Raw genomic sequence first — 100,425 nt, 5'->3', positions numbered from 1 at the left:
GCTGCGGCAAAGGGAAGGGGCCGGGCCAGGATAATCAGAACAAAAACGCAACAGGAAGAGGTGGTTCTTGCCAGCGTGGTGGCAGGAGGGAAAGGGTCTCAATGCTTGAAGACGTTGTCGCGATGCCAGCCAAGATAATGCGGGTGCGGCCGCAGATGTAGGGCGGTCGGGACCAGCGCCTTGCCGTCCTTGACCAAGAGGTGGGAGATGTCCTCGTTCAGCTGGCGGGACTGCAGGATGGTGAAGTCGTCTGCCAATGACAGGAGGCCGCGATCGAACATCCAGTGGACGGTGCCTGAGAGAGCGATGCCGTTTTGCACGGAATCGTTTCCGCCGCGCTCGACAGGCACGATATGGGCTGCCTCCACTTCGGGACGTCCTCCGCCGTTGATCAATCGAAGCCCGGTGAAGGCGCAGGTTCGATCGTAGACTCGGCGGATGTGCTGGCGGAACTTGGCGTCCCGGAAGGGGCGATTGATTGTGCTGGCAATGATCGGCCGTTCATAGCCGTCTGCGACATAGTCGGCTTGCGCCGGCTCATCGACTTCGAAGTAGGTCAGGGGGGCGGCTGGCAGATGACTGTCTCCCGCCTGGTCGATCCTTTGGGGCCACTCATCGGGTTCGGACAGGCCCCTGTTCACCAGGGCAGCAAATTCACCGTCACTGATCACTCGGACTGCCTGGACGCTGCGCCCGGGGTTGATGCTTCCATCGGGGCTTACCAACTGTCGCTCGAACCCTCCGTTTTCGCGGTAGTCCAGTGGACGGTCAAAATCGATGTAGTCAGCCAGCCTGGCGTAATGGTGGTCCGGGAGATCGTGGTCGTCATCGATTGCAGTGACCCTCGCAAGACCGGAGTAATAGCGACTCGGCATGCCTGTCAGGGGTCCGTAATAGACGATCCAGTCACCCAGAGCTTGCTGCACTCGGGAAAGGTACATCTTCGGGAAGTGATAAAGCTGTCCTCGGACATCCTTATAGCCGCTCCCGTCCTTGTGGTAGAAAATCGCCTTTGCCATGGCCGTCCCGAGTCATTTCGCTTCGCCACTATGCAGCCGTGGTCGGTGGACGCAACCAGCGTTCGATCACGCCACCGACAGATGTTTCGCTCTTGTCTTGCGCTTGAGCGCGGTTGGCTGGTGATCGGTGATCCAGGTGTCGAGGGCGCTGGCGGGCATGGGGCGGGCGAAGAGGTAGCCCTGGGCGATGCTGCAGCCGAGGCGGGCGAGGATGGCGGCGTCTTCGGGTGTCTCGACGCCCTCGACGACGATGTCGAGGGAGAGGGACTGGCCGAGGCTGACCATGGCGGAGATCAGTTTCTGGTTGGTCTCGCTCCGGGCGACGTCCTTGACGAAGCTGCGGTCGATCTTCAGGCGGTCGACCTTCAGGCCGATGAGATAGGCGAGCGAGGAGTGGCCCATGCCGAAATCGTCGACGGCGAGCTTGTAACCGTCCTGTTCCAGCCGCTTCAACTGGTCGTCGGCCAAAGCGGGGTCGAGAATGGCTTCCTCGGTGATCTCGATCTCGAGTGCGGACGGTGCCACCCCATGGGCGCTGGTGACACGCTGCAGCATGCAGGGCACGGAATAGAGCGCGAATTCGCGCGGCGAGACGTTCAGCGCCACCGTGACATCGCCGAGGCCGAATTCGGGCAGGCGGCGGGCGAGCAGGCAGGCATCGCGGGCGATGCTCGCGGTCAGCTGTTCGGACAGATGCACCGTGCGTGCGGCGTTGACGATTTCCGGTGGTGACACGAAGCCGAGCTGCGGATGCTGCCAGCGGACCAGCGCTTCGAAGCCGGTGATGCGGCGTGTGGTCAAGTCGACCTGCGGCTGGAACCAGGCGCCGATGGCGCCGGTCTGGATGGCGCGGTCGAGGTCCTGCTCGATGATGCGCTTGCGTTCGGCATTGCGGCGGAGATCCGGGTCGAACTCGCGCAGCTGGCGACGGTCGGCGCGCTTGGCGTCGTATAGCGCCATGTCTGCGCAGGCGAGCAGTTCTTCGGCGTTGTCGGCGTGATCGGGATAGGCGGCGAGGCCGACGCTCAGTCCGACGACGGCCTGGCGCTGGTGCCAGTGGATCGGCCGGCGGCTTGCCTCGAGCACGGCGGCTGCATGGGTGCGGGCGCGATGCAGGGCATCCGGACCGCTGACGACCACGGCGAATTCATCGCCCCCGAGGCGGGCGATGAGGCTGCCGTCCTCGACGATCGAGGAAAGGCGGTTCGCGATCTCACGCAGCAGGGCGTCGCCGGCGCTGTGGCCGAGCGTGTCGTTGATCGACTGGAAGCGCTCGACGTCGAAGATGAGCAGGGCCACCTGTTCCTTGACGACGGCGGCGCGGGCGATGTCGCCGGCGAGGCGTCCGTGAAAGAACATGCGGTTGGCAAGGCCGGTTAGCGTGTCGCGGTTGGCAAGAGCCTCCAGCCGCGAGTTCTGGCGCAGGATGTCGCTGTTGGCACGGGTCAGACTGTCGGCAAGTGTGGTCGCCTCATGGCGCGCGACCTGGCTGCTGACGAACATGCGCTCCGCCCAGATGCTGCGGCGGATGAAAACGAAGATCATCAGGCTGAGGCAGAGACCGACCAGCACGTCATTGGGGCGCCAGTTGCCGATCAGGTTGACCATCAGGGAGAGCAGGATCGGGATGGAGTAGCTCAAGGCCAGCGGCGTATAGCCGATCTGCTTGATGACCGATCCGGCCGCCATGCCGCCCATCATCAGAAAGAGCGGGGCATGGCTCCCAAGCGGTTCGAAGTCGTAGACGGTCCAGGGTAGGGCGGCCCAGACGACGCCTGAGGCGAGCGCGCCGAGCGAGAGGATGGTCAGGCTGCTCTGCGGCGCCGACAACAGCTTGCCGCGCCGATTGAGCGCATTCAATGCATAGGCCCTGCACGCGACAACGACGACCGCCGCCGCGTACCAGACAAAGTTTGCCCATCCTGCCTCATTCTGGATGTGGAGGATGAACAGGCAGACTGTGAGTGTGATCAGGTTCAGGATGAGTGTGGAGCGATAGCCGTCGGCGATGTCCGCCACCTGGGCTTGCAGCACTGCCGGCACTGTTCCGCCGCTTCGGTTCTCGTTCAACCACATAAAACAAAACCCATACCAATCGCAATAAAACATCAATAACAAGAGCGACTTAACGGGGTGTTATCGAGGCTCTGCGCAATTTAACTAGAAATCATCGGCAACTTTTTGGTGGTGCTAAAATGTGAGTTCGCGTCGCTTTTTGTGCACGGTCGCTCCGGCCTTTTCAGGCGCGATTCCGTCCTCAGGTTGTGAGGGTGGCGCGCGGGCGGGTTTCGGAGGCGGACGAGAATGACCCGTCCCATATTCGAGCCAATTTGATATGTAGGTATCTGCAGGCGACTCATGGGTCGTCTGCATCTCCCCCTCCATCTCACGAGTTCTCCATGCCGAGCCTCTCTCCCGCCGCTCTCTGGCCGATCCTGCTCCTGTCGCTCTCGAACGTCTTCATGACATTCGCCTGGTACGGGCATCTCAAATACAAGACTTCCGCCCTCTGGATCGCGATCGTCGCGAGCTGGGGCATCGCCTTCTTCGAATATTGCCTCGCCGTTCCTGCCAACCGGATCGGCGCGGAGGTCTATTCGGCCGCGCAGTTGAAGACCATTCAGGAGGTCATTACCCTGATCGTCTTTTCCGGTTTCTCGGTGTTCTTCCTCAAGGAGAGCCTGACGATCAATCATGCGATCGGCTTTGCCCTGATCGCTGCGGGCGCCGCCTTCGTGTTTCGCGGATGAGAAAAAGGCGCGGCCAAGGTCTGGCCGCGCCGTCTCCTGCCAGATCTTGTGCTGCTTCCGCCTAGCCTGCCGTGGCGACCCGATCGGGGCCGATGCGCCAGGCGGGAAGGACGATGGCAGCCAAGAGGATGGTGTTGAGCAGCACATTGACGCCGGCGCCGGACACGAAGGAGCCGGTGCTGTCGACAATGTACCAGGCAAGAGCAGACTCGATCATCAGCAGCCGGGTCAGCCGAGGGTCGACCGGCAACAGGCGGTCGAGGATAAGCCACATCATGACACCCCAACCGACCATCACACCCCCGCCGATCGCCGCGAGCACGCGGGCCGCCGGTGCGTCGATGGTTTGGGCGCCGTCAAAGGGCCAGAAGACCGCGTCGGCGAGAAGGGTCGCCGGCAGCGAGGTGGCCGGATGGGCGCCGAAGGCGACAAGCAGGCCCAACAGCATGATGAAAAGGCTGGTGAGTTTCAGCCAGGTGGCGGCAAATTCATGGGACATGTTCGATCATCCTTTATGGTTGCGATGGCGTGACCATGGCCGCCGACCGGTAGCGCCCGCAATTACTCCAGACGTAAGTGACTGCGCGCGCTGCCTGTGCCAGAAATTGCGGATTCCCGGAGCGACGCAGTGACAAGGAGACAGTCATGACCAGTGATTTCGGTGGCCAGCTCCGCACCTGGCGTGGCAAGCGGCGGATGAGCCAGTTGCAGCTGGCGCTGGTTGCCGATGTCTCTGCCCGGCACATCGCCTTTCTCGAAACGGGACGGGCGAAGCCGAGCCGACCCATGGTTCTGCGGCTCGGCGAGGCGCTGGAAGTGCCGCGGGCCGAGCGCAACCTGATGCTGGATGCGGCGGGCTATCGTGCGGCCTATGCCCGCCGGCCGCTGGACAGCGTGACCATGGCGCCGATCCGCAAGGCTATCAGCCACATGATCGCCGGGCACATGCCTTACCCGGCCTTCGTCTTCGATCGTCACTGGACCGTGATGGACGCGAATGCGAGCGGTCACGCCATGTTGTCAGGCTTCAGGCTTACGGCCGGCGACAGCTTCATCGACTTCCTGCTGCAGCCAGGACGGGGCGTCGAACTGGTGGAGAACTGGCATGAGGTTGCCGGGCATCTGGCGGCCCGTTTTCGCCTGGAAAGCGCACATGTTGGCGGCGATCCCGTGCTGGATCGCGCTGCCGACGGGCTGGCTCTTCAGGCGGGAGAGGGCGATCACGGCGGAGGCGGCGACCTGCCGCCGGTTCTGGCGGTGTGCTTTCGCTTCGGCGGGATGGTCTATCCGATGTTCTCGACGATCACGCAGTTCGGCACGGCTGATGACATCGCGCTGGCCGATATCAAGATCGAAATGTTCTTTCCGTCGGACGAAGCCTGCGAAGCTTTCTTCCGCAGCATGGCCGGCTGAGGCCGGTCAGGCCTCGGGCACCGGCGTCGGCTTGCCGTCTGCATCGAGCGCGACCATGACGAAGGTCGCTTCGGTGACCTTTTCCATGACATGGGTCAGATAGCGCTGGGCCCAGGTCTCGACCTTGAGGGTCATGGAGGTGCGGCCGACGCGGGCGATCTCTGTATAGACGCAGAGCGTGTCGCCGATCTTCACCGGCATGGCGAAGGCCATTTCCTGAACGGCGGCTGTGACGACACGGCCGCGGGCACGCTCGGCTGCCCGGATGCCGCAGGCAAGGTCCATCTGGGCCATGACCCAGCCGCCGAAGATATCGCCTGCCGCATTGGCGTCTGCCGGCATGGCCAGCGTTCTGAGCGTCAGTTCTCCGGTCGGTGTTTGCATTGTGCCGATCATGATTCTGTTGAGACTCCTCTGTGTGCGACGCAGAGAAGATCGCGAATCCGTCACGGCGCCACTAATAATTTTCATGGGTGAAAATGAACCTGTCAGATTTGATAGGTCCGCATTTACGGAGTTTAGAACTGATAAATATCAAAATTTAGCATTCCAATCATAATGGGGGTGGAGAATATGAAATCGGTGTCTCTGTCAGTGCGGCTTTATGCACTGGTCGCACTGGCTCTGGCGGTTCTGGTGGGCGCGCTGACTTACAGCCTGTTCCAATCGTATGACACGCTGGTCCAGGAGCGCCGCATGGGGCTGGCGCAGATCAACGACAACTCGGTCGCGATCCTGAACAAGTATCACAAGATGGAGCAGGACGGCACGCTGACGCGCGAGGAGGCGCAGGAGCGGGCGAAGGACGTCATCGGCGCGATGCGCTACGAGCCCGACGGCTATATGTGGATCAACGACATGCAGCCGGCGATGGTGATGCATCCAATCAAGCCGGAACTGAACGGCAAGGATCTGAGCCAGAACAAGGACCCGAACGGCAAGTTCCTGTTCGTTGAATTCGTCAATACCGTGAAGGCCGGCCAGGAAGGCTTCGTGGATTATTACTGGCCGAAGCCGGGCTTCGAGGAGCCGGTCGAAAAGCTCTCGCATGTCATCGGCTTCCAGCCCTGGGGCTGGGTCGTCGGCACCGGCGTCTATTCGGACGACCTGGCGGCGCTCTTCCGCCAGACGGCCATTCAGTATGGCGTACTGATCCTGGTTGCGACAATCGGCATGGTGCTGTGCGCCTATCTCGTGGTCCGCAGCGTTGTGCTGCCCATCAACCGTCTGAAGGCGGCGATGAGCGACATCGCCGAGGAGCGGGTTGATATTGAGGTCGGTGGTACGGATCGCCGCGACGAGATCGGCGGCATGGCGCAGACGCTGGTCGTGTTGCGCGACAGCGTGCGCGAACGCATCGAGCTGCGCGACCGCGAAGTGGAGCAGCAGGCGAGCCTTAACGGCGAACGCGAGCGCAACGAGCTCAACCTGCGTACTTCTTCCGAGCGCCAGAACCATGCGATCAATGCACTGGGTTCGGCGCTGGAGCGTCTGGCTGAAGGTGATCTCACCGTGCAGATCGGCGTGATCGGTTCGGAATATGAAAAGCTGCGCGACGACTTCAACCGTGCGGTCGACTCGCTCGGCGGGGTCATTGCGGCGATCAACCAGACCAGCGACGTGGTGACCTCTTCGGCCGGCAACATCAGCGAGGCGACCAACAACCTCTCCAAGCGCACCGAGCAGCAGGCGGCGGCGCTGGAAGAAACGGCGGCGGCTCTCGACGAGATCACCGCAACCGTTCGCACGGCGGCGGAACGCGCCAATGAGGCACGCCAGATGGTGGCCGAGACCAAGTCGAGCGCCAACCGTTCCGGCGAGATCGTCCGCAGTGCGGTCGATGCCATGGGCCGGATCGAAGGCTCGTCGCAGAAGATCAGCCAGATCATCTCCGTGATCGACGAGATCGCCTTCCAGACCAACCTGCTCGCACTCAATGCAGGCGTCGAAGCAGCACGGGCCGGTGAGGCAGGGCGCGGCTTTGCGGTCGTGGCGCAGGAAGTGCGAGAACTCGCGCAGCGTTCGGCGAATGCGGCGAAGGAGATCAAGACGCTGATCAGCGCATCGGCAGCCGAAGTCGATACTGGCGTCGGCCTCGTGCGCTCCACGGGCGAGGCGCTGCTCGAGATCGAGGCACTGGTCAACCGCGTCAACGAGAGCGTCAACACGATCGCGACCGCTGCCAAGGAACAGGCGACGGGCCTGGCCGAGATCAACACCTCGGTCAACCACATGGACCAGATGACGCAGCAGAATGCGGCCATGGTCGAGGAAACCTCGGCTGCCGGCCAGTCGCTGGCGGAAGAGAGCTACAATCTTCGCCAGCTGCTCTCGCGCCTGAAGGTGAATGCCACGCAGGCCGTGAGCGGGCATCGCCGGGCGGCGTAAGCGTCAGGCTTGACGAACAGATGAGGGCCGGCGGAGCGATCTGCCGGCCTCAGTTTTTGCCCTCAATTCCTTCCCCGTTTCGTTCATGGCGCATTAAGCCGGGACGCCCTATGCTGGCGAAAGTTGTCCCATAAGGGGCCATCGAGGGTGAAATGAGTGTTGCGTTTTCGTCCCTTGGCCGCCGGTTCACGGCTGCCGTTTTCTCCGTCGTTTTCGTCGCCGGCTGTTCCGGTAGCGATCGCATTCCCTTTGCCGATGTCGGAGGGCCGCGCGCCGGCGATCAGCTGATCGGCAAGGTCGATCGCAGCAAAGACGGGCGTGTGCTGGTCGGTCGCGTCGGCGACCCGCAAGCTGAGGCGGCGGCTTATGTGGCGCCGGTGGCCCAAAATGGTGGCGCCCAGGGGCTCGACTATCTCGACACGCCCAATCTCGCAGACAGCGATGCACCGCAGGCCGCGCCTCAGCTGGCGGCGGCGGAGCCTTTGCCCGGCGATGACGGTCAAAGCCGGACGATGAGCGCCATGGCCATTCCGGAAGGCGGCGTCAACATCGATGGCGCGCTCGGTATTGGGTCAGAGCCTGGAAATTCCGATGTCAGTTATGCCGATGCGACGAGCCCCGTCGGGGTGCAGCCGCAGCTGGTGACGGAGGCCGGCGCGATGGCGATTGCCGAGGGCAATACCAGTCAGCCTGTGGTCGACGGGATCGGTTTCGACGAGCCGACGCAGATCGTCACGGGGCCGAGCGCGGCTCAGCAGCCGGTCATAGCGGAAACCCAGGTGGCAGAGATGCCGGAGGAGGGCGGGATCCTGCCGCTGTCGGTGGATAGCGGCAATTCCGGCATGGATGATCCGGCGCCGGTGTCGAGCCGGCGGGTGGCGGCGTCTTCGAAAGCGCGGGCGCCTGCGGGCAAGGACTGTTCGCTCTATCTCGACAAGCGGAACTGCCGCTAAGGGTTTGCAGCAGCTTAAGTTGCTAATTCGCAAAATGCCTAATGGTGTGGGGCTGGTGGCTCGTGCCGCCTGCTTTTCCGCGTGCTTTGCCGGTTTTGATCCGGCGTGACATCAAGGCCCCTCCCAACCCTCCCCACAAGGGCGAGGGCTTAACCCGGCGGTGCCGTTGAGCGATGCTGCGCAGGCTGGCAATCGTGCAGCCTTCAGATCCGCCTGCAATTGATGCGCTGCGTGGAAGAGCCGTACCGGAGCGGCCGAGGGCGGGCTTGCGGGCGCGACAGGGAGGGCCTAGAGGCTGGACGAGGGTGCGGGGCCCAACCGCGACAGCCGCGGTCGCGCGGGGCCGTGCCCGATCCTGCCGCTTTCCTCGCCGCCCGGCCGGGCGGTCCCATCTCCGGAGTGAGCCTATGCCGCCGATTGCCGATATCCTGTTTTTCGTCGCTCTTCTGGTGGCGGCCGGAGCCGTGGCGGGTCTACTGGCCGGCGTGTTCGGGATTGGCGGGGGTGCGGTGCTGGTGCCGGTCTTCTACCAGGTCTTCGGTTATGCCGGGATCCCGGAGGAGGTGATCATGCATCTGGCCGTCGGCACCTCGACGGCGCTGATCGTGCCGACCTCGATCCGCTCGTTCCAGGCGCATCGCAAGCGCGGGGCTGTTGATATGGACCTGCTCAAGGGCTGGATGATCGCCGTGCCGCTCGGCGCGCTCGCCGCCACCGTGGTCGCGGCCTATGTCTCCAGCGCGGGGCTGAGACTGTTCTTCGCGGTGATGGGCCTGGTGCTCGCTGCGCGTATGCTGTTTCTCTCCAACCGGATGCATCTGGGAACGGAACTGCCCGGCCAGCCAGCGCGGTTTCTCACCGGTTCGGCGATCGGGCTCTTTTCCGGCCTGATGGGGGTCGGCGGCGGGGTGTTCAACAACACCTTCATGACGCTTTACGGTCGGCCGATCCACCAGGCGGTCGCGACATCATCGGGCGTCGGCGTGCTGATCTCGATCCCGGCCTTTTTCGGCTTCATCTATGCCGGCTGGGGCGAGGCCGGCCTTCCGCCGTTTTCGACCGGCTATGTCAACTGGATCGCCTTTGCAGTGATCTTCCCGATCGCCATGCTGGTCACGCCCTATGGCGCCCAGCTGGCGCATCGGCTGAACAAGCGGCAGCTGGAGCTGGGCTTTGCGGTGTTTCTGCTGTTTGTGTCGGCGCGGTTTTTCTGGAGCCTCTATGGCGGGTGATGCCGGACAGGCATTTCGATGCGATTTCGATAAAACAGCAATGGCTTCTTGAGTTTGTCGTGAAGCTGGTCTCTCCTGTCTTGACCGATCAACGGTTGAGACAGTGAGGAGACGGAAAATGGGATTGTTCGATTTCATCAAGAGCGCCGGCAAGAAGCTCGGGATCGGGGATGACGACGCGGCGCCGGATGCAGACGCCGTGCAGAAGGAACTCGCCTCGCACGGGCTTGGCACCGATGCCGTCAAGGTCGAAGTGGTCGAGGACAAGGTGGTGCTGAAGGGGACGGTCAAGGACCAGTCGATCTTCGAGAAGGCCGTGGTCGCCGTCGGCAATACGCTCGGCATTTCCAAGGTCGAGGCCGGCGAGTTGACGATCGCCGAAGCGCCGGACGCGACCCCGGTCGCCGCCAAGGATCCGGTCTTCTACACCGTCAAGAAGGGCGACAATCTCTGGAAGATCGCCGAGGCGCAATATGGCAAGGGCAAGGGCGCGAAGAATACGGTGATCTTCGAGGCCAACCGGCCGATGCTCAGCCATCCCGACAAGATCTATCCGGGGCAGGTGTTGCGGATTCCGGACTTGGAGGGGTGAAATTGGGGTGGCGCGCGCGCCAGGCTTGGGAGCGTACTCGTCGGCGTGCTGATTTCGATCTTGCCTTTTTTGGCTTCATCTACGCCGTCTGTGGCGACGGCGTCCTGCCGCCCTTTCTACCGGCTTCGTCAACGGACACGCCGTTGCGGTGATTTTTCCGTTACGACGGTGGTTGGTCCCGTATGAGGGGTCAATCAGACCGCCTGTTCATTCGGATAAAGAACGGGAATTGAATTTGAATAATTTATGTTGATTTTGCAAAAATCGGAGCGCAATAATCGAGCTCTCGGGTTCTTTGGAGATTCGCTGCTCATGACCAGCATGTCGATGGATGAAGTACAGGCAGTGTTAGCGCCATATCACAGTCAAATACAGCGGGTCGTCGTTGACAGTTACGAGGAGTGGCAACGAGTTTCAAGCTTTCGCGCCATGAGCGGATATAGTCCCGTTCTGTATTCTAGAACTATGGCAAATTATGTATTTGACGCTATCGCGCGTAATGCTCAATCGACATTCAGCTGTGATAGGACCGTTCTAATTCGTCAGGAGAGCCAGACGATTAAATTCATTTTCGGTGGAAAGGTGATCGTACGTTTCAAGAAAGGGGATGAGGATAATTTGGGCAAGAATATCTTGACGCAAGCTGTCCTTGATTATCTTGACCCGCAGCAGATACTTCCCGGATTTCCGCCAGAGGCCGCTAAAGTTGAGATTGTCTGGTCTTCTAACGAGATTGGAACTTCCATAGAGGAGATCTTGGTGGTGGCTCGAGATCGTCACGCTCTTCTCTGGTCATATCGGATTGATGATGAGGCTGGTGGAGTGGATGAATCTGGCGTATTGCCGTTCCCCACTGGTCCCGGCCCGGACGAGTTCTCACCGTTGGTAGTCATAAAGCCACGGAAATCGGAACGCGAAAGCAAGTAAAAGCAATGGCCACATTTGGTGATCTGCTGCGCCTCGCAAGGCAATTGCGAGGCTACACGCAGAAGAAAAGCGCAGAAGATCTGGGTATCGCTCAGGCCGTGCTATCAAGGTTGGAAAACGGTTTGATAGAGCCTGACGCCGACCTATTTATTAAGGCTGCAAATACATTTCAGGTTCCAGTGGAATTTTTCAGCATCACTGATACCGTTTATGGGCCACCCGTGAGTGTTCATGCAATGCTTCGCGGCAAGGCAGACGTCTCTGCCCGTGATGTTGATATGATTACGGCCGAATTGAATGTCCGCTTAATGCATCTGCGACTGTTCCTTGAGAACGTAGACTTCAATCCAGCCATGTCTTTGCCAAATCTTGATATTGAGCGCTATGAATCGCCGGAGAACGTGGCGGCGATTGTCCGTGCTCATTGGAAATTGCCGCGTGGCCCGATCAAGAATCTTACCCGGATCTTGGAGCAAGCAGGAGTAATTATCGCAGAAAGCGATTTTCATGGCGCTGGCGTGAGTGGGGTGACTTTTGCGGTGCCTGGACGCCCCCCGATTATCTTGATCAACCGTGGTCATCCTGCTGATCGGATACGCTTCACGTTGGCTCATGAACTTGGGCACCTTGTGATGCACCAGTTCCCAACAGCTGAGATGGAGGACGAAGCAAATAAGTTCGCGTCCGCGTTTCTGCTGCCTGCTGAGGACGCTAAAGAGAGCTTTTCGGGACGAAAAGTAACCCTTGAGTTGCTGGCATCACTAAAGAAAGAGTGGCGCGTGTCCATGCAAAGTTTGCTGTTTTGTGCTCAAAGAACAAAAGTCGTTTCAGACAATCAGGCTAAGTATCTTTGGCAGCAAATCAGCATGAGGGGCTGGAGGACGCGCGAGCCAGCGAGCCTAGATTTTCCTCATGATCCACCGACGGTCTTGCCAACTATAATTAAGGCACACGTGTCGGATCTGGGTTTTGCTCTAGACGAGTTAGTCAAGATGTCGCGAGTATCTCGTCGAGACTTTGAGGCAATGTACGGGGACCTCCATGGTGAAGGACCGATGCGGCCGAGGCTTAGAATTGTCACGTGAGTCCTGTTACGCTGCCGTTCTACCTATAGAATCCTCCATAATTTACTCGCGTTTTGAAGACTGTGCTTCATGATTTGAATGTAAGTCAGTCGGCAGATGGGCGTAATCTTGTTCCGGTTCTTTACGTTGATGCAGGCAAGTTCACTCCGCCGTAAAACACGCGCAAAATTTCGACGCGCTCTGCTGTTACCGTGAAGGCGATGGTGACGCGCCTTTCAAAGCCGATAATCCTCAGGTCTTTGCGGATATCGTCGCGTTTCGTGCCGCGCTCTGAGCCCAGATCGAGCCCGCGACATTTCTGCTCGATGCGCTGGATGTAGCGAAAGGCAGTTGCCGGATCGGCTGCGGTGGCGATGGTGTTGTAGATCCAGAGGAGGTCGGCTTCTGCTTCCGGGGCGAAGACAACATCGCGGGGTTTCATTTGCCGCTCTTCACGCGCGTTTCGTGATGCGCCCTGAGCCGCGCGAAAACCGTTTCGGCTGGGATGCCCCTGTCCGGGTTTTCCTGCATGGCGTCATACACGGGAGCGACGTCTTCGCGGAGCCAGCGTTCGAGCGATTCCTGCTGGGTCTGGAGGGCGCTAAGGCCGGCGCTGATAACGTCGTTTGCCGAGGCATAGGTGCCCGACTTTACGAGGTGATCGATATAGTCGGACTGCTCAGGTGGCAGGTCGAAGGCGCGTTTTTCGGTGGGGGCCATGGCCGGTCTCCATGCGATAATGGGTTGATTGTAGCATGGTTGCGGCGGGAGTTGGAGCCTGTTGGGGGGCGTCTTGTGGCTGACACCCTCCCCTTGAGGGGGAGGGTCGGAGCGTAGCTCCGGGGTGGGGTGAGCGGGTGGTGGCTGGCATGTATTCACCCCACCCGCGCGTTCCGCGCGACCTCCCCCTCAAGGGGAGGTTGGGTGTGGTTGGCGTTTTACCGTGGGGTACCCCCCCCTCTGGCCTGCCGGCCATCTCCCCCACACGGGGGGGAGAGCGGACCCGCGAGGCCTCTGGGTGGGCTCGTGGCTTACACCACCACTCCCGTCCGATTGCTCGACATCGTCAGCTTGCGTTCCGCGCGCTCCTGCTGGGGCGAGCGGTTGTAGAGTTCGCGGTAACACTTGGAGAAGTGGGAGGCCGAGACGAAGCCGCAGGCGACGGCGACTTCGACGACGGGCATGGAGGACTGGACGAGCAGGTGGCGGGCGCGGTCGAGGCGGATTTCGAGGTAGTAGCGGGCGGGGGAACGGCCCATTTCCTGGCGGAAGAGGCGCTCGATCTGGCGGCGCGAGAGGCCGGCGTCGTCCGCGATTTCAAGCAGCGACAGCGGTTCTGCGAGATTGGCTTCCATCAGCTCGATGATCTGCAGCACCTTGGAATTCTGCACGCCGAGGCGGGCGCGCAAGGGAAGGCGCTGGCGGTCATTGGCGGAGCGGACACGGTCGGTCAGGTGCTGTTCGCAGACGCGGTTGACCAGGCCTTCGCCGAAATCCTGGCCGATCAGGTTCAGCATCATGTCGAGCGAGGCGGTACCCCCGGCGCAGGTGTAGAGATTGCCGTCGACCTCGTAGAGGTCGGCATAGACTTCGGCCTGGGGGAAGGTTTCGGAGAAGCCTGGCAGGTTTTCCCAGTGGATGGCGCAGCGCTTGCCATTCAACAACCCGGCCTGCGCCAGCACATGGGCGCCCGTACAGAGCGAGCCGACGGCGACATTGCGGTTATAGGCTTCGCGCAGCCAGGCATTGACCGACTTGTTGTTGAACTCCTCGACATAGATGCCGGAACAGACAATCGCCATGTTCGGGCGGTTTTCGCCGCCGAGGAAACGGCGCTCGTCGGCGAGCGAGGAATTTACCTCGATGCCGATGCCGGAGGAGGAGTAGACCTTCTGGCCATCGACCGAGGCGAGGCGCCACTCATAGGCGGCATAACCCAGCATGCGATTGGCGATGCGCAGCGTCTCGATGGCGCCGGCAAAGGGCAGAAGGGTGAAATGCGGGACGAGGAAGAAGACGATGGATCGCTTCTTGGTTTGCGGCTGTATCTTGCTCATGATGATGCCCTGATGTCCTTGCTGCCGTTCCCTTGTTTTGCAGGCATGCTCCGCCTGAATCGATCGGCGCGATTGTCGTTTTACGACATTGTCATCCTATCGCGCGCCGCGTCCGCATCGGCAATTGCTAAAGAACGACATTTTCCGACTTTTTTCAGGCTGCGACGCCGTGAGCCAGGCGCCTGACGCGGCTCGGCGGCAGGTAATTGAAAAACCTTGATTTCGCGGACCCGGGGTGGCTTGGCCTGGGATGCGAGCACTGCCCCGTTTGCGACGCGGTGGGGCGGCTGCGTCGCGAACGGGGCGTCGGGGCGGCGCAGATAGTCGCCGGGGTCAGCGGCCGTTTTCAGCTGATCGTGTCGCCGGAAGGCCAGCCGAGGTCCTTGCGCAGGTCGAAGGGCAGGGCTTCGAGGGCGGCCGCGTCAAGACGCCGGCGGCGGTGATCGGCGATCGCGCGGGACAGGGTCCGGATGAGGGTCACGAGGCGATCGGCGGCGTGGCTTGCGCGCTCGTCGAGCGTTCTGGCGGCGGCGGTCAGGCCGACGCTGTCAGTGCTCGCGTTCAGCCGCGGGATTGTCCGGGTGACTGGCCGAGGCAAAGGGGTGTCGCAGCAAACCATGGTCATGGTCGTTATCCTCTTGGTGGCGGCCCGTCTTTCGCTCTGTCGCCCGGGCCTGGCTCTGTTTTGCTCGCCTTCATTCCATCAATCAAACGAATGTTTCTGATGTTTTTCATTCTGAAAACTGATCAGTTGACGATGGCGGGTGAGGCCGAGATCGTCGCGCAGGGCGGGGCCGAGGATGGCGAGCGCCTCGCGGGTCTGCTTGCGCACGGCATGGCGGCGGGTGTTGCTGAGCAGTGTCTCAAGCTTCCGCTGGACGGTCTGGAAACCCTGCTGTGTCATGCGGCAATCCTCCTCTCTGCTGTCGATGGGGAGAAGGATGCGCCCGGATTGACATTCAATCAAACGCAATAGTATCGTTCTCAAGTTCAATTTTGTTGAAGGTCAATCCTCATGACTCTCATGCTGCGCCAGCCGCTTCCGCTGCTCGACAATGACGTGCTCCGGACCTTCGTGGCAATCGCCGAGACTGGCAGTTTCACCACCGCCGCCGACCGGGTCTATCGCACGCCGTCGGCCGTCTCGATGCAGATCAAGAAGCTGGAGGAGCAGCTGAATGTGACGCTGTTCTTACGCGATGCGCGCTCGGTGACGCTGACGGAGAGCGGCGAGGTGCTGCTTCCCTATGCGCGGCGGATGCTGGCGCTGTCGAACGAGGCGGTGGGGCGCTTCCGCATGCCGGAGATGAAGGGGGTCGTCAGGCTCGGCGCGCCTGATGATATCGGCGAGCGCTTCATGCCGACGATCCTGCGTCGCTTTGCCGAGCTCTATCCGCTGATCATGGTGGATCTGACGGTCGACACATCGGGTGCGCTTCGGCGCCGGCTTGCCGAGCAGCGGCTCGACCTGACGCTGGTCAATTGCGCGCCCGGCCAGGTGGTGCATGAGGGCGAGGTGATCCACCAGGAGCAGCTGGTCTGGGCGGGTGCCAAATGCGGCACGGCGCATCTGCGCGATCCGCTGCCCGTGTCGATCTGGGAGGACGGCTGCTGCTGGCGGGCGGATGCGCTGGCGCGGCTCGACAAGGACAAGCGGCCCTACCGGATCGCCTATCTCTCGGCGCATACGATGGCGCAGCGCGCCGCCGTCATTGCCGATCTCGCGGTCGCGCCCTTGCCGCGCAGCTACCTCACCGACGACATGACGGCGCTGGGTTCCAAGCATGGGCTGCCGGAGTTGGGCTCGTTCGAGGTGCGGTTGCTCACCGGCAAGGAGACGTCGGAGACGATCCAGGCGGTGGCGGATAGTGTGCGTTATGCCTTTTCCGAGATGATCGGGATGGCGGCGTGAGCGGTCAGCGATTGGCGGCTTGTGGAATTAGGTAAATGCCGAATTGAGTGTTGACCAATAGGCAGTAGGTAGTAGGCAGTAGGAATTGCGTGCAGATGAGTGAAGAGACGAAGGGGCTACGGCTCGAGGATTTTGCAGGCCAAGCTTACGACAAGCTGCGTTATGGCGACACGGACCGGCAGGGGCATGTCAACAATGCGGTCTTTGCGACCTTCATGGAAACGGGTCGTGTGGAGCTGATCTACAACCCCGATGATCCGTTGCTCGAAGACGGGTTTTCCTTCGTGCTGGCCAAGCTTGACATCAACTATATCGCCGAGGTGCTGTGGCCTGGCACGGTGGAGATCGGCACGCGGGTGATGCGGGTCGGCCGGTCGTCTGTCTCGATGCAGCAGGCGGTGTTTCAGGCGGGCAAGCTCTGCGCCTCGGCCGAGACGGTGGTGGTGCATTTCGACCAGACGACGCGCAAGTCGCATCCGTTTTCGGAAGGCCAGTGGCTCAAGCTCGAGGGGTGGATTTCGGCGGCGTGAGCGGTCAGGGGATGGCGATGAGATGGTCTCTCTCGCCCAGCGTCACCACGGCGCGGCTTTTCCACTGGGTGTTTTCAGCGAGATGGGTGATGCTGCCGGAGGGGACGGGGAAACTGACCCGACCGAGGCAGTCGATCGGCATGCCGATCCACCAGGCGATGATGAAGGTGAGCGCAAAGCCGTGGGTGACCATGACGAGGGTGTCTGGGGGATCTGCCTGCAGTGCATCCATGGCGTCGTAAATGCGGGTGCCCATTTCTCGGCGGGTTTCGGCGCCGTCGATGCCGCCGGTGTCGTCGAGGCTGCCTTCGTCCGGGACCGGCAGGCGGCGGCTGTCGAGCCAGGCCTGTGGCTTTCCTTCGGCAACTCCATAGCTCATCTCGCGCAGGCCGGGCGTCAAGCAGGGCTTAAGACCAAGGCTGCGGCCGATGATTTCGGCGGTTTCGCTGCAGCGGAGGAGGTCGGAGGAGACGAGCGACGGGGTCTTTCCGGCGCAGAGTTCGGCGATGCGGGCGGCGATCGCGTCTGCCTGGCGGCGGCCGAGATCGGTAAGGCCGGTATCGTACCAGCCACCGACGCGGTCTTCGACATGGTGGATCGATTGCGGATGGGTGACGACGTATAGGGTCTTCATGCGGGGCCTCGCTTTCGCAGCGCGCCCCGCAAAAAAGGGGCACGTTCAGCCCAGCTTTTCGTAGAGGCCCTGGCTCTCCGTCAAGACCTCGTCGAGGCGTCGGCCCGCTTGAAAGTGGGCGAGGTGGTCGGGGACGATCACGCCTTCTGGGACCTTGGGGCAGATTTCGGGCTGGCCGAGCCGTGTCTCGACCGGGATGACGCCGGCCCAGACGCGGGCATCGACATCGGCGGGGTCATCGGAGACGCCGCCGGTGCGGATCTTGGCCGAGGCTTCCTCGATGCGCATGCCGATGACCATGGTGCCCTTGGCTTCCTGGGGGTCGTTTTCGCGAAGCAGGTCCGTGCGGCCGGGATAGAAGCGGTCGACGACGGCGTCTAAGGCTTCCGCCTTTTCTTCCGGGTCATCGATGATCTGGGCGGTGCCGAAACACATGGCGGAGCGGTAATTGGCGGAGTGGTGGAAGCCGGAGCGGGCGAGCACCAGGCCGTCGAGATGGGCGACGGTCAGGCAGACGGGGATGCCGGTCTTCTGGGTCTTCAGCATGCGGCTGGCGGACGAGCCGTGCCAGAACAGCCAGTCGCCGTCGCGCCAGTGGATTGTCGGCGTGCAATAGGGCTGGCCGTCGATGACATAGGCGACGTGACAGAGCAGCGCCGCATCGAGCACGGCATAGACGGCGTCGCGGTCGTAGGCTGCGCGCTCATGCAGGCGCTTTGCGCGGTTGCGCGGGGTGACGGGGAAGGATTGCGGATCGGGTCTGTCGTTCATGCTTGCCTCCTGACGGCTGATGCGGCAGGGATAGTTGCTGTGATTGGTCCAAAGAAGATCCATGATGGTCAAAAATATCCGAACCAATTCCGACTGGTCTGCGAGCACGCCCATGATACCCGCACAAGGTCCGCGGCGACTGGCGCTCTATCGCTCACTGCGCGGGCTGATCGAAAGCGGGCAGATGAAGCCCGGCGACAAGCTGCCGACGACACGGGACATTTCGAAACGTTTCGGCGTGTCGCGCGGGGCGGCCGTTGCGGCCTATGAGATGCTGGTGGCGGATGGTTTTGCCGAGGCGCGGGTGGGGGCGGGGACCTACGTGGCCGAGGCCGTGCCGTTGTTGCAGGCGGTGCCCGAGCCGAAGGTGATCGAGGTTCAAGAGGTGTCAGCGCCGCTGCCCGGGGCGCTCGGATGCTCGACGGCGGACGAGACGACGCTTCGCATCTTCCGCATGCTGATGAACCGGCATCTGACGCAGCCTTCGGCGCGGCATTTTCATTACAATGATCCGGCGGGGAGTTATGCGCTTCGGGTTGAAGTGGCGGCTTACCTCAAGGCGGCGCGCGGGGTGGTCTGCGAGCCGGACCAGGTGATCATGACGGCGGGCACGCAGCAGGGGCTTGATCTGGCGGTCAGGGCGCTGCTGAAGCCTGGCGATCCCGTGTGGATCGAGGATCCTTGTTATGCGGCGGCCCGCGAGCTCTTCGAAGGCACGGGCCTATCAGTGACGCCGGTGCCTGTCGATGGCGAGGGGATTGATGTGGCCTCAGGGATTGCGGCGCGGCCGGATGCCAAGGCCGTTTATGTGACGCCGTCGCATCAGTATCCGCTGGGTGTGACGCTTTCGATGGCGAGGCGGCTTTCGCTCATCGACTGGGCGCGGAAGGCGAACGCCTATATCATCGAGGATGACTACGACAGCGAGTTCCGCTTTGCTGGGCCACCGCTCAGCGCGCTGCAGGGGATCGATGGCGAGGGCCGGGTGATCTATCTCGGGACCTTTTCCAAGACGCTGCTGCCGGGTTTCCGGTTCGGCTATCTCGTGGTGCCCCGGCATTTACGTGAGCGGGTGCTGACCATTCGCCGGCTAACCGATCGCTTTCCCTCGACGCTTGCCGAGGATGCGCTCACCGAATTCCTGCGCGACGGGCATTTCTCGGCGCATATCAAGCGGGCGCGCAAGCGGGTGAAAGCGGCGCGGGATGCGCTGATAGAGACCTTGCGCTGCGATCGGCTCACCGTGACCGTGCCGGAGCAGGGCCTGCATCTGGTGGCGGAACTCGACGGGGCGGAAGACGATGTGGCGCTGGCGGGACAGGCGCGGGCCGTCGGTTTCGGCGTCAAGGCATCGTCGCCGCTTTATCATGGCGAGACGATAAGGCGTGGGCTGGTGATCGGCTTTTCCGGCTTTGCGCCTGACGTTTTGGCAGAGGCGGCCCGGCGTTTCGTGTCAGTGCTTCAGACTTTGCCGATGCCCGACGCCGTCGACCCAGATCGTCAGCATCTGCGATAAAAGCTCTTGCGGTGGAGCCGGGTTCGGCCGCGACTGCTTGAGCCCTTCCGACATTTCGAAGACGATGACTTCGTGGAAGAGCGCCTGGACACCCCGGGCATAGAGGCGGGCTTCGTCCGGCGTGAGAGCGGGATAGGCGCGGATGAAGAGGTCTGCGACCTGATCTTCCACCTCGAAGCAGAGGCGCATGAAGGTTTCGGTATAGGGGCCGGTGACGATGGCCGCCTGGCTGAGATAGAGCCCGGCAAAGGCCGGCTCGCGGCAAAAATAGGTGAGCCAGGGGCTGAGCAAAGCGACGAGCTGGGTGTCGAGCGGTGTTTCGGGATCGATGCCGACGCCTTTACGGCCGGCTTCGGCCAGCTGCTCGATCTCGGTCAGGCCGAGGGCCGCCAGGAGGTTGGTCTTGTCGCCGAAATGGGCAAAGACGCTGGATTTCGCGACTTTCGCGGCCGTGGCGATCTGGTCGATGCTGGTCTGCTCGTAGCCCTGACGAGAAAACAGATCTGACGCGGCGGCCAGGATCTGATCCCTGGTCTGACGGCTGCGGGTCTGGCAGAGCTTCATGCGCGATTCCTTTTGGTCGAGCCTACGCCAAATATATGTTGACCGCGGTCAATTTCGTCTTCATAAAATGACCACGGTCAAAAACACGAGTGATCCTCATGTCCTTTCTGTCGCGCGATGCCCAGCCCTCCCGTCTTCTGGTTCTGAACGGCAATCCGGCCAGGGATGCCCTCTGCGGCGCCATGGCGGAAAAGATCGCTGCGGAGGCGCGGCGGCGCGGGCAGACGGTGCGCCTCGTGCATCTCGAGGATCTCGACTTCGACGCCAATCTCCGCCTAGGCTATCGCGCTCGCATGGAATGGGAGCCGGACTTGCAGGCCTTTGCCGACAGCCTGACCTGGTGCGACCGGCTGGTCATCGTGCATCCGCTCTGGTGGGGATCGGCGCCGGCGCAGTTGAAGGGGCTGCTGGATCGTGTCCTGATGCCCGGCTTCGGCTTTCAGTATATCGAGGGCAAGGCCTTCCCGAAGCCGCTGCTCGCTGGCCGCAAGGCGCGTATCGTCATCACCTCGGATACGCCGACCTTCTTTCTCAAATGGTTTTACGGCAATGGCTGGGTGAAGGTGCTCAGGCGGCAAATTTTGGGCTTTTGTGGCTTCAAGGATCTGAAGGTGATGTATTTCAGCCCGATCCGCGGGGCGAGGCCGGAGGCGCTGGCGAAGATGGTGGAGGATGCGGCGGGGATTTTGGGGTGAGGGGGGATTGGCCGCTTTGGGCGTTCGGCCACCGAGTAGCTGTCGGGCGGTAAAGGGTAGATAGTAGATCCTGGACCAAAGAGACGATTCGACCTGCAAGGCACCTGTAGTTGCGTCGGCAGTTGTCATGTTTTGCAGATAACAATCCTTCACTTGCTTCCTGCCGGTCTACGCACCATCATGAAACAATGTCCGACCAACCTGAAGAAATCCGGCCCCTTGCTACTGGGGAGTACATCACCAAGCAATACCAGCAGATGCGTCCGCTGATTTATCTGCTTGGTTTGTTCAATCCCGACATGCGACGCCAATCAAAGGAGCTAGATAAGCAGTTCGCTGACGTGGAGCGCATGAAGGAGGATCGGCGTGTATTTGCTAACCGCTTTGGCCCGCGTGGCTGGACGATCTATGATCGCCTGTCGGTAGATGCGGTGCGAGCCGCAGTCGCGGAGGCGGATGATACCGTTGCGGAACAGGGTCTCGTAGCACATCACCTTGATCCAAGTAATTTGGCGTCTTTCGGCCATCGATTTAATTCGAGGGGGCTTGAGGCTTGGCACGATCTCTATAGATGCGCAGCAGAGCGTATAATGGCGGGGGACTATCTCGCTGCAGTGCCACTCATTCTAATTATCATTGATGGCATTTGCACAACCAAGACCGGCAAGCACCCCTTTTCGGGAGGAGCCGACGCTCCAGTGTTCGATACAGAAACTGTAGGCCCCGGCGGTATTTCCGACGGACTTGCGATTCTTGGCGCAGTGCGACGGGGACTCAACACGCAATCGATCGACAGTCCCTATCGACATGGCATTCTGCACGGGCTCGACACAAATTTCGGGAATGCTATTGTTGCCGCTAAGGCAGTCAACTTGCTCCAGACCATGGTCGACTATTTCGACCGACGGGAGGATGAAGAGGTCCGCATTGCGAAAGCTGCGAAGGATCAACGGCAGCCATCATGGGCGGAAATGGTAGCCAAGATGTCGGCTACACAAGACACTAGGCGCAGAATAGACGAATGGGTCGCCCGCCCACAAATCTCGGAGCGATGGCTGGCATCCGCAGGTGAGACACATAATTTCCAGGCGGACAGTCCCGAAGCGATGGCGGCCACATATCTTGATGCGATCATCACACGCAATTTCGGCAAGCTCGCCCAGCTGACCATCGACTATCCGCTTCGGTCAATAGGCTATAGGGCGGGCCGTCTTCGGGAAGAGCTGAGCGATCTCAAGGTTACACATTGGAGAATTTTAGGTATTCGCGACGAGGCACCTGCGATCAGCGAAATAGACGTGTCTATGGAGGGCATTCTGAATAGTACTTCGTGGGTAGGACTCCAAACGATGCGGCTGATTTACAACGACGAGAAATTTGAGGTACTTGTGAGAGGGGCGCCAAACGGTAGCTGGGCGGTAATGCCAAGCTTCCTGCCCACTTTGCGGGGTACAGCGCTTGGTTCTGTGAAATCGAGCAAAATGCCAGATCACGATAACTGATATCGGAAAATGAGCGTTGGCTCTTTGGTCCTGGCAGAGGACGAGCGCTTTGCCGACACCGCGACCCGCACGGTTTGCCAGGCACCCAGAGGGGCCGCTCTTGAGAATTGGTGCCGCCTTATCAGTAACTTGAAACAAGAAGCATATCTGCCTATCGCGGTAACGGTGCCGCCGCCTACTCCCTGCTCCTCCGCCGTCTGCGCCCGCCACCCTCGCCATCACCCTCCGCCAGCACCTTCCGCTCCGGCAGCGTCACGACACTCGCCAGCTTCGGGAACGGATCGACTTTGTTCGGCAGCGCCATGGCGTCGATGAAGAGTTGCTGGAAATGCGGCTCCAGCGCCGTTTCAATCTTTTCGATGCGGGTGACGGTTTCCTCGATCTCGCGGCGGTAGTCGCGGTTGAGGAGGGCCATGAGCGCGCCGGTGCCGGCGGCGTTGCCGACGGCCTTGACCTCTTCGAGGTCGCAATCGGGGATAAGGCCGAGCACCATCGCATATTTCGGATCGATGAAGGAGCCGAAGGCGCCGGCGAAGCGGATGGTGTCGACGGTCTCGACGCCGAGCTTTTCCATCAGGAGCTTGATGCCGGCATAGAGGGCAGCTTTCGCGAGCTGGATGGCGCGCACGTCGTTCTGGGTGACGGTGATCTTCTGGGCGCCGTCATGCAGGAGGTAGGAGAAGGTCCGGCCGTTTTCGAGGATGCGGGGACTTTTCGCAGCCATTGCGCCATCGACCACGCCATCTGCGGAGATGACGCCGGAGAGGTACATTTCGGCGACGACTTCGATGATCGCCGAGCCGCAGATGCCGGTGATGCCGGTTTTCTCCGCGGCTTCGGCGAAGCCCTCTTCGTCAGACCACTGCTCGACGCCGATGACCTTGAAGCGCGGTTCGAGCGTTTGCGCGTCGATGCGGACACGCTCGATGGCGCCGGGGGCGGCGCGTTGGCCGCAGGAGATTTCGGCGCCTTCGAAGGCGGGGCCGGTGGGCGAGGAGGCGGCAACGGTGCGTTCGCGGTTACCAAGCACGATTTCGGCATTGGTGCCGACATCGACGAGCAGCATCATCTTGTCCTGGCGATGCGGGCCTTCGGACAGCGTCGCGCCGGCAGCATCGGCGCCGACATGGCCGGCGATGCAGGGGAGCAGATAGACGCGGGCGCCGCGATTGATGGCAAGATCGATCTCGCGCGACCAGGTGTGGACAGCACCGGAGACGGCAAGCGCAAAGGGCGCCTGGCCGAGCTCCGTCGGATCGATGCCGAGGAAGAGGTGGTGCATGATCGGATTGGCGACGAAGACGGCGTCGAGAATGCTGTCCGGCGTGATCTCGGCCTCGGCGCAGACCTTGGCCGTGAGTTCGTTGATCGCCTGGCGCACGGCCTTAGTCATCGCCTCGCGGCCGTTAGGGTTCATCATCACATAGGACACGCGGCTCATCAGGTCTTCGCCGAAGCGGATCTGCGGATTGGCAGCGCCCGAGGAGGCGACGACGCGGCCGGACAGAAGCGAGACCAGATGCATGGCGATGGTCGTCGAGCCGATGTCACAGGCGATGCCATAGGCCTCGTTGTGCAGGCCCGGCCAAAGGGCAATCAGGTTGGGGCGCGAGGTTTCGAGATCGCGGTGGATGGCGGCGGTGACGCCCCAATTGCCCTTGCGCAGGATCTTCTGCACATCGGGGAGCAGGTGCTGGGCGACCAGTACGTCGCTCAGGCCCCAGTCCTTGTGCAGCATGACATTCAGGCGGTCGAGATCGCCGAGCGGCTTGTGCATGTCGGGCTCGTCCACCTCGACGTAACACAGCTGGACGGCGGGATTGCGCGCAATCAGCCGGTCGATCGCTGCCTTGCGGATGACCTGGGCATTGACGACGGTGTCCGGCGGCACATCGACGACGAGATCGCCCTGAATGGTGGCCGAGCAGGAGAGCCGGCGGCCTTCCGGTATGGTGCGCACCTCGGCATAGCGCTTCTCCTTCGGCCCGACGGGCGAGATATGGTCATTCGACGAGGTGATGCCGTGTTTGGCGAACTGGCCTTCCTGGACCTCGATCTGGCAGCGGCCACAGGTGGCGCGCCCGCCGCAGACGCTCTCGACATAGACGCCGAGCGATCGCGCCGCTTCGAGCACCGTGGTGCCGACAGGAAAACGGCCACGTTTGCCCGAGGGCATGAAGAGGACGAGGGGATCAGCGGCGTCGGTCATTCTGGTCTTTCGAAATCTGAGGGACGTCTCCCTCTTCTGTTGTGCGGAGGTTTTACCCCCCTCTGTCACTGCGTGACATCTCCCCCACAAGGGGGGAGAGTGGAGTTCAGCCGTTTTTTACTCCGTCGCAGCACCGCCACCCACGCGCGCTGCACGACCACCGCGGCGGCCGCCGCCGGTCGAGGCAGAGGCCGGGGCTGCGTGGCCGCCGCCTTCGGCGGGTTTGTAGTCGCGGTAGGTCTTGATCCAGTTGTAGCAATTCTCGTCGGTGCCATTGAGCACGTTTGCGGCGCGGACGGCTTCCATTTCCTGCGGGCGGCAGGGGTTCATGATGGCCGACGTCATGCCGGCACCAATGACCATCGGGATGAAGCCGGCATTGATGCCGTGACGGTGGGGCAGGCCGAAGGAGATGTTGGAGAGGCCGCAGGTGGTGTTGACCTTCAGCTCTTCGCGGAGACGGCGGACCAGCGCAAAGACCTGCAGGCCGGCGGAGCCGATGGCGCCGATCGGCATGACCAGCGGGTCGACGACGATGTCATGCGGCTTGATGCCGTAATCCATGGCGCGCTCGACGATCTTCTTGGCGACGGCAAAGCGGACGTCCGGATCCTGGGAGATGCCGGTCTCGTCGTTGGAGATGGCAACGACCGGCACATTGTATTTGGCGCAGAGCGGCAGGATGGCTTCGAGCTTTTCTTCCTCGCCGGTGACCGAATTGATCAGCGGGCGGCCCTTGGCGACCTTGAGGGCTGCCTCGATGGCGGCGGTGACGGAGCTATCGATCGCGAGCGGCACGTCGACGAGCCCCTGGACGATTTCCATGGTCTTGACCAGAAGGCCGGGCTCGGTCTCGTTCGGATTGACGGAGGTGACGCCGGCATTGACGTCGAGCATGGTGGCGCCGGCTGCGACCTGTTCCAGCGCGTCCTTGATAACCGTGTCGAAATTGCCCTCGATCATTTCGGCTGCGAGCTTCTTGCGACCCGTCGGATTGATGCGCTCGCCGATGACGCAGAAGGGCTGGTCGAAACCGATGATGATTTCCTTGGTGGCGGATGCGACGATGGTGCGGGTCATTTCAGTCCTCCGGTCGATGCCGGCTCTCGCACGGCGGGAATGGGATGTGCCGGCAGAAGCCGGGGAAAATCAATGGGTCTGGGTGTTGGCGGCAAGGCCTGCGAGCGTCTGCTGGTCCTGAACCGGATCGGCGCCGATTTCACGCATGCGCTCGGCAGCGATGTCATCGGCGCGGGCATGTTCGCGCTTCCAGGGCCGGCGACCCTTGAGGATGCCGGATTCATGCACGATTTCGGCGACATATTCCTCTTGGCGATAGGCCATGACATGCACGCCGGAGACGCCCTCGATCTCCTTCACCTCATTGATGATGTCGATGCAGAGCTGCTTGCCTTCCTTCTTCTGGTCGGCAGCGCCTTCCAGGCGGGCAATGACATGATCGGGAATGTGGATGCCCGGCACGTTGGAGCGGATCCACTTGGCCGTCTTGGCCGAGGCGAGCGGGCCGACGCCGACGAGGATGTAGCATTTCTCGTGGAAGCCGAGGTCGCGGACCTTCGCCATGTAGTCGCGGAACATCGGTACGTCGAAGCAATACTGGCTCTGGACGAATTGCGCACCGGCCTCGATCTTCTTGCCCAGGCGATAGGGACGGAAATCGTAAGGCGGGGCGAAGGGGTTGATGGCGGCACCCAGGAAGACCTTGGGCGGGCTGGTCAGTTTGCGGCCGGAGAGGAATTTCGATTCGTCGCGCATGGTGCGGACGGTTTCCAGAAGCGACATGCAGTCGAGGTCGAAGACGGGCTTTGCACCCGGCTGGTCACCGGCCTGCACGCCGTCGCCGGTCAGGCACATGATGTTGGCGACGCCCATGGCGGCGGCGCCGAGAACGTCGCCCTGGATGGCAATACGGTTCTTGTCGCGGCAGGCGATCTGCATGATCGGGGCATAACCCATGCGGGTGAGCAGCGCGCAGATGCCGACGGAAGACATGTGGCAGTTGGCGCCGGATGCGTCGACCGCGTTGATGCCGTCGACCCAGCCGTCGAAGATCTTGGCCCGCTCGTAGACGTCTTCCGGATCGGCGCTGTCGGGCGGGTTGAGTTCGGCCGTGACGGCGAATTCGCCGCGACGGAGCACACGCTCCAGACGGCCGAGCGAGGAATGGCCGGGCAGGGGATCGAGCGGAAGGTGAACCCCAAGCGGATTTTCATCGATATGGGCCATGCTCTCAGGCTTCCTTTGCCGTGTTCTTTTCGCGTTCTGCAGCGGCTTCCGCCGTCACGCGCAGCCAGGAGGATGTCTCGCGCAGCGACTGGTTGACCGGCTTCTGCACTTTCAGGATCGCGTCGCCCGCGACCATGTTGCGCGAGCCGTTCCAGGCCTGGACCCAGACGCAGGGCATGTCGGGCTCGACTTCGCAATTGCCATTGGCCCGTACTCCGCCGCAGGGGCCGTTGCGCAACTGCTTGGGACAGTTCATCGGGCAGGACATGCCGGTCGAGGACAGCACGCATTGGCCGCACATGCGACAGTCGAAGAGCAGGCCCTTCACATTGCGCTCGACGAAGGTGACCGGGGTTTCGACCCTGTTGTAGCCGAGCTTCTTCCAGACCGGGTGGAGGAAGAGGAAGGCGCTGGCGAAGTTGCGGTAGAACCATTCGAGGAAACGGGAATTCTTCACAGCCCAGAGCCGGATCGTATAGGAGCGGCGGGCGCGGCGGTTGGGCGAGACGCCGGATGGCGTGAAAGCGCCGGTCTTCGCCTTGGCCGCTGGCGCGGCGTTGCCCTTTTTCGGCGGGCCGGGATCGACGAGTACGGGCTCACCCATTGTCGCGGCCTCCGGCATGGACAAGCGCCACGAGGCGGGCCTTGTCGTAAGCGGCTTCGATTTCGGCGGCTGCCGTTTCGGCCTCGGCCTCGAGATCATCCCCGACCGGCACCGGATCGGCCTTGCGCCAGTCGGCGAGGTAGGCGTCGGTTTCGGCAGCGCCTGTGCGCATCGCGGCCATATCGATCGCCTCGGTGAAGCGCAGGGAGAGCTCACGCTTGGCCGATTTGCGACCCTGCTTGACGATCACCTGAGCCGGAATATCCCGCCAGTAAACGACGATCTTGTCTGCCATGCCACTCACTCCCTTTGGCGCCAGAATGCACGGGGGGCATTCGCCGGACTGCGCTCTTCACGACGTCGCTTGTCGCCAAAAACGACGCTGCCATGAGTCCTGCTGCTTTTACCAGATCCGGCGTGTCACGCCGCACCAGATCCACGACCAGAATGTCGGCGGGAAGCGGAGGACGGAGGGACCTTGCGGCTCGATGGGGGCGAGGCGTCCCTCAAGAGCATCGTTCAGAGATCGGGTGACGATTTCGAGCGAGGCGATGGTCAGCAGAAGCGGATAGGTGGAGATGAAGTCTGATGGCGCGGGTTTCGTGCGAACCTCGTAGAGCGTGCCGCCGGTATCGGTTCCGGCGTCGACGAGATGCAGTGTGGCGCCGAAATTTTGGCCGTCATTTTCCCGCAGCGACCAGTAGCCGCCCATCTGGCCGCGATAGTTGGGGTTGATGCCGGCATGCAGGTTGATGACCGGGCAGGGCATGGCGGCGAGCTGCCGGGCCGACATCAAGCGGGTCGAGACGAGCAGGATGGCGCCGGGCTTCAACTGCTTGACGAGGGCTGCCGTCTCTGCGGCATTGATCGAGGTTACCGGGTGGATCGGGACCGTTTCGGGAAGTGTGCGATCAAGGCCGTGTTCGGCAAGCAGTTCCGCGATGCGGCGGTCTGCCAAGCGACGCAGCAGGCGCGCGGCGATCATCGTGCCGAGCTGGCCGAGCGCTGGGATCCAGCCGAGCTTTCTTGCCCGACGGCGGGTGATCTCGCCCTTGCCCTCCGGGTTTTCGAGGAGAAGATGCACATCCATGCCGGCCTTGGCGAGATGCTGGACGACGAGGGTGGGGTTGAGGCCGCCTGCCGTCATGACGACCACGCGGCGATCTAGTTGTTCGGTTGCGTTGATCATCAGATGACGAGCGAGACGACGGCTATGGCGGTGTAGACGACGAAGGCCGCCACCGCGAGCGAGAGCACGCCGATCAGACAGCCGGCGATGACGCCGAGACCGTCACGCTGGGAATGGGCAAAACCGAGGACTGCGAGCGCAAAGGCCGGCGGCCAGTTGCCGAGCGGGATCGGCAGGAAGACGACGATGGCGAGGATCAGCGCGAACACGCCGATCAGTCGCTCGGCAAAGCGGCTCTCGAAAAGCCAGAAGCGCGGCACGACCAGCTTTTCGGCCCAGCGCATCCACGGAACCAGCCGCTTGACGATCGCCTCGAAGGTCTGCGGCTCGACGCCGTAATCGCTGACGACCCGCGGAAAGAAAACGCGTCCACCCGGAGAAGCCATCATCTGCCAGGCGACGAAGATCAAGGGCAGTCCGAGGATGAAGGTCGCACCCGGCGGCATCGGCACCAGATTGGGAAGCGCGAAGACCAGCAAGAAGGCGCCGAAGGAACGGTCCTGAAGCGCGATCGCGATGTCGCGGATCGTCACCTTGCGATCCGTCGTCCGAGCCAGCCGGACCAGAAGATCCGAGAGGTTCTCAGGAAGCTTGTGTTCACGCGCGGTGGCAAGACCTGCCACCCATGTTTCCGCCCTGTCGGTCATTCGTTTTCTCTTGGTTCTTTGTTGACCTGACACGAGGTTGGCACGGGGATGTTACAGGGGCATTAAAGCTGCGAGCGCTGCGTTTCACGCTTTCGGGAATGGTGAAGGGAGGGTGAAGAGAAGCTGGCCCGGTTACCCTTCCATCGTCTTAAGTCGCTGCCTTGATTTTTCCGCAGACGCTTGCCACCTAGGCCGTCGGTTTCTGATCAGACGGGGAATCAGGATGACTGTCGCTTTTCTTCGGTTTGCGGGTGCCTTCGCTATCTTGGTCAGCGTGACACTTGGCCTTTCCTCCTGCGGCAACACGATCCGTGGCATCGGCAATGATCTCGGCAATGCGGTGGATGCCACACAGGATGCTGGGCGCAGCGTAGCCAATTCGGTGCGCTGACGCTGACATCACCCGATTTTGAGATGATCAGGCGGCGGGGGCGGGGACCCGTGCTGCCGCCACGAGTTGCGGCTGCAAGTCGCCGTAGCCGGTGAAGCGGTATTCGTAGTCCAGCTTCAGATAGTCGGCTGCCCATTTCGCCTTGGCCTGGAGTTCCAGGTCTTCCGTCTGGGCGAGATAGACGATCTTGGTGTAATTTCCGAAGACCATGTCGCGCAGTTCGGGGTGGCGGTCGAGCTTCAGGGGTTCGATGACGAAGGCTTCGAACTGCCGGGTGATAAGGTCGGTGAGATAAAAGGCCGTGAATTCAGTCTCGCATTCGGCAAGGAATTTTTCGGTGCCGGTGAAGAAGGCATAGCAGTGAGGGCCGGACAGGCGCTCGATGCCTTCCTCGCGACAGATCTTGTCGACCTCCCCTTGAGTGCCGCATTCGGCATAGCCCAGGAAGATGTTGTCGTGTCCTGCGGCTCGCGCCTCCGTGATCTTTTCGCGCAGGGCCGGTGCGATCTTGTCCGGCCAGACGTGCCAGATGGCGGGCAGGCATTCCAGCGTCAGGTGATCAAGGCCATTCAGAGCTTTGACGGCCAAAATCTCGCGGGCGATCGCGCCGCACGCAATCACGTGAACCTTTTTTGATTTGACGCGTTGTTCCATCGCATTCCACTCGTCACCCAGACAAAAGGTACATCAATATGATGGCGAAAAAACTGACATCCGGCGCAGCCCTCGTTCTTACCGTCTTTGCACTGTCGTCTTGCGGCAATACGATCCGCGGCGTTGGTCAGGACGCAGCCAACACCGTCAACGCGACCCAGGACGCCGGCCGCACGGTCGAAGGTGCCGCTGTCCGCTAATCGAAAGTGCGGAGACGACGCACTCAGCGCATTAAGATCAAGCGCACTGAGATCAGGAGAGGGAGCATGACGCTCACGACGATTGCAAAGGCCAGCGCCATCTACATGATGGCGGCCATCCTGTATGCCGGAGGGCATGTCGCCTGGCAGTCCATGGCGACTATCCCTCAGGACGACGTCTACGCAGAAGCCGGCCTCTAAGGCCGGCTTCGCCGTTTATACACTTCAGGCGCGAGCGCCCATGCTGTTGTGTTTGCGGCTGATAAATTCCTTCGCCGTCTCGACTGCCACTGCGGCATCGCGGCAGTAAGCATCCGCCCCGACCGCCTTGCCGAATTCCTCGTTGAGCGGCGCGCCGCCGACGAGCACGACGTAATCGTCGCGAATGCCCTTTTCCTTCATCGTGTCGATGACGACCTTCATGTAAGGCATGGTGGTGGTGAGCAGCGCCGACATGCCGAGGATATCGGGCTTTTCGCGCTCAAGCGCTTCCAGATAATTCTCGACCGGATTGTTGATGCCGAGGTCGATGACGTCGAAGCCGGCGCCTTCCATCATCATGCCGACCAGGTTCTTGCCGATGTCGTGGATGTCGCCCTTGACGGTGCCGATGACCATCTTGCCCTGCTTCGGGGCACCGGTGGCGGCGAGCAGCGGGCGCAGTATCGTCATACCTGATTTCATGGCGTTGGCGGACAAGAGAACTTCCGGCACGAAGAGAATGCCGTCGCGGAAGTCGATGCCGACGATGCGCATGCCTTCGACGAGTGCCTGGGTGAGGATGTCATAGGGCGCCCAGCCGCGTTCGAGCAGGATGTTCGTCGCTTCTTCGATTTCCTCCTTCAGGCCGTCATAGAGGTCATCATGCATCTGCTGCACGAGCTCTTCATCGGAGAGTTCGGAAAGAATGATGTCATCGTCGGCCATGGTGCTGCTTCCCGCTTTTTTTCAAACGCGATTCAGGTCGCGCTGGGCATGAGACTGCCCGATCGAAAGTTAAACCTCAAGTTCGTGAAAAACTGTTTTCGATTACGACGTGGCTACCCTGAAAAGCGACGGTCCGGGACAAGTGTGCGGGAAAGGCGATGTCTGTGAGACGCAAGCGGTTGGCGCATAAAGGATGGTTTCACATGCGGATTGGAATAGCATAATGGAGGAGAGAAGCAGCGCGGACGAGCGCTCGAGCGAGGAAGCAGAGATGGACGAGATCACGGCAGAACCGGGCGCAGGCCGCCGCCAACGCGGCGAAGGACGGGGGGCTGCGGCCCGCAGAGCATCGCGCAGCGGCGGCGGTGCCGGGCCATCCATGCCCTATATCACCCGCAAGATCCGCACCTATGAGGTGCTGGACGAAGAAGGCCTCGAGCTGATCGAGCGCAATGCCGATACGGTTCTCGAAGAGATCGGCATCGAATTCCGTGAAGACGCCGAAGCGCTGGAGCTCTGGAGACAGGCCGGCGCCGACGTGAAGGGCGAACGCGTGCATTTTCCGAAAGGCTTGTGCCGTGAACTCTTGAAGACTGCCCCTTCCGAATTCACGTGGCATGCCCGCAATCCAGAACGGAGCGTACGGATCGGCGGAAATGCCACCGTCTTCGCACCGGTCTATGGCCCACCCTTCGTGCGCGACCTCGACGGAAACCGCCGCTATGCGACGATCGAGGATTTCCGCAATTTCGTGAAGCTCGCCTATATGGCGCCGTCGATGCATTCGTCGGGGGGGACCGTGTGTGAACCGGTCGATATCCCGGTGAACAAGCGTCACCTCGACATGATCTACAGTCACATCAAATATTCCGACAAGCCGTTCATGGGCTCGGTGACGGCACCGGAACGGGCGGAAGATTCGGTTGCGATGGCGAAGCTCGTCTTCGGCGACGAGTTCGTCGAAAACAATTGCGTCATGCTCAACCTGATCAACGCCAACTCGCCGATGGTCTTCGACGAGACGATGCTCGGCGCGGCCAAGGTCTATGCCCGCCACGGCCAAGCTTCGGTGATCTCGCCCTTCATCCTCTCCGGCGCGATGAGCCCGGTCACGGTCGCGGGCACGCTGACGCAGATCCTCGCGGAAGTGCTGGCCGGTGCCTCGTTCACCCAGCTTATCCGTCCGGGCGCGCCGGTGCTGTTCGGGACCTTTGCCGCCTCGATCTCGATGCAGTCGGGTGCACCGACCTTCGGTACGCCGGAGCCGGCACTCGTCTCCTATGGGGCCGCACAGCTCGCACGTCGCATGGGTCTGCCGTTCCGTACGGGCGGCTCGCTCTGTGCCTCCAAGGTTCCTGATGCGCAGGCAGCACACGAAAGCGCCAATACACTCAACATGACACTGCTTGCCGGTGCCAACTTCGTATTACATGCGGCTGGCTGGCTCGAGGGCGGTCTTGCCGCCTGCTACGAGAAGTTCATGATCGACCAGGACCAGCTCGGCATGATGCAGAAGATGGCACAAGGCGTCGATCTGACCGAAGACGGCCAGGCGATGGACGCCATCCGGGAAGTGGGACCGGGTGCCCATTATCTCGGCTGCGCCCATACGCAGGCGAATTTCCAGACTGCTTTCTATCGCTCGGCACTCGCCGACAACAATTCCTTCGAGCAGTGGGAAATCGAAGGTCGCAAGCGGATCGAGGATCGCGCCAATGCGCTCTGCCGCTCGTGGCTCGACAGTTACGAGGCGCCGGCGCTCGAACCTGCCATCGACGAGGCCTTGCTGGCGTTCATCGCCAGCCGCAAGAACTCGATGCCCGACGCCTTTACCTGAAAGGGTCCCGTTGCCAGGGAGCAAGGCGGAGCCAGCAGGGTTGCCGACATGATCCAGGAGGAGGTCTGGCGACCACATTACAAGATCGAGAGGCCGCGATGAGCGGCCCTTCATCCGTTGTGGCGGGACTCGATGCGCGGTTCGCCGAGCAGGGGCTTTCTTGTCGTGGTCTCGTCCAGTTCGGGGTGGCGGACGAGGCGCCGATGCTAACGGATGGCACTCCGGCCGCGGCTGTGGTGCTCATCAGCGTTGCGGGCGCAACGATGTGGCCGCATTTCGAGCGCTGGCGGATGGCGCAAGCCGATCACGGTGGTGCCGATCCGCTCGATCGCTGGTCGAAGATGGTGATCGATCATGTCGCCGATGAGGTCGGGGCTGAGGCCCGTTATCCGTCAGAGGCGCCTTACCAACCCTTTCAGCTTTGGGCGATGCGAGCCGAAGGGCTGAAACCCTCGCCACTCGCCATCCTGATCCATCCGCGCTTCGGTCTCTGGCACAGCTATCGCGGGGCACTGCTGTTTCGGACCTGGGACGAGGCGCAAAAGGGGCGGGCTGTGACCGCGCTGCATCCTTGCGAGGCCTGTGTCGCAAAGCCCTGTCTGACGGCGTGCCCTGTCGGCGCGATCTCGCTGGATGGGTTCGATGTGGCGGGATGCCACGCGCATCTGGCGAGCCCTGAAGGGCAGGGCGGCTGTATGGTATCAGGCTGTGCCGCCCGCAATGCCTGTCCGATCGGGGTCGGGTATCGCTATCCGGATTCGCAGCTGCGCTTTCACATGCAGGCGCTGACGTTGCCGGGATGATGGGGCCGGCCCGGTTTTCGGAATTTTTGCGGGAGCGGCCTTCACATTGCCGGGAATCGCGGCCAAGAAGCGCGCTCACGAACAAGGGGCCTGCGTGCGAAAATTCCTCTCGATACTTGGTTTGCTGATCGCCACGACCCTGCCGATGCCGGCAATGGCCGCCTGCGCGGACGTCATCGACGGGGATGCCCGTTATCTTGCCTGCCGATTCGATCCGGGTCGGGAGGACATACGGCTGCATTTGGCTGGGCCCGACGGCAAAGCCTATGGCGGCTTCGCGAAACTCCGGCAGCAGCTCTGGGCCGAGCGGCGTGTGCTCACATTTGCGATGAATGCCGGCATGTATCACAACGACCTGTCGCCGGTCGGCTATTTCGCCGAATATGGCAAGGTGGTGAAACCGGCTGTTACCGGTGGTGGATGGGGGAATTTTCACCTGCTGCCAAACGGTGTCTTCCTGATGAAGGATGGCAAGGCATCGGTGATGGAGACCAAGGCCTTTGTCGCAAGCGGGCTAACGCCTGACTTCGGCACCCAGTCCGGGCCGATGCTGGTCATCGACGGAGAACTGCATCCGCGTTTCCTGGCCGATAGCGACAGCTTCAAGATCCGCAACGGCGTCGGCGTCGATGCCGAGGGGCACGTGCACATGGTTGTGTCGCGGGTGCCGGTCCGGTTTCACGATTTTGCCCGGCTGTTTCGCGACAGGCTGGGCTGCGCCAACGCGCTCTATCTCGACGGCACGATTTCAAGCGTGTTCATCGCCGAGGAGAAGCGGATGGACCGGCTCTTTCCGATGGGGCCGATCCTCTCGGTCAGCATGCCGATCCCGCAGTGAGACGGTCGTCAGACGGCCGCTTTGGGATAGGCGCGCTCGAGTCCGCCGGAACGGTTGAGACCGGTGCGGAAGGCAGCAAAAGCCGGATGCTGGCTGGAGCGAGCGGCTTCCATCAGGCGGATCTGCAGGCGCGCCGGGGCATGCTCACCGATCCACTCGCCATTGCGCTCCAGCTTCAGGGAGTTCAAGAATTTCCCTTCGGAGGCGATGTCGAGATAGAGATAGAGGCCTTCGAGCAAGGCATCGTCCTGGGCCGGGTTCTCGAACAGGAGCTTCAGGAAAGCCTGGTCGGGCTCCTGCATCGAGGCGATCTTGGCGGCGACGGTGTTGCGGTCCGGAAAGGCGGACATGGGCTTATTCCCTCTGCTGGTCAAAATGCTCATGCACGCATAGCCGAGCCATACGTCCATTAGATTAAGCTACAGCACATTAAGTTTGCCCCAGGCTGGTCTTGGTTGACCAAGGCCCGCCATCATTCGTGACGGAGAGCGTCGATCGGGTTCATTTGCGCGGCGCGGCGGGCGGGGAAATAGCCGAAGACCATGCCGATTGCGGCAGAAAAGGCGAAGGCGAGCAGGATGATCGAGGGGCTCGCGACAAAGGGCACGGACATCAGCGTGACGGCCGTATAGGCGATGGCGAGACCAAGCGCGATGCCGACCACGCCGCCGAAGACGGAGAGCGTCACCGCTTCGACGAGAAACTGCATCAGCACTTGGCGCTCCACGGCGCCGATCGCCAGTCGGATGCCGATCTCGCGGGTGCGCTCGGTGACCGAGACCAGCATGATGTTCATGATACCGATGCCTCCGACGAGCAGGGAGACGGCGGCGACCGCGCCAAGCAGGCCCGTCATTAGCGTCGTGGTGCCGGTCAGCGTCGCTGCCATCTGGGTCATGTCGTTGACGGTGAAATCATCGTCGCGACCCGCAATAATCTTGCGGCGCTCGCGCAGCAGGCGTTCGACATCCGCCTGGACCTTTGCCGTGGATACGCCGTCTTCGGCCGAGAGCATGATGCTGGAGATATCCGTCGAGCCGCCGATGCGGCGCTGGAAGACCTTGAGCGGCATCATGACGACATCGTCCTGGTCGCTGCCCATGCCGCTCTGGCCCTTCTTGTCGAGAAGGCCGATCACCTGGCAGGCGACATTGCCGACGCGGATGGTCTGATCGACTGCCGGGGTGGAGCCGAAGAGCTTGGAGCGCACCGTCTCGCCGATCAGGCAGACGGCCTGTCCGCCGCGCTCTTCCGACGGCAGGAAGCTGCGGCCGGAGGCGAGTTCCCAGTTCTGGGCCACGAGATAATCGTCGCCCGAGCCGATGATCGTGGTTTGCCGGCTCTGGCCGCTGAAGACCACGGTCTGGCTGGACTGGTTGATGCCGGCCGCAGCGCGCAGGCCCGGAACCTGCTCGCGGATCGCCTCGAGGTCACGAAGGGTGAACTTCTTCGCATCCGTCGCGGCGCGACCCGGGCCGAACTGGCCGGGGCGGACGAAAAGAAGATTGGTGCCGAGCTTGGAGATTTCCGTCGTCACCTGAGCCGTCGTGCCATTGCCGATGGTCACCATGGCGATGACGGCGGCGACTCCGATGACGACGCCAAGCACCGTCAGGAAGGAGCGCAAGAGGTTGCGGCGGATGGCGCGGAGCGCGAGCTTCAGAGTTTCACCGAACATCGGCCGTCTCCTTCGCGGTCAGGCTGTCGGACTGGATGTGACCATCGACGAAACGCAGTGTGCGCTTGGCATAGGCTGCAATATCGTCTTCGTGAGTGACCATGATGACCGTGATCCCATGGTCGCGGTTGAGGCCGGTGATCAGTTCCATGATCTCGCGGCTTGTCTTCGTGTCGAGATTGCCGGTCGGTTCATCGGCCAGGAGGACGGAAGGGCTTGTGACGATTGCGCGGGCAATGGCGACGCGTTGCTGCTGGCCGCCGGACAATTCCTGGGTGGTGTGGTTCTCTCGGCCTGCAAGGCCCACCTGCGACAGCGCGGTTAAGGCGCGGGCACGCCGTTCACGCGCATCCATGCCGCGATAGACCAGGGGCAGTTCGACATTTTCGACGGCCGAGGTGCGGGCGAGGAGGTTGAAGCCCTGAAAGACGAAGCCAAGCATGTGACGACGAAGCAACGTGTATTGCGCACGGTCGAAGCCCGTGGTGTCGATGCCCTGAAAGAGATATTGGCCGGATGTCGGCACATCGAGGCAGCCAAGGATGTTCATGGCGGTCGACTTGCCCGAGCCGGACGGGCCCATGATCGCGACGAACTCATGCCGATCGATCGTCAGGTCGACCCGGTCCAGCGCGCGGATGGTCGCTTCGCCGCGGCCGTAAACGCGGGAGATCTGGCGAAACTCGATGAGTGGGGCCGTTGCCATCCTGTGCCTCAACCGTTGCGAACCGTTTGATCGGTGATCACCCGGTCGCCTTCCTTCACGTCGCCCTTGACGATCACCGTATTCTGCCCGTCGGAGGAACCGATCTCGATGTTGACGGCGACCGGCTGGCCATCGCGCAACAGCCAGATGGTGCGTTCGCTGCCCGTCGGCTCCGGCGCGCTGGCAGGTGCCTGGCGTGGCGGGCGAAACAGGCTGAACACGCCGCTGCCACCTTCGGAGGTCTCGGTTTGCGCGGCCGGGGGTGAGTAGCGCAGGGCGGCATTGGGAATGAGCAGGCCGTCTTCGACCGACCGGACGACGATATCGGCCGTCGCCGTCATGCCCTGGCGCAGCAGTAGATCGTCATTGGCGACCGACAGGATGCCTTTGTAGGTGACGACGTCGTTCACCGTTTCGGCAGCATAGCGGATCGAGGTGATCTCGGCCGGAAAGCGCTGTTCGGGAAAGGCGTCGACCGTGAAGGTGGCTGCCTGGCCGATGGCGACCTGACCGACATCGGCCTCGTCGATGGAGACCTGCAGCTCCATTTCCCGGAGATCGCCGGCGATGGTGAAGAGTGTGGGTGCCTCCAGCGAGGCGGCCACCGTCGCGCCGGGATCGACATTGCGCGACAGAACGATGCCGTCGATCGGCGAGGCGATGGTTGCTTTCGAAAGCGACAGCTTTGCCTGCTCGAGCGCGGCTTCTGCCGCGATGACATCGGCCTCGGCGCTTTCGCGGGCAGCGGATGCTGCCTGATAGGTGAACTCGGCGGTGTCCAGATCCTGCTGGGTGGAGACGCGGCTGGAGACGAGCGCCGTCAGCCGGTCGAGCCTGGACTTGGCGGATTGCTCGTCGGCGCGGGCTTTCGAGACGGCGGCGCCGGAGGAAGCGAGCGCCGCCTCCTTGGCTTTCAGATCGGCACTCAGCTTGTCGGTGTCGAGACGGGCCAGAACGTCGCCCTTCTTCACCTCGCTGTTGTAGTCGACCAGCACCTCGCGAACGGTGCCCGATTGCTCCGAGGACACGTCGACCTGAACCGTCGGCTCGACGGAGCCGGTGGCGGTGACGATGACAGTGAGATCGCCGGGCTTCAACTCGGATGTGCTGTAGCTCACCGTTGTTCCGCCGGCCGACCAGAGATAGGCGCCGTAGCCGAGGCCAGCCAGGGCGACGAGCAGGAGTAAGCGCAGACCCCAGCGTCGCTTCGGCCGTGCGGCTTCGGCCAGAATCGCTTTCAGCTCATTGGCTTCGGCCGAGGTCTCGGGTTTTGCGTCGTCGCTCACGTCTGCTCCGTCATATTGCATTTCCACTATGCCCGGACCATGACCCAAGCCCGGGCCTTTGCCCTTGATCGGGGTCAAGTGGCGGAATGGTTCCCTTGGCTATGCAGATAGACCTTCGCGGCGGAAAGGACAGTGAAACATTGGTAAGGTTGGGGGAGGGGTGGCAATCTGGACTGGACCAAGAATGCAAGGCGGCCGGAGGTCCGAGATAAGCCCGTGACTAAAGCGCGAGGCCTACGGAGCCTAATCTGCGCACAAATAAATTTCTATGATGGTCAGAATAATTTCGGAGGAGTGGTGAGAGCGCAGGGATTCGAACCCTGGACCTACTGATTAAAAGTCAGTTGCTCTACCGGCTGAGCTACGCTCTCCCGTGCGGTTTTGCGCCGCCTCAAGAAGTGCGCGGAACATAGGCAGGTGACCCCGGCCGGTCAACCGCAAAAATGCAGTTTCGGCAGCAAAATGCAGTCCTCTTGTCGCAGGCTACGCAATGGTGATTGGCAAGCATGGTGTCGCGGGATTAGGAAGAGCCGGTTCGGGTTCCGGAGTTCATCGTGTCGATTGCCGATATTTCCTTTTTCAGCGCGCTTCTGGCCGGAGCCCTGTCGTTCCTTTCGCCCTGCGTGCTGCCGCTGGTGCCGCCCTATCTCTGTTATATGGCAGGCATTTCGGTCGATCAGTTCCGCGAGGGGGCGCAGGCGGAGAACGCGGCGGCGCGCCGGACGGTGATGTTGACCGCGCTCGTCTTCACGCTCGGTTTTGCCACCGTCTTCGTGGCGCTCGGCGCCGGTGCCTCGACGATTGGCGGGCTTTTGCGCCAGCACATGGATCTCTTGTCGAAGATCGGCGGCGTGATCATCATCATCATGGGCTTGAATTTCCTCGGCGTCTTCCGCCTCGGGCTTCTGTCCTCGGAGTATCGATTCGCAGGCGGCGGAAAGCCGGCGACGCTTTCGGGCGCCTATGTCATGGGTCTCGCTTTCGCTTTCGGCTGGACGCCCTGCATCGGCCCGGTATTGGGTGCTATCCTCGGCGTCGCGGCCTCGAAGGAGACGGTCGGCGACGGCGCGCTTCTGCTGGCGATCTATTCGCTGGGGCTTGCCGTGCCCTTCTGGATCGCGGCCGGATTCTCTGGCGCCTTCATGCGGTTCCTCACGCGCTTCCGCCGGCATCTGGGTGTGGTGGAGAAGGCCATGGGCGGACTGCTCGTTCTGACCGGGCTAGCCTTCATCTTCGGTTACGTCTCCGACATGGCGATCTGGTTTCAGCAGACCTTTCCAATCCTGTCTCAAATCGGCTAAGTCCCGTTTGAACGCATCGTCGCGTTCGGGGGGAAGTGAGCCATGGCGGATATCATCGCGCTGGTCTTGCCGTTTTTCGGCCTGATCCTGATCGGTTACGTGTCAGGAAAGCTTGGCGACCATTCCGCCCAGGCGCTCGGCTGGCTCAACTTCTTCGTCATTTACGTTACGCTGCCGGCACTGTTCTTCAAGCTCGTCTCGCGCACGCCGATCGAACAGCTGACGCGCATCGATTTCATCGCAGCCTGCCTTGCGGCCACCTATTCGATCTTCGTTCTTGTCTTCGTGGTCGGCCGCTATGTTCGCGGTAACAACATTGCCGAATCGACAGTCCAGGCGCTGGCGGGTGCCTATGGCAATATCGGCTATATGGGGCCGGGCCTGGCGCTGCTCGCCTTTGGCGAAAAGGCTGCCGTTCCGGTCGCGCTGGTGTTCTGCTTCGAAAACGCCGCGCATTTTATCGCAGCTCCCGCCTTGATGGCCTTTGCCGGTGGCGACAAGCGGCCGCCGGCGCAACTGGCGCTCGATGTGGCCAAGAAAATCCTGACCCATCCCTTCATCATCGCGACACTCGTCGGTTTCGTGGCCGCCGCCTTTGCCTTCGAGCCGCCACTCGCGCTGCAACGACTGATCGACTACCTCGCCCAGGCGGCGGCGCCTTGCGCTCTTTTTGCCATGGGTGTGACGCTTGCGCTGCGGCCCCTCAAGCGCATTCCCGCCGAGATCGGATACATCGTGCCGATCAAACTCGTGCTGCATCCGATCCTCGTTTATGTCGTCCTGAGTTTCGTCGGGAACTTCGACCCGCTGTGGGTCTATACGGCGGTGCTGCTCGCCTCGCTGCCGACAGCAACGAATGTCTTCGTCATCGGCCAGCAATACGGGGTTTGGCAGGAGAGGGCGTCCGCCACGATCCTGATCACCACTGTCATTTCGGTGTTCTCGGTGTCGGCGCTGCTGTTTGCCATCACCCAGGGTTATCTACCGGCGGACCTTTTCCCGTAACAATGACGGCAGGGACTTTAGCCCGCGCCCCGGCGCCACGCCTTCCTGCATGACGAGATTTCGCAGTGGGGCGACGCTTGCCAGCACCTGGAGGCCGGCAGCGCGCATCATCTGAACCGGCAGAAGGCCCGAGAGCAGCGATCGGTTGAGAAGATCGACGCTTGCTGTGCGGCTTGCAATATCGAGGCGGCGCTTGCGGTCGAAGCGGTCACCGGCGTCTGCGGGAATCGGTGCCGAACTGCGATCAAGGAGAATGTCTTCCAGCGCTGCGATGTCGCGCAGGCTGAGGTTCAGACCCTGCGCTCCGATCGGCGGGAAGGCATGGCCTGCCTCGCCGATGAAGGCGGCGCGGCCCTTGCCATACTGACGGGCCGTCATGCCCGACAGCGGCCAGGCCTGGACGCCATCCTCCACCTGGACCTTGCCCAGCATGGACTGCATGCGGGCCTCGACTTCGGCAGATAGCTTATCGGATGACAGCGAGATCATCCTGTCGGCTTCCTGCGGGGGCAGGACCCAGACGAGGCTCGAACGCAGGCCGGGCAGGGGGACCTGGGTGAAAGGGCCCGATTCTGTGTGGAACTCTGTCGAGATGTTCTGGTGCGGCAGACTGTGGATGAAGTTCATCACCACGGCTGTCTGCGGGTAGGACCAAGTCTTGACGCCGACGCTTGCACTTTCGCGCGTCTTGGAGCGGCGACCATCGGCACCGATCGCAAACCCGGCGGTGATTGCCTCTTCGCCCTGGATGCCGATGGTGACTACATCCGCGCCGATATGGATGCTCTCGGCGGACGAGGCGCGGCGGGTGATCAGCGGTTCGCTTGCTACCGCCTTTGCCAGCGTTTCGAGCAGCGCGGAATTCGGGATGTTGTAACCGAAGGCGTCGAGCCCGATTTCCGCACTCCGGAATGCGACCGTGGGCGCCCGCAGGAGCCGCCGTGTGCCGTCGATGATCTGCATGACGGTGAGGGCGGCTGCTGTTTCCTTCAGATCCTGCCAGAGGCCGAGGCGTTCGATCATGGCCAGCGACTGATCCATGAGCGCGGTGGTGCGCCGGTCAGAGCCGTCCGGCTGCGGGCCAACAAGAACGACACGGCGACCGCCGCGGGCCATGGCAAGCGCGGCGATCTGTCCGGCGGGGCCGGCGCCAATCACGGCAATGTCGAATTCGTGGCTCATGGTGAAGGTCCTAATTGGCTTCTTGTGACGCTATTTAGAGCCGCCGCACGGTAAAATCCATGGGCCGAAATGGCGCATGTGCCAACCGGGTCCCGGGCGAAATCCGGGCATAGACCGCCACTTGTGTTGCAATGCGCGTCATTTCGTCCGATACCGTTTCCTCCGAAGTGCCGCCGACTGGAGCAGGGATGAAGATCTTCAATTACAAGCGCGTGCCCTATGCCGAGATCCGCGCCTTTTCGGTCCACATCCTCACCGCTTCCGGATCGTTTCTTGCCTTTCTTGGGGTCGTCGCTGCTGCGGAGCATCGCTTCGTCGACATGTTCTGGTGGCTGGGGCTTGCGCTGCTCGTGGACGGTATCGACGGTCCGATCGCCCGCAAGATGCGCGTCAAGGAAGTCCTGCCGAACTGGTCCGGCGATACGCTCGATAACATCATCGATTATGTCACCTATGTGCTTCTGCCGGCCTTTGCGCTCTATCAGAGCGGCATGATCGGCGAGCCCTGGTCCTTCGTTGCCGCCGGACTGATCGTGGTGTCGAGCGCAATCTATTATGCCGACATGGGCATGAAGACGGACGAGTACTTCTTTTCCGGCTTCCCCGTCGTCTGGAACATGCTGATCTTCACCCTGTTCGTCATCGACGCGAGCGCGACGACGGCCCTGATTGCGGTGCTGGCATCGGTCGTGCTCACCTTCCTGCCGATCAACTTCCTGCACCCCGTGCGCGTCCAGCGCCTGCGGCCGTTCAACATGGCCGTGTTTCTGCTCTGGTGCGCCTTTGGTGGCTACGCGCTTCTGCTGCATTTCGAATCGCCACAATGGGTTGTCATTGGCATGATTGTCTCCGGGCTCTACCTTTACGTGATTGGCGGCGTGATGCAGCTTTTCCCCAGTCTTGGTCGCCGGGGCTGACGTCGTCCTGACGCAGCTGGGCAAAACCAAAAAAAACTTTTGCCTATATATTGTGCGCTGCCGCAAACCGGTTATGAATTGAGCGATGGACCGGGCGCAAGACCTGGCCGATGCGCATGAGAGTGCAAGGGGGACCTGTGCCGCAACAACCGCCCGAGGGCGAAAAGCCGCTTTTGACCGTGCGGGGGCTGACGAAGCTGTTCGGCAGCTTCAAGGCCTGCGACGAGATCGACCTCGACATCGGCCATGGCGAGATCCACGCTCTACTCGGCGAGAACGGTGCCGGCAAATCGACCCTCGTCAAGATGCTGTTCGGCATTCTCGCGCCGTCCGCCGGCACGATCGGATGGGAGGGGCTGGATCGCGTGATCGCCAATCCTGCTGCAGCCCGGCGTCTCGGCATCGGCATGGTCTTTCAGCATTTTTCGCTTTTCGAAGCGCTGACGGTCGCCGAAAACATCGCACTGTCGCTCGACGAGAAGATTTCGATCTCCGAGCTTTCCAAGAAGGCGGCCGAGCTTTCCGTCGCCTACGGTCTGCCGCTCGATCCCAATGCCCATGTCGCCGATCTCTCGGTCGGTGAACGCCAGCGCATCGAGATCGTCCGCGCGCTCCTGCAGAACCCCAAACTGATCATCCTCGACGAGCCGACCTCGGTGCTAACGCCACAGGAAGCCGACAAGCTGTTCGAGACCCTGTTCAAGCTGAAGGCGGAGGGGCGGTCGGTCCTCTATATCAGCCATCGCCTCGAGGAAGTGCAGCGCATCTGTGATCGCGCCACCGTGCTTCGTCACGGTAAGGTCACGGGCGCCTGCGACCCGCGTCAGGAAACGCCGGCGTCGCTCGCTCGGATGATGGTGGGCGCCGATGTTGCCGGCGTCGAGAAGGTCGAGCCGCCGGCTGATGGTGCCGTGCAGTTGCAGGTGAGCAATCTCTCGGTCAGTCCTCGGACGCCGTTTGCCATGGCGCTGAAGAATGTATCGATGACCGTCAAGGCCGGCGAGATCCTTGCCATTGCCGGGGTGGCGGGCAATGGTCAGAGCGAACTCTTTGATGCGCTTTCCGGCGAGTATGTGGTTCAGAACCCCGATGCAATCCGCCTGCGCGGCAAGTCCGTCGGTCGCCTCGGGATCAATGAACGCCGGCTTCTCGGCGCCGGTTTCGTGCCGGAAGAGCGCCACGGCCATGCCGCTATCCCGGCCATGAGCCTGTCGGAAAACCTCTTTCTGTCGCGCAATGCATCCGACCGTTCGGCCTATCTCGCGGGCGGCAAGATCGGCCTTATACGCCATGGCCTAGTGCAGCAGGCGGCGCGCCGCATCTCCGAGATGATGGATGTGCGCAAGAGCGGTGAGGATCCCGCAGCCGGTTCACTCTCGGGTGGCAATCTGCAGAAATTCATCGTCGGTCGTGAACTCGACCGCCAGCCTTCTGTTCTGGTCGTCAACCAGCCCACCTGGGGTGTCGATGCAGGCGCTGCAAGCCGCATTCGCCAGGCGCTCGTCGATCTCGCCAAGTCGGGCTCGGCCGTGGTCGTCATCAGCCAGGATCTCGACGAGATCTTCGAAGTGGCAACCTCGATTGCCGCCATTTCGGAAGGCAAGCTGTCCGACGCCTATCCCGCCTCGACCATGACCCGCCAACGCATCGGTATCCTGATGGGCGGTGTGCATGGCCTGACCACTGCCCCGGAGGCGGCCCATGCGCATTGAACTCGAACGCCGGTCGCGTCAGTCCAGCCTCTTTGCGATCGTCTCTCCTCTGCTGGCGCTGGCGCTCACCGTCTTCTTCGGCGGCATCATGTTTGCGCTGCTCGGCAAGGACCCGGTCTCGGCACTCTTCAGCTTCTTCATCGAGCCGCTGCTCGAGGTCTGGTCGCTCCATGAGCTTGCGGTCAAGGCAGCACCGCTGATCCTGATCGGTGTCGGCCTGTCGGTCTGTTATCGCTCGAATAATTGGAATATCGGCGCCGAAGGGCAGTTCATCGTCGGGGCGATCGTCGGCTCGATCCTGCCGATCACCTTTTACGAATGGTCCTCGCCGCTGCTCTTGCCGATGATGATCGTCATGGGTGCCATCGGCGGTGCCGCCTATGGCGCCATTCCGGCGCTGTTGAAGACCCGCTTCAACACGAATGAAATCCTGACCAGCCTGATGCTGGTCTATATCGCCCAGCTTTTCCTGGATTGGCTGACGCGCGGCATCTGGAAGGACCCGGCCGGCTACAATTTTCCGCAGTCGCGCTCCTTTGTCTCGGAGGCCGTATTGCCGGAAATCCTGTCTTCCGGCCGCGCCCATCTCGGCATCATCTTTGCGCTGATTGCGGCCGTCGCCGTCTGGTTCATGATGCGCTACACGCTGAAGGGATTTCAGGTCGTGGTGCTCGGGCAGTCGGAACGGGCAGGGCGCTTTGCCGGCTTCTCCTCGCGCAAGATGGTCTGGTTCTCGATGATGTTTTCTGGCGCGCTGGCAGGTCTTGCCGGGATTTCGGAAGTATCGGGCTCGATCGGTCACCTGCAGCCGACGATTTCACCAGGCTACGGCTTCACCGCGATCATCGTCGCTTTCCTCGGCCGCCTCAATCCGCTCGGCATCATCGCCTCGGGCTTCGTGCTGGCGCTCACCTATCTCGGTGGCGAGGGCGCGCAGCTGTCGATCGGTGTTTCCGACAAGGTGACCCGCGTCTTCCAGGGGCTCTTGCTGTTCTTCGTGCTCTCCTGTGACACGCTCATTCTCTACAAGGTGCGGATCGTCTTCGACCGTGCCCGCAATGCCGCGACGAAGGGGGCTTGATCATGTTCGAGGCCATCCTTCTCACCATCATCACCGCCTCGACACCGCTGGTGATCGCCGCCATGGGCGAACTCGTGGCCGAGCGCTCGGGCGTGCTGAACCTCGGCGTCGAAGGCATGATGATCATCGGCGCGGTCTGCGCCTTCATCGCGACCAACATGACAGGCTCGCCCTATATCGGCGTTCTCGCGGGTATCGCGACCGGCGCGCTCTTTTCGATGCTCTTCGGTTTCCTGACGCTCACGCTGGTCGCCAACCAGGTGGCGACAGGTTTGGCGCTCACCATTCTCGGTCTCGGTGTTTCCGGCATGGTCGGCGAAAGCGTCGTCGGTGTTCCCGGCGTGAAGATGCAGCCGATCGTCATTCCGCTCTTGTCCGACCTGCCACTGATTGGCCGCGTCCTGTTCGCTCAGGACATCTTCTTCTACATGTCGATCGCACTGGTCGCCGGGGTGAACTGGTACCTGTTCAAGAGCCGCTCGGGCCTCAAACTGCGCGCCATCGGCGACAGCCATGGCTCGGCCCATACGCTCGGGCTTCCCGTAATCCGGACACGCTATCTGGCGGTGATGTTCGGCGGCGCCTGTGCCGGTCTTGCCGGTGCGCAGCTGTCGCTCGTCTATACGCCGCAATGGGTCGAGAACATGTCCGCCGGCCGCGGCTGGATCGCGCTCGCCCTCGTCGTCTTCGCCGCCTGGCGTCCCTGGCGGGTGCTTGCCGGCGGTTATCTCTTCGGCGCCGTCACCATCGGGCAGCTGCATGCGCAGGCCCTTGGCATCGGTCTGCCCTCGCAGTTTCTGTCCGCGCTGCCCTATGCGGCGACCATTGTCGTGCTGATCATAATCTCCCATAATCGGCGCACGACGCTGATCAACACGCCGGCCTGCCTCGGCAAGCCGTTCGTGCCGGATAGATAATCAAAACAAAAGCTTCAACCTAACCAGACAGGGGTACACCATGAAGACTATCCTCCTCGCGCTTGCCGCTTCGGCTGCCGCCGTCGTCGGCGTCGCGGCACCCGCCGCTGCCCAGGACAAGACGAAGGTCTGCTTCGTCCATGTCGGCTCGAAGACCGACGGCGGCTGGACCCAGGCGCACGATATCGGCCGCCAGCAGCTGCAGGAGCATTTCGGCGACAAGATCGAAACGCCTTACCTCGAAAACGTGCCGGAAGGCCCGGATGCCGAGCGCGCGATCGAGCGCATGGCCCGTTCCGGCTGCGCCCTGGTCTTCACGACCTCCTTCGGCTTCATGGATGCGACCCTCAAGGTCGCCGAGAAGTTCCCGGACGTGAAGTTCGAGCATGCGACCGGCTACAAGACCGCAGACAATGTCGCGACCTACAATTCGCGCTTCTATGAAGGCCGCTTCATCAACGGTCAGATCGCCGGCAAGATGTCGAAGACCGGCGTCGCCGGTTACATCGCCTCCTTCCCGATCCCGGAAGTCGTCGCCGGCATCAACGCCTTCCTGCACGGCGCCCGCACGGTAAACCCCGAGTTCAAGCTGAAGGTCATCTGGGTCAACACCTGGTTCGACCCGGGCAAGGAAGCCGATGCCGCCAAGGCTCTCTTCGACCAGGGCGTCGACGTTCTGACCCAGCACACCGACACGACGGCGCCGATGCAGGTTGCCGAAGAACGTGGTCTGAAGGCTTTCGGTCAAGCCTCCGACATGATCGCCGCCGGCCCGACTGCGCAGTTGAGCGCCATCGTCGACACCTGGGCGCCTTACTACATCAAGCGCACCCAGGCCGTGATCGATGGTACCTGGACTTCCGCCCAGACCTTCGACGGTCTCGTCGACGGCATTCTGTCGATGGCGCCCTACACCAACATGCCCGACGACGTGAAGGCCATGGCGATGGACACCGAAGCCAAGATCAAGTCCGGTGAACTCAAGCCCTTTACCGGCCCGATCAACAAGCAGGACGGTTCGGCCTGGTTGGCGGAAGGTGAGTCGGCTGATGACGGCACCATCCTCGGCATGAACTTCTACATCGAAGGTGTGGACGACAAGCTGCCGCAGTAAACGGCAAAGAACGCAAATGGAGAGAGCGCCTGAGGGCGCTCTTTCTTGTTTAGAGTTCCGAAAATTGCAGGAATACTCAGATAATGCCTTCACCCGCATTGGCCTTTCGTATAACAACCCCAGCAACTAAGGCGGGGTGTGAGGCAGGATGCGGAAGGAAGATGTTCGGGAACTGAGGGTCGTTTCCAATCTTCGGACGAGCCATGCAAAAGTGGTCGAGCAACTCGGCCTTGCGATTGTCGGAGGCCGCTTTGCCATTGGCGAGCCCTTGCCCGGGGATGCCGAGCTGGAGGCCCAGTTCGATGTGTCGCGATCCGTCCTGCGTGAGGCGATGAAGACGCTGACCGCCAAGGGCCTGGTGGTTGCCAAATCGCGTGTCGGGACACGGGTGACCGACCGCTGTCACTGGAACCTCGTCGATGAAGACGTGCTGCGCTGGCATTTCCGAACCGGCGTCACCCGCGAATTCATCGATCATCTCTATGATGTCCGCCTGGTGCTGGAGCCGGCATCGGCTGCCTTTGCGGCGCTGCGCGCTTCGCCCGAGGACTGTGCCGAACTTCGTCACTACGCCATGCTCCTGGGTTCCAACGAGCTCGACTGGCCAAGCCAGGTGGAGGCGGACCTCCGCTTTCACGTGCTTCTGACCATCGTCGGGGCTAACCCGTTTCTCGAAAGCATGGTGGGTTTCATTAAGGCGTCGCTCGACGGCGCCTTCACCATGGCCTTCGATCCGCAACTCGCTGGTCGAGGGGAGGCGATCACGGAGCTGCATCTGGCGATCGTCGACGCGATCGAGCAAGGCGATGCCGAGGCCGCGCGGACTGCCACCGAACGGGCGATCGAGCAGGGGCGTGCCGCAGCATTGAAGGCGGTCGACAGTTCCCAGAAGCGCGGCTAGTTCTGCCAACACTTGCGGGCAGCACCCGCTGGTATTAGTGAGAAGCGCCATTCTCAGCTCGGAGCCATCCATGAACCGCACCTGTCTCGCCGTCGTCCTCGCTGCTGGTGACAGCACCCGCATGAAGTCGTCGATGTCGAAGGTGCTGCATCCAGTGGGCGGGCGTCCGATGATCGCCCATGTCATGGCATCGATTGCCGCCTCCGGCGTCTCGGATGTCGCGCTGGTTCTTGGTCGCGATGCAGAAAAGGTGGAGAAAGCCGCGTCGATCGAGGGGCTTGCGGTCGAAGGCGTGTTGCAGACCGAGCGCCTTGGCACGGGGCATGCCGTTTTGATGGCCAAGGAGGCGATTGCCCGCGGTTATGACGAAATTCTCGTTGCCTATGGCGATGTGCCGCTGATCACGGCTGCACCGCTGAAAGCTGCCCGCGAGGCACTCGCCGGCGGTGCCGATGTCGCCGTCATCGGTTTTCACACTGACAATCCGACCGGCTATGGCCGCTTGCTGGTCGAAGATGGCGAGCTGATTGCGATCCGCGAGGAGAAGGACGCGACGGATGCCGAGCGTGCGGTTACCTGGTGCAACAGCGGATTGATGGCGATCGACGGCAAGAAGGCCCTCGATCTCCTCTCGCGGATCGGCAATCAGAACGCCAAGGGTGAATACTACCTGACCGATCTCGTCGAGATCGCGCGGTCGCTTGGCGGCAAAGCGGTTGCTGTCGACGCGCCGGAAAGCGAGCTCACGGGCTGCAACAATCGCGCCGAACTCGCCGTGATCGAACGCCTGTGGCAGGAGCGGCGCCGTCATGAACTGATGGTTTCGGGCGTTACGATGATTGCGCCGGAAACGGTGTTTCTGAGCCACGACACTGTCATCGGCCAGGATGCGCTGATCGAGCCCAATGTCGTCTTCGGCCCCGGCGTCACCGTCGAGGGCGGCGCCGTCATTCATGCCTTCTCGCACCTGGAGGGCGCTCATGTCGCCGCCGGCGCCAACGTTGGACCCTTTGCCCGCCTGCGCCCCGGCGCCAATCTCGCCGAAGGCGCCAAGGTCGGCAATTTCTGCGAAGTGAAGAAGGCCGAGATCGGCCGTGGCGCCAAGGTCAATCACCTGACCTATATCGGCGACGCTGTCGTTGGCGCCGAGACCAATATCGGCGCCGGCACCATCACCTGCAACTATGACGGCGTGAACAAGCACGAGACGCATATCGGGGCAGGGGCCTTCATTGGGTCGAATTCGTCCCTCGTCGCGCCGGTCAAGATCGGCGATGGCGCGCTGATCGCTTCCGGCAGCGTCATCACCGAGGATGTGCCCGCAGATGCACTCGCCTTCGGTCGTGCGCGCCAGGAAATGAAGCCGGGCCGCGCCGCCGTCATCCGCGAACGCAATCTCGCGATTAAGGCCGGCAAGTAAGACGACCCGTTCAGACTTCACCGCTTGTTATGCTGCGTTGCATTACGAGACGAAACGCAATTTGACCTCACGCACAATTGCCTATTGCGATGAAACCGCTAGGAAAAGCCGCGTGGTTGATACGAAACGGAGAATTTCATGTGCGGCATCGTCGGCATCGTCGGTAACAAGCCTGTGGCGGAGCGTCTCGTCGACGCGTTGAAGCGGCTCGAATATCGCGGCTATGATTCCGCCGGTGTTGCCACCATCAACGACGGCAAGCTCGATCGTCGGCGGGCGGAAGGCAAGCTCTTCAATCTCGAGACGAAGCTTGCCGGCGATCCGCTTCCCGGATCCATCGGCATTGCTCACACCCGCTGGGCAACCCATGGCGTGCCCAACGAAACCAACGCCCATCCGCATTTCGTCGAGGGCGTCGCCGTTGTTCATAACGGCATCATCGAGAATTTTTCCGAGATCAAGGAAGAACTGGCGGCCGAAGGTGCCACCTTCACCACGCAGACCGACACCGAAGTCGTCGCCCAGCTCTTGGCCAAGTATCGTCGTGAGGGCCTTGGTCGCCGCGAGGCGATGCACGAGATGCTGCGCCACGTGACCGGCGCCTACGCACTTGCCGTCATCTTCCAAGACGATCCCTCGACCATCATGGCTGCCCGCTCCGGCCCGCCGCTTGCGATCGGTTTCGGCGACGGAGAGATGTTCCTTGGGTCCGATGCGATTGCGCTCTCGCCCTTCACCAACCGCATCGCCTATCTGCATGACGGCGACTGGGCGGTCATCGGCAAGCAGGGCGCCCACATCTTCGACATCGACGGCAATCCGGTCGATCGTCCGGTGCAGATTTCCTCGGCCTCCGCCTACATGATCGACAAGGGCAACCATCGTCACTTCATGGAAAAGGAGATTTACGAGCAGCCGGAAGTGATCTCGCATGCGCTCTCGCATTACGTCGACTTCGCCGAGCACACCGTGCGCGACATGGCCTCCGATATCGATTTCGCAAACCTGCACGGCCTTGCCATCTCCGCCTGTGGCACCGCCTATCTGGCTGGCCTCGTCGGCAAATACTGGTTCGAGCGTTATGCCCGCCTGCCGGTCGAAATCGATGTCGCCTCGGAATTCCGCTATCGCGAGATGCCGCTGTCGAAAGATCAGGCGGCCCTCTTCATCTCGCAGTCCGGTGAAACCGCCGACACGCTGGCCTCGCTGCGCTACTGCCGTGACAACGGGTTGAAGATCGGTGCTGTGGTCAATGTCAAGGAATCGACGATCGCCCGCGAATCGGACGCCGTCTTCCCGATTCTCGCCGGTCCGGAAATCGGCGTCGCCTCAACGAAGGCCTTCACCTGCCAGTTGGCCGTGCTCGCCTCCTTGGCGCTTGCCGCCGGCCGCGCTCGCGGGACAATCACGGAAGCGGAAGAAAAGCAGCTGGTGAAGAGCCTGGCCGAAATGCCGCGCATCATGAGTCAGGTGCTGAATGCGGTGCAGCCGCAGATCGAGGCCCTGTCGCGCGATCTCTCAAAGTTCAAGGACGTGCTCTATCTCGGCCGTGGCACCAGCTATCCGCTGGCGCTCGAAGGTGCGCTGAAGCTCAAGGAAATCTCCTATATCCACGCCGAAGGTTATGCTGCCGGCGAGCTGAAGCACGGCCCGATCGCCCTGATCGACGAGAATATGCCGGTTATTGTCATTGCACCCTTCGACCGCTTCTTCGAAAAGACCGTGTCGAACATGCAGGAAGTGGCGGCGCGCGGCGGTAAGATCATCTTCATCACCGACGGGAAGGGCGCAGCCGCCTCCAAGCTCGAGACCATGGCGACCATCGTGCTGCCCGTCGTCGCCGAGATCATCTCGCCGATGGTCTATTCCATCCCGATCCAGCTGCTCGCCTATCACACGGCCGTCTTCATGGGCACGGATGTCGATCAGCCTCGCAACCTCGCCAAGTCCGTCACGGTCGAGTGATCCCGGAGCGGGGCAGTCCGCTGCCCCAATTCTTGCTCTTGCGTCGCCAAGAACGCTCCGGCATTGTCCGCAGCGTTACGGCACTGCACAATGACGGTGGGCATGACCGAAGGTTCTGACAGGATTTCGATGGCCGCCCGGCTCAGGAACAACTTTCTGACCGGCTTGATCATCTGCGCGCCGATGACGATCACCATCTATCTGACCTGGACCTTCATCCATTGGGCAGACAGCTGGGTGAAGCCTTATCTGCCGGATCGCTATAACCCGGAAGCCTATCTGAAGTTTGCCGTTCCCGGCACCGGGCTTCTCATCGCCATTCTCTTCATCACGCTTGTCGGCTTCCTCGGGCGAAACCTGATCGGCCGTTCGATCGTCTCCTACAGCGAAAATATCCTGAACCGGATGCCGCTGGTGCGTACCGTCTACAAGAGCACGAAGCAGATCTTCGAGACGGTGCTGAAGGAGCAGGGCAATTCCTTCAAGAAGGTCGGCCTGATCGAATTTCCGCGGGCAGGGACCTGGGCGCTGGTTTTCGTTTCGACAGACGCCAAAGGTGAGATCGCCGCCAGGCTCAACCAGGACGGTGAGGAAATGGTTGCCGTGTTCCTGGCGCCGACCCCGGTCCCAACCGCCGGCTTTCTGATGTTCGTGCCACGCAGCAAGCTGATGCTGCTCGACATGAGCCCGGAAGAGGGGGTCAAGCTCTTAATCTCGGCCGGTCTGGTCACGCCAGAGTATAAGCCGAGCGTTGCAGACGCCATGGCGGCCTTTCAGGACCTCGCGGTCGACGATCCGGTCGAGCCGCCCAAGCGCGCCGGCCGTTCCTGAACACAGCAGCCCTTACCCAGCATGTAGGAAACGGATCGCCTCGTCGCGGCGATGCAGGTAGAGCAGCGTTCTGACGGCCTCTCCGCGTTCTGACGTGAGTTCGGGGTCCCGCTCCAGCAGATAGGCAGCATCCTTGCGGGCGATCTCCAGGAGGTCGCCATGATGTTCAAGGCTGGCTATCTTGAAGCCTGGCGTGCCCGACTGCCGTGTACCCAAAAGCTCGCCTTCGCCTCGGAGCTTAAGGTCCTCCTCGGCGATCAGGAAGCCATCCTCCGAATCCCTGAGGATCGACAGCCGCGCCTTGCCGGTTTCGCCGAGCGGTCCCTTGTAGAGAAGGATGCAGCTCGAGGCCTCGTCGCCACGGCCGACACGACCGCGCAGCTGATGTAGCTGGGCCAGGCCAAAGCGTTCGGCATGTTCGATGACCATGATCGTCGCGTCCGGCACGTCGACGCCGACTTCGACAACGGTGGTGGCCACCAGCAACCGCGTCTCACCGTTCTTGAACGCAAGCATGGCAGCATCCTTTTCCGGTCCAGGCATCCGCCCATGCACCAACCCGATCGGCGCCTTGATGAACTGCGCGAGCACCGACTGCCGCTCCTCGGCCGACATCAGCTCGCTTTCTTCCGTTTCCTCGACCAGCGGGCAGATCCAGTAGGCCTTCTTGCCTTCCGCGATCGCAGCCCTGAGCCGCTCGATGACATCGGGCACGCGCTCGGTCGGCACGGTCACGGTCTGGATCGGCTTGCGGCCTGCCGGCTTTTCCGTGAGCTTGGAGACGTCCATGTCGCCGAAGGCGGCGAGCACCAGCGTGCGGGGGATGGGCGTCGCGGTCATGACCAGCATATGCGGCGAGATACCCTTGGAGGTCAGCCTCAGGCGCTGGTGAACGCCGAAGCGGTGCTGCTCGTCCACTACGGCGAGCGTCAGGTTCTTGTAAACAACGGCATCCTGGAAGAGCGCATGGGTTCCGATAACGATCTGTGCTTCGCCGGAGGCAATCCGCTCCAGGATGGCTTCTCGCTCCTTGCCCTTGGTGCGGCCGGTCAGCACTTCGATCCGGAGGCCAGCCGGCGCGCCGAGCTTGGCAAGGGTCGCATGGTGCTGCCGCGCCAGGATTTCCGTTGGTGCCATCAGCACCGCCTGTCCACCCGCTTCGACGGCGGCTGCCATGGCAAACAGGGCCACCAGCGTCTTGCCGGCGCCGACATCGCCCTGGACCAGCCGCAGCATGCGCTGGTCGGAGGCCATGTCCTTCAAGATGTCATCGATCGCTGCCAGCTGGCTGTTGGTCGGCGTGAAGGGCAGGGTGGCGCGGATCTTGTCACTGATCTCGCCGGTCGGTTTGATGGGGGTGCCGGGCACCCGGCGCAGCTTCTGCCGCACCAAGGCGAGCGACACCTGGCCGGCGAGGAATTCGTCATAGGCCAGTCGTCTTCGGGCCGGCGCCTGCGGGTCGATGTCCTTTTCGTCACGCGGATTGTGGAGCGCAATCAGACTTTCGCGCACGCTGGCGAAGCCTTGTTTTGTCACAAGCGGTGCATCGGCCCATTCAGGCAGATCCGGCATGCGTTCGACCGCAGCCTCGACCGCCTTGCGCAGAACCTTGGGGCCGAGCCCCGCCGTCAGCGGATAGACCGGCTCGACCAGCGGCAGGTTCTCCGCCTCGCTCGCCTTCACCATCAAATCGGGATGGACCATGGAGGCGCGGCCATTGAACCAATCGACCTTGCCGGAGACCATGACGATCTCGTCAATCGGCAGCGCCTTTTCCAGCCAGTTGCCCTTGACCCGGAAGAAGGTGAGCGCCAGTTCCCCCGTCTCGTCATGCAGCATCACGCGGTAGGGCATGTTGTTCTTGCCCGGCGGCGGCGGCAGGTGTCGGTCGACGCGGCCGGTGATCGTTACCAGCGAGCCCTGTTGGGCATAGGCGATGCCCGGTTGATGACGCCGGTCGATCAAACGGTGTGGGGCGAGGAAGTGCAGGTCGACGACCCGCGTATCTTCGGCATCCTCGCGCCCGAGCAGTGTGGCGAGAAGCTGGGCGAGCTTGGGGCCCACTCCGCTGAGCGAGGCGACGGAGGCAAACAGGGGATCGAGACGATGGGGACGCATGATCAGGGCAAAATGCCTCGTTATTTGCCCCTTTGGCAAGCTGACATTTGCCGGACGCTGCTCTATAGAAGCGCAAGATTTAAAAGGATGCAAAGATGACTGGACTGGTGAAAAGCAGTGCCGACCTCGATCCGCGCCGTCGGCGCATCCTGTTCCGCTGCTGGCATCGCGGTATCCGGGAAATGGACTTGATGCTCGGGCAGTTCTGCGAGGCCCATATCAGCGAGCTCTCAGACGAGGAGCTCGACGAGCTGGAGCGCATTATGGTCGAGGAAGACAATGACCTCGTCCGTTACATCACGGGCGCCGAACCTGTGCCGGCCCACCTTCAGACACCGCTCTTCGAACGCATTGCCGCCCTGCGCCCGGATTTCTCACCGGTCACGGGCGATGAATACGCTGCAAAGTAACTGATATGCCCCTGATCGATGTGAAGCGGATTGTCGGCGCACAATCCGCGCTGACGCTTTCTCACGTACCCGACGGCATGGATGCCTTCATCCTGGCCGAGTTGGCGCGTGAAGGGAAACCGGTCGCCTATGTGGTGTCCGACGGACAGCGGCTGCAGAACCTCGGGCAGACACTGAGCTTCGCAGCTCCCGACATCCCGGTCTTGAGCCTCCCGGCCTGGGACTGTCTGCCCTACGACCGCGTCTCGCCGTCCGCTGATGTTTCGGCCCGGCGGTTGGCGGCACTGTCGGGTCTGATTGCGCTCTATCTCAATCCGCATCCGGCAATCGTGCTGGTGACGGTCAATGCCATGCTGCAGAAGGTGGCACCGGCTGATGTCATCGACAGCCTCGGCTTTTCGGCGAAACCCGGCAACCAGGTGCGCATGGATGACATTGCCGCACGTCTGGAGCGCAACGGTTTCGACCGGGTCGCGACCGTGCGCGAGGTCGGCGAATTCGCCGTGCGCGGCGGCATTCTCGATGTCTTCGTGCCCGGTGCGGAAGAGCCTGTGCGTCTCGACTTCTTCGGCGATACGCTCGAAAGCATCCGCTCCTTCGATCCGGCAAGCCAGCGGACGATCGCACAGGTCCGTTCGCTTGATCTCAATCCGATGAGCGAGGTGACGCTGACGCCGGAGAGCATCAGTCGGTTCCGCAAGAACTACCTCTCGCTGTTCGGTGCCGCGACCCGCGACGACGCGCTCTATGCGGCGGTATCGGAGGGGCGCCGCTATGCCGGCATGGAGCACTGGTTGCCCATGTTCTACGACAAGCTGGAGACGACATTCGATTATCTGCGTGGCTTCCGTATGGTCACCGACCATACCGTGCGTGAGGCAGCCGAAGAACGCGCCAAGCTGATCCGGGACTATTACGAGGCGCGCCTCAACTCGGCGACGCCCGGCAAGGGCCATCTCGCCCAGGGCACCCCCTACAAGCCGGTTCCCCCGGAGCGGCTCTATCTCGGTGCCAGTGAGTTCGGCAAGGCGCTCGACGCTTTCGATCCGATTCGCATCACGCCCTTTGCCGAACACGGCGGTGAAAGCCGTGTGGTCATCGAGGTGGATGCCCGGCCGACGCCGCGTTGGGCAAAGAGCGCCAACGAAGCCAGCGAAGAAGGCAATCGCGCCAATGTCTTCGGTCAGGCGGTCACCTATATCGCCGACAAGCGTGCGGCTGGTGCCAAGGTCGTCGTCTCCGGCTGGTCGGAAGGCTCGCTCGATCGACTGCTGCAAGTGTTGAACGAACACGGCCTGGAGCGATTGGTGCCCGTCGCGGCCCTGAAGGACGTCGACAAGTTGAAGAAGGGCGAGGCGGGAACTGCCGTGCTCAGCCTCGAAGGCGGCTTCGAGACCAACGATCTCGTCATCATCGGAGAACAGGACATTCTCGGCGACCGCATGGTCCGCCGTTCCAAGCGCCGCAAGCGGGCCGCCGACTTCATCTCGGAAGTTGCAGGTATCGACGAAGGTTCGATCGTCGTTCATGCCGAACACGGCATCGGCCGCTTCGTCGGTTTGCGCACCATCGAGGCCGCCGGCGCCCCGCATGCCTGCCTGGAACTGCAATATGCAGATGAGGCCAAGCTCTTCCTGCCGGTCGAAAACATCGATCTGCTCTCCCGCTATGGCGGCGAGGCGACCGAGGTGCAGCTCGACAAGCTGGGCGGTGGCGCCTGGCAGATGCGCAAGGCCAAGCTCAAGAAGCGCCTGCTCGACATGGCAGGAGCCCTGATCCGCATCGCTGCAGAGCGCATGACGCGGACGGCTCCGGTGCTCACCACCCAGGAAGGCCTCTACGACGAATTCGCCGCCCGTTTCCCCTATGACGAGACGGAAGACCAGGAAACCGCGATTGAATCTGTCCGCTCCGACCTCGGCGCCGGCCGCCCGATGGACCGCCTCGTCTGCGGCGACGTCGGTTTCGGCAAGACGGAAGTGGCGCTGCGTGCTGCCTTCATCGCCGCGATGAACGGCATCCAGGTTGCGGTCGTCGTGCCGACCACGCTGCTGGCGCGCCAGCATTTCAAGACATTCTCGGAACGCTTTAGGGGGCTGCCGATCCGTGTCCAGCAGGCCTCGCGCCTTGTCGGCACCAAGGAGCTGAACCTCGTCAAGAAGGAAGTCGCCGAAGGCAAGACCGACATCGTCGTCGGCACCCATGCGCTGCTTGGGTCAGGCGTCAATTTCGCCAATCTCGGGCTTCTCATCATCGACGAGGAGCAACATTTCGGCGTCAAGCACAAGGAACGCCTGAAGGAGCTCAAGTCGGACGTGCACGTGCTGACGCTGTCGGCGACGCCCATTCCGCGCACCCTGCAGCTGGCCATGACCGGTGTGCGCGAACTCTCGCTGATCACCACGCCGCCGGTCGACCGCATGGCGGTCCGCACCTTCATTTCGCCCTTCGATCCGCTCGTCATTCGCGAGACCCTGATGCGCGAGCATTATCGTGGCGGGCAGAGTTTCTATGTATGCCCGCGTCTTGCCGACCTTGCAGATGTGAAAAGCTTCCTCGACGAGAACGTGCCGGAACTGAAGGTGGCGATCGCCCACGGCCAGATGGCAGCCGGCGAGCTCGAAGACATCATGAACGCCTTCTATGAAGGTCGCTATGACGTGCTCCTCTCAACCACCATCGTCGAATCCGGCCTTGATGTCCCCACCGCCAATACGCTTATCGTCCACCGTGCCGACATGTTCGGTCTGGCGCAGCTCTACCAGATCCGGGGCCGTGTCGGTCGCTCGAAGGTCCGTGCCTTTGCGCTTCTGACGTTGCCGGTCAACAAGGTGCTGACGGCGGGTGCCGAACGGCGTCTCAAGGTTCTGCAGTCGCTCGATACGCTTGGCGCCGGCTTCCAGCTCGCCAGCCACGATCTGGATATCCGTGGTGCCGGCAATCTGCTCGGCGAGGAACAGTCCGGCCATATCAAGGAAGTCGGCTTCGAGCTCTACCAGCAGATGCTGGAAGAGGCCGTCGCCGAAGTGAAGGGTGTCGATGAAGTGGTCGATACCGGCTGGTCGCCGCAGATCCAGGTCGGTACCTCGGTCATGATCCCGGAAAACTATGTACCGGATCTGCATCTCCGCATGGCGCTCTATCGCCGCCTCGGCGAACTCGACGATCTCCGGGAAATCGACGGCTTCGGCGCCGAACTGATCGACCGCTTCGGCCCGCTGCCGATTGAGGTCCAGCACCTGCTCAAGGTGGTGTACATCAAGGCGCTCTGCCGCGTGGCCAATGTCGAAAAGCTGGAAGCCGGCCCCAAGGGTGTTGTCGTTCAGTTCCGCGGCAAACAGTTCCCCAATCCGGCAGCGCTGGTCGGCTATATCGCCAAGCAGGGCACCATGGCGAAGATCAGGCCCGATCACTCGGTGTTCCTGACGCGCGACCTGCCGACGCCGGAGAAGCGGCTGGCGGGGGCTGCAGTAGTGATGACGCAGCTGGCGGAGTTGGCGAAGGGCTGATCCGTCGGCTCTTCCTGTTCGCCAGCGAATCGGTCTAGTTTCGTTGGGTGCACGGCCCGTGCCTCCCCCCTCCACTCGGGAAAGCATTTTCCATGTTGGGCTAATACGAACATCCGATCCGAAGATTCGGGCGCGGCATAAGGAGGGATTGCGATTTCTGCCCGTCATCAGAGGTACCGCGATGACGAAATCTACACCCATATTCTATCTGAAACGGAAGGCACGTCTGCTGAGCCGGCGCGAAGGCATGCCACTCGCTGCGGCGCTGAATGAAGTCGCGCGCGAAGAGGGTTTCTCGTGCTGGAGCCTGCTCACAAGCCGGCGCACGCTCGATGCAACAAACCGTGTCGATTATCGCGACTTCGAGCCAGGCGAGTTGATCCTCGTGGGTGCACGCCCGGGGCAGGGGAAGACACTTCTCACCCTGCAGATACTAATCGATGCCATGCGCAATGGTCAGCACGGCCTGTTTTTTACCCTTGCCTATACCGAACGCGAAGTCGTTGAGCGGATGCATCGGCTCGATGCAACTCCGTCGGAATTCAACGGTCTCTTCGAGCTTCATGATTCCGAGCGTATTGATGCGGATTACATTATCGCCTCGCTCGGCGGTCTGCCGTCAGGAACTGTGGTGGTGATCGATTACCTTCAAATGCTGAACGAACGACGGGAGACCCCTGACCTCGAGCATCAGGTTGGTCAGTTGCGCTCCTATGCAAAGGCAAACGGGCTCGTAATGATCTTCATCTCGCAAGTCGATCGACGCTTCGAGGCGGAGCGGGACGGATTGCCGGGGCAAGCCCATATCCGGCTGCCCAATCCGCTTGATCTCTCCCTGTTCGATCGCTTCATCTTTCTGAACGCAGGTGCGATCCAAGAGGTGAAGGCAGCCTGACAGGGCAAAATGAGGTCAATCACCGGCGCGGCGAGCTTCGCTGTCCTCCGGCTTGATCGCCAGTGCCGCATCCGTCTTGCCAGCCACCGGTGGCGGAAGCGGCGTGTCGCGCTTGCGCTCGCGGATCAGTGTCAGAAGCCCTGACCCGACGATCAGCACGATGCCGATGCCCATCGGCCAGTCGACCTTGTCGCCGAAGACGAGATAACCGAGCAGGATGGCCCAGAGCATCTGGCTGTATTGGATCGGCCCGACGATCGGGGCGGGGGCGTAGAATGACGCCAGCATCATGAAGATATTGCCGACGGCGGCGAGCAGTCCGAAGGCGGCAAGAAGCATCAGGTCGTAACTGTCGGGCGCCTGGAAGTCGGGTAGCGAGAAGGCCGCGCATATGATCACGCTGCCGAGCAGGCCTGCGCCATAGAGCGAGATGTTCTTCTCCTGCGGGCCCATGGCGCGGAAGATGATGATGGTGACGGCGCCGGCAAAGCCCGAAATCAGTGCTGCGAGATGCCCGATTTCCAACTCGCGAAAGCCCGGTCTCAAGACCACCAGCACGCCGAGGAAGCCGATCAGCACGGCTGCCCAGCGTTTCATGCCCACTTCTTCCTTGAGGAAGATCACCGACATGATTGTCGCGAACGACGGCAGAAGGAAGATCAGGCAGAAGGCCTCGGCCATGGAGAGCTGGGTAAAGGCAATGATGCTGCCGACCGTGCCCACGGCAGAACAGACGAAACGCAAGCCCCAGAGCGGCCAGTTCGTGCTGCGCACCAGATCTGTATAGCGATCGCCGCGCTTCATCAGGAAGGGGATTGCCAGAAAGCCGAAGAGGCTGCCGATGAAGCCGGCTTCGAAGGCGGGCACGCGGCCTTCCACCATTTTCACGGCAGCATCACTGAAGGAATAGGCGGCAAAGCAGATGAAGGCGAAGATGACGCCTTTGAAAGTGGTGTCGGCGGACAAGGTGATGATCCCGGGGAGGAGGTTACCTCACCGGGATACGAGTGTTCGTTACAACCGTCAATTCAGATTGCGCAGCGCCTCGGCCTTCGCCTTGGCGATTTCGCGCAGGGCATTGGCAAGTTCCGCCGGCGGCTGGGCACCGCTGACCGCATATTGCTGGTCGAAGATGAAGAAGGGCACGCCGTTCACGCCCATCTGCTTGGCGGCTTCGACCTCGGACAGCACATGGTCGACGTCGGCATCGCCTGACAGCAACGATTCGATCACCGGGCGCGAGAGGCCGGCCTCGGTCGCGATGTCGAGCAGTACGGCGGTGTCGCCAATGTTTCGTCCCTGTTCGAAATTCGCCTTGAACAGGAGGTCGACCACGCGGGTCTGCGTCTCCCGGCTTTCCTGGCCGGCCCAGTGGATCAGTCGGTGGGCATCAAGCGTGTTCGGACCGACCTTGATCGCTTCGAAATCGAAGGCGATGCCGACCTCGGCACCCAGCGACTTTAGATGTGCATGCGCCTGATCCATCTTGTCCTTGCCACCGAGCTTCTTCGCCAGTTCGACCTGCTGGTCGACGCCCTCAGGCGGATAGTCGGGGTTGAGCTGGTAGGGCCGCCAGTTGATGTCGACGCTGACTTCGTCCTGCACCTCGGCGATGGCGAGTTCGAGCCGCGCCTTGCCGAGATAACACCAGGGGCAGACCACGTCGGATACGAGGTCGATGGTGATGCGGTCCATGGTGTCATCCTTTTCTGGCATTCGTGTCGATCGTCCTTAAAGCAAAGCAGGCCGGAGACAAGCTCCGGCCCGGAAACACAGCGTCAAACGCTTGGGGGTTACTGCACCCGTGCGTCGAACCATGTGGAGCGCTGGTAGCCATAGAGCGGGGCTGCATCGGGCCGTCCGATATGCTTCCAGCGGGCGACCCATTGCTCGCCGATGTGATAGAGAGGCACGAGGTAGTGTCCGGCAACCAGGAGCCGGTCATAAGCGCGCACGGCTGCCTGGAAATCGGCCGGGTCGCGGGCCTGCAGCAATGCCTCGATCATGCGGTCGATGTCGGGGTCGGCCACGCCCGCATAGTTGAAGCTGCCCTGGGCATCTTTCGCTTCGGATGCCCAACGATTGACCTGCTCGGCGCCGGGCGAGAGCGACGAGGTGTAAGCCTTGATGATCATGTCATAGTCGAAGCTGTTGGAGCGCGCCTGATACTGCGCGTCATCGACGGTGCGGATCGCCATGTCGATGCCGATCATTTTCAGCGTCCGCTGAAACGCGATGGCCATCTTCTCCTGACCTTCGTTCTGGGTCATTACTTCGAAGGCGAGCGGCTTGCCAGCGGCATCGATCATCTTGCCGCCCTGGATCTTGTAGCCCGCTTCCTGGAACAGCCTGACGGCCGTGCCGAGCGCCTTGCGATCACCGCCGGATCCGTCCGTGGCCGATTGGCTGTAGGTGCCAGCGAGGATCTCCGGCGATAGTTTCTCCCTGGCCGGCCCGAGCAGTGCCAGTTCTCTCTCGTCGGCGGCATTGCCGTAGGCGCCGAGTGCCGAATTCTGCCAGTAGCTTTGCGTGCGAGTGAAGGCATTGCCGAAGAGGGTCTTGTTCATTGCTTCGAAGTCGAAGGCGGTGCTGATTGCCTCGCGGACTTTGACGTCCGCAAAGATCGGGCGGCGGGTGTTGAAGACGAATCCCAGCATGCCGGAGGGGAGCCCAGGCTTGAAGGCTTCCTTCACGACATCGCCATTCTGCGCGGCCGGGAAATTGTAGGCTCGTTGCCAATGGTTCGAATCGCCATCCGGATAGATGTCGATCTCGCCTTTCTTGAAGGCTTCGAAAAGCGTTGCCTCCTGGAGGAAATAGGTGACGCTGATTTCGTCGTAGTTGTCGACGCCGACCTTTGAAGGAATGTCCTTGCCCCAGTAGTCGGGGTCGAGTGCCCAAGTGACCTTCTCGCCGGGCTTCAGCTCCTTGATCCTGTAGGGGCCCGAACCGATCGGGATGTTAAGCCCGCCCTGATCGAAGGTTTCGGGATCGATCGCGTGTTTCGGCAGGATCGGGGTCGAGTTGGCGAAGATCAGCGGTGTCTCGCGGTTTGCCTTCTCGTTGAAGGTAAACTTGATGCCGTGCTCGCCGACCTTCTCCATGCTGGCGACTGCATTGAGCCGGCCGTTGAAGGGCGGGCGTCCCTTGTCGCGCAAGAGTTCGAAGGTGAAGATCACATCTTCGGGAGTAACAGGCTTGCCGTCATGCCAGCGCGCTTTGGGGTTGAGATTGAACTGCACATAGGTCCGATCGGCATCCCATTCGACGGTTTCAGCCAGCAGGCCATAGAGCGTAAAGGGCTCGTCGGCAGACCGGGTCATCAGCGGTTCGTAAAGCAGATTGCCGAATTCCGGATCCCATACGCCGCGCGCCGTCGTGCGCATGCCCTTGAGGACAAAGGGGTTCAGCGCATCATAGGTGCCGACGACGCCGTAATTGACCTTGCCACCCTTTTTGATCTCCGTATTCACATAGGGAAAATGCGTGTAATCGGCGGAGAGGGCAGGCTCCCCATGCATGGCAATGCCGTGCATGGGTTCTGCCGCAGCGACAGAGGCGAGGGGCAGCAGAAGCAGAGTAAACAAGAGACGGCGCAAGGCGACGATCCTCCTCCAATTAGAATCTCGAATGTGCCGGGACGCTAGCACACTCACCATAAAACCAACACAAGCGGGTGAGAATGAGGAGATGTGAGTCGATCCGGCGTCAAAGAAACGCTGGATATTCTGGCCGCCGCGATGTAACAGGTGAGCCAGATCGCAGGGTCATGTATTTGCCTCATTTGAACCACAGGTGGGGGCTGACAAGACCGGTGAATGACGCGGCAAAAAAGTCCGCGCGACAGGGGTTTTCAGGAGACGGAATACGTATGATGTTCAAACTTAGCAACGCAACGCGGACGGCTGTGTCTGCAATCGCACTGTCCTTCGCGGCAACCGCCATGCCGGTCGTCGCCCAGGCACAGGAAGCTGCCGCGCCTTCCGAGGCGAAGTGGTTCAAGACCTGCGCCAAGCAGGAAGAGTCCGACGTCTGCGTCGTCCAGAACCAGCTCGTCGCCGCAAACGGTCAGCTGATCACCGCGGTCGGCCTGATCACGGTCGAAGGCAAGGTCAACCGCAAGCTGCTGCAGGTCACGGTTCCCTCGGCCCGTCTCATTCCGCCGGGCGTGATGATGCAGATCGATGGCGCCAAGGGCACCAAGCTCGACTATGCCGTCTGCCTGCCGGACCGCTGCACCGCCGAAATCCCGCTGACGGACGCGATCATCGCGAGCCTGAAGAAGGGCAACGAGGTCGTCTTCACATCGATCAACTTCCGCCGCGCGCCGAACCCGATCAAGATCCCGCTGACCGGCTTCACCGGCGCCTTCGATGGCGAAGCGATGTCGCAGTCGCAGGCCGAAGAGCGCCAGCGCATGCTGCAGGAAGCCATGCAGAAGAAGCAGGAAGAGCGTAACAAGGCGATCACCGACGCCCAGAACGCGGCCAAGCAGGGCAACTGATCCCCCGCGATCAGCTCTAGATAGATGAAGCCCGCGTCATCAGACGCGGGCTTTTTCGTATGAGGCTTAGGCTTCCGGTCAGTGCGCGAAGTTCATCTTCGGCTTGTAGCGGCCCGTCTGCTGCGGTTCGAAGATCTGCTGGATCTGCGGATTGCGCAGAGGCTCCTGGCTCTGATCACGCTCGAGATTCTGCTCGGACACGTAAGCGACGTATTCCGTTTCGGAATTCTCCGCGAGCAGATGGTAGAAGGGCTGGTCCTTGTGGGGCCGGACCTCGGCGGGGATCGCGTTCCACCATTCCTCGGAATTGGCAAACTCCGGATCAACATCGAAGATCACGCCGCGGAACGGAAAGAACTTGTGCCGTACGACGTCTCCGATACCAAATTTAGCGCTTCGTTGTTTCATGGTTTGACTTCCTTTCCCTGTCATATTTGGGAAGAAAGCCCGGCAAAATCAAGGGATGGTGTGTGACAGTGTGGCCAACGGCCAGACCTAGGCCGTTTTTCGGCCCGGTGCGGTTGCCAGGATGAGGCCGCCGGTGACCAGGACGATGCCGATCGCGTGATAGTGCTCGAAACGTTCGCCGAGGAAGACGACGGCCATCAGGATCGACATCGGCGGCATGAGGTAGAGGGTCATTCCGGCGATCCCGGGCCCGAAGACCTGGACGGCATGCTGGAAGCAGTAGAATGCCGCAAGCGATGCAAAGAGGATGATCCCGGCGAGCTTGGCGAATTCCATCCAGGTGTCGGGCAGGGGGCCGCCCGAGGCCATTTCGATCAGGCCCGGCGGGATCAGAACAATCGCACCCGACAGAGCCAGCAAGGCGAACAAAGGCAGCGGCGGCATCGCGCGCACGGAGGGGCGCCGCAGCAAGAGGGAATAGGCGGCAAAGGCGATGGCGGCCACGAGAATGGCGAGATCACCGATGTTGAAGGTGAGTTCGAGAAGTGCTTCGGGGTGGCCCTTCAGCACGATCGCAACGACACCGCCGAAGGCGATGATCATGCCGAGAAGCTCGCGGCCGGTGATGGCGCGCTTCTGAAACAGCCACTGGAACAGGATTATGAAGAGCGACGAGGTGGTGTAGATCAGCGTCGCGTTCGAGGCCGTGGTCAGCGTCAGCGCCCAGTAGACCACGCCACCGCAAATGCCCATGCCGAGAATGCCAAGCGTTAGCCAGAGCGCGGTGTGTCGCCGGACGAAGGCAAGGCAGGCCTGTCGTTCGTGCCAGATGAAGGGCGACATCAGGATTGCGGCGCCGACCCATCGGAGCAGCGCCGTCGTGAACGGCCCGACTTCGCCCGATATCCCCCGGCCGAAGATCAGGTTCGAAGAAAAGAACAGGGGTGCCAGCAAGAAGAGCAACCAGTCATAGAGGCGCGGATCGGTGGTCTGGTGGGGAGCGGGCATGGGGATCGCTGGCGCGGAGGGAAGGACTGTCCAAGTGCTAGCGTGCCGCTCTTCTGCGCGAAAGCGACATTTTCTCCAAACGGTACCCGCACAAACGAAAAACGCCGGCGGATTTCTCCACCGGCGCTTCTGATCGGCAAAACCTGATGATCAGGCCGAGTAGTACATGTCGTATTCGACCGGATGCGGGGTCATTTCAAAGCGCATGACTTCCTGCATCTTCAGTTCGATGAACGAATCGATCTGATCGTCGTCGAAGACGCCGCCGGCGGTCAGGAACTTGCGATCCTTGTCGAGGCTTTCAAGCGCTTCACGCAAGCTGGCGCAGACCGTCGGGATCTTCTTCAGTTCCTTCGGCGGCAAGTCGTAGAGATCCTTGTCCATGGCCTTGCCCGGATGGATCTTGTTCTTGATGCCGTCGAGGCCGGCCATCAGCATGGCAGCGAAGGCGAGGTAGGGGTTCGCCATCGGATCGGGGAAGCGGACTTCGACGCGCTTGGCCTTCGGGTTGGTGCCGAAGGGAATGCGGCAGGACGCCGAGCGGTTGCGGGCCGAATAGGCCAGCAGGACCGGAGCTTCGTAACCCGGGACCAGACGCTTGTAGGAGTTGGTCGACGGATTGGTGAAGGCATTGAGTGCCTTGGCATGCTTGATGATGCCGCCGATGTAGTAGAGGCAGCTCTCGGAGAGGCCAGCATATTCGTCGCCGGCGAAGGTCGGCTTGCCATCCTTCCAGATCGACTGGTGCACGTGCATGCCCGAGCCGTTATCGCCGAAGATCGGCTTCGGCATGAAGGTCGCGGTCTTGCCATAGGCATTGGCGACCTGATGCACGACATACTTGTAGATCTGCATCTTGTCGGCGTTGCGCACCAGGGTGTCGAACTTGATGCCGAGCTCGTGCTGGGCCGCTGCGACTTCGTGGTGATGCTTTTCGACGACGACGCCCATTTCGCCGAGGACCGTCAGCATTTCGGAGCGCATGTCCTGCAGGCTGTCGATCGGTGGAACCGGGAAATAGCCGCCCTTGACGCGCGGACGGTGGCCGAGGTTGCCGGTTTCATATTCGGTGTCGTCGTTCGACGGGAGTTCGGTCGAATCGAGCTTGAAGCCGGTGTTGTACGGGTCGGCCTTGTACTTCACGTCGTCGAAGACGAAGAATTCGGCTTCCGGACCGACGAACACGGTGTCACCAATGCCCGATGCCTTGAGATAGGCTTCGGCCTTCTTGGCTGTGCCGCGCGGGTCGCGGTTATAGGCTTCGCCCGAAACCGGATCGAGGATGTCGCAGAGGATGACCATCGTCGACTGTGCGAAGAAGGGGTCCATGTGGACGGTCGCCGGGTCCGGCATCAGCACCATGTCGGACTCATTGATGGCCTTCCAGCCGGCAATCGAAGAACCGTCGAACATGACGCCATCGGCGAACATGTCTTCGTCGACGCAGGCAATGTCCATCGTGACGTGCTGCAGCTTGCCCTTCGGATCGGTAAAGCGCAGGTCGACGAACTTGATGTCGTTGTCCTTGATCTGTTTCAGGATATCGTTTGCGGTCGTCATATTCTTATGTTCCTCGCGTGAGCTGACGATTTAAACCCAACCTCCCTTGGTGTCGGGTCCGATTAGATGGCGTCGATACCGGTTTCGCCGGTTCGAATGCGGACGACTTCTTCGACGTTCGAAACGAAGATTTTGCCGTCGCCGATGCGGCCCGTCTGGGCTGCATTGCGGATGGCGTCGATGACGGCCTCCACGTTTTCGTCGGCCAGTACAACTTCGACCTTCACCTTGGGCAGGAAGTCCACGACATATTCGGCGCCGCGATAGAGCTCGGTATGGCCCTTCTGGCGACCGAAACCCTTGGCTTCCGTCACGGTGATACCCTGCAAGCCGACTTCCTGAAGGGCTTCCTTCACTTCGTCGAGCTTGAAAGGCTTGATGATCGCTTCGATCTTTTTCATGAGAAAATTTCTCTCCGCTTCCTCAGTAAAGCAGGATGAGCCCCGCCCGCCGGGCTGGATGCAGGGAATGTGCCAGTTTTTCGCGAAAATCGCGCGAAAACCGACGCCTCCTCCGTCCGACAGGGCAAATCTCCTGCAAAATGACCGGAAAAGCCAGCCCGTTTCCTGCAAAATATCGATTTTCGCCAATCTTTTTTCGGGCGCAGCGAAATCACTAAGCCGCTGGCCTCTTTGCGCAATTTCTCATGCGTAAGCCTTCAAAATAGGCATTTGCATAGAAAGACATCAATCTTCTCTGCCTAAAATCGTGCAGCGTTGCGCAAGGCGTGGATTGTGCTCTAACCTTGACCCATGACCCGCCTCATCACCCAGCTCCACCCCGAGATCCTCTTGCCACCGGATGCCATGGCCCGCGTCGACGCGGCGGCCGCAAACTCGGGGATCGACAGCTTGGGGTTGATGTTGCGTGCGGGTGAGGCGGTCGCGGCAGCGGCACTTCGCCACTTTCCTGGGGCTCTTCGTTTCGTGATCCTGTGCGGGCCGGGGAACAATGGCGGCGACGGATATGTCGCGGCGTCAGCCCTGGCGCGGGCAGGCGCCGAGGTCTGCGTCTACAGTCTGGTGGAGACGGCGGCGCTCAAGGGAGATGCCGCGCGCGCGCAAACCGTTTGTCCACTTCCGGTGATGGCGATCGAAAGGTTCGAACCGAAGGCGGGCGAGGTGATCATCGATGCGCTGTTCGGTGCAGGCCTGACACGTGATCTTCCAGGCGCCGTACAGGCACTGATCCGGGCCATCCGCGAGGCGGGGCTGCCGGTGCTGGCCGTCGACCTTCCCTCCGGTATCGATGGGGCCACGGGAGAGATCAGGGGCGAAGCCTTCGAGGCAAGTCACAGCGTGACTTTCATGACCAGGAAGCCCGGTCATGTGCTGCTGCCCGGGCGACTTCATTGCGGGAGCCTCGAGGTTTTCGACATTGGCATTCCCCGGCGGATCGTCGAGGCTGAAGCTTGTTCGCTCTGGGTGAACGGGCCGGCCATCTGGGCAGGGCATGCGCGGGACAGTTCGGCGCAAGACCATAAGTACCGCCGGGGCCATGTGACGGTGTTCTCCGGTCCGCAGACGGCGACCGGGGCAGGGCGCCTGTCTGCGGAGGCTGCCTTGAGGGGAGGTGCCGGACTGGTGACGCTTGCGTCGCCACGGGAGGCGCTGGCGACCAATGCCGCCCACCTGACGGCCGTCATGCTGAGCGCGATCGACGATGCGGACGATTTGTTGGAATGGCTGGCCGACACGCGCCGCACCACGTTCGTGCTTGGCCCGGGTTTCGGTGATCGGCAGCGCGCCCGCGCGTTCGCGGAGATGATGGGCGAGGCCGGACGCAAGCTTGTACTCGATGCCGACGGCATCACTGCCTTTACGGGGGCCGCCGAGCGACTGAATGCGATTTTCAAATGCGATGAGCCGAGGCTGGTCGTCACGCCGCATGAGGGCGAATTTTCCCGTCTTTTTCCGGAGATTGCGGCGGACCGCAGCCTGGGCAAGGTGGAAAAGGCACTCGCGGCGGCCAGTGCACTAGGCGGCATTGTCGTCTACAAGGGAGCGGATACCGTGATCGCGGCGCCAGACGGGCGCGCGGCCATCGAGGAAAAGGCACCGGCAACGCTGGCGACGGCAGGATCGGGTGACGTCCTTGCCGGCATCATCGGCGCAAGGCTTGGAAACGGGATGCCGGCTTTCGAGGCGGCCTGTGCAGCTGTCTACCAGCATGGTCAGGCGGCGCTCCGTGCCGGCCGCACGCTGACGGCCGAAAACCTGATCACGCATCTCCAGCCGGATTAGCCGTCTGGGACCCCTACCTCAGAGCTCGGCCGGCTGCATGAGGCGGCTGCGCCGCAACATGCCTTCGCCCTCGAGCAGCGGATAGGCGATCGAAACGAAGAGGGAGTTGATCTCCTTCAGATCGCGCATGGTGTCGATATGCAGCGAACTCGATTCGAAACTTGCGGCATTGCCCTGACGCAGGCGCTGAAGATGGCTCTCCTCACTGATCTTCACCAGGTTGCGGATCGCTTCCTTACGGGCAACGAGCTGGCGGGCATGCTCGAGATCGCGGGTGACGAGAAGGTTGAAGGCCAGATGCGCATTCTGCACGACCTCGTTGTGCATGGCGCAGAGTTCTGCCCAGCCCTCGGCCGAGAAAGCGACGTTTCGCTCCTTCTTCTTGCGGGCGCGGGTCAGCATGTTCTGCGAGATGATGTCGGCTGCCTGCTCGATCTTGATCGTCGCGCCCAGGAGGTTCTGGCATTGCGCGGCCGAGGTCTGGTCGAGTGCCGTTGCGGAGATGCGGGCGAGGTAGAATTTGATGTCGCGATGGATCGTGTCGATCTGGTCGTCGAGCGTTTCGATCCGCTCCATCTTCTTTGGATCCCAATGCTCGAAGAGATCGAAAATACCGTCCAGCATGACTTCGGTCTTGTCGCAGACGGCCAGAACCTCGCGGGTCGCATTGGAGATTGCCTGCTGCGGATTGCCGAGATCCATGACGTTCAGGGCAGAAAGGCGATCGTCATTGGCCGGCCGTTCTTCGCTTCGGGCGAGCATGCGCTCGAGGAGGCCAGCCACAAGACCGGCAAAGGGCAGACCGAGCACCAGAACAGCGCCGTTCATCGCCAGATGCACCATGACGACGGCATCCCCGGGAAGGGCGGCAAAGACTGTCGGACTGATCGCAAACACAAACTGGGCCGCGAGCGCGATCAAAGTCATCATCCCACGGATCACGACATTGCCGAGAGGCACGATGCGGGCGTTCGGCGCAGCATTCTTGGTCAGCAGTGCAGCGATGATGGCGGCGCCGAAATTGATGCCAAGCACCAGCGGAATGATCAGCGCATCCGGCAAGAGATGCTGGTCGGCGAGCGAAGCGACCAGGAGGACGGCGGCAACGCTGGAATGGAAGGCCCAGGCGAGCAGGGCCGCGAGCGCAAAGGCGCTGATCCAGTCGCTGGCGAGATAGTTGAAGAGAACGGGCAGGATCCGGCTCTCGCGCAGCGGCTCCGACGCCTCGCCAATCAGACGCAGCGATAAGAGGAGGAGGCCAAGGCCAAACAGGATGCGGCCGATCTGGCGCCAGCCACGCGCCTCGGATGTTCGGAAAGCGACGGTGCCCGCGAGAAGCAGCACCGGAACGAGAAGCGAGAGATCGTAGCGCAGGATACGCACGACAAAGGCCGAGCCGAAGTCGGCACCAAGCAGGGTCGCCACACCGATGGCCGGCAGCACATAACCTGCTGCCGAGAAGGACGACACGATCAGGGCGACGGCGGTTGCACTTTGCAGCGCCACCGCGAACAGGAAGCCTGCGAAGGCAGCCGAAAAGCGGTTGCCGACGGCATGACGGAGCTTGTCCTTCAAAACGCCGCCATAGGCGCGCTCGATCCCGGTGCGCACCATGCGGGTCGCCCAGAGAAGCAGCGCAACGGCGCCGGCGAGATGAATAAAGACGGCAATGCCCGACATGAAAGTGCCCCGAAAATTCGAAATGGTGGACATGCACGTCCAAAACGGGAAGCATGCCGGCCGAGGTCGCGGTCTCGTCCGCGACTCTGCGACCGAGCCTAGTCCAAATTCGCCATTGTCACAAATTGATGACTGTCAGTCGGCCGGAGCGCTCAACCGAGCTTCTCTTGCAGTTCCATCGCCCCGCGGGGTGCATTCACCTTGCCGCCGGAGATGAAGAAGGCAAAGACGTCGCGAGGTTTTTGCTCTGACTTCTGGTTTTTCGCAATCAGCGGGAGATCGTCGGGAACACCGCCTGCCGCGTAGGTCTTCAGCCGTTCGGCCCAGGCATCGAGTTCCGCCGGCGGGTAACAGGTCGGGGTCTCGTCCGTGCCCTTTTGCAGCCGTGCATAGATGAAATCGGCGGTCGGATCGGCGAACATCGGATAGTCGTGATGATCGGCGCAGACGGCGGCCACGCCATGGCGCCCCAGCATCTCGATGAATTGCGGTACCTGGAAGGAGGCATGACGCGGCTCGACGACATGGGTAAGGGGGCGGCCCTCCAGGGTCTTCGGCAGAAGGGTCAGAAATGCCGCGAAATCCTCGGGCTCGAACTTCTTGGTAGCCATGAACTGCCAGAGGATCGGCCCCAGATGATCCCCGAGTTCCGCAATGCCCTGGTTCACGAATTTCTCGATCGACGGACCGGCCTCGGCCAGCACCTTACGGTTGGTGCAATAGCGGCTCGCTTTCAGCGAAAAGACGAAACCATCCGGTACCTCCGATGCCCATTTGGCGAAGGTCGCCGGCTTCTGGCTGGAATAGTAGGTGCCATTGACCTCAATCGCGGTCAGCTGACGGCTGGCATAGTCGAGCTGTCGCTTCTTCGGCAGGTCGGAGGGGTAAAAGCTGTCGTCCCAGGGATCGAAGGTCCAGCCACCGATGCCCGTGCGGATCGTACCTGACTTGGTCATGGAATGCCTCCCATTGAAGTTAGCTAGGCGATTAGCTAATATTGTAATTCGAGATTGCGGAGCGAAAGATGACGGTTGTCACCATCCACAAGGCGAAAACGGAACTCTCCAAACTCCTCGCCCGCGTCGAGGCCGGCGAGGAAATCGTGATCGCACGCGGCGATGAGCCGATTGCGAGACTGGTGCCCTTCGACAAGCAGAAGCAACCAGTACGAGGCTATGGTCGGTTCGCCCATCTGCGCGACAAGCTCCCCACAAATCTCTTTCTTGAGCCTATGTCCGAAGACGAGCTGCAAGCTTGGGAGGGCAAATACTCATTTCCGGGCGACAACGGCCAATGAGTATTCTCCTCGATACCCACGCATTTCTCTGGTGGGTTACCGCAGATCCGAGATTGAGCGCCGCAGCCAAGACGGCGATAGATGACCCAGCACACGCCGCTGCGTCAGTTCCGTCACGGCGTTCGAAATCGCCAACAAGTTCCGGATCGGTAAACTTGAAATGGCGGGCGAAATCATCGAAAGCTTCGATGCCGTTTTAGGTGACGCCGGCTTCGAAAAACTCGCCGTCACGTCCTCTCATGCACTTCTCGCCGGCCAGATTCCGTCCGGCCATAAAGATCCTTTCGACCGAATTCTGGCCGCACAAGCGAAGCTCGAAAACCTCGCTATGCTGACTATCGACCCTGCCTTCGACACCTTCGGCGTTCAACGCCTCTGGTAGGCTCCGGCGGATCACTCCGCCGCCTGCACCTTCTTCATCGGGCGCCGCTCCAGCAGCTCCTTGAGGAATTGCCCCGTATAGGACGACTCGACCTTCACCACCTCTTCGGGCGTGCCCTGGGCGACGATCTGGCCGCCGCCATCGCCACCTTCAGGACCGAAGTCGATGATATAGTCGGCGGTCTTGATGACCTCGAGATTATGCTCGATGACGACAACGGAATTCCCCTGGTTCACCAGTTCCTGCAGCATTTCCAGAAGCTTGGCGACATCGTGGAAATGCAGACCGGTGGTCGGTTCGTCGAGGATGTAGAGCGTGCGGCCGGTCGAGCGCTTCGACAGCTCCTTGGCGAGCTTGACGCGCTGCGCCTCGCCGCCCGACAGCGTGTTCGCCTGCTGGCCGACCTTGATATAGCCGAGACCGACATCGTAAAGCGCCTGCAGCTTGTCACGCACCGCCGGCACCGCCTGGAAGAACTCGACACCTTCCTCGACCGTCATGTCGAGCACGTCGGCGATCGACTTGCCCTTGAAGGTGACGTCAAGCGTCTCTCTGTTATAGCGCTTGCCGTGGCAGACGTCACAAGTGACATAGACGTCGGGCAGGAAGTGCATCTCGATCTTGATCACGCCATCGCCCTGGCAGGCCTCGCAGCGGCCGCCCTTGACGTTGAACGAGAAGCGCCCGGCCTGGTAGCCGCGTGCCTTGGCCTCCGGCAGGCCAGTAAACCAGTCGCGGATTGGCGTGAAGGCACCGGTATAGGTCGCCGGATTGGAGCGCGGTGTGCGCCCGATCGGTGACTGGTCAATGTCGATGACCTTGTCGATGAATTCGAACCCGTCGATCCGCTCGTGCTCTGCAGGATTTTCGCGCGCACCCATGACACGGCGGGCCGCCGCCTTGTAGAGCGTCTCGATCAGGAAGGTCGACTTGCCGCCACCCGACACGCCGGTGACTGCCGTGAATACGCCGAGCGGGATCGAGGCGGTGACGTTCTTGAGGTTGTTGCCCTTGGCGCCGACCACCTTGATCTGCTGGCCCTTCTTCGGCTTGCGCCGCTGGGCTGGGACACTCACACCCATCTCGCCGGTCAGGTACTTGCCCGTCAGGGATTTCGGATTGGCCATCACGTCCTGCGGCGAGCCCTGCGCGATCACCTGGCCGCCATGGATGCCAGCCGCCGGGCCGATATCGACGACGTAATCGGCGGTCAGTATCGCATCCTCGTCATGCTCGACGACGATCACGGTGTTGCCGATGTCGCGCAGATGTTTCAGCGTGTCTAGGAGCCGCGCATTATCGCGCTGGTGCAGGCCGATCGACGGCTCGTCCAGCACATAGAGAACACCCGTCAGGCCGGAGCCGATCTGCGACGCCAGACGAATGCGCTGGCTTTCGCCGCCAGACAGTGTGCCGGAATTTCGCGACATGGAGAGATAGTCGAGGCCGACATCGTTGAGGAAGCGCAGGCGCTCGCGGATTTCCTTGAGTACGCGCACGGCGATCTCGTTCTGCTTGTCGGTCAGCTTCGCCGGCAGGTCCTCGAACCAGGAGCCGGCATTGCGGATCGCCATGTTCGTCACCTGGCCGATATGCAGGCCATTGATCTTGACGGCGAGCGCTTCGGGTTTCAGGCGGAAGCCATTGCAGGCCGGGCAGGGAGCGGCCGACATGAAGCGCTCGATTTCCTCGCGCGCCCAGGCGCTGTCGGTCTCCTTCCAGCGCCGCTCGAGGTTCGGCACGATGCCCTCGAAGGTCTTGGTCGTGGTGTAGGAGCGTGCGCCGTCGGCGTAATGGAAGTCGATCTTCTCCTCGGTGCCGTGCAAAATTGCCTTCTGCGCGGCGTCAGAGAGGTCCGACCACTTCGCCGTCAGCTTGAAGCCGAAGGCCTTGCCCAGCGCTTCCAGCGTCTGGTTGTAATAAGGGGAGCTCGACTTGGCCCAGGGCGCAATCGCCCCGTCATTCAGCTTGCGATGCACTTCCGGAACGATCAGCGCTTCATCAATCTTCTGCTGCGAACCAAGGCCATCGCAGGTCGGGCAGGCGCCGAAGGGATTGTTGAAGGAGAAGAGCCGCGGCTCGATTTCCGGAATGGTGAAGCCGGAGACCGGGCAGGCGAATTTCTCCGAGAACAGCACGCGTTCATGCGTTTCGTTCAGCGACTTGTTGGCGGAGCCGCCGGCAGATGTTTCCTCTGGCGGCAGCGGCTTGTCTGCAAATTCCGCGACCGCCAGCCCGTCGGCGAGCCGAAGGCAGGTTTCGAGACTGTCAGCCAGGCGGCTCGCGATGTCAGGCCGGACAACCACGCGATCGACCACCACGTCGATATCGTGCTTGTACTTCTTGTCGAGCGTCGGGGCCTCGGCGATTTCGTAGAACTGCCCGTCGATTTTGACGCGCTGAAAGCCCTTCTTCATCAGCTCGGCGAGTTCCTTCTTGTACTCGCCCTTGCGGCCGCGGATCATCGGCGCAAGGATGTAGAGACGGGTGCCTTCCTCATAGGCGAGGATCCGGTCGACCATCTGGCTGACCGTCTGGCTCTCGATCGGAAGGCCGGTAGCCGGCGAATAGGGCACACCGACGCGGGCAAAGAGCAGGCGCATATAGTCGTAGATCTCGGTGACCGTGCCGACCGTCGAGCGCGGGTTGCGCGAGGTCGTCTTCTGCTCGATCGAGATCGCAGGCGACAGACCCTCGATCTGGTCGACGTCTGGCTTCTGCATCATCTCGAGGAACTGGCGGGCATAGGCCGAAAGGCTCTCGACGTAGCGGCGCTGCCCCTCGGCATAGATCGTGTCGAAGGCGAGCGACGACTTGCCGGAGCCGGAAAGCCCGGTCATCACGATCAGGCTGTTACGCGGCAGATCGAGGTCGATGCCCTTCAGATTGTGCTCGCGCGCACCACGGATGGAAATGGTCTTGAGTTCGCTCATGTCAGGCTCTGATCGGCAAAGGGAAGGGGACTGTCCTTGGGAGAACTGTCCTTATGTAGGCAACGGCGCCGTTGAGTCGAGGCACAAGGCGCAACGGCTGCGGAATTTCGATTCTGTTGACAGGATCATAGAGAAATACTAGAACAAATAAAGAACATTTTCGCTGTGGATTTAAGCCCGTCACCACCCACTCGCTGCAGCGGATGGGATAAGGTGGCATTTGATTGGATTTTGAACGCCGCGGCGGCGCGGCAGTAAGGTGAGTGTCATGGCTGGTAGCGTCAACAAGGTCATTCTGATCGGCAATCTCGGTGCCGATCCCGAAATTCGCCGGACCCAGGACGGCCGGCCGATCGCCAACCTGCGTATTGCGACGTCGGAAACCTGGCGCGACAAGAACAGCGGCGAACGCAAGGAAAAGACCGAATGGCATTCGGTCGTGATCTTCAACGAAGGTCTCTGCAAGGTCGCCGAACAGTATCTGAAGAAGGGCTCGACCGTTTACATCGAGGGCCAGCTCCAGACCCGCAAGTGGCAGGATCAGAGCGGCGCCGACCGTTATTCGACGGAAGTCGTTCTGCAGGGCTTCAACGGCAATCTGACCATGCTCGGCGGTCGCGGTGATGGCGGCGGCGCTTCGCGTGGCGGCAATGACTTCGGCGGTGCCGACTACGGTGGCGGCGGTGGTGGTTATGACGGCGGTTACGGTTCGCCGGCGCCTTCGCGTGGCGGCGCGTCGGGCGGCGCAAGCCGTGGCGGCAGCGCTCCTTCCGGCGGCTTCTCGCGTGACCTGGACGACGACATTCCGTTCTGAGAACCATACCGGACTTGATGAAAAATGGGGGCTACGGCCCCCATAATCGTTTGCGGTTGATGCTGGTTTTCAGTTCTTTTCCGGAAGTGAGTTCGGCAATTGGCGAATTGCCTGTCGGGCACGTCAGCCGGCGAAGGCGGACTTGATACCGTCGACGACGAATTGGACCGAAAGGGCCGCCAGCAGGACGCCAAGCAGGCGCGTCAGCAGCGCGCGACCAGTCACGCCGAGGAACTTGTTGAGCCGTTCGGCAAGGTAGAGCGAGACCAAGACGAGGCCGAGCACCACGGCGATGACGGCAATCAGCTGCAGCTTACCGAGCCAGCCCTCAACGGTTCCCGAGATCAGCACCGTCGCCGATATGGCTCCGGGGCCGGCGATCAAGGGAATGGCGAGCGGGAAGACGGCGAGGTTGTGGATGTGATCCTTGGTGATCGCGTCACCGGTCGTCTTTTCCTTCCGCTCGTTGCGCTTTTCGAAAATCATCTCGAAGGCGATGGCAAACAGCATCAGGCCACCCGCGATGCGAAAGGCGCCCATGGAAATGCCGAGCGCGCTGAGGATGCTGGCGCCGAACAGCGCAAACACCGTCAGAATGGCAAAGCCCATCACCGAGCCACGCAAGGCCACTTGCTGGCGCTGGGCGCGGGTCATGCCCTGGGTGAGGCCGAGGAAGAGAGGGGCAAGCCCTGGCGGGTCGACGGTGACCAGCAGGGTGGTAAAGGCGCTGATCATCGTTTCTGTCATGGCCATGGCGTGTCATTCTCCTGTTCGAGCGCCCATAAAGCCGAAGCGCTGGTAGGCTTGCAAGCGGCGCACCCAAGATATTGAGGAAAATGCCTTTCCGCAGCCGCAAAAGCCTGTTTATAACCGGGCTCGAAATTGGCGCTTTCGCGTATGTTCCGCTATAGATTTCCCAGTGATTCCGAACAGAGATCGTGACCTGATTTGACTGAGCAAAGCACTCCCGGCGGCGGCAAGTTTCCGTCTGACATCCAGCCGATTTCCATCATGGAGGAAATGCAGCGGTCGTATCTCGATTACGCGATGAGCGTCATCGTGAGCCGCGCGCTGCCTGACGTGCGCGACGGCCTGAAGCCGGTGCATCGCCGCATCCTTTACGGCATGAACGAGCTCGGCCTCGACTGGAACAAGAAATACGTCAAGAGCGCCCGCGTCACCGGTGACGTCATGGGTAAGTATCACCCGCATGGCGACTCCGCGATCTACGACGCGCTGGCCCGCATGGCGCAGCCCTGGTCGCTGCGCATGCCGCTCATCGACGGCCAGGGCAATTTCGGCTCTGTCGATGGCGACCCGCCGGCTGCCCAGCGTTACACGGAATGCCGCCTTCAGAAGGTCTCGCACGCGCTGCTCGACGACCTCGACAAGGAAACGGTCGATTTCCGCGACAACTATGACGGCACGATGTCGGAGCCGGTCGTCGTTCCCGCGAAGTTCCCGAACCTTCTGGTCAATGGTGCGGGCGGTATCGCCGTCGGCATGGCGACCAATATCCCGCCGCACAACCTGGTTGAGGTTCTCGACGGCTGCACGGCGCTGATCGACAATCCGGCGATCGAGCTGCCGGAACTGATGCAGATCATTCCGGGTCCCGACTTCCCGACCGGATCCATGATTCTCGGCCGTTCGGGCATACGCTCGGCCTATGAGACGGGTCGCGGTTCCGTGGTCCAGCGCGGCGTCGCCCGCGTCGAGCCTATGCGCGGCGACCGCGAGCAGATCATCATCACCGAGATCCCCTACCAGGTGAACAAGTCGACGATGATCGAGAAGATGGCCGAACTCGTGCGCGAAAAGCGCATCGAGGGCATCTCGGACCTCCGCGACGAATCCGACCGCGACGGCTACCGCGTCGTCATCGAGTTGAAGCGCGACGCCAATGCCGATGTCATCCTGAACCAGCTCTATCGTTACACCCCGCTGCAGACCTCTTTCGGCTGCAACATGGTGGCGCTGAACGGCGGCAAGCCGGAGCAGCTGACCCTGCTCGACATGCTCAGGGCCTTCGTCAATTTCCGCGAGGAAGTCGTCAGCCGCCGCACCAAGTATCTGCTGCGCAAGGCGCGTGACCGCGCCCATGTCTTGGTCGGTCTCGCGATCGCCGTCGCCAATATTGACGAAGTCATTGCGCTGATCCGCAAGGCGCCGGATCCGGCAACCGCGCGCGAACAGCTGATGACCCGCCGCTGGCCGGCCCATGATGTCGAATCGCTGATCCGCCTGATCGACGATCCGCGTCACCGGATCAACGAGGACCTGACCTACAATCTCTCGGAAGAGCAGGCCCGCGCCATCCTCGAACTGCGTCTCGCGCGCCTGACGGCACTCGGACGCGACGAGATCGATGAAGAGCTGAACAAGATCGGCGCGGAGATTTCGGATTATCTCGACATCCTGTCGTCGCGCGTTCGCATCCAGCAGATCATCAAGGATGAATTCGCCGCGATCCGCGACGAGTTCGGCACGCCGCGCCGCACCCAGATCGTCGATGGCGGTCCCGATATGGACGACGAGGATCTGATCGCCCGTGAAGAGATGGTGGTCACCGTTTCGCATGCCGGCTACATCAAGCGCGTGCCGCTCACCACCTACCGTGCCCAGCGCCGCGGCGGCAAGGGTCGCTCCGGCATGGCGATGAAGGACGAGGATTTCGCGACCCGCCTGTTCGTCGCCAACACCCATACGCCGGTTCTGTTCTTCTCGTCGCGCGGCATCGTCTACAAGGAAAAGGTCTGGCGCCTGCCGATCGGCACTCCGACGTCGCGTGGCAAGGCCATGATCAACATGTTCCCGCTGGAGCCCGGCGAGCGCATCACCTCGATCATGCCGCTGCCCGAGGACGAGGCGAGCTGGGGCAACCTCGACGTCATGTTCTCGACGACCCGTGGCACGGTTCGCCGCAACAAGCTCTCGGACTTCATCCAGGTCAACCGCAACGGCAAGATCGCCATGAAGCTTGAGGAGGAGGGCGACCAGATCCTCGGCGTCGAGACCTGCACCGAACATGATGACGTGCTGCTGACGACGGCGCTTGGTCAGGCAATCCGCTTCCCGGTCGATGAAGTGCGTGTCTTTGCCGGCCGCAATTCGATCGGTGTGCGCGGCCTGACGCTGGCCGACGGCGACCGTCTGATCTCGATGACCATCTTGGCCCATGTCGATGCGGAACCATGGCAGCGTGCGGCCTATCTCAAGCGCTCTGCCGCCGAGCGTCGCGCCATGGGCGTCGACGAGGACGATATCGCTCTGGTTGGCGAAGAAGTCGGTGCCGAGGGCGAACTTTCGGAAGAGCGCTATCAGGAGCTCAAGGCCCGCGAGCAGTTCGTGCTCACGGTCTCGGAGAAGGGCTTCGGCAAGCGCTCATCGTCCTACGATTTCCGCACCTCCGGCCGCGGCGGCAAGGGCATCCGCGCCACCGACACGTCGAAGACTGCGGAGATCGGCGAATTGGTTGCGGCCTTCCCGGTCGAGGAAACCGACCAGCTTATGCTCGTCTCGGATGGCGGACAGCTGATCCGCGTGCCGGTCAATGGCATCCGCATCGCCAGCCGCGCCACCAAGGGCGTGACGATCTTCTCGACCGCCAAGGATGAGAAGGTTGTTTCGGTCGAGCGCATTACCGAACCGGAAAGCGACGACGAGGTTGCGGAAGCCGCCGAGAACGTCGAGATCGATGGCGAGGCGACTGTCGCTCCGGCTGATGTTGCTGATGGCGAAGGCGGTGGCGAGACCCCGACGGAATGATGTGGAACCGGCCCTAAAGGGCCGGTCTCTCCATTTGTAGAGTGTCAAACGAAAAGCCCGCCGGATCTTGGATCCGAGCGGGCTTTTTGCTGGAGGTCTGCATCAAGTTCGATGCGGTCTTATTTTTGGGCCGGCGTGTGGATCCACCGACTGTGACCGCTTGGGATCGGTCTCAGAATGCCTTGCGGCGCTCCATCATGGCCCGGAAATCGTCGTTTTCGCGCTTCAGTGCCGTGATCGCCGAGGCGACCGAGGCTACGAACATGCCGCTGATCAAAGCAGCCAGAACGGACAGGGTGATAAACATGTCATTCCTTTCTTTCTCAGCGTGGCGTTGCGTTTCTAGCGGCGAAAACTCACTTCCGATTAATGGCCGAAGCTATGGTAACGGGCCGTCATCGGGGGGCCGTAGAATGCAGCGTCACTGCTGTCCTTGACGTAAAAGGTTGCAGAGGTGGCAACCATGGCAGTCATCATCATCATCCATACGAGGTTGATCAGGGTAACCTTGTCATGCATTGCTTTAGTCCTTTGAATGCCGGCATTCGCTGCCGTAAAATGCTTGCGTGCGGAAATAGTTCCCGCACAGTGTAGGAAGAGGTTTACCGGGCGATGCCTGAAGTCCTCTTGAACGTGCTGTTCATCTGGCGTTCATCTTCGCAGTCCAGCGGCGACTGCTCCATCCAGTCCCGCGCAACCATCAGTCCAAGTTCGATAAGCAGAGACGCAGCGATGGCGGAAGCGATCAGAAGAGCGAGCATGGGAACGTCCTTGGTCTGTCTCGGTTTGGTTGACGATACAAAGCTATCGCGATTGGACTGAAGCGCCCTTGAATGGCGCGTTCATCTGCGGTTCAGCGGTCTGGCCGGGTGCCCGGGTCGATTAAGGCGTGACAAAGGCCCGCTCTGAGAGTGCTTGCGATCAGCCGGCTTCCGTGACAAAAGGCGGGCGAAACCAACAGACGGGTTCTCATGGCGACCGCATTTTATCCTGGCTCTTTCGATCCGATGACCAACGGCCACCTGGACGTACTCGTTCAGGCGTTGAACATCGCCGATCGTCTGGTGGTCGCGATCGGGACGCATCCGGGAAAGACACCGCTGTTCGCCTATGAAGAGCGCGCCCATCTGATACGTCAATCGCTGGCCGCGGTTCTGCCTGACAGGGCAGGGGACCTCGAGGTGGTGTCCTTTGCGGATCTCGCCGTCGATGCGGCCCGCCGGCATGGCGCGCGCATCATGGTGCGCGGCCTGCGCGACGGGACCGATTTTGACTACGAAATGCAGCTTGCCGGCATGAATGCGACCATGGCGCCGGAGGTGCAGACCATCTTCTTGCCGGCAGCCACCGGCTCGCGGCCCATAACGGCCACATTGGTTCGCCAGATCGCCGCCATGGGTGGCGATGTCGGTGCCTTCGTACCCGCGCCGGTGCTTGCCGCCCTCAATTCCAGATACGGCCGCTGAGCCGCAATTTTCAGAACGGGAGTGATCATGAAGCTCGTCCAACTCGCAACCGCATTCCTCCTGGCTGTCGCCGGCTTCGGCTCCGCCCAGGCCCAGTCCAACGAGGACTTCCTGACCATCCAGCTGAAGGACGGCCCGGTCGTGATCCAGCTGATGCCTGACGTTGCACCGAAGCATGTCGCACAGATCAAGGAACTCGCTTCCAAGGGCGAATACGACAATGTCGCCTTTCACCGCGTGATCGAAGGCTTCATGGCCCAGACCGGTGACGTGCAGTTCGGCGACATGGAAAACGGCTTCGAGCCGGGTCGTGCCGGTACCGGCGGTTCGAGCCTGCCCGACATCGAGGCTGAATTCTCGAGCGTTCCCTTCGAGCGCGGCACCGTCGGCATGGCACGCAGCCAGGACCCGAACTCTGCCAATTCGCAGTTCTTCATCATGTTCGCCGAAGGCGGCTTCCTGAATGGCCAGTACACGGTTGTCGGCAAGGTCGTGGCCGGCATGGAATATGTCGACAAGATCAAGCGCGGCGAAGGCGGCAATGGCGAAGTGACCGATCCCGATCGCATGATCAAGGTCACCGTCGGCCGCAACTGATATCTAATGGGCGAGAAGCCCCAACCAAGGAGAAACACCATGGCCGAGATCAAGGATCCGGAAAACACCATCCTGATGGAAACCACCAAGGGCAAGGTCGTCATCGCGCTCTTCCCGGATCTGGCCCCTGGCCATGTTGCCCGCATCAAGGAACTGTCGCGTGAAGGCGCCTATGACGGCGTTGTCTTCCACCGCGTCATCCCTGACTTCATGGCGCAGACGGGTGACGTCAAGTTCGGCAAGAAGGGCGGCGCAGACTTCAACCCTGGCCGCGCCGGCATGGGCGGTTCGGACAAGCCTGACCTGAAGGCTGAATTCTCGGCCACGCCGCATGTTCGCGGCACCTGCTCCATGGCGCGCTCGCAGAGCCCGAACTCGGCCAATTCGCAGTTCTTCGTCTGCTTCACCGATGCGCCATGGCTCAACAAGCAATACTCTGTCTGGGGCCAGGTCATCGAAGGCATGGACATCATCGACCAGATCAAGAAGGGCGAGCCTGTCAGCGATCCCGATTCGATCGTCTCGATGAAGGTTGCCGCCGACGCCTGATTGGCTTCATCTTCGGAAGCCCGCCTCGGTGCATGGCACCCGGGCGGGTTTTCGCGTTTAGACCCGCCAAGCCAGACCTGATGGAAAGCGATGCGTGTAGATCTCTTCGATTTCGACCTGCCGGACGACAATATTGCGCTGAGGCCCGCGAGCCCGCGGGATCATGCGCGTTTTCTCGTCGTCCGCCCGGAGGACGAACCCGTTCTCGAAGACCATCATGTCTATGATCTGCCGTCCTTCTTGAGGCCCGGCGATGCGCTTGTGTTCAACGACACCAAGGTCATTCCGGCGCAGCTCGAGGGCATCCGGCATAGGGAAGGCGCCGAGGAGATCGCCGTCTCATGCACGTTGCACATGCGCGTCAGTACCTCCAGGTGGAAGGCCTTTGCCAAGCCCGGCAAGCGTATCAAGCAGGGTGATCGCATCGATTTCGGTGTCGGGCAGGGTGAGAGCGCGGCCTGCCTTGCGGGTTCGCTCGTCGCAACCGTCGCCGAAAAGGGGGAGGCGGGCGAAATCACCCTCGCCTTCGATCTCTCTGGCCCCGATCTCGATCAGGCCATCGCCACCGTCGGCCATATCCCGCTTCCGCCCTACATCGCCGCCAAGCGGCCGGAGGACGAAAAGGATCGCGCCGACTACCAGACCATCTATGCCCGCGAAGAGGGCGCCGTTGCGGCCCCGACCGCTGGCCTGCATTTCACGCCAGATCTCTTCGCCAAGCTCGACGCCGCCGGTATCGAACGTCACTTTGTCACCCTGCATGTCGGCGCCGGCACCTTCCTGCCGGTGAAGGCTGATGATACCGCCGAGCACAAGATGCACGAGGAAATCGGCCATATCGACGCGAAGACGGCTGCTGCCCTGAATGCGGTGCGCGCGCGCGGCAATCGGATCATCGCCGTCGGCACGACCTCGCTTCGCCTGCTGGAGAGTGCCGCCGAAGACAATGGCCACATTCCAGCCTGGTCGGGTGCAACCGGCATCTTCATCACGCCCGGCTATCGCTTCAAGGCGGTGGACTTGCTGATGACCAATTTTCACCTGCCCAAATCCACACTCTTCATGCTGGTGTCCGCCTTTGCCGGCCTCGACACGATGCGCCAGGCCTATGCCCACGCCATCGAGACCGGCTACCGCTTCTACTCCTATGGCGATTCCAGCCTTCTCTTCCGGAAAGACGACTGACCGATGTCCGAGAATTTTACCTTCAATCTCAAGGCCACCAGCGGCAAGGCGCGCCTCGGCGAGATCACCATGCCGCGCGGCACGATCCGCACGCCGGCCTTCATGCCTGTTGGAACCGTCGGCACGGTCAAGGCGATGTATCTCGATCAGGTCAAGGAAGGCGGTGCCGACATCATCCTCGGCAACACCTATCACCTGATGCTGCGCCCCGGTCCTGAACGCGTTGCCCGTCTCGGCGGTCTGCATGAACTGATCCGCTGGCCCGGCCCGATCCTGACCGATAGCGGAGGCTTCCAGGTCATGTCGTTGTCGGGTCTACGCAAGCTCGACGAGCAGGGCGTGACCTTCAAGAGCCATGTCGACGGCTCGCTGCACCACATGTCGCCGGAGCGCTCGATCGAGATCCAGGGCCTGCTCGACAGCGACATCCAGATGCAGCTCGACGAATGCGTGGCGCTGCCCAACGAGCCGCGCGAGATCGAACGCGCCATGGAACTGTCGCTGCGCTGGGCCGAACGTTGCCGCGTGGCCTTCGGCAACCAGCCCGGCAAGGCTATGTTCGGTATCGTCCAGGGCGGCGACCAGCCGGCACTGCGCATCCGCTCGGCGGAGGGCCTGAAGCAGCTCGATCTGAAGGGTTACTCCATCGGCGGTCTTGCCGTCGGCGAGCCGCAGGCCGTCATGCTCGACATGCTGCGCATCACGCTGCCGGTGCTTCCCACCGAAAAGCCGCGTTACCTGATGGGCGTCGGCACGCCTGACGATATGCTGAAATCGGTCGCAGAGGGTATCGACATGTTCGATTGCGTGATGCCGACCCGTTCCGGCCGCCACGGTCTCGCCTTCACCCGACGCGGCAAGGTCAACATCCGCAATGCCCGTCACGCCGAGGATATGCGCCCGCTCGACGAGCAGTCCTCCTGCCCCGCGACCCGCGACTATTCGCGCGCCTATCTGCACCACCTGGTGCGTTCGAATGAAGCGCTCGGCGGTATGCTCCTGTCCTGGAACAACCTCAGCTACTATCAGGAGCTGATGCAGGGAATCCGCCAGGCGATCGCCGAGGACCGCTTTGAGGACTTCAAGGCCGAAACGATCGAGATGTGGGCACGCGGCGATATCGACCCGGTCTGATGGACGTCAGGGCAGGGTGGTCATGCCGCGCACCCATCTGTCAGATCAGATGCCCTGACTGTTGGTTTCGCGTTTGATGCGGACACCGTTGATGGCGAACTGCCCATCGCGCTGGCGCTTCAACTCGTAATAGACGGCCCAGTCCTTGCCGTCGGGCGCCGAGATCAGCACTTCCTGATAGGCGACCGTGCCGTCAGGCGAGACCTGGTGGCGGCCGAAGGCGTAGTTGCCGGGCCGGTAGACCGGGCCATAGCTCTTCTTCACCATTTCGAAGAAGCGTTCGGCATTGGGAAAGACCGACTTGATCTCCGGCGAGGCAAAGGAATAGGCGGTCGTCGCGTCATCGTTGAGGAAGGCTGCGATCTGCTGCTCGATGACATCTTTCGCGAGGCCTGCGACCTCGGTTTTCACATCCTGCTGGGCCATGGCCGGGGCAGCGAGCAGGCCGGCCGTGAGAAATAGGGCAACTCCAATCCGCATGCTCATCATCATCCCCTTGTTTCAGGAAGTCCGAATTAAAAGGATAGGACGATTCGCCGGGACGAAAAGGCCTGATGACAATTTGATGTCGCTCATCGCGAGATCGTGAGCAGAGGCGCACGGTTGACCCTGCCCAAGGCTGGACAAGGCACGCCGAAAACCGCTTTAAAGCAGAACGGATAAGCGCGGTTGCAACGTGGCCGCGAGTAATGCTGACTGCCTAGCGTGACGAGGAGCCCTGCCATGCTCGACCAATTGCTCGACCAGATGACACTCGAAGAGCAGGTAGCTCTGCTGGCCGGCGCGGATTTCTGGACTACAGTTGCTGTCGAACGCCTCGGCATTCCCAAGATCAAGGTGACCGACGGGCCGAACGGCGCACGGGGCGGGGGCTCGCTGGTCGGCGGTGTGAAATCGGCCTGCTTCCCCGCAGCCATCGGCATCGGGGCCAGCTGGAACCCCGAGCTGGTGCGCGAGATGGGCGTAGCACTGGCCGAGGAAGCGAAGACGAAAAGTGCCCGCGTGCTGCTCGCACCGACCGTCAACATTCATCGTTCGGGTCTCAATGGTCGCAACTTCGAATGCTATTCGGAGGACCCGATGCTGACCTCGGCGCTGGCAGTGGCCTATATCGAGGGGGTGCAGTCGCAGGGCATCGCCGCCACGATCAAGCATTTCATTGCCAATGACAGCGAAGTCGAGCGGCAGACCATGTCGTCGGATCTCGACGAACGCACCCTACGTGAAATCTATCTGCCGCCCTTCGAAGCCGCGGTAAAACAGGCCGGCGTCTGGGCGATCATGTCCTCCTACAACCGCCTGAACGGGGTCTGGACCAGCGAAAACCACTGGCTGCTGACGGAACTCTTGCGCGAGGAATGGGGCTATGACGGCATCGTCATGTCCGATTGGTTCGGCTCGCATACGACGGAAGCTTCTGTCATCGGCGGCCTTGATCTCGAAATGCCTGGTCCGACGCGCGATCGCGGGGACAAACTGGTGGCTGCCGTTCGCGAGGGTAGGGTGCCAGCGGAAACCGTCAAGGCCGCCGCCCGCCGCATCCTGCTGCTCCTGGAGCGCGTTGGCTCTTTCGCAGATCCCTCGATGCATGAGGAACGGGCCGTTGACCGGCCAGAGCATCGTGCCCTGATCCGTAAGCTTGGCGCAGACGGCATGGTGCTCCTGAAAAACGACGGCATCCTGCCATTCGACAAGGCGGCGCTCGACCGGATCGCCGTGATTGGTCCGAATGCCGCCGAATCGCGCGTCATGGGCGGCGGCAGCGCCCAGATCAATGCGCATTACAAGGTGAGCCCGCTCGAGGGCATCAAGAGCGCGCTCTCCGGCACCAACCGGGTGATCCATCTGAAGGCCTGCCGGAACAATCGCCTGACGCAGATGATCCGCGGCGAGGTCTCGGTCGAGTTCTTCCACGGGCGCGACTGGTCCGGCCCGGCCGTTCATAGCTCGACGGCTGAAGAAAGCCAGTTCTTCTGGCTCGACATGCCGGATGGCTCGCTCAACCCACGGAATTTTTCTGCCCGCGTGACGACCCGCTTCCGTCCGGAAGAGACGGGCTCGCATGTCTTCGGCCTCACCAATGCGGGCTTCGCCAAGCTCTATGTCGATGGTGAACTAGTCGTGGATGGCGAAACCGGCTGGGCGAAGGGCGACAATTTCTTCGGCCTCGGGAATACCGAAGTGCGTGTCGAAAAGCCGCTCGAAGCCGGCCGCACTTACGAGATCCGTGTTGATTATCGCGCGATGCCTGAGGGTTATGAGGGCATCGAGATCCGTGCCGTCCGCTTCGGCGTGGAATTCCCGACCTCCGATGCGGCGATTGCCGAAGCTGTCGAACAGGCAAAGGCCTGCGATGTGGCCGTGCTGGTCGTCGGCCGGGAAGGGGAGTGGGATACCGAAGGCCTCGACCTGCCCAACATGCGCCTGCCCGGGCGGCAGGAGGAACTGATCGAGAAGGTCGCAGCGGTCAATCCGCGCACCGTTGTCGTCCTCCAGACCGGCGGCCCGGTCGAAATGCCATGGCTCGACAAGGTGTCGGCGGTCATCGAGGCCTGGTATCCGGGTCAGGAGGCCGGCAATGCGATTGCCGACGTGCTCTTCGGCGATGCCGAACCCGGCGGCCGTCTGCCGCAGACCTTCCCACAGCGTCTTTCCGACAATTCCGCCATTACAGGTGATCCCAGAACGTATCCGGGCGAGAACGGCCATGTCGTCTACGCGGAAGGCCTCGCGGTCGGCTACCGGCACCATGATGCGGATGGCGTCAAGCCGCTCTTCCCCTTCGGTTTCGGCCTGTCTTACACGAGCTTCGACTGGTCCGCACCGCGTTCTTTCAGCACCGAGATGGGTCCGGACGGCGTCACTGTTGAGGTCAAGGTCAAGAATTCAGGCAAGCGGGCAGGGGCCGAGCTGGTACAGCTCTATGTCAAGCCTAAGTCCGCGCGCCTGCCGCGCCCGGTCAAAGAGCTCAAGGCCTTTGCAAAGCTTGCCATTCCGGCAGGTCAGACGGCGACAGCCAAGCTCTCGATCGGGATCCGCGATCTCGCCTATTTCGATCCGCAGGCCCGGGACTGGATCGCCGAAGCGGGCGACTACGAGCTCGTGATTGCCGCCAATGCGGAAGACATTCGGGCCGTTCTGCCACTGCGGCTTGTCGCTGAGTGGCGGGAAGGGGGGTCTGCCCCACCTCTGCCAGGTGTCGTTGACTGAAGCAGTAGGGCGGGATGTCGGGACCTCGCCGTCTCTTGCCGAAGTGCCAGAATCCGCTAGAAGGCTAACATGTTTTCCAATCCTTTCCGGATCCGCTGAGCATGCGCCTCTTTCTCGGATCCGATTTTCATGTCGATTACCGTCAGAACCTTGACTGGCTGCGTGGCCTCTCTCGCGCAGACTTCACCGATGACGTGCTGATCGTCGCCGGCGATCTCTCCGACGAACTCGATCTGGTGAAAGCCAGTTTCGACGAACTGGTGCCGCGCTATGCCAAGCTGCTCTTTCTGCCGGGCAATCACGATCTATGGACGGCGAGAAGCGGGAAGGGACCCTCCTTCGAGAAATTCGAGACGCTGAACGCGCTTTGCCGGGACTACGGCATCGAGACAGGGTCGCTCGCGCTTGGCCAGACGCTGATCGTGCCTTTGCTCGCCTGGTATGATTATTCCTTCGGCGAACCCGGTCCGACCATTCGCCGCGGCTGGATGGACTTCTACAAATGCAATTGGGAGGGCCTTGCGCCTGCGGAGGTTGCCGCGCGTTTCGACGCCATGAATGTCATCCCGGACACGTCTGGCTACGCCACCGTCTACAGTGTCTCACATTTCGTGCCGCGCATCGACCTGATGCCAGCGCGCTATCCGGAAAAGCACAAGGCGCTGTTTCCGGTGCTCGGCACCAACAGGCTCGAAGCGCGGATCCGGGCGCTCGGCGCATCCAAGCATTTTTACGGCCACAGTCACCTGAACCGCAACAAGGAGATCGACGGCGTCACCTACATCAACAACGCCTTTGGCTATCCCTCGGAGACGGAAATCTCGGCCAAGACCATCCTGCATGTGGCAGATCTCTAAGGGCGACTGGCAGCGATCGAGATTTGCCGAGTTGAGCTGTGCTCTTAAGAACGAAAAAGGACGTGAACGGAGATGGCGCTGGAAACTCTTCAGTCGCTCGCTGTACCAGCCGCCACTGCAATCGCGGGCGGCTACATCTTGGTGTTATGCGTTACGCGGCTCAGACGCGTCATCGTCCCACAGGTGAAGCACCGGTTCTCCGCTGCGGGCGGACCCCAGCAATTCGTGCTGCCGGCCGCGGGACGATATACGATCTGCGTCGTCATCCCGCCGCTGACCTTCATTGCCGGTACGTCGCATTTCTCCGCGTCTTTTGCGATCACGAACCGCGACACAGGCGCGCCGTGCGACTATCGCTCCCATGGTCGAGCGCTGTTTCAGGTGAGACGATCGGACATGCGGGGACGAAGGATCATTCCGCTTGGCTCATTCAATTGTGATGCTCCGGGGCGCTTCGAGATCGTCTGCCGCAATCCAGACGTGATACGGCAGAATTTCGAACTGGAAATCTCACCGCATGTTTCGGCGATCCGGCTTGTCGCTTTGGTCCTCGCGACGATCGCGTCTTCAACCGTCTTGATCGGTGGCGTGGTGTTGTCGGCTCTGCGCGTCACGGGGGCGATCTGAGGATCGCCTGGGGCCGAGCTCTGCGCCATTCAACTGGATCGGACGACTGACGTCGGATCATTGTCAACGGGAGAAGGCCGGGAACGGCGGAGCCTGCCCGGAAAGACAACATCCAAAGATCGCATAAGATAGATTATGGAACTCATGAACGTCACGGGTGTGGGGCGCGAGTGCGTGAGTTGCCACGGCGCCTCCGCCTCAGACCGCCGTGGGCGTCGTCATTGTAGCACCGTGAGCCAGGCTCCGGGCCAAGGTCGCAAGCAGATCGGTCTGCGACACCACGCCGAGCACGCGTCTGTCGTCGTCGGTGACAATGACGATGTGGCTCAGACCATCCGTCAGTCTCGGCAGCAATGCGACCGCCGGTTCGCTCGGCCTGGCGGTCACGGCTTCGGCTACTGGCAGACGAACCGTATCCATTGCTGCGGCCAGCTCGCGCAGACCGACCTGGCCAATCAGTCGGCCTGTCTGGTCCAGGATCGGCAGCGTCCGGATCTTGTGCTGCAACAGCAGCCGCTGCGCTTCTTCCGGTGTTTCGTCGGCCATCACTGTGACGACATCGCATGACATGACGTCGGCCACAGCCAGCGCTGCATGCTGGCGGATGAGTGCCTCGTGCTCGACCTCACGCAACAAGGCGTCGAGATCGTCACGGCTGATATCGAGCGTTTCCTGGTTCTTGGCGATGGCTGCATCGATGTCGGCGCTGGTGAAGCCGACACGCAAGGCTGGCGGGACATCCTTCGTTTCATGCTGATTGACGGGCGCCACCGCCGGACGATGGGGATAGCATCGTCCGGCCAGCCGATGGAACAGCATGCCGAGCGCGACCAGGATCAGGGCATTGATCGCCACCGGCACCAGCGGAAACCAGAAGCCCGATCTTGCGACCGCCGCACCTCCTATCACGGCCGTCAGTGCAGCAGCACCGCCCGGCGGATGCAGCGACCGGGTCAGTGACATGGCGAGGATCGCGAGTGAAACCGCAAGCCCCACGGCGAGAAGCGGATCGGAAACCAGGTGCGCGACGGCCACGCCGACCAGAGCGGAAATCGTATTGCCGCCGACGATCGGCCATGGCTGAGCCAGCGGACTCGCCGGAACGGCGAACAAAAGCACGGCAGAAGCGCCCATCGGGGCCACGATCAAAGGCAGTTGCGGATCTCCGCCGATCGCCAGATTGCAGACCATTCCGGTCAGGCAGATGCCGATCAGCGCACCCAGGCAACCAATGAGCCGATCACCAAGTGTCGCGCCGGTCAGTATGGGTGCGAAGAACGGTCGATCTCCGAGCCAGCCGGCTATCTGCCGCAGACGCGTGCGGCGCATGAAGTTCATCGCGGAAACGCCTCCAACTGCTTATCTTTTCCGCACTAAGCCCAAATTTACGGCAATGCAACATGTGTCTCGGCGGGAAGGCAGAGGCAGATCGGTTTTCATGAGCCGATATCGATCCCCCTCGCCCATTTGGCCGCAGTGGCACACGGCTTGCTCGGCAGTCTCCGTCAGCACGGAGCGCCCATGGATCTTAGCCCTGCACTTCTCGTCATTGCCTGCGCCGCCAGTCTGCCCAGTGCAGGTCTGATGCTTTGGAAAACGGCTGACGGGACCTCCGAAATCGAGATGACCCTCGGAGCAACAGTGGTGATCATCTGCCTTGGATTGGTGCTCGCAAATGCCTCGATGGGATGGTGGGCGGTCGCCGTGATTGCGGCTTTCTGTGCTCCCAAGCTGATCCTCCAGCGCGAGATCCGCTGGCCGCTGCTTACGCTCGGAACGGCCGCTTTCGTTCTCTATCTGGTGAGAGTCGAACTCGTTTAGTCGTCCTCAATCCGAAAAAAGCATATAGAAGCAATGTTTTCTAAGGCGTTTCTATAGTCACCTAGCAATATAGTCAGATAACTATCTGAATTTCCACGGCATGACCATCATAACCCGGCTCGACAGCCGGCGGCGTCTCGCCCATGACGGTTTCATAGTCGAGCGGCGTGTGCATGTGCGTCAGCACGGCATGGCCAGGCGAAAACCGTGCGATCCAGTCGAGCGCCTGATCGAGGGACAGATGGCTTGGATGCGGCCTGTATTGAAGGGCATCGATGTAGAGCAGATCGAGGCCGCCAAGCTTGGCAACCGTCGCATCGGGGAAATCCGATACGTCGCAGCAATAGGCGACATTGCCGATCCTGAGGCCGAGCGAGATGATGTCGCCATGCTGCTGCTCCAGCGGCAAGAGTGATATGGGCCCGCCTGCGCCGTCGATGACAATCGGTTCTGCCATGTCCTCGATGATGTGGGGTGCCACGATCGGCGGATAGCCACTACCCGGCGGCGTCCTCAGGCAGTAGCCGAAGCCTTCCTCGATGCGGGCCATGGTCGCGGGCTCCGCATAAATCGGAATGCGGTTCTTCTGCGTGATGAAGTAGCCTCTGAGATCATCGATCCCATGTAGGTGGTCGGCATGCGCATGGCTGTAAACCACGGCATCGATATACTCGACCCGGGCGCGGATCATCTGCTCGCGAAAGTCGGGGCCGGTATCGACGACGACCGTCGTCTTGCCACCATTAGGTCCGATCTGCTCGATCAAGAAGGATGCGCGGGTGCGCCGATTGCGCGGATTGTTGGGGTCGCAATTGCCCCAGTCGCCATTGATCCGGGGCACACCTGGAGACGACGAGCAACCGAGCAGCGTGAACCGGCGCGTGACCTGCATCAGGGTTCCCTCAGCTCAGCCTTGGCATTTTCGAAAAGCAGCGGAAGGCGTTCTCTGTCGTCACGTCTGCCATCTCCGCGTAGCTCACGCCCTTGACCTCGGCCAGAACCTCGGCCGTGTTGACCACATAGGACGGTTCGTTGCGTTTTCCACGCCAGCGCTTCGGCGCGAGATAAGGCGCGTCCGTCTCGACGAGTAGGCGGTCCATCGGCACCGACTTTGCGATCTCGCGCAATTCCTCCGATTTTGGAAAGGTGACGATGCCGGAGAAGGAGACATAGCCACCAAGTGCTACGCCGGTATCGGCAAGCGCCTGACCGGACGAGAAGCAATGCAGGATGAAGGGAAAGGCGCCCTTCCCTGTTTCTTCCGTCAGGATTGCAGCCATGTCCTCATCGGCGCTGCGGCTGTGGATGACGAGCGGCAGCCCCGTGCGCCGGGCCGCCTCGATGTGGCGGATCAGGCCCGTCTTCTGGTCCTCGGGCTTCTGCGTGTCGTAGAAATAGTCGAGCCCCGCCTCGCCGATCGCCACGATCTTTTCGTGGCTTTCCGCCAGCCGCACCAGCTCGTCCGCCGTCACGTCCAGCTCTTCATTGGCATTGTTCGGATGCGTGCCGACCGAGCAGAAGACGCTGGGATATTGCTCGGTGAGCGAAAGCAGCGTCTCGAGCTTCCTGACCCTGGTCGAGATCGTCACCATCTGCTTGACGCCCGCCTGATGGGCGCGCGTGACCAGTTCGTCACGCTCGCTATCGAAATCGGCGAAGTCCAGATGGCAGTGGGTATCGATCAGCATCGGTCAGGCCTTGCCCGCTTCCGGAGCGACGTAGCGCGGATAGACCGGCGACGGTGCCGGCAGTTCGGTTCCTGGCTGCAGACGACCGGCAGCGCCGAGCTTGGCGAAGACGCGATCTTCCTCAGCCACGGCGACCAGATCGAGGATCTTCGCGGAGGTTTCCGGCATGATCGGCTGGAACAGGATCGCAATCTGGCGAACGACGTCGGCCGTCACATAAAGCACCGTGCCCATGCGCGCCTCGTCGGTCTTCTTCAGAACCCACGGCGCTTGTGCTGCGAAGTAGCGGTCGGCTTCGTTGACGATGTTGATGATGGCGGCGACCGCCTTGTGGATCTGCTGCTTGCCCATCTCTTCGCGGCAGATGTCGATCGCCTCGTCGGCAATCTTCAGGATCGCCTCGTCTTCTGCGGTGAGCGGACCGGGTGTCGGCACCCTGCCCTCGCAGTTCTTGTTGATCATCGACAGCGAGCGCGACGCCAGATTGCCGATGCCATTTGCGAGGTCGGCATTGATACGCGTGCCGATCCCTTCTTCCGAATAGCTGCCGTCCTGGCCGAAGGAGACTTCGCGCAGGAAGAAATAGCGCACCTGGTCGAGGCCGAAATGGTTCACAAGGTTCACCGGATCGACGACGTTGCCGAGCGACTTCGACATCTTCTCGCCCTTGTTGAGCAGGAAGCCATGGGCGTAGACACGGCGAGGCAAAGGCAGACCCGCCGACATCAGGAAGGCCGGCCAGTAGACGGCGTGGAAGCGGATGATGTCCTTGCCGATGATATGCACGTCGGCCGGCCAATACTTGGCCCGCGGACCGTTCTCGTCTTCGACATATCCCGTCGCCGTGATGTAGTTCGTCAGCGCATCGACCCAGACATACATGACATGCTTGTCGTCGCCGGGCACCTTGATGCCCCAGTCGAAGGTCGTGCGCGAGATCGACAGATCCTTGAGGCCCGACTTGACGAAGGAGATCACCTCGTTGCGGCGCTCGTTCGGACCGATGAAGTCGGGCTGGTCCTCGTAGAGTTTCAGAAGCTTGTCTTCATAGGCGGATAGCTTGAAGAAATAGCTTTCCTCTTCCACCCATTCGACCGGCGTGCCTTGCGGACCGTAGCGCACGCCGTCAGCACGCAGCTCGGTTTCCTCTTCCTGGTAATAGGCCTCGTCGCGCACCGAATACCAGCCGGCATAGCCGCCCTTGTAGACGTCACCGTTCTTCTCCATCCGGCGCCAGACTTCCTGCACCGTCTCGTGATGGCGCTGTTCGGTCGTGCGGATGAAGTCGTCGTTCGAGGAATTGAGCAGCTTGCCCATCTCGCGGAATTCGTTGGAGTTCCGCTCGGCAAGCTCTTCCGGCGAAATGCCCTCGGCGCGTGCCGTCTGCTGCATCTTCTGCCCGTGTTCGTCCGTGCCCGTCAGGAAGAACACGTCCCGACCGTCGAGCCGGTGAAACCGCGCCATGGCGTCGGTCGCGATCAGCTCATAGGCATGGCCGATATGCGGCTTGCCGTTCGGATAGGAGATGGCAGTCGTGATGTAGAAGGGATCGCTCATGGCTTCTTGTTGTCTTTTCGTCGGTTGCGATTGTCGTGTGCTGTTGTCTCGGAGCGTGACCATGGCGGCGCGGGGCGGCCTGCCATGAACGGCGAAAACAAATGGGGTCGAACGCTCTTAAAACATTCCTCTGGCTTTAGGAACATCCGTTTTGCTGCAGCGCCGTGAAGATGGGTACTCGCGCCGGTCAGCGCACGATGGCCGCCAGCACGTCGAGCATGGTCTGCTTGCGATCGAGATTGTAGGCCGAGGCAATGCCGAGCTGCTGATTGATAACAGACGAGAGCCGCGCATAGTGCTCGGCGCCGGAGAGATCGCCCGCGAGCGCAAGGCTTCTCGCGGCCTCGGCCAGGTGATCGCCCAGATGTTCGACAAAGAAGCCGAAGGCGACTTCGCTATCCTTGCCCGAGAGCGCATCGGCGATCTTGAACATCATCTTGCGCTGCGCGGGCCCGGATGCAGAAAGCATCTGTTCGAAAGCATCGAGAATGTCGGCGCCACCATAATTGACGAGCTTCAACGCCCGCGCCACGCTGCCCTTGGCGAGCGTCAACACGGCTTCGCGCTTCTCGGTCGGGATCGTGAGCCCCAGTTGTCCGAGCGCCTGATCCATCGCCTGCGGCGGCAGTTCGTGCAGCCGGAGCGGCAGGCAGCGCGAGCGAATGGTCGGCAAAAGCTTGCCTGGGGCATGGGAGAGCACCAGGAACATTGCCCGCTTCGGCGGCTCCTCGAGGATCTTCAGGATCGCGTTGGCCGCATTGCGGTTCAAATCGTCGGCCGGGTCGATGATGACGATGCGCCAGTTTCCAGTGCCGGAGGTCTGGGCGAAGAAGTGCCCGGCCTTGCGGACCTCGTCGACGGTGATTGCGGTCTTCACCCGTCCGGACTTTTCATCGACCGGTCGCGACAGATGCAGGAGATTGTGACTTGCCCCCGAGGCGAGTTGGCGGGTCACAGGATGCTCCGGATCCGGATCCGAGATGACCTCCGGTGCGCTTGTGGGATCCGGATGGCGCAAGATGTGATTGGCGAAACGAAAGGCGAGCGTCGCCTTGCCGATGCCTTCAGGCCCCTCGACCAGGATGGCGTGGTGTCCTTTGCCCGAGCGGTAGCTGCGCGCAAGAAAGGCCTCTGCGGCCTCGTGACCGAAGAGATGCCGATTGCTGACGGGTGCAATCGCCCCGTCGAGAAGCCCTGCCCTCTCTTCGCTCATGGGCGCGCCGCCTGTCCGCCATCGGCGCCAGTTGTCGCCTTGCGCGCAATGACCTCGACCACCTCGGACAGAATATCGCTGGCGATCCGTCCCTGGTCGAGCGACGCATCGATGACGCGGCAGCGTTCCGGTTCACGGCTGGCAATATCGAGGAAGCCCTGTCTGCGCTTCTCGTGGATCTCGAGCTTTTCCTTTTCGAAGCGGTCGGGGGCGGCAGTTGCGGCCTCCTCACCTGCCCGTCTGCGGGCGCGCTGCAGGCCGACATCAGCCGGGAGGTCGAGAACGAGTGTGACATCGGGCATGGTTGTGCCGATCGAGACTCGCTCGAGGGCGGCCATCAGTGGCGGTTCGATATTGCCGGTGACACCCTGATAGACGCGGGAGGAATCGACGAAGCGGTCGCAGAGCACGATGTCGCCGCGGGCGAGTGCCGGCCGGATCACGCAATCCAGGTGATCGGCACGCGCGGCGGCAAACAGCAGCGCCTCCATCCGCACACCGAAGGCCTCGGCGGCGCCGGAGAGGAGCACATGGCGCAGCGCTTCAGCACCTGGCGATCCGCCCGGCTCGCGTGTGGTGATGACCGTATGCCCCTTGGCGCGCAGGTTATCGGCGAGAAGACGGATCTGGGTCGACTTCCCGGCCCCCTCGCCTCCCTCGAAACTCACGAACAATCCGCGCGCCGTCGTCAATGCCTTGCTACTTCCCGCCTGAAGCGTTTCAGAACCTGCCCTTTGGGGCTAGCCTACGGCTCTAAACCAAGATGGCAGCCTGCGAAACCGCTGATGACCTGGAGGCTCCAAATTTTCCGTCAGATCCAGAAGAACAGGAGTTCGATCAAGGCATCCCAGGCCCGCTGACTGAGCGTTCCGACTTCGACAGCTTCGGCACTTTTCAAGGGAACACTGACCAGCGGTCGATCGCCGGACAGGACATTGAGCGTGGCGATCTCGGCGTCGGCTGCGAGCGGCGGATTGAGCGGCCAGCGATAGACGATGCGCGCCTGCAGGCGTTCGGGATTGTTGACGGGGACATAAACTTCCACCGGCTGCGCGGCGACCAGCGGGACCTTGGACTGCGCCCCGCCATAAACGCTCGCCTCACCGATGATCTCGCCTGGCTTGAACAGCGTACGCATCTCGAAGCTGTCGAAACCCCAGCTCAGTAAACGACGCGCCTCTTCTGTCCGCTCCTTGTCGGTTGCAACGCCGCTCAGCCCCAGAAACAGCCGCCGCCCGTCGCGCTCCATCGAGGCGACAATGGCAAAGCCGCTGCCCTCGGCAAAGCCCGTCCCAAGCCCATCGGCGCCGAATGACAGAAGCGGATTGCGGTTACGCTGCAGGATCTTGTTCCACTCGAATTCCGGCAGGCCGAAGGTCTGGTATAGATCGGGATAGGTCGCCACCAGATGGCGTGAGAGCTTTACAAGATCATAGAGGGTCGACCTGTTGTCTGGATGCGGCAAACCGGTGGCATTGCCGAAACGGCTGTCGGCAAGGCCGAGTTGGGCCGCCCGCGCATTCATCCGCTCGACGAACTTCGCCTCCGATCCAGCCATGCCCTCGGCAATGATCAGGCAGCCGTCATTGGCCGTCTGCACAGCGATGCCCCTGATCAGATCGGCGACCGGAACCTGGCTTTTCACGGCCGCGAACATTGTCGAGGTGCGGGACGGTGCGCCGCCTGTCCGCCAGGCATATTCCGAGACCGGATAGATCGTTTCCGGCCTGATTTCGCCCTTTCTGAGCGCATCGAAGACCACTTCAAGCGTCATCAGCTTGGCAAGCGACGCCGGGGCAAAGCTCTGGCGCTCGTTCTTGGCGAGCAGAACCGTGCCGGTCGACGCCTCGACCAAATAGGCCTGGGCCGCCTTGGTTTCGATCAGCTGCGGTGTCGGAACGGCCTGCGCCCGTGCGGTGCTCGTGATGGACCCGTTTGGCGACAGCAATGCCAGCAGCAGGAAGGCGGAGAGGATAAGACGCATGTTCACACTTCGGCTGGCCGGCTCAACAGTGATGCGCCTATTCCAGCGCGGTCGCTGCGGGTTCAGCGCCCGCTGGAGAGCGTGATGCCGCCCTTTGCGACCGAAGCGAGAATCGAACGCTCGGTGAGGCCCTCATTGCGCACGAGAATAGCCTCGAAGGCAAGCGCGCCGGCTTCCGGACGTTCCGGTGCATAGGCTGCCGCATAGCCGGATCCGTCGTAACCGTCGATATGGTGAGGACGCGCCATCGGCATCGGCCCAAAGTCCGGAAGGGCCGCGAAGCTTTCGCCTGAGACCACGGCACTCGGGGCTGCTGCACCCGTCTGCATCAGCGCCTGAGCATCGAGCGTCTGAGATGCAGCACTGCTGCTCGGTGTCGAGCCGCTGAGTGCCGTCTGGTAGACCGGATCGACGGTCGGTCGGAACTGCGGCGTTGCGACATCGTTGGACGCGACCATGACGCCGGAGGCGATCTGGCCGCCCGGATCGATGACCGGTCCGCGCTCGCCCTTGCGGATGTAAGAGGCCATCAGATAGGGCATATCGTGGCCGTCCATGCGTGCCGGCCCGATATACTGCACCCGCACCTCACCGGTTCCGCTGTGCTTCATGTCGAGCATGTCAGCCGTCTTGCGCGACAAATCGATGATGCGCCCCTTGTGGAACGGTCCGCGATCATTGATTCGCACGATGACAGAGCTGCCGGTATTGAGATTGGTGACGCGGGCATAACTCGGCAGAGGCAATGTCGGATGTGCGGCCGACAGATGTTCCTTGTCGTAGAGCTCGCCATTGGCGGTAAGCCGGCCATGGAAGGCATCGCCGTACCAGGACGCAACACCCACCTTGTCGTAGCGCGGATTCTCCTTCGGCACGAAGGTCTTGCCCTTCACGACATAGGGCTTGCCGACCATATAGCGGCCACCACCCTTCGGGATCGGACCGCTCGCCACAACCCGCGGGCTCGCCTTAACGCCATAAACGGACTCGGCGAAATATTCCTTCGAGCGCTTTGGCTTTTCGGCCGTGTCCTTGGTGGTCGAGCAGGAGGCGGTAAAGGCACAGAGCAGGGTTAGCGCCAGCCACTTCCCGGAATTGGCCAAGAGGCCGCGCGTCGTCAGATGCATGTGTCCCACTTCAGATCGCGGGCGCTGATCATCTGCGCCCTGTCCAAGAGGCCCCCATGCCTCCCCTCACTTGCGCGCAATGAAGGCTGTGCAAAAATGGCCAAAATGGGAAAAGTCACAATTTGAACGATCGTGGCGGCCGACTTCTGCGAACATGGTTAACGCATGGTTGCTGCTCGGCGATGTCGCAACGGGTCACGGGCCCACGCATGGACCTCGCCTTTGTCGGACAATTTGCTCAGCCGCACCCTTGCCAAATCCCGCGGCTTTGCGCATAACGCAGCCGTCCGGATGGGTGTCCGAGTGGTTTAAGGAACCGGTCTTGAAAACCGGCGTGCGGGAGACCGTACCGTGGGTTCGAATCCCACCCCATCCGCCAATTTCTTATTTTGTCCATACCGCAGAAATAGGCGACAACTGAGTGCCTAACGGGTTGTCGACGTGATGCAGAGTTACCTCCCCAGCCACGGGTTTCTCTCACCATGGCATCGCGCAGGACCTTAGAACCCAGCAGCAGCCCCATGAATCAACCGGTGATCCGGAATATCGTGTACTGAAGCCCGCTGCCTCAACTGGCCATGCAGCATCTGGGCTTCAGCCATGTCATGGACGGGATGCGATACCGCCTATTCCTCTCTGAAGGCCCTCGTGATCTGGTCGGTGAATGGCTTTGCGAGGAACGAGATGACGGTTCTTTCTTCGGTTTCGATATAGACTTCGACGGGCATGCCCGGGGTGAGTTTTGTCGCGAGATCGCCGAGGTCACTGGGGGAGAACGTCACGCTGGTCTTGTAGAAGGG

98 protein-coding genes and 2 tRNA genes are annotated in these 100,425 nt (G+C 61.7%); 50 read left to right on the top strand and 50 right to left on the bottom strand.

Features of this window, described 5'->3' with window-relative positions; all coding sequences use genetic code 11:
- Window positions 1–98 precede the first annotated feature (98 nt).
- Window positions 99–1,019 carry an HNH endonuclease gene (locus QWE_RS18930; protein WP_006727783.1) on the bottom strand — a complete coding sequence of 307 codons (921 nt, stop codon included), beginning with the start codon at window positions 1,017–1,019 and terminating at the stop codon, window positions 99–101.
- Window positions 1,020–1,085: 66 nt separating this feature from the next.
- Window positions 1,086–3,095, bottom strand: coding sequence for a putative bifunctional diguanylate cyclase/phosphodiesterase (locus tag QWE_RS18925; protein ID WP_240532584.1), 2,010 nt, complete (start codon window positions 3,093–3,095; stop codon window positions 1,086–1,088).
- Window positions 3,096–3,418: 323 nt separating this feature from the next.
- Between QWE_RS18925 and QWE_RS18920 the strand changes: the two genes are divergently transcribed.
- A complete protein-coding gene (locus QWE_RS18920) occupies window positions 3,419–3,769 on the top strand; it encodes a DMT family protein (RefSeq protein ID WP_006727781.1) in 351 nt (116 codons plus the stop codon).
- A 61-nt stretch (window positions 3,770–3,830) separates the two neighbouring features.
- On the opposite strand, the gene QWE_RS18915 is transcribed toward QWE_RS18920, so the two are convergent.
- Entirely contained in the window at window positions 3,831–4,268 is a 438-nt protein-coding gene (locus tag QWE_RS18915) for a hypothetical protein (RefSeq protein ID WP_006727780.1), read from the bottom strand.
- Window positions 4,269–4,414: 146 nt separating this feature from the next.
- Here QWE_RS18915 and QWE_RS18910 point away from each other — a divergent pair, with 146 nt between their 5' ends.
- Entirely contained in the window at window positions 4,415–5,182 is a 768-nt protein-coding gene (locus tag QWE_RS18910; RefSeq protein WP_006727779.1) for a helix-turn-helix transcriptional regulator, read from the top strand.
- Window positions 5,183–5,188: 6 nt separating this feature from the next.
- Here the strand turns inward: QWE_RS18910 and QWE_RS18905 are convergent, their stop codons facing one another.
- Window positions 5,189–5,578, bottom strand: coding sequence for an acyl-CoA thioesterase (locus tag QWE_RS18905; RefSeq protein WP_006727778.1), 390 nt, complete (start codon window positions 5,576–5,578; stop codon window positions 5,189–5,191).
- Between the two features lie 177 nt (window positions 5,579–5,755).
- Here QWE_RS18905 and QWE_RS18900 point away from each other — a divergent pair, with 177 nt between their 5' ends.
- The 6 genes from QWE_RS18900 (at window position 5,756) to QWE_RS18875 (ending at window position 12,359) form a co-directional block, all read left to right on the top strand.
- Window positions 5,756–7,570, top strand: a complete 1,815-nt coding sequence (locus QWE_RS18900) for a methyl-accepting chemotaxis protein (RefSeq protein WP_006727777.1) — start codon at window positions 5,756–5,758, stop codon at window positions 7,568–7,570.
- Window positions 7,571–7,722: 152 nt separating this feature from the next.
- Window positions 7,723–8,523 (top strand): hypothetical protein, encoded by an 801-nt coding sequence (locus tag QWE_RS18895; protein WP_006727776.1) that lies wholly within the window; start codon window positions 7,723–7,725, stop codon window positions 8,521–8,523.
- Between the two features lie 407 nt (window positions 8,524–8,930).
- Window positions 8,931–9,755 (top strand): sulfite exporter TauE/SafE family protein, encoded by an 825-nt coding sequence (locus tag QWE_RS18890; RefSeq protein ID WP_006727775.1) that lies wholly within the window; start codon window positions 8,931–8,933, stop codon window positions 9,753–9,755.
- Window positions 9,756–9,873: 118 nt separating this feature from the next.
- Window positions 9,874–10,347, top strand: coding sequence for a peptidoglycan-binding protein LysM (gene lysM, locus QWE_RS18885; RefSeq protein ID WP_006727774.1), 474 nt, complete (start codon window positions 9,874–9,876; stop codon window positions 10,345–10,347).
- Between the two features lie 312 nt (window positions 10,348–10,659).
- A complete protein-coding gene (locus tag QWE_RS18880; RefSeq protein ID WP_040300651.1) occupies window positions 10,660–11,274 on the top strand; it encodes a hypothetical protein in 615 nt (204 codons plus the stop codon).
- Window positions 11,275–11,279: 5 nt separating this feature from the next.
- Complete coding sequence (locus tag QWE_RS18875) at window positions 11,280–12,359, top strand: XRE family transcriptional regulator (RefSeq protein ID WP_006727772.1); 1,080 nt, start codon at window positions 11,280–11,282, stop codon at window positions 12,357–12,359.
- 121 nt (window positions 12,360–12,480) lie between these two features.
- Here the strand turns inward: QWE_RS18875 and QWE_RS18870 are convergent, their stop codons facing one another.
- From QWE_RS18870 to QWE_RS18855, 4 genes are all read right to left on the bottom strand, one after another.
- The gene (locus tag QWE_RS18870) at window positions 12,481–12,780 is read right to left on the bottom strand and encodes a type II toxin-antitoxin system RelE/ParE family toxin (RefSeq protein ID WP_006727771.1); all 300 of its coding nucleotides are present in this window, start codon (window positions 12,778–12,780) and stop codon (window positions 12,481–12,483) included.
- Window positions 12,777–13,058, bottom strand: coding sequence for a ribbon-helix-helix domain-containing protein (locus tag QWE_RS18865; protein ID WP_006727770.1), 282 nt, complete (start codon window positions 13,056–13,058; stop codon window positions 12,777–12,779). The genes QWE_RS18870 and QWE_RS18865 overlap by 4 nt, the downstream gene beginning before the upstream one ends.
- A gap of 311 nt (window positions 13,059–13,369) precedes the next feature.
- Window positions 13,370–14,395, bottom strand: coding sequence for a GlxA family transcriptional regulator (locus QWE_RS18860; RefSeq protein WP_006727769.1), 1,026 nt, complete (start codon window positions 14,393–14,395; stop codon window positions 13,370–13,372).
- Window positions 14,396–14,741: 346 nt separating this feature from the next.
- The gene (locus tag QWE_RS18855) at window positions 14,742–15,020 is read right to left on the bottom strand and encodes a hypothetical protein (protein ID WP_006727768.1); all 279 of its coding nucleotides are present in this window, start codon (window positions 15,018–15,020) and stop codon (window positions 14,742–14,744) included.
- Window positions 15,021–15,119: 99 nt separating this feature from the next.
- Here QWE_RS18855 and QWE_RS25345 point away from each other — a divergent pair, with 99 nt between their 5' ends.
- The 3 genes from QWE_RS25345 (at window position 15,120) to QWE_RS18840 (ending at window position 16,837) form a co-directional block, all read left to right on the top strand.
- Entirely contained in the window at window positions 15,120–15,371 is a 252-nt protein-coding gene (locus tag QWE_RS25345; protein ID WP_157790737.1) for a hypothetical protein, read from the top strand.
- Window positions 15,372–15,410: 39 nt separating this feature from the next.
- Window positions 15,411–16,307, top strand: a complete 897-nt coding sequence (locus QWE_RS18845; protein WP_006727766.1) for a LysR family transcriptional regulator — start codon at window positions 15,411–15,413, stop codon at window positions 16,305–16,307.
- Window positions 16,308–16,402: 95 nt separating this feature from the next.
- A complete protein-coding gene (locus QWE_RS18840; RefSeq protein ID WP_006727765.1) occupies window positions 16,403–16,837 on the top strand; it encodes an acyl-CoA thioesterase in 435 nt (144 codons plus the stop codon).
- A gap of 4 nt (window positions 16,838–16,841) precedes the next feature.
- Here QWE_RS18840 and QWE_RS18835 read toward each other — a convergent pair whose 3' ends face one another.
- A complete protein-coding gene (locus QWE_RS18835; RefSeq protein ID WP_006727764.1) occupies window positions 16,842–17,471 on the bottom strand; it encodes a histidine phosphatase family protein in 630 nt (209 codons plus the stop codon).
- Window positions 17,472–17,516: 45 nt separating this feature from the next.
- Window positions 17,517–18,242: a pyridoxamine 5'-phosphate oxidase family protein gene (locus tag QWE_RS18830; protein ID WP_040300649.1), complete on the bottom strand. Its 726-nt coding sequence runs from the start codon at window positions 18,240–18,242 to the stop codon at window positions 17,517–17,519.
- Window positions 18,243–18,306: 64 nt separating this feature from the next.
- Between QWE_RS18830 and pdxR the strand changes: the two genes are divergently transcribed.
- Window positions 18,307–19,758 carry a MocR-like pyridoxine biosynthesis transcription factor PdxR gene (pdxR, locus tag QWE_RS18825; protein WP_052018227.1) on the top strand — a complete coding sequence of 484 codons (1,452 nt, stop codon included), beginning with the start codon at window positions 18,307–18,309 and terminating at the stop codon, window positions 19,756–19,758.
- On the opposite strand, the gene QWE_RS18820 is transcribed toward pdxR, so the two are convergent.
- A complete protein-coding gene (locus tag QWE_RS18820) occupies window positions 19,696–20,322 on the bottom strand; it encodes a TetR/AcrR family transcriptional regulator (RefSeq protein WP_006727761.1) in 627 nt (208 codons plus the stop codon). The two genes, pdxR and QWE_RS18820, sit on opposite strands and share 63 nt — an antisense overlap.
- A 98-nt stretch (window positions 20,323–20,420) precedes the next feature.
- Here QWE_RS18820 and QWE_RS18815 point away from each other — a divergent pair, with 98 nt between their 5' ends.
- Both QWE_RS18815 and QWE_RS18810 read left to right on the top strand, forming a co-directional pair.
- Window positions 20,421–21,017 (top strand): NAD(P)H-dependent oxidoreductase, encoded by a 597-nt coding sequence (locus tag QWE_RS18815; RefSeq protein ID WP_006727760.1) that lies wholly within the window; start codon window positions 20,421–20,423, stop codon window positions 21,015–21,017.
- Between the two features lie 188 nt (window positions 21,018–21,205).
- Window positions 21,206–22,519, top strand: coding sequence for a hypothetical protein (locus QWE_RS18810; RefSeq protein WP_006727759.1), 1,314 nt, complete (start codon window positions 21,206–21,208; stop codon window positions 22,517–22,519).
- A 175-nt stretch (window positions 22,520–22,694) separates the two neighbouring features.
- Here the strand turns inward: QWE_RS18810 and QWE_RS18805 are convergent, their stop codons facing one another.
- The 7 genes from QWE_RS18805 to QWE_RS18775 form a co-directional block, all read right to left on the bottom strand.
- Entirely contained in the window at window positions 22,695–24,728 is a 2,034-nt protein-coding gene (locus QWE_RS18805) for an ASKHA domain-containing protein (RefSeq protein ID WP_006727758.1), read from the bottom strand.
- A 117-nt stretch (window positions 24,729–24,845) separates the two neighbouring features.
- Window positions 24,846–25,808 (bottom strand): methyltetrahydrofolate cobalamin methyltransferase, encoded by a 963-nt coding sequence (locus QWE_RS18800; RefSeq protein WP_006727757.1) that lies wholly within the window; start codon window positions 25,806–25,808, stop codon window positions 24,846–24,848.
- Between the two features lie 69 nt (window positions 25,809–25,877).
- Complete coding sequence (locus tag QWE_RS18795; protein WP_006727756.1) at window positions 25,878–26,975, bottom strand: methylenetetrahydrofolate reductase; 1,098 nt, start codon at window positions 26,973–26,975, stop codon at window positions 25,878–25,880.
- A 4-nt stretch (window positions 26,976–26,979) separates the two neighbouring features.
- The gene (locus tag QWE_RS18790) at window positions 26,980–27,579 is read right to left on the bottom strand and encodes a methylenetetrahydrofolate reductase C-terminal domain-containing protein (RefSeq protein ID WP_006727755.1); all 600 of its coding nucleotides are present in this window, start codon (window positions 27,577–27,579) and stop codon (window positions 26,980–26,982) included.
- Complete coding sequence (locus tag QWE_RS18785) at window positions 27,572–27,874, bottom strand: virulence factor (RefSeq protein WP_006727754.1); 303 nt, start codon at window positions 27,872–27,874, stop codon at window positions 27,572–27,574. Before QWE_RS18785 ends, QWE_RS18790 begins: the two co-directional genes overlap by 8 nt.
- A gap of 108 nt (window positions 27,875–27,982) precedes the next feature.
- Window positions 27,983–28,768 (bottom strand): formyl transferase, encoded by a 786-nt coding sequence (locus QWE_RS18780; RefSeq protein WP_006727753.1) that lies wholly within the window; start codon window positions 28,766–28,768, stop codon window positions 27,983–27,985.
- Window positions 28,768–29,415 (bottom strand): exopolysaccharide biosynthesis protein, encoded by a 648-nt coding sequence (locus QWE_RS18775; protein WP_006727752.1) that lies wholly within the window; start codon window positions 29,413–29,415, stop codon window positions 28,768–28,770. Before QWE_RS18775 ends, QWE_RS18780 begins: the two co-directional genes overlap by 1 nt.
- 223 nt (window positions 29,416–29,638) lie before the next feature.
- Here QWE_RS18775 and QWE_RS18770 point away from each other — a divergent pair, with 223 nt between their 5' ends.
- On the top strand, window positions 29,639–29,806 hold the full coding sequence (locus tag QWE_RS18770) for an entericidin domain-containing protein (RefSeq protein WP_006727751.1): 168 nt from the start codon (window positions 29,639–29,641) through the stop codon (window positions 29,804–29,806).
- Window positions 29,807–29,833: 27 nt separating this feature from the next.
- Here QWE_RS18770 and QWE_RS18765 read toward each other — a convergent pair whose 3' ends face one another.
- Window positions 29,834–30,460 carry a DUF1638 domain-containing protein gene (locus QWE_RS18765; protein WP_006727750.1) on the bottom strand — a complete coding sequence of 209 codons (627 nt, stop codon included), beginning with the start codon at window positions 30,458–30,460 and terminating at the stop codon, window positions 29,834–29,836.
- A 38-nt stretch (window positions 30,461–30,498) separates the two neighbouring features.
- Here QWE_RS18765 and QWE_RS18760 point away from each other — a divergent pair, with 38 nt between their 5' ends.
- Window positions 30,499–30,660, top strand: a complete 162-nt coding sequence (locus QWE_RS18760) for an entericidin domain-containing protein (protein ID WP_006727749.1) — start codon at window positions 30,499–30,501, stop codon at window positions 30,658–30,660.
- A gap of 66 nt (window positions 30,661–30,726) precedes the next feature.
- Window positions 30,727–30,861 (top strand): hypothetical protein, encoded by a 135-nt coding sequence (locus QWE_RS25950; RefSeq protein WP_276307004.1) that lies wholly within the window; start codon window positions 30,727–30,729, stop codon window positions 30,859–30,861.
- Between the two features lie 24 nt (window positions 30,862–30,885).
- Here QWE_RS25950 and QWE_RS18755 read toward each other — a convergent pair whose 3' ends face one another.
- Window positions 30,886–31,587, bottom strand: coding sequence for a corrinoid protein (locus QWE_RS18755; RefSeq protein ID WP_006727748.1), 702 nt, complete (start codon window positions 31,585–31,587; stop codon window positions 30,886–30,888).
- A 271-nt stretch (window positions 31,588–31,858) separates the two neighbouring features.
- Between QWE_RS18755 and QWE_RS18750 the strand changes: the two genes are divergently transcribed.
- The 3 genes from QWE_RS18750 (at window position 31,859) to QWE_RS18740 (ending at window position 35,065) form a co-directional block, all read left to right on the top strand.
- A complete protein-coding gene (locus tag QWE_RS18750) occupies window positions 31,859–33,424 on the top strand; it encodes a trimethylamine methyltransferase family protein (protein WP_006727747.1) in 1,566 nt (521 codons plus the stop codon).
- Window positions 33,425–33,522: 98 nt separating this feature from the next.
- Window positions 33,523–34,227, top strand: coding sequence for a hypothetical protein (locus QWE_RS18745; RefSeq protein WP_006727746.1), 705 nt, complete (start codon window positions 33,523–33,525; stop codon window positions 34,225–34,227).
- 145 nt (window positions 34,228–34,372) lie between these two features.
- Window positions 34,373–35,065 carry a phosphodiester glycosidase family protein gene (locus tag QWE_RS18740; protein ID WP_100220948.1) on the top strand — a complete coding sequence of 231 codons (693 nt, stop codon included), beginning with the start codon at window positions 34,373–34,375 and terminating at the stop codon, window positions 35,063–35,065.
- Window positions 35,066–35,073: 8 nt separating this feature from the next.
- Here QWE_RS18740 and QWE_RS18735 read toward each other — a convergent pair whose 3' ends face one another.
- The 5 genes from QWE_RS18735 to QWE_RS18715 all read right to left on the bottom strand — a co-directional run bounded on the left by QWE_RS18735 (window position 35,074) and on the right by QWE_RS18715 (window position 39,106).
- The gene (locus tag QWE_RS18735; RefSeq protein ID WP_006727744.1) at window positions 35,074–35,415 is read right to left on the bottom strand and encodes a hypothetical protein; all 342 of its coding nucleotides are present in this window, start codon (window positions 35,413–35,415) and stop codon (window positions 35,074–35,076) included.
- A 122-nt stretch (window positions 35,416–35,537) separates the two neighbouring features.
- A complete protein-coding gene (locus tag QWE_RS18730) occupies window positions 35,538–36,743 on the bottom strand; it encodes an ABC transporter permease (RefSeq protein WP_006727743.1) in 1,206 nt (401 codons plus the stop codon).
- The gene (locus tag QWE_RS18725; RefSeq protein WP_006727742.1) at window positions 36,733–37,449 is read right to left on the bottom strand and encodes an ABC transporter ATP-binding protein; all 717 of its coding nucleotides are present in this window, start codon (window positions 37,447–37,449) and stop codon (window positions 36,733–36,735) included. Before QWE_RS18725 ends, QWE_RS18730 begins: the two co-directional genes overlap by 11 nt.
- Before the next feature lie 8 nt (window positions 37,450–37,457).
- Entirely contained in the window at window positions 37,458–38,756 is a 1,299-nt protein-coding gene (locus QWE_RS18720; RefSeq protein ID WP_052018226.1) for an efflux RND transporter periplasmic adaptor subunit, read from the bottom strand.
- Between the two features lie 274 nt (window positions 38,757–39,030).
- A tRNA-Lys gene (locus QWE_RS18715) sits at window positions 39,031–39,106 on the bottom strand.
- Window positions 39,107–39,289: 183 nt separating this feature from the next.
- Here QWE_RS18715 and QWE_RS18710 point away from each other — a divergent pair.
- Window positions 39,290–40,036, top strand: coding sequence for a cytochrome c biogenesis CcdA family protein (locus tag QWE_RS18710; protein WP_006727740.1), 747 nt, complete (start codon window positions 39,290–39,292; stop codon window positions 40,034–40,036).
- A gap of 42 nt (window positions 40,037–40,078) precedes the next feature.
- Window positions 40,079–41,041, top strand: a complete 963-nt coding sequence (locus QWE_RS18705; protein ID WP_006727739.1) for an AEC family transporter — start codon at window positions 40,079–40,081, stop codon at window positions 41,039–41,041.
- On the opposite strand, the gene QWE_RS18700 is transcribed toward QWE_RS18705, so the two are convergent.
- Window positions 41,018–42,223, bottom strand: coding sequence for a UbiH/UbiF family hydroxylase (locus QWE_RS18700; protein ID WP_006727738.1), 1,206 nt, complete (start codon window positions 42,221–42,223; stop codon window positions 41,018–41,020). The genes QWE_RS18705 and QWE_RS18700 overlap by 24 nt on opposite strands.
- 188 nt (window positions 42,224–42,411) lie before the next feature.
- Between QWE_RS18700 and pcsA the strand changes: the two genes are divergently transcribed.
- From pcsA to QWE_RS18655, 9 genes are all read left to right on the top strand, one after another.
- Window positions 42,412–43,140 carry a phosphatidylcholine synthase gene (pcsA, locus tag QWE_RS18695; RefSeq protein ID WP_006727737.1) on the top strand — a complete coding sequence of 243 codons (729 nt, stop codon included), beginning with the start codon at window positions 42,412–42,414 and terminating at the stop codon, window positions 43,138–43,140.
- A 116-nt stretch (window positions 43,141–43,256) separates the two neighbouring features.
- Window positions 43,257–44,852, top strand: coding sequence for an ABC transporter ATP-binding protein (locus tag QWE_RS18690; protein ID WP_052018230.1), 1,596 nt, complete (start codon window positions 43,257–43,259; stop codon window positions 44,850–44,852).
- Window positions 44,842–45,933, top strand: coding sequence for an ABC transporter permease (locus QWE_RS18685; protein WP_006727735.1), 1,092 nt, complete (start codon window positions 44,842–44,844; stop codon window positions 45,931–45,933). Before QWE_RS18690 ends, QWE_RS18685 begins: the two co-directional genes overlap by 11 nt.
- Window positions 45,930–46,850: an ABC transporter permease gene (locus QWE_RS18680; protein WP_006727734.1), complete on the top strand. Its 921-nt coding sequence runs from the start codon at window positions 45,930–45,932 to the stop codon at window positions 46,848–46,850. The genes QWE_RS18685 and QWE_RS18680 overlap by 4 nt, the downstream gene beginning before the upstream one ends.
- Window positions 46,851–46,890: 40 nt before the next feature.
- On the top strand, window positions 46,891–47,964 hold the full coding sequence (locus QWE_RS18675) for a BMP family ABC transporter substrate-binding protein (protein ID WP_006727733.1): 1,074 nt from the start codon (window positions 46,891–46,893) through the stop codon (window positions 47,962–47,964).
- A gap of 148 nt (window positions 47,965–48,112) precedes the next feature.
- Window positions 48,113–48,865, top strand: coding sequence for a FadR/GntR family transcriptional regulator (locus QWE_RS18670; protein ID WP_006727732.1), 753 nt, complete (start codon window positions 48,113–48,115; stop codon window positions 48,863–48,865).
- Window positions 48,866–48,935: 70 nt separating this feature from the next.
- Complete coding sequence (glmU, locus tag QWE_RS18665; protein ID WP_006727731.1) at window positions 48,936–50,285, top strand: bifunctional UDP-N-acetylglucosamine diphosphorylase/glucosamine-1-phosphate N-acetyltransferase GlmU; 1,350 nt, start codon at window positions 48,936–48,938, stop codon at window positions 50,283–50,285.
- Between the two features lie 138 nt (window positions 50,286–50,423).
- The gene (gene glmS, locus QWE_RS18660) at window positions 50,424–52,250 is read left to right on the top strand and encodes a glutamine--fructose-6-phosphate transaminase (isomerizing) (protein ID WP_006727730.1); all 1,827 of its coding nucleotides are present in this window, start codon (window positions 50,424–50,426) and stop codon (window positions 52,248–52,250) included.
- Between the two features lie 102 nt (window positions 52,251–52,352).
- Entirely contained in the window at window positions 52,353–53,081 is a 729-nt protein-coding gene (locus QWE_RS18655; RefSeq protein ID WP_040300623.1) for a DUF502 domain-containing protein, read from the top strand.
- A 12-nt stretch (window positions 53,082–53,093) separates the two neighbouring features.
- Here QWE_RS18655 and recG read toward each other — a convergent pair whose 3' ends face one another.
- Window positions 53,094–55,199, bottom strand: coding sequence for an ATP-dependent DNA helicase RecG (recG, locus tag QWE_RS18650; protein ID WP_006727728.1), 2,106 nt, complete (start codon window positions 55,197–55,199; stop codon window positions 53,094–53,096).
- A gap of 95 nt (window positions 55,200–55,294) precedes the next feature.
- Between recG and QWE_RS18645 the strand changes: the two genes are divergently transcribed.
- The 3 genes from QWE_RS18645 to QWE_RS18635 all read left to right on the top strand — a co-directional run bounded on the left by QWE_RS18645 (window position 55,295) and on the right by QWE_RS18635 (window position 60,013).
- Window positions 55,295–55,609, top strand: a complete 315-nt coding sequence (locus QWE_RS18645; protein WP_006727727.1) for an FAD assembly factor SdhE — start codon at window positions 55,295–55,297, stop codon at window positions 55,607–55,609.
- Window positions 55,610–55,614: 5 nt separating this feature from the next.
- A complete protein-coding gene (mfd, locus tag QWE_RS18640) occupies window positions 55,615–59,118 on the top strand; it encodes a transcription-repair coupling factor (protein WP_006727726.1) in 3,504 nt (1,167 codons plus the stop codon).
- A 181-nt stretch (window positions 59,119–59,299) separates the two neighbouring features.
- Window positions 59,300–60,013, top strand: a complete 714-nt coding sequence (locus tag QWE_RS18635; RefSeq protein WP_040300636.1) for a DNA helicase — start codon at window positions 59,300–59,302, stop codon at window positions 60,011–60,013.
- A 15-nt stretch (window positions 60,014–60,028) separates the two neighbouring features.
- Here QWE_RS18635 and QWE_RS18630 read toward each other — a convergent pair whose 3' ends face one another.
- From QWE_RS18630 to QWE_RS18620, 3 genes are all read right to left on the bottom strand, one after another.
- Window positions 60,029–60,979 (bottom strand): DMT family transporter, encoded by a 951-nt coding sequence (locus tag QWE_RS18630; protein ID WP_006727724.1) that lies wholly within the window; start codon window positions 60,977–60,979, stop codon window positions 60,029–60,031.
- A gap of 57 nt (window positions 60,980–61,036) precedes the next feature.
- On the bottom strand, window positions 61,037–61,708 hold the full coding sequence (locus tag QWE_RS18625; protein ID WP_006727723.1) for a DsbA family oxidoreductase: 672 nt from the start codon (window positions 61,706–61,708) through the stop codon (window positions 61,037–61,039).
- A 98-nt stretch (window positions 61,709–61,806) separates the two neighbouring features.
- The gene (locus QWE_RS18620) at window positions 61,807–63,672 is read right to left on the bottom strand and encodes an extracellular solute-binding protein (RefSeq protein WP_083872959.1); all 1,866 of its coding nucleotides are present in this window, start codon (window positions 63,670–63,672) and stop codon (window positions 61,807–61,809) included.
- Between the two features lie 212 nt (window positions 63,673–63,884).
- On the opposite strand from QWE_RS18620, the gene QWE_RS18615 reads away from it, so the two are divergent.
- On the top strand, window positions 63,885–64,517 hold the full coding sequence (locus QWE_RS18615; RefSeq protein WP_006727721.1) for an invasion associated locus B family protein: 633 nt from the start codon (window positions 63,885–63,887) through the stop codon (window positions 64,515–64,517).
- A 78-nt stretch (window positions 64,518–64,595) separates the two neighbouring features.
- Here QWE_RS18615 and hspQ read toward each other — a convergent pair whose 3' ends face one another.
- The 4 genes from hspQ to QWE_RS18595 form a co-directional block, all read right to left on the bottom strand.
- Window positions 64,596–64,925 carry a heat shock protein HspQ gene (gene hspQ, locus QWE_RS18610; RefSeq protein ID WP_006727720.1) on the bottom strand — a complete coding sequence of 110 codons (330 nt, stop codon included), beginning with the start codon at window positions 64,923–64,925 and terminating at the stop codon, window positions 64,596–64,598.
- A gap of 87 nt (window positions 64,926–65,012) precedes the next feature.
- A complete protein-coding gene (locus QWE_RS18605; protein WP_006727719.1) occupies window positions 65,013–65,933 on the bottom strand; it encodes a DMT family transporter in 921 nt (306 codons plus the stop codon).
- Window positions 65,934–66,083: 150 nt separating this feature from the next.
- Window positions 66,084–67,493 (bottom strand): type I glutamate--ammonia ligase, encoded by a 1,410-nt coding sequence (gene glnA, locus QWE_RS18600; RefSeq protein WP_006727718.1) that lies wholly within the window; start codon window positions 67,491–67,493, stop codon window positions 66,084–66,086.
- Between the two features lie 62 nt (window positions 67,494–67,555).
- The gene (locus QWE_RS18595; RefSeq protein ID WP_006727717.1) at window positions 67,556–67,894 is read right to left on the bottom strand and encodes a P-II family nitrogen regulator; all 339 of its coding nucleotides are present in this window, start codon (window positions 67,892–67,894) and stop codon (window positions 67,556–67,558) included.
- 351 nt (window positions 67,895–68,245) lie between these two features.
- Between QWE_RS18595 and QWE_RS18590 the strand changes: the two genes are divergently transcribed.
- Window positions 68,246–69,736, top strand: a complete 1,491-nt coding sequence (locus QWE_RS18590; RefSeq protein ID WP_006727716.1) for an NAD(P)H-hydrate dehydratase — start codon at window positions 68,246–68,248, stop codon at window positions 69,734–69,736.
- A gap of 18 nt (window positions 69,737–69,754) precedes the next feature.
- Here QWE_RS18590 and QWE_RS18585 read toward each other — a convergent pair whose 3' ends face one another.
- Together QWE_RS18585 and QWE_RS18580 are read right to left on the bottom strand one after the other, a co-directional pair.
- On the bottom strand, window positions 69,755–71,449 hold the full coding sequence (locus tag QWE_RS18585) for a Na/Pi cotransporter family protein (protein ID WP_006727715.1): 1,695 nt from the start codon (window positions 71,447–71,449) through the stop codon (window positions 69,755–69,757).
- 119 nt (window positions 71,450–71,568) lie between these two features.
- Window positions 71,569–72,372: a DUF72 domain-containing protein gene (locus QWE_RS18580; protein WP_006727714.1), complete on the bottom strand. Its 804-nt coding sequence runs from the start codon at window positions 72,370–72,372 to the stop codon at window positions 71,569–71,571.
- 68 nt (window positions 72,373–72,440) lie between these two features.
- Between QWE_RS18580 and QWE_RS18575 the strand changes: the two genes are divergently transcribed.
- Both QWE_RS18575 and QWE_RS24830 read left to right on the top strand, forming a co-directional pair.
- The gene (locus QWE_RS18575) at window positions 72,441–72,713 is read left to right on the top strand and encodes a type II toxin-antitoxin system Phd/YefM family antitoxin (protein WP_006727713.1); all 273 of its coding nucleotides are present in this window, start codon (window positions 72,441–72,443) and stop codon (window positions 72,711–72,713) included.
- A gap of 127 nt (window positions 72,714–72,840) precedes the next feature.
- On the top strand, window positions 72,841–73,095 hold the full coding sequence (locus QWE_RS24830) for a PIN domain-containing protein (protein ID WP_202802996.1): 255 nt from the start codon (window positions 72,841–72,843) through the stop codon (window positions 73,093–73,095).
- Window positions 73,096–73,106: 11 nt separating this feature from the next.
- Here QWE_RS24830 and uvrA read toward each other — a convergent pair whose 3' ends face one another.
- Window positions 73,107–76,028 (bottom strand): excinuclease ABC subunit UvrA, encoded by a 2,922-nt coding sequence (gene uvrA, locus QWE_RS18565; protein ID WP_006727711.1) that lies wholly within the window; start codon window positions 76,026–76,028, stop codon window positions 73,107–73,109.
- Between the two features lie 268 nt (window positions 76,029–76,296).
- On the opposite strand from uvrA, the gene QWE_RS18560 reads away from it, so the two are divergent.
- Entirely contained in the window at window positions 76,297–76,842 is a 546-nt protein-coding gene (locus QWE_RS18560; RefSeq protein ID WP_006727710.1) for a single-stranded DNA-binding protein, read from the top strand.
- A gap of 123 nt (window positions 76,843–76,965) precedes the next feature.
- On the opposite strand, the gene QWE_RS18555 is transcribed toward QWE_RS18560, so the two are convergent.
- Window positions 76,966–77,595, bottom strand: coding sequence for a MarC family protein (locus QWE_RS18555; RefSeq protein WP_006727709.1), 630 nt, complete (start codon window positions 77,593–77,595; stop codon window positions 76,966–76,968).
- Window positions 77,596–77,790: 195 nt separating this feature from the next.
- Here QWE_RS18555 and gyrA point away from each other — a divergent pair, with 195 nt between their 5' ends.
- Window positions 77,791–80,610, top strand: a complete 2,820-nt coding sequence (gene gyrA / locus QWE_RS18550) for a DNA gyrase subunit A (RefSeq protein WP_006727708.1) — start codon at window positions 77,791–77,793, stop codon at window positions 80,608–80,610.
- 172 nt (window positions 80,611–80,782) lie between these two features.
- Here the strand turns inward: gyrA and QWE_RS25945 are convergent, their stop codons facing one another.
- The 3 genes from QWE_RS25945 to QWE_RS25335 form a co-directional block, all read right to left on the bottom strand.
- Complete coding sequence (locus tag QWE_RS25945) at window positions 80,783–80,917, bottom strand: hypothetical protein (RefSeq protein WP_006727707.1); 135 nt, start codon at window positions 80,915–80,917, stop codon at window positions 80,783–80,785.
- Between the two features lie 59 nt (window positions 80,918–80,976).
- Window positions 80,977–81,129, bottom strand: a complete 153-nt coding sequence (locus tag QWE_RS25340) for a hypothetical protein (protein WP_157790736.1) — start codon at window positions 81,127–81,129, stop codon at window positions 80,977–80,979.
- 83 nt (window positions 81,130–81,212) lie between these two features.
- Window positions 81,213–81,371, bottom strand: coding sequence for a hypothetical protein (locus tag QWE_RS25335; RefSeq protein WP_157790735.1), 159 nt, complete (start codon window positions 81,369–81,371; stop codon window positions 81,213–81,215).
- A 210-nt stretch (window positions 81,372–81,581) separates the two neighbouring features.
- Here QWE_RS25335 and coaD point away from each other — a divergent pair, with 210 nt between their 5' ends.
- The 5 genes from coaD (at window position 81,582) to tgt (ending at window position 85,541) form a co-directional block, all read left to right on the top strand.
- Window positions 81,582–82,076 (top strand): pantetheine-phosphate adenylyltransferase, encoded by a 495-nt coding sequence (gene coaD / locus QWE_RS18545; RefSeq protein WP_006727706.1) that lies wholly within the window; start codon window positions 81,582–81,584, stop codon window positions 82,074–82,076.
- A gap of 27 nt (window positions 82,077–82,103) precedes the next feature.
- Window positions 82,104–82,673, top strand: coding sequence for a peptidylprolyl isomerase (locus QWE_RS18540; protein WP_006727705.1), 570 nt, complete (start codon window positions 82,104–82,106; stop codon window positions 82,671–82,673).
- A gap of 39 nt (window positions 82,674–82,712) precedes the next feature.
- Window positions 82,713–83,222 (top strand): peptidylprolyl isomerase, encoded by a 510-nt coding sequence (locus tag QWE_RS18535; protein WP_006727704.1) that lies wholly within the window; start codon window positions 82,713–82,715, stop codon window positions 83,220–83,222.
- Window positions 83,223–83,312: 90 nt separating this feature from the next.
- A complete protein-coding gene (gene queA / locus QWE_RS18530; protein ID WP_006727703.1) occupies window positions 83,313–84,407 on the top strand; it encodes a tRNA preQ1(34) S-adenosylmethionine ribosyltransferase-isomerase QueA in 1,095 nt (364 codons plus the stop codon).
- A 3-nt stretch (window positions 84,408–84,410) separates the two neighbouring features.
- A complete protein-coding gene (tgt, locus tag QWE_RS18525; protein ID WP_006727702.1) occupies window positions 84,411–85,541 on the top strand; it encodes a tRNA guanosine(34) transglycosylase Tgt in 1,131 nt (376 codons plus the stop codon).
- A 45-nt stretch (window positions 85,542–85,586) separates the two neighbouring features.
- Here tgt and QWE_RS18520 read toward each other — a convergent pair whose 3' ends face one another.
- A complete protein-coding gene (locus QWE_RS18520; protein ID WP_240532583.1) occupies window positions 85,587–86,027 on the bottom strand; it encodes a DUF4864 domain-containing protein in 441 nt (146 codons plus the stop codon).
- A 237-nt stretch (window positions 86,028–86,264) separates the two neighbouring features.
- On the opposite strand from QWE_RS18520, the gene QWE_RS18515 reads away from it, so the two are divergent.
- The 3 genes from QWE_RS18515 to QWE_RS18505 all read left to right on the top strand — a co-directional run bounded on the left by QWE_RS18515 (window position 86,265) and on the right by QWE_RS18505 (window position 90,235).
- A complete protein-coding gene (locus QWE_RS18515; RefSeq protein ID WP_006727700.1) occupies window positions 86,265–88,751 on the top strand; it encodes a glycoside hydrolase family 3 C-terminal domain-containing protein in 2,487 nt (828 codons plus the stop codon).
- Window positions 88,752–88,852: 101 nt separating this feature from the next.
- A complete protein-coding gene (locus QWE_RS18510) occupies window positions 88,853–89,608 on the top strand; it encodes a metallophosphoesterase (protein WP_006727699.1) in 756 nt (251 codons plus the stop codon).
- A 72-nt stretch (window positions 89,609–89,680) separates the two neighbouring features.
- Window positions 89,681–90,235, top strand: coding sequence for a hypothetical protein (locus QWE_RS18505; RefSeq protein ID WP_006727698.1), 555 nt, complete (start codon window positions 89,681–89,683; stop codon window positions 90,233–90,235).
- 198 nt (window positions 90,236–90,433) lie between these two features.
- Here QWE_RS18505 and QWE_RS18500 read toward each other — a convergent pair whose 3' ends face one another.
- On the bottom strand, window positions 90,434–91,564 hold the full coding sequence (locus tag QWE_RS18500) for an HPP family protein (protein ID WP_052018228.1): 1,131 nt from the start codon (window positions 91,562–91,564) through the stop codon (window positions 90,434–90,436).
- A 192-nt stretch (window positions 91,565–91,756) separates the two neighbouring features.
- Here QWE_RS18500 and QWE_RS18495 point away from each other — a divergent pair, with 192 nt between their 5' ends.
- Window positions 91,757–92,056, top strand: a complete 300-nt coding sequence (locus QWE_RS18495; protein ID WP_006727696.1) for a hypothetical protein — start codon at window positions 91,757–91,759, stop codon at window positions 92,054–92,056.
- A gap of 73 nt (window positions 92,057–92,129) precedes the next feature.
- Here QWE_RS18495 and QWE_RS18490 read toward each other — a convergent pair whose 3' ends face one another.
- The 7 genes from QWE_RS18490 to QWE_RS18460 all read right to left on the bottom strand — a co-directional run bounded on the left by QWE_RS18490 (window position 92,130) and on the right by QWE_RS18460 (window position 99,625).
- Entirely contained in the window at window positions 92,130–92,948 is an 819-nt protein-coding gene (locus tag QWE_RS18490) for an MBL fold metallo-hydrolase (protein WP_006727695.1), read from the bottom strand.
- Window positions 92,949–92,958: 10 nt separating this feature from the next.
- Window positions 92,959–93,744: a TatD family hydrolase gene (locus QWE_RS18485; RefSeq protein ID WP_006727694.1), complete on the bottom strand. Its 786-nt coding sequence runs from the start codon at window positions 93,742–93,744 to the stop codon at window positions 92,959–92,961.
- Window positions 93,745–93,747: 3 nt separating this feature from the next.
- Window positions 93,748–95,364, bottom strand: coding sequence for a methionine--tRNA ligase (gene metG / locus QWE_RS18480; RefSeq protein WP_276307003.1), 1,617 nt, complete (start codon window positions 95,362–95,364; stop codon window positions 93,748–93,750).
- A 124-nt stretch (window positions 95,365–95,488) separates the two neighbouring features.
- On the bottom strand, window positions 95,489–96,514 hold the full coding sequence (locus QWE_RS18475; protein ID WP_006727692.1) for a DNA polymerase III subunit delta': 1,026 nt from the start codon (window positions 96,512–96,514) through the stop codon (window positions 95,489–95,491).
- Window positions 96,511–97,206, bottom strand: coding sequence for a dTMP kinase (gene tmk / locus QWE_RS18470; protein WP_006727691.1), 696 nt, complete (start codon window positions 97,204–97,206; stop codon window positions 96,511–96,513). Before tmk ends, QWE_RS18475 begins: the two co-directional genes overlap by 4 nt.
- Window positions 97,207–97,325: 119 nt before the next feature.
- A complete protein-coding gene (locus QWE_RS18465; protein WP_006727690.1) occupies window positions 97,326–98,498 on the bottom strand; it encodes a D-alanyl-D-alanine carboxypeptidase family protein in 1,173 nt (390 codons plus the stop codon).
- A gap of 62 nt (window positions 98,499–98,560) precedes the next feature.
- Window positions 98,561–99,625, bottom strand: coding sequence for a septal ring lytic transglycosylase RlpA family protein (locus QWE_RS18460; protein WP_006727689.1), 1,065 nt, complete (start codon window positions 99,623–99,625; stop codon window positions 98,561–98,563).
- A gap of 289 nt (window positions 99,626–99,914) precedes the next feature.
- Here QWE_RS18460 and QWE_RS18455 point away from each other — a divergent pair.
- Window positions 99,915–100,004: transfer RNA gene (locus tag QWE_RS18455), tRNA-Ser, on the top strand.
- Window positions 100,005–100,425: the final 421 nt, after the last annotated feature.

Source organism: Agrobacterium albertimagni AOL15 (genome assembly GCF_000300855.1).
Lineage (GTDB): Bacteria > Pseudomonadota > Alphaproteobacteria > Rhizobiales > Rhizobiaceae > Allorhizobium > Allorhizobium albertimagni.
This window is presented reverse-complemented; position numbering and strand designations above follow the sequence as displayed.

Excerpts from the sequence above, each read along its gene's own strand:
- QWE_RS18930 (WP_006727783.1), bottom strand. The coding sequence starts at position 1,019 with ATGGCAAAGGCGATTTTCTACCACAAGGACGGGAGCGGCTATAAGGAT.
- QWE_RS18925 (WP_240532584.1), bottom strand. The coding sequence starts at position 3,095 with ATGTGGTTGAACGAGAACCGAAGCGGCGGAACAGTGCCGGCAGTGCTG.
- QWE_RS18920 (WP_006727781.1), top strand. The coding sequence starts at position 3,419 with ATGCCGAGCCTCTCTCCCGCCGCTCTCTGGCCGATCCTGCTCCTGTCG.
- QWE_RS18915 (WP_006727780.1), bottom strand. The coding sequence starts at position 4,268 with ATGTCCCATGAATTTGCCGCCACCTGGCTGAAACTCACCAGCCTTTTC.
- QWE_RS18910 (WP_006727779.1), top strand. The coding sequence starts at position 4,415 with ATGACCAGTGATTTCGGTGGCCAGCTCCGCACCTGGCGTGGCAAGCGG.
- QWE_RS18905 (WP_006727778.1), bottom strand. The coding sequence starts at position 5,578 with ATGATCGGCACAATGCAAACACCGACCGGAGAACTGACGCTCAGAACG.
- QWE_RS18900 (WP_006727777.1), top strand. The coding sequence starts at position 5,756 with ATGAAATCGGTGTCTCTGTCAGTGCGGCTTTATGCACTGGTCGCACTG.
- QWE_RS18895 (WP_006727776.1), top strand. The coding sequence starts at position 7,723 with ATGAGTGTTGCGTTTTCGTCCCTTGGCCGCCGGTTCACGGCTGCCGTT.
- QWE_RS18890 (WP_006727775.1), top strand. The coding sequence starts at position 8,931 with ATGCCGCCGATTGCCGATATCCTGTTTTTCGTCGCTCTTCTGGTGGCG.
- lysM (WP_006727774.1), top strand. The coding sequence starts at position 9,874 with ATGGGATTGTTCGATTTCATCAAGAGCGCCGGCAAGAAGCTCGGGATC.
- QWE_RS18880 (WP_040300651.1), top strand. The coding sequence starts at position 10,660 with ATGACCAGCATGTCGATGGATGAAGTACAGGCAGTGTTAGCGCCATAT.
- QWE_RS18875 (WP_006727772.1), top strand. The coding sequence starts at position 11,280 with ATGGCCACATTTGGTGATCTGCTGCGCCTCGCAAGGCAATTGCGAGGC.
- QWE_RS18870 (WP_006727771.1), bottom strand. The coding sequence starts at position 12,780 with ATGAAACCCCGCGATGTTGTCTTCGCCCCGGAAGCAGAAGCCGACCTC.
- QWE_RS18865 (WP_006727770.1), bottom strand. The coding sequence starts at position 13,058 with ATGGCCCCCACCGAAAAACGCGCCTTCGACCTGCCACCTGAGCAGTCC.
- QWE_RS18860 (WP_006727769.1), bottom strand. The coding sequence starts at position 14,395 with ATGAGCAAGATACAGCCGCAAACCAAGAAGCGATCCATCGTCTTCTTC.
- QWE_RS18855 (WP_006727768.1), bottom strand. The coding sequence starts at position 15,020 with ATGACCATGGTTTGCTGCGACACCCCTTTGCCTCGGCCAGTCACCCGG.
- QWE_RS25345 (WP_157790737.1), top strand. The coding sequence starts at position 15,120 with ATGTTTTTCATTCTGAAAACTGATCAGTTGACGATGGCGGGTGAGGCC.
- QWE_RS18845 (WP_006727766.1), top strand. The coding sequence starts at position 15,411 with ATGACTCTCATGCTGCGCCAGCCGCTTCCGCTGCTCGACAATGACGTG.
- QWE_RS18840 (WP_006727765.1), top strand. The coding sequence starts at position 16,403 with ATGAGTGAAGAGACGAAGGGGCTACGGCTCGAGGATTTTGCAGGCCAA.
- QWE_RS18835 (WP_006727764.1), bottom strand. The coding sequence starts at position 17,471 with ATGAAGACCCTATACGTCGTCACCCATCCGCAATCGATCCACCATGTC.
- QWE_RS18830 (WP_040300649.1), bottom strand. The coding sequence starts at position 18,242 with ATGAACGACAGACCCGATCCGCAATCCTTCCCCGTCACCCCGCGCAAC.
- pdxR (WP_052018227.1), top strand. The coding sequence starts at position 18,307 with ATGGTCAAAAATATCCGAACCAATTCCGACTGGTCTGCGAGCACGCCC.
- QWE_RS18820 (WP_006727761.1), bottom strand. The coding sequence starts at position 20,322 with ATGAAGCTCTGCCAGACCCGCAGCCGTCAGACCAGGGATCAGATCCTG.
- QWE_RS18815 (WP_006727760.1), top strand. The coding sequence starts at position 20,421 with ATGTCCTTTCTGTCGCGCGATGCCCAGCCCTCCCGTCTTCTGGTTCTG.
- QWE_RS18810 (WP_006727759.1), top strand. The coding sequence starts at position 21,206 with ATGTCCGACCAACCTGAAGAAATCCGGCCCCTTGCTACTGGGGAGTAC.
- QWE_RS18805 (WP_006727758.1), bottom strand. The coding sequence starts at position 24,728 with ATGACCGACGCCGCTGATCCCCTCGTCCTCTTCATGCCCTCGGGCAAA.
- QWE_RS18800 (WP_006727757.1), bottom strand. The coding sequence starts at position 25,808 with ATGACCCGCACCATCGTCGCATCCGCCACCAAGGAAATCATCATCGGT.
- QWE_RS18795 (WP_006727756.1), bottom strand. The coding sequence starts at position 26,975 with ATGGCCCATATCGATGAAAATCCGCTTGGGGTTCACCTTCCGCTCGAT.
- QWE_RS18790 (WP_006727755.1), bottom strand. The coding sequence starts at position 27,579 with ATGGGTGAGCCCGTACTCGTCGATCCCGGCCCGCCGAAAAAGGGCAAC.
- QWE_RS18785 (WP_006727754.1), bottom strand. The coding sequence starts at position 27,874 with ATGGCAGACAAGATCGTCGTTTACTGGCGGGATATTCCGGCTCAGGTG.
- QWE_RS18780 (WP_006727753.1), bottom strand. The coding sequence starts at position 28,768 with ATGATCAACGCAACCGAACAACTAGATCGCCGCGTGGTCGTCATGACG.
- QWE_RS18775 (WP_006727752.1), bottom strand. The coding sequence starts at position 29,415 with ATGACCGACAGGGCGGAAACATGGGTGGCAGGTCTTGCCACCGCGCGT.
- QWE_RS18770 (WP_006727751.1), top strand. The coding sequence starts at position 29,639 with ATGACTGTCGCTTTTCTTCGGTTTGCGGGTGCCTTCGCTATCTTGGTC.
- QWE_RS18765 (WP_006727750.1), bottom strand. The coding sequence starts at position 30,460 with ATGGAACAACGCGTCAAATCAAAAAAGGTTCACGTGATTGCGTGCGGC.
- QWE_RS18760 (WP_006727749.1), top strand. The coding sequence starts at position 30,499 with ATGATGGCGAAAAAACTGACATCCGGCGCAGCCCTCGTTCTTACCGTC.
- QWE_RS25950 (WP_276307004.1), top strand. The coding sequence starts at position 30,727 with ATGACGCTCACGACGATTGCAAAGGCCAGCGCCATCTACATGATGGCG.
- QWE_RS18755 (WP_006727748.1), bottom strand. The coding sequence starts at position 31,587 with ATGGCCGACGATGACATCATTCTTTCCGAACTCTCCGATGAAGAGCTC.
- QWE_RS18750 (WP_006727747.1), top strand. The coding sequence starts at position 31,859 with ATGGACGAGATCACGGCAGAACCGGGCGCAGGCCGCCGCCAACGCGGC.
- QWE_RS18745 (WP_006727746.1), top strand. The coding sequence starts at position 33,523 with ATGAGCGGCCCTTCATCCGTTGTGGCGGGACTCGATGCGCGGTTCGCC.
- QWE_RS18740 (WP_100220948.1), top strand. The coding sequence starts at position 34,373 with ATGCCGGCAATGGCCGCCTGCGCGGACGTCATCGACGGGGATGCCCGT.
- QWE_RS18735 (WP_006727744.1), bottom strand. The coding sequence starts at position 35,415 with ATGTCCGCCTTTCCGGACCGCAACACCGTCGCCGCCAAGATCGCCTCG.
- QWE_RS18730 (WP_006727743.1), bottom strand. The coding sequence starts at position 36,743 with ATGTTCGGTGAAACTCTGAAGCTCGCGCTCCGCGCCATCCGCCGCAAC.
- QWE_RS18725 (WP_006727742.1), bottom strand. The coding sequence starts at position 37,449 with ATGGCAACGGCCCCACTCATCGAGTTTCGCCAGATCTCCCGCGTTTAC.
- QWE_RS18720 (WP_052018226.1), bottom strand. The coding sequence starts at position 38,756 with ATGCAATATGACGGAGCAGACGTGAGCGACGACGCAAAACCCGAGACC.
- QWE_RS18705 (WP_006727739.1), top strand. The coding sequence starts at position 40,079 with ATGGCGGATATCATCGCGCTGGTCTTGCCGTTTTTCGGCCTGATCCTG.
- QWE_RS18700 (WP_006727738.1), bottom strand. The coding sequence starts at position 42,223 with ATGAGCCACGAATTCGACATTGCCGTGATTGGCGCCGGCCCCGCCGGA.
- pcsA (WP_006727737.1), top strand. The coding sequence starts at position 42,412 with ATGAAGATCTTCAATTACAAGCGCGTGCCCTATGCCGAGATCCGCGCC.
- QWE_RS18690 (WP_052018230.1), top strand. The coding sequence starts at position 43,257 with ATGAGAGTGCAAGGGGGACCTGTGCCGCAACAACCGCCCGAGGGCGAA.
- QWE_RS18685 (WP_006727735.1), top strand. The coding sequence starts at position 44,842 with ATGCGCATTGAACTCGAACGCCGGTCGCGTCAGTCCAGCCTCTTTGCG.
- QWE_RS18675 (WP_006727733.1), top strand. The coding sequence starts at position 46,891 with ATGAAGACTATCCTCCTCGCGCTTGCCGCTTCGGCTGCCGCCGTCGTC.
- QWE_RS18670 (WP_006727732.1), top strand. The coding sequence starts at position 48,113 with ATGCGGAAGGAAGATGTTCGGGAACTGAGGGTCGTTTCCAATCTTCGG.
- glmU (WP_006727731.1), top strand. The coding sequence starts at position 48,936 with ATGAACCGCACCTGTCTCGCCGTCGTCCTCGCTGCTGGTGACAGCACC.
- glmS (WP_006727730.1), top strand. The coding sequence starts at position 50,424 with ATGTGCGGCATCGTCGGCATCGTCGGTAACAAGCCTGTGGCGGAGCGT.
- QWE_RS18655 (WP_040300623.1), top strand. The coding sequence starts at position 52,353 with ATGACCGAAGGTTCTGACAGGATTTCGATGGCCGCCCGGCTCAGGAAC.
- recG (WP_006727728.1), bottom strand. The coding sequence starts at position 55,199 with ATGCGTCCCCATCGTCTCGATCCCCTGTTTGCCTCCGTCGCCTCGCTC.
- QWE_RS18645 (WP_006727727.1), top strand. The coding sequence starts at position 55,295 with ATGACTGGACTGGTGAAAAGCAGTGCCGACCTCGATCCGCGCCGTCGG.
- mfd (WP_006727726.1), top strand. The coding sequence starts at position 55,615 with ATGCCCCTGATCGATGTGAAGCGGATTGTCGGCGCACAATCCGCGCTG.
- QWE_RS18635 (WP_040300636.1), top strand. The coding sequence starts at position 59,300 with ATGACGAAATCTACACCCATATTCTATCTGAAACGGAAGGCACGTCTG.
- QWE_RS18625 (WP_006727723.1), bottom strand. The coding sequence starts at position 61,708 with ATGGACCGCATCACCATCGACCTCGTATCCGACGTGGTCTGCCCCTGG.
- QWE_RS18620 (WP_083872959.1), bottom strand. The coding sequence starts at position 63,672 with ATGGTGAGTGTGCTAGCGTCCCGGCACATTCGAGATTCTAATTGGAGG.
- QWE_RS18615 (WP_006727721.1), top strand. The coding sequence starts at position 63,885 with ATGATGTTCAAACTTAGCAACGCAACGCGGACGGCTGTGTCTGCAATC.
- hspQ (WP_006727720.1), bottom strand. The coding sequence starts at position 64,925 with ATGAAACAACGAAGCGCTAAATTTGGTATCGGAGACGTCGTACGGCAC.
- QWE_RS18605 (WP_006727719.1), bottom strand. The coding sequence starts at position 65,933 with ATGCCCGCTCCCCACCAGACCACCGATCCGCGCCTCTATGACTGGTTG.
- glnA (WP_006727718.1), bottom strand. The coding sequence starts at position 67,493 with ATGACGACCGCAAACGATATCCTGAAACAGATCAAGGACAACGACATC.
- QWE_RS18595 (WP_006727717.1), bottom strand. The coding sequence starts at position 67,894 with ATGAAAAAGATCGAAGCGATCATCAAGCCTTTCAAGCTCGACGAAGTG.
- QWE_RS18590 (WP_006727716.1), top strand. The coding sequence starts at position 68,246 with ATGACCCGCCTCATCACCCAGCTCCACCCCGAGATCCTCTTGCCACCG.
- QWE_RS18585 (WP_006727715.1), bottom strand. The coding sequence starts at position 71,449 with ATGTCCACCATTTCGAATTTTCGGGGCACTTTCATGTCGGGCATTGCC.
- QWE_RS18580 (WP_006727714.1), bottom strand. The coding sequence starts at position 72,372 with ATGACCAAGTCAGGTACGATCCGCACGGGCATCGGTGGCTGGACCTTC.
- QWE_RS18575 (WP_006727713.1), top strand. The coding sequence starts at position 72,441 with ATGACGGTTGTCACCATCCACAAGGCGAAAACGGAACTCTCCAAACTC.
- uvrA (WP_006727711.1), bottom strand. The coding sequence starts at position 76,028 with ATGAGCGAACTCAAGACCATTTCCATCCGTGGTGCGCGCGAGCACAAT.
- QWE_RS18560 (WP_006727710.1), top strand. The coding sequence starts at position 76,297 with ATGGCTGGTAGCGTCAACAAGGTCATTCTGATCGGCAATCTCGGTGCC.
- QWE_RS18555 (WP_006727709.1), bottom strand. The coding sequence starts at position 77,595 with ATGGCCATGACAGAAACGATGATCAGCGCCTTTACCACCCTGCTGGTC.
- QWE_RS25945 (WP_006727707.1), bottom strand. The coding sequence starts at position 80,917 with ATGTTTATCACCCTGTCCGTTCTGGCTGCTTTGATCAGCGGCATGTTC.
- QWE_RS25340 (WP_157790736.1), bottom strand. The coding sequence starts at position 81,129 with ATGCATGACAAGGTTACCCTGATCAACCTCGTATGGATGATGATGATG.
- QWE_RS25335 (WP_157790735.1), bottom strand. The coding sequence starts at position 81,371 with ATGCTCGCTCTTCTGATCGCTTCCGCCATCGCTGCGTCTCTGCTTATC.
- coaD (WP_006727706.1), top strand. The coding sequence starts at position 81,582 with ATGGCGACCGCATTTTATCCTGGCTCTTTCGATCCGATGACCAACGGC.
- QWE_RS18540 (WP_006727705.1), top strand. The coding sequence starts at position 82,104 with ATGAAGCTCGTCCAACTCGCAACCGCATTCCTCCTGGCTGTCGCCGGC.
- QWE_RS18535 (WP_006727704.1), top strand. The coding sequence starts at position 82,713 with ATGGCCGAGATCAAGGATCCGGAAAACACCATCCTGATGGAAACCACC.
- queA (WP_006727703.1), top strand. The coding sequence starts at position 83,313 with ATGCGTGTAGATCTCTTCGATTTCGACCTGCCGGACGACAATATTGCG.
- tgt (WP_006727702.1), top strand. The coding sequence starts at position 84,411 with ATGTCCGAGAATTTTACCTTCAATCTCAAGGCCACCAGCGGCAAGGCG.
- QWE_RS18520 (WP_240532583.1), bottom strand. The coding sequence starts at position 86,027 with ATGAGCATGCGGATTGGAGTTGCCCTATTTCTCACGGCCGGCCTGCTC.
- QWE_RS18515 (WP_006727700.1), top strand. The coding sequence starts at position 86,265 with ATGCTCGACCAATTGCTCGACCAGATGACACTCGAAGAGCAGGTAGCT.
- QWE_RS18510 (WP_006727699.1), top strand. The coding sequence starts at position 88,853 with ATGCGCCTCTTTCTCGGATCCGATTTTCATGTCGATTACCGTCAGAAC.
- QWE_RS18505 (WP_006727698.1), top strand. The coding sequence starts at position 89,681 with ATGGCGCTGGAAACTCTTCAGTCGCTCGCTGTACCAGCCGCCACTGCA.
- QWE_RS18500 (WP_052018228.1), bottom strand. The coding sequence starts at position 91,564 with ATGCGCCGCACGCGTCTGCGGCAGATAGCCGGCTGGCTCGGAGATCGA.
- QWE_RS18495 (WP_006727696.1), top strand. The coding sequence starts at position 91,757 with ATGGATCTTAGCCCTGCACTTCTCGTCATTGCCTGCGCCGCCAGTCTG.
- QWE_RS18490 (WP_006727695.1), bottom strand. The coding sequence starts at position 92,948 with ATGCAGGTCACGCGCCGGTTCACGCTGCTCGGTTGCTCGTCGTCTCCA.
- QWE_RS18485 (WP_006727694.1), bottom strand. The coding sequence starts at position 93,744 with ATGCTGATCGATACCCACTGCCATCTGGACTTCGCCGATTTCGATAGC.
- metG (WP_276307003.1), bottom strand. The coding sequence starts at position 95,364 with ATGGTCACGCTCCGAGACAACAGCACACGACAATCGCAACCGACGAAA.
- QWE_RS18475 (WP_006727692.1), bottom strand. The coding sequence starts at position 96,514 with ATGAGCGAAGAGAGGGCAGGGCTTCTCGACGGGGCGATTGCACCCGTC.
- QWE_RS18465 (WP_006727690.1), bottom strand. The coding sequence starts at position 98,498 with ATGCGTCTTATCCTCTCCGCCTTCCTGCTGCTGGCATTGCTGTCGCCA.
- QWE_RS18460 (WP_006727689.1), bottom strand. The coding sequence starts at position 99,625 with ATGCATCTGACGACGCGCGGCCTCTTGGCCAATTCCGGGAAGTGGCTG.